We start from the raw sequence: 115,343 nt of genomic DNA on the forward strand, positions 1-115,343 counted from the left end.
GGTTTCTCAGGTGTCGTTGGCGTAGTCGTTCCAGGTTTCTCAGGTGTCGTTGGCGTAGTCGTTCCAGGTTTCTCAGGTGTCGTTGGCGTAGTCGTTCCAGGTTTCTCAGGCGTCGTTGGCGTCGTAGTGCCTGGGTTCTCAGGATTAGTTGGCCCCGTTGGTGGCGTGGTCGTCCCTGGATTTCCAGGGTTAACTGGCCCCGTTGGTGGTGTCGTCGTTCCTGGATTTTCGGGCTCCGTTACGGGTGGCGTCGTGGTGCCTGGGTTACCAGGATTCTCCGGTTCCGTCACTGGTGGCGTAGTACTACCTTCGGATTCCTTCGGCACGTCCTTGGCCGTAACCGTTACGGCCGCCGTTTGGTTAGCCGTAATGGTAAATGGAATCGGCGTCTTATCCAATTCATACCCCTCGGGTGCTGCCGTTTCGACGAACTGATAATCGCCAGGCTCGAGTCCTGTCACTTCCAGTTTGCCCTCTGCGTTCGTGGTCAAGTCCGATTCCATCGGCGTGCCATCGGAAAATTGCAGCGCATACGTTGCTCCGGGGAGAATACCGTTGGTCTTGGCATCGACCTTTTCCAGCACCACATCGCCCGTGCCTTCAGCCGCGCTACCATTACCGCCATTTCCACTACCGCTACCGCCCCAGGCAACCGACCCGTTGACGCTCTGACCATTATTCATGTACACACTATTCGTCCAAGTACCATTCGACGTGGTTGGTGTCGTTTGATAAGTCATGTTGACGGCGGTTGAAACATCGGCAAATGTGAAGACAATCTTGTTGCCGTTCACATTAACTGCCGGTGACAATGACCCGTTACTGATGAAGTTCCCCTCGCTGGAGTAGCTTCCCGTGCTAGCAACCACTGACCCCGGCACATAAGTCTGGTTAGGGCCTAACGTATCCGTAATCACGGTCTGACCGATTGCCTGTCCCGTTGGGTTAAAAGCCACGTTCCAAGTAATCTTGCTAGGCGTGCCGTCCGCATTACGTTCCGAGATCCAACCAACCTTATTTAATTTCCAGCTCAAATCAACGTCGGTGTTACCCGAGGTTCCCTTGGCATAGAATTGCAACGTGCCTTCACGATTCTTTTGATACGAGCCTAATTTATCATTGAATGTGATCGTTCCTGCGGTCTCGCCCGCCTTGATGAAGAACGTCCCCACTTCGTTACCGGCGTCATCTAACAACGGCACTGATAAATCATGGTTCGTGGCAACCCCATTCGGTAATTCTACCGGTACCGTATCGCCACTATTAATCGGTACACCATCCGCAACGGACCAGTGATACTTGATTTGGTAACTGGTCCATTTGGTCAGCACCGTTCCCGCAGGAATTGGGTTACCATTGATGTCGGTCAACGTGGCCTCACTTCCCGTCAACCCGGAAGCTGGAACATCTGCGGCTTTTGCTGTAATACCACCGGATATCGCGCCCCCAGCTAGGAAGATGGCCAGGGTAAGAACCAATCCAAACACGAGCGCACAAATTTTCTTGCGCATCCTAATCTCCTCCCTCTATCAAAGCCAACGGCACGTGTCACACCCACCGCTAACGTCAACAAACTCTTTCACGATCAACAACTTTTCACCAGCGCCGTCCAAGTGGCAATTTCGACAATAAACGCGTCCTCAAAGAAGACGTGTCGTTGAGTTGCTATGTGACTCTAATCCATCGGCTAATGGACACCGATCACAGACATTGCTTTATCTTTAATATACCGAAATCTCTAATAAACTGATAAGCTACTGCCTAAACTAGCCAGGTTAAAAAACGGGTCCCCCGCAACTATTTCCTACCATTGCAATTTCATTGACGATAGCGGCAAAACCCTATCCACTGGCGTTTAGGGGCCATTATTTGGCCATTAATTGCCTAAATGGGTAGTTGGAATTTGCCAAAATGGACGAAAAAAAGCGCCATCCCCAACTGGACAGCGCCGCTCTAACTTATTCTGATCTGGTTGGAATCGGATCGGACTTATTTCCTACAATTCTTATCCATCAAAAATTTAATCAAATTCTTCATACTCGTTCGGGTCTTGACCTTCGATGCGGCCATCTGGCTTATCTAAGGCATTGATGGCCTGAATCTCGTCTGACGTCAGTTCAAAATCAAACAGCTCCAGGTTCGTCCGCTGATGGACCAGGTTGCTGGCCTTTGGAATTGGCACCACGTGACGTTGGATGTGCCAGCGCAGAATGATTTGCCCGACATTCTTGCCATACTTTTTCGCCAAATCAACGATAATGGGCTCCTTCAATGCCGCACTCCCACGTCCCAGCGGACTCCAAGCTTCCGTGACGATACCGCGTTTGGCATCTTCCTTCAGCATCCGGTCCTGGACCCAGTATGGATGGACCTCCAGTTGATTGACTGCCGGCATCACACCGGTCTCCTTGAACAACCGGTCGAGATGTTCCGGTTCAAAGTTAGAGACACCAATTGACCGAATCAAGCCGCGCCGTTTGGCATCGACCATCGCCTGCCAGGCCTGCACGTACAGGTCGCGTTTCGGCAACGGCCAGTGAATCAAGAACAGGTCAAAATAATCCAGTCCCATGCGGTACAAGGATTCCTGAATCGCCATGGTGGCGTCCGCATACCGGTGATACTTGCCGGGAAGCTTCGACGTCACAAAGAAGGCCGCGCGTGGAATGCCCGAACGGCGAATCGCTTCACCCACGGCACCCTCATTATCATAGTTGGTCGCCGTATCTAAGCTCCGATAACCGTCTTTGATTGCCGCCAAAATCTGATTGACGCCTTGGCCCCCGCGGACCTGAAACGTCCCTAGACCCAGCGCCGGCATCTGAAACCCGTCGTTCAACGTTATTTCTGGAATCATCGAAAAACCTCCTGCATTTTGCTAGTTTTAGCTTAACGCAGGAGGTTTTAGTTGTGAATTAATCCGTCGCCGATTGTGTTCGGTGGTTTTTAATGACACGATTCAAGATAACAGCCAGTACCAGTGAAATGGCGGCGTAGACCGCGGCACCCCAACTGATGTGATTCAAACCGACCGTTCCCAGCATCCCTGAAGCCGTTGCCGACCCCAACGAAATACCAAAATTGAAGAAGATCGAATTTAATGACGACGCTAACACGGCCGACTGTGGGTAATCTTCCTCAGCAATGTTCAGGAAGTGAATCTGAATTGGCGAGTTTAAAATCGTCACGATCAACGTCAAAATCAAGATGATGGCCAAGCCACTGATTTTGCTGCCTAAGGCCCATGGCATCAGTGCTAACAGAATCACGTCAACGATATAGAACCGCGGCATGACCCGCAAGCCATCCCGTTCTGCCAGCACCCCGGATAGCCGGTTACTAATAATACTCATGATTCCAATGATAAATAGCAACCAATTTAGACTAGTCGTGCTGAAGCCTAACGCCGTTGTTAACAGTGGCCGAATGTAGGTGTAGTAAGCGTACATGGTCGCGGCGGTAAACAGGACCAAGGCGATACCCACGTAAATCCGCTGGTCCTTTAGCAAGACCAACTGGTTCTTAATGCTCCCCTGAACCTGTTCCACGTGACGCGGCAGTAGCCACCCCAATAGAACACAGGTAATCGCGCTGACCCCTGAAATCAGGAAGAATGCGTCATGCCAACTGTAAGCGGTACTGATGGCCGTCCCAATCGGCACCCCAAAGACCGAGGCAATGCTAAAACCGGCGAAGATCCACGAGACCAGTCCCGCCCGCTTTTCCCGCGGTGCGATGGTACTGGCGAAGGTCATGATCAACGAAATAATGGCCCCGGCCACAACGGCCGTGATGATCCGTGATAGGAGCAGGACGCCATAGTTCATGGAAAAGCCGCTCAATGTGTTCCCAATCAGAAAGACCACCATCAACGTCATCAGCGTTTTATAGCGGCTAAACCGGTTGGTCAAGATGGTGATGAACGGCGTGCTGACCGCATACACCGTGGCAAATATCGTGACTAAGTAGCCAACGGTTGCCTGGGCAATCTGATATTCCTTTGCAATGTCGGAGAGGACCCCAACGACGATAAATTCATTGCAGCCCAACATAAAGGCCACTAGCACAAACACAATGGCTTGCCAACGATACTTGTTCACGTTTTCTGTTCCTCCAGATTCTCTATAGTCTTCTATTTACCAGAGTACACTATCTCAGGCTAAATTATCAGGGGGAAGACTCATGTAATCGTCTCCAAAGTGAAATTAATTTTCGAGAGCGTTTTCTTCACGATGCGCCGCAATTGCCCGATTTAACATGATCGTCAAAACCAGCGCAATCCCGGCAAAGACTAGGCTACCCCAGCTGAGATGGCCGAGGCCAAAATGAGTCAGTGACCCCGCCGCTGTCGCTGATCCTAACGAGATGCCGACGTTGTAAAAGATGGCGTTGAGCGACGACGCAAAGGCCGTTGCCTGCGGATAATCTGCCTCGGCCACATCCAGAAAATGAACCTGAATGGGCGAGTTAATAATAGGAATGATCAACATCAAGACCAGCAGGACCGTATAGCCAGGCCACGTTGCCGACAACGCAACCGGCATGATTAGGAACAAGGCAATCTGTGCCAAATAGAACCAAGGCAACGTGCGGACACCACTCCGTCCAGCAATCGTGCCGGACAGCCGGTTACCGATAATATCCATGACGCCTAATAGCGACAGCATGAGCGTCATCGTCTTTAAATCAAACCCTAACTGCGTCGTCAATAATGGCCGAATGTACGTGTAATAGGCATACAATGTGGCTGCCGAGAACAAGACCAGCACTGCGCCCAAGTAGATTCGACGGTCCGTCAGTAAGACCAGCTGATCCTTGATGCCCCCGGAAACGTGCTGGATATTTTTCGGTAACAGCCACCCTAAAATTAGACACGTCAGCAAGCTCAGTACAGAAATCAAATGGAAGGTCACGTGCCAACTAGTTGCCGCACTGATGGCCGCCCCCACGGGGACCCCGACCACGGAGGCCACGCTAAAGCCAGCCGCGATCCACGAGATCAGCATCGCTCGTTTATTCCGCGGCGCAATGTCGTTGGCAAAGACGATGATCATGGCTTCAATCGATCCGGCGACGGCCGCCGTAATCAACCGTGATGCCAGAAACATCCAATAATTGCTGGCAAATCCACTCCACGTGTTGCCGATGAGAAAGATCACCATCAGTGTCATCAACAGTGAATACCGGCCAAAACGGTTCGTCAACACCGTGATCACTGGGGTACTGATGGCATAGACAATGGCAAACATGGTCACGAGGTAGCCGGCCGCGGCCACCGTGACATCCAGTGAGTGGGCAATGTCCGAGATGACGCCCACCACCATAAATTCATTACACCCCAACATAAACGCGACCAGCACCAGTGAAATGGCCTGCCAACGATATTTTCTCACGGTCAGCTACCTCCTTGAAAGCGTTTTTAAGATTCTAATTAACAGTGTACACCATCGGCGTTTGTCCTGGCAAAGGTAAATCAGAAAACTTGTCCGCATAACTTAGTAATTGGTAAATTCATTCCAGTAAATCCATTAGCACTGGTCACTCGCTTCTTTTTACAGTCAATGAACGACTTTGGAGACACGTGCTCTTCGTGGCTTCAAAGCGAGCGAGAAGACTGGTGTTTTCCCAGTCTGAAGCGTCCCCACAGCAGGCGGAATCCCGGTCAGCCGTAGCGCGGCAAATTTACACTAATTTAATGGCGCGAATTCTTACCGATATTGGAACGAGACAAGTATTCCAGTTTTTTTTGATCTCACAAAAAAATAGCCGTACCCGTCAGACCAGCTAACACACTCACTGATTTTTCCAGACACGACTATCCTTAACTCTATTCTACTTGCTAATTGTCCGCACAATTTGGTTCGTAATAAGTTTCAAATCTTCCTGCTCACCCTTGATGAGGCTGGGCGCAAAGCTCGATTCAATCACATACGTCAGCAGTTGCCCCACAAAGATTCGCAAGAGGGCTGCGACATCAATGTCATCTCGCAATTGACCCGTTCGTTGAAAATCGTTCATGAGTTCCACTGGGAAGTTAAAGCCATTGGCCATCGCTAACTTGCCAACCAACTGGCGCATCTCTTCATTGGTCATCATTTCCATAGCCAAGATCTTAACGGCTTCTTCGTTGCCCTTGATAAAGTGGTAACGGTCGGTCACGATGAACTTCACCATTTCTGGCAAGGTTTCCTGCTCACTGATACCATGGAAGAATTCGTCCCGGTAAGCTGGGAAGAAGTGTTCCATCACGGGCTTCACAATGGCCAGCATGAGATCCTGCTTCGTATGAAAATACTTAAAGATCGTTGCCTGACTGATGCCCGCCTTTTCCGCCACTTGAACGGTCGAGGTGCCATCAAAGCCTGTCTCAGAGAAGAGCTCCATGGCGGCCACCAGCGCCGCCTTCTTACCCTTTGGCATCTTTTCATGCTCTAACCAGTCACGGTAATTATTGAAGATATTTGGCTCCACACCATTCACCCTTTCTATCCGTTCATTTCAAACGTATAACCATTATACACGGTCTGGCGAGCAATCTCGGTTAATTTCGACCTAAACTTTCCGGTACCGCTTCAATCCCACGACGTTGAGGAAGGTCAGGACGATCAAGAAAGTCAGGAGGACCAGAATGTTGCCGCCCTCGTTAAAGATCGACGTCCCCCGCATGATGATATCGCTGACGGCATCCCCGGAATATTTCAGTGGAATGATATAGGAGATATCCTTGACCCAATCGGCCATCGAATCCAGCGGAATGATACCAGAGAAGAAGATCTGAGGAATCACGACTAATGGAATGAACTGCATCATTTGGAACTCAGAGTTGGCAAACGTTGAGAGTAAGATCCCGAAGGCTAGGGCCACTAAGGCCAGTAGCAGGTTGATGACCACCACGCTCGCCATGTTGCCGACCACTTCGATGCCCAGCAGCCAAACGGTGACCAGAACGATCACAATCGTTTGAATGACGGCGAGGATGCCATAGCTCAGCATATAACCGAAGACGATGGAGGACCGCTTAACCGGCGTTGCCAACAGCCGATCCAAAGTCCCCGTCGTCCGTTCCTTTAACAGCGCCATACCGGAAATCAGGAAGACGAAGAAGAAGACGAAGAAACCCATCAGAATTGGGAGCATTTTGGCAAAGTAACCGGTGTCCTTGTCGCCATAGACGTAGTGGTTCGTAATCTTTGGCGTAGTCTGACTGGTACTCTTGGTGCTATTGTTCGTCGACGTCGACTTGGTTGCCGCCGCCTGCTTAGCGGCAACTGCTGCGGCCGATGAATTGGTCGTGGCATTAGCAGCGGCTTGTTGCTTCTGCATCGCTTGTAACTGTGCCTGGAGCTTGACCATACCGGTCGTGCTCTTCTTTAGCGCCGCCTTCAATTGACTGATACTCGTTGCGGTCAGCCCGCTCTTGAAGGCTAATTTAACGGCGGCGGTCTTAGTGGAGTCGGTGTTGGCGTAAGTTAGGCTGTAGTTATTGCCATTTTTCTTAATGATGGCATCAATTTTTTCGTCGCTTAACGCCTTTTTCGCAGCACTCTTGGTGTCATAAGTCTTGACGTTAACGTGCTTGATGCTGCCCATTTCCTTATTCAGTTTCTGGGTCACGGCGACCGTCCCCACGTTCACGTCGGTCGTTGAGTTGGTGTTGAAGATGACACTCATCAGTAACATCACTAGGATTGGCGCCAAAAACATCAGTGCCAACGTCCGCTTATCTCTGAAGAGTTCCTTTAGAACTCGATTCATAATCGCAATCGTTCTCATTATTCAACACCCTCCGCCTTTAAGAACACGTCTTCAACCGTGTCAACTTGATATTGTGCTTCCAGGGAAGCTGGCTTGTCGAACGCCATGACCTTGCCGCCTAGTAACAGCGCCACGCGATCACATAGTTCGGCTTCATCCATCACGTGGGTCGTGATTAAAATACTGCGGCCTTCATCGCGAATGCTTCCCAATTCTTTCCAAATCTGCCGCCGCAATGCGGGATCGATTCCAACGGTTGGTTCATCCAAAATGAGTAGTTCCGGATTTCCCAGTAAGGCAATGGCTAACGACAATCGCCGCATCATCCCACCAGAGTAACCGGAGACCCGCTTGTCCAAGTCGTCCGTCAAATCAACGACCTTGGCCGCATGATCGACTTCCTTGGCCATGTCTTGCTTGGCGATGCCCTTCATCAAGCCGTAGAACTTTAAATTTTCGCGGCCGGACAAGGAATCGTACAGTGCGTCGGTCTGAGCCATGTAGCCAATGCGGCCTAGTAATTGGCGATTAGGCATCACGGTATCGAAGACCTTGGCGGAACCGCCACTGGCAACTTCCATGCCCAAGGTCACCTTGATCACGGTCGACTTACCGGCCCCAGATGGTCCGATCAAGCCGATGATTTCACCCTTTTTCAACGTCATGTTGATATCCTTCAAAACGGTCTCATCACCGAATTTCTTCGCGAGATGATTAAGTTCGATAATTGCGTTTGTCATCATAATGCCTCCCAAAAACATTTTTATTTTTAGTGAGTGAGTAATTACTTACCTGATAAAGTGAGTATAGACTCACTTTTGATTTTTGTCAACCGGGACCGCCTATTTTTTTTAAATAGGCCAGACACAAAGAAGGCTACGACCATTGGCCGCAACCTTCTTTCCTGATCGCTATTTAGTTTGTCTGATCAATCGCGTTGTAAACCGTGTTCGTGTCTGCTTTGACGTACCAACCGATCCCAATTTGAGTCGTCTCTGGACTGATCAAGTTCAACCGGTGACCCCAATCGGAGTCCGCGTCGTGATACAAGTAGCCATCGGCCGCGTCCTTCCCAAAATCGAAGCTTAATGAATTATACCCGGACATGTACAGACACTCCGACCAGGTCAACCAATCGCCGACGCCAAACTGATCTGCTTCCTTTTCAAACATGGCGTTGCCCTGCGCATCATCGTGTGAGAGCGTGTTGATATCAGCATTGTCCTTTGCTCGCTGATTAGCGAGATTGGTCAATTTGCCATTCAAAGTCAATGGGGCCACGCCGACCTTCGCCCGTTCCTGATTGACGATTGCTAAGAAGTTCTGGGACATCTTAGTCGCGTCAAAGGTTGACTTGGAAGTGGGTTGCGTGACTTGCTGCGTGACCGATGTTGTTGCCGTTTTAGTTGCTTGCTTAGTCGCCTTGCCGGCCTGCAAATAGCCACGCCAGATCCAACCCTTAGCTTTTCCCTTACCTATGTAGTAGTACACTGCCCGCTTGTGGTTCGCCTTGCGAATCGTCGCGTGCTTGGTGACGTATAGCGTCGTATGCGAATAGTTTTTGGCATTGTGCGCCACCTTGGTCAGGGTCGTGTTGCGGTAGATTTTCCCCTTGGTCGCATGGTAGGCCTTGGTGGATACCTTGGTCGTCTTAAGTGCGATGGCTTTAGTCGTCTGTCGTGCCGCTGCAGGGGTCACACCGAGCGTAATGCCCCCGATTGCCAGCACAAAGACCAGCAGTAGTTTCAGTTGCCGTGATAGTTTCATTGATTGCTTACCTCCTATTGATAGCCTAAGTATAAGAGTACGGCCCCAATAGCACAACCTATTAACCACCATTCCCTATTAATCAATTTGTAAAATGTGTCACTTCAGACAAAAAAGGCCATGACCACCGTCATCGCCTCTGTTCATAATTATCGCTTACAACGTCACCGAGGCCCCATCGCAATAACGGGTCAACTCCGGTGTCGTCGGGTACTGGCCTTGCTTGACGATTTCATTATCGACCATGGTAATCGGCAACGCCGCGCCACCCTTGGCCGCAATCAAATCCGCCACGCGTTGATCACAAATGAATTGGCTACCATCCTGCATTAAGTTATAGCGCATCAATTGCACATCATCTCGTTGATTCAGCGTGCGCATTGCCAGGGAAATCCGGGCGAAATCGGCCACTAACCCACTTTCCGTTTTGGCCACTGCATAGCCAGATGTGCCCTCGTAAATCTTAATCTGCGTCATCTTGCTCCTCCTCAACTCTGGACCGATTCACAACCGATCACGTGCTTTCAAACTGTCCACCGGCTCATTGATCACGGGCCATGTCTATTTGAATGATAGCGCTTTCAGTGAGAATTCGCAACCAAAGCTTTTTGTAACCTTTTTCACACCATTTTTCATAACGGCCTACACGCTGGCTCGCAGGTCAAAGCCACTGTATTCCTCCATTTCGGCAGTCGTTGGGTAAGCCCCCTGCTTGACCACCACATTATCCACAATGGTCACTGGCAAGACCGAAATTCCTTGGGCCGCAATTAAATCTGCCACCCGTTGTTCCCGGACAAAAGCGTTGGGGTTCTGGGCCAAGTTACGCCGCAAAACCCGCACATCGGCGCTTTGATTGATGACCTTGGTCTGTGCCGTTAGTCGAATCAAGTCTGGATTCACACTCGGCCCGCAAACCCCGGTCGGACAACACAAAGCCTCTTCGTAAATATTGATTTTTTTCATGACCGTTCCTCCTCGCATTCAGGACGCAATCGCTGTGCCTCAAAATTCGTTTGCCAGCCATTGACCACAAAGTGATTGGCCGATGCCTCTGCTATCTGTGAGAGCCAAGGAGACTCATTCTGCGCCCGGACGGCTAAGAATGGACTCAACTGTTCCGTTGTCCCCAACAGACTTTGGTTGACGACCCACCAGGTATGCGCAATGTGGGCGCGGTCTAGGTCCTGTTGGAGGCGTAGCGTCTCGTACACCGGCGTTGCCTCGGGGAGCGTGACCATAATTGTCTCCGTCTGACTGGCATCTTGAAGTCGCGGCAATAATCGCGTCACGGCCGGTGGAACGGTACCCGTTGTGCGTTTGACCTCGGCGGCATAACTTTCCGTTGACGACAACAGGAGCAGCGTGTGTCCCGTTGGCGCCGTGTCGATGACCAACACATCGCTGTCGTCTTCATCCACGATTTTCGCAAACGCCTCAAAGGTCGCAATCTCCTGCGTGCACGGCGACCGCAAGTCTTCCATCACGTAGTCCACGTCGGCACTCGCCATCTCTTGTCTGGCCTGCGCCAACACCGTGTTTTGGTACTCACGCAACACCTGCTGCTCGTCGATGTGACTGATGCGAATCGCCGGGTCTAATTTAAACCAGTCCAAATGGTCCGCGGGGTCGGTCGTGGTCAGCCGCACACTTTTTCCCAACTTAGCCAGTCCCTGCGCAATCTGAACGGCGATGGTCGTCTTGCCCACACCACCCTTACCCATGGTGAAAATGATGCGATGATTCTGGAGCGCCGCTACCACCGTTTTCAAGCCCGGATAAGTCGTCGCCTTAGCCGGTCGTGCGGCCGCTGTCGGTTGCTGGTCAGCCAAAAGCTGCCGCAATTGCGTGACATTAGTAACGTTATATGCGCGCAGGGGTACCCGCCAAGCAATCGCCGGCAGGTTGACCGGTAAGACTGCCAGGTCCGCCTGCTGTTGCTGGTAGAGTTCGGGCGCCGCCGCTTGCTGGTCAGCCGGTAGCACACCGTTGACCACTAACTGGTAATTTTCAATGCCTAACTTTTTCAGTTCACCAGCCGTGCGACTCGCTTCTTGCAACGTCGCTTGTTGCGGCCGGGCAACTAGGATCAGCGACGTCTGGGTGGCATCCGCCAAGACCCGAGCGGCCTGCTGGTAACGCTTGCGCTCTTCGCCTAACCCGGCCAATTGCCCCAGACAACTCGTACCTAATTTGTTCGTATCCAAATAGTGACTCCATGCTGCCGGCAACTGCAATAGCCGCAACGTATGCCCGGTCGGTGCCGTATCAAAGAAAATATAATCGTAGCGTTGGTTAACCTCTGCATCGGTCAGTAAATTAGCAAACTCAGTAAATGCCGCCACTTCGACCGTACACGACCCGGAAAGCTGTTCGGCCATGTTGGTCAACGCGGCTGCCGGCAAGAGTTGCCGATACGGACCGATCACACGCTCCCGGTAATCTGCGGCCGCCGTGTTCGGGTCAAAATTAGCGACATCCAACTCAGGCACGGCCGCGATTGGCCGCAACTGATTGGTTAAGTCATCAGAGAAAAGATCCTGTAAGTTGCTGGCGGGGTCCGTGCTAATCAGGGCCACACGATAGCCCTGGTCGGCCAATTGAACCGCCGAACTCGCCGCAATTGTCGTCTTCCCGACGCCACCTTTCCCGGTAAAGAAGAGGTATTTGGTCAACTTCAACTGTTCTCGTACATTTACCATGCCACTCACCCTTTCGCCGTGCCGTGAATCTACAGTTACATGGTAACGTTTTCACAAATGAACGGCAAGCTAAGTCCCTCTTGAAAACAGCGAACAAAAATAGAGTGTAACAAAAGGTGTTTAGTCAATGAGCGCACGTTTCAACGATATAATTTCAGAGACAACAAAAAGGGGCTGAAACTTTTGTCTCAGACCCCGACTACATTTTTACATCAGTTCTAAAATCAATCGAATCTCACGACGGACACCTTCACGATCCATCGCCGCCGGATTACGGCTATCACGAATCAATAGTTCATCATAAAGCGTCCGTTGAAAAATGGACATGAGCAACTGTGCAATATCTGCCAACCGTTCCTGACGTTCGGGACGTGAATCAACTTCTCGGAGTGCCATGGCAATTTGTTTTTTAACGCTGTCAATGGTGTTGATCAGCCATTGCGACTGTTCATCAGATAGCAGCGTCCGTTCCCGAATCGTAATCAGAAAGGACTGATAACCAGCATCATTGTCAAAAGATTTCCAGAAGGTGTGAAATAAGCTCATGATGCGGTCTTCCAGGTTGTCTGCCCGCCAATTTTTTAGCTGAATCTCCGCCATGTTCTTTCGTGCAACGATTCCTTCATGAACAATCGTATCCAGTAACTGCCGCTTGCCCTGAGGAAAATAGTAGTACAAGAGTCCCTCCGCGATGCCCGCCCGTTCATTGATCATCCGCGTAGACGTTCCCGCATAACCCTTTTCCGCAAATAACGTCCGGCCCACGTCGATAATATTCTGCCGCTGCTGGTCACTCTTTTTCATAAGTCGTCGCTCCACTCACATTTTCATCTATTCTATCTGACTTCAAATCAGTCATTCAGTCATTCAATTGATTGACTAGTTTAATTATATCGCTAACGAGTGAATGCTCACAAGAACCCGTCACATTGTTCCCAAAAAGCAGACAATCTAAGGACCACCAAGCATGGCTGATTTCTACACCAATCGTTGCCCTTTCTCTTCCGTTCTAACTGGCAAACGTTCACCCCGCCACCCCGCAACATCATCGGCTTCGAACCGATATGTTAGTGGCTTCCCGTAAGCCTTTTCGTAAGCCGCCTTTTTCTGCTGGTAGTCAATGGCCATCATAGCGCGACTATTGTCCCGCACCGACTTGTTTGGATCGGGATAGATTGGCTTGAGCACGTGCATGACGTAACGGGTCTGGTCGAACTCAGCATTGTCGACCCGCGGTAAGTCCACGATTTCCACGAAACAAGAGATGATGGGCACCCCGAATTTGGCGGCGTAGTAGTAAGCACCGCGCTTGACTGGCCGTGGCTTACGGTAATTGAACCACATTTCCTGTTCCGGGTAGATCAAGAGGTACTGCTTCGCGGCCAATACCTTTTCAACCAACTGAGGAAAGACCCGACCAGCATATTCCTTGTCATCGCTGATAGGAATCGTGTCGTAATAGCGCATGAGGTAGCCGATGACCCCGCCCATTTCCAAATTGGTATCGCGACTTACGATATACAGTCGCTTCTTGCTCGTGCGCTGGACCAATCGGCGAACGACCGTATTATCCAGCGGGTTAAAGTGATTACTGGTAATGATGGCGCCGCCGGTAATGTCCTTGAGATTGGCCACCCCTTCAAATGATGTCTGTCGGTTGAAATAGCGGGTCGCCAGACTGGCCACATGCCGCGACACGTGATTGTTCATGCGGTAACGCCACGTGCCATCCTGATGGAGGTACTGCTGGATAACGGCTCTCTGTTCAGACTTCGTAAAGACGGGATCATTCACTTCAACCTTTGCATTGAGATTGCCAGCCGCGGCATCTCGTTCGATGTTGGCGACAACTTTTTCCTTCATACCACCAATAATCATTTCGCTCACTCCAATTCTGTTCGAATCTGCTGAACACCATCACTGCTTGCCTGTGAAAACTTTTTAAGTTGCCCTAAGAGTCCTTGTTCTGTTGTACGGTCCTGTGCGTGTTGTTGGTCGGTGTAGGCTTGTTGAATCGCCTTGATTTCATCATAGTATGGGGACTTCGGCGCCAACTCCCAGAAATAAGTCCCATTCTGCGCGTCGCTGTAATGCCACGGCTTGCCAAACAAACTGTAGTGGAGAATTTTCGGGTTCTGAACTCGTGTCTGCGTTGTTGGCATCACATTCCAAGCCCGGTCCAATTTCAGCACGCGACCACGGCACAACAGGTTCAGATAGTCTTGGTCCGGCGCGATAAATTCGACATGATAGGTCGTTAGTAGGTGTATAAACGTCTCGTTGAATCGTTCCACTCGCATCTGCTTCAGGTTCATCAGCATCACGCCAGAATTAAAGTAGTCGGCGATTGGCAGCTGTAAATGGTGTTCCACGTATTGAATGCTCTGCGAATTGTCCGCGGCGAAGGTGTCTGCCACGGCCCCCACAAGGTTCGTACCCAAATCGTGATTGAACAAATCGGCAATGTCCGTTGTGGTCACGACATCCGCATCCAGATAGATGGCCTGGTCGTATTGGGGGAACATGGCGGCGATGAACAGCCGGAAGTAGATGGTTAGCGTGAAGGTATCACCCCGTAACTTCATGTGTTCACCCTGTAATGCGCTCAGACGGTCGGTCATCGGTACAAAGTTAATTGTCACGTTGGCGGTCGCTAAGCTACCCAACCGCTCCCGATTTTCTGGACTTAGGTCGTCGTATAAAACGTTTAGCTCATATTGGTTTCCCAGTGTGGCGTGGGTAACAATTGAGGTGATTGCCACGGACAAAAACGGGGCGTAGGCATCGTTGATAGAAAAGAAAATTGGAATTGGTTGGATCATAATAAAGTCCTCCTTATAGGGTCACAATTAGTTTTTGATAGTCGTTTAGAATGTCATCGTATTCGTGTAATTTTAATTTACTGTGCATTTCATCGACCTGCCATGGCTTGACTGTTAGCGTGTGCAGCCACGGAAAGAAGCGAAAACTCGTCGTAAAATGTTGAAAGACCGTGTTGCCTCGTAACCGCCGCTGTTCGTTGTAACGGCGTGGCAATACCCGTTTGTGTGTGACTAGCTTGTTGATTGCTGATTGATCCGGCATAAACATCTGTTGTGTCTGACACATGACGCGACAGCGGGCAAAGAGTCTGGTCCGTCTGATTTCAGCCAGGTTGAGCAGTAGAATGCCAGAGTTCAAGTAGTCGAACCGGTTCCAATGCTGATGAAAGAACCAGCGGCCGTAATGATCGAGGACCCCAGCTAGTTCGAGTCCCGTCAGATTTTGGTGATAAAACGGCTGACAATTCAAGCGACAGATGACATCGGTATCCAAATATAAAAGTTTAGCTGGCAGTTCAGGAACCTGATCAGCGTACAGCCGCAACATGCAGCACGGCGTAAAAATCGTGTCTCGGTTGGCCGTTGGTGGTGTCGCTGCGACCAGACCCGTGATGTCGATCAACGTCACATGATTTTCGGGATTGGTCGTCCGCACTAACGCATCGAGTTCCGTGGCCGTCCGCCGACTTAAGGGATCGTACTTGCGCGATTCATTTTGCATAAATGCTGTCAGAATATAAATGCTCAGCGGCTCCTTAGTCTGCTTCACTAGCGACAGAATTGAGATCAATAGCCCGCGCTTCATATTGGCATCCCCACAATAAAGAATATTCACCGCTTATCCCTCCTCATACTCAATATAAGTTGCATTGCTTGTGGCCGCGCGTTTCGTCATACACGCCTGAATCTGATCGGCCAGTTGATGTTGCTGTTGCTTAGGTGACAAGCTCCTATCCGGCTCAAATGGCCCGTCGACGTACGCAATCCGCTTGGGTCGTCGACGCCACCACCGTTTGCGATAGGTCACTGTTAAACAGTAGGCTGGAACCTGTGCCGCAATCGGAAAGTGAAAAGCACTCAGGTTGAACGGCCGAATTCCAGTGTAGTACGGCCACACGTGTTCTTCCGGATAAATGACCACCCAATCCCCGGCCAACAACTTTTCCGTGACCGTTGCGTTGAATACCTTCATCTGTCGGAAACGTTGTGGCGTTGGGAGCGCGCCGCCGAGACAAATCAGCGGTCCAATTACAGGGATTCCCAAGTTAGCCGGACTGGCTAGGACGTTAAATCGCCGCCGGTCACCTAAGTAATACGGCATCAAGACATCCCCAGTGGGTTGCGTGTGATTCCCGTACAAGACGTAGCCTTGCTGGCCAGCCGCCTTTAGCCGCCAAGCATTCTTGAAGGCCACGGTCCAATGGCAATACACGACGCTGATACCCTTCGCTAGAAGCCGAACTAGCCGCCGTTGCCACCATTTGCCTGGCTCCTGCCAATCAAAGTCTGGCGGTAAGCGATAGTCCTGATGACGGCTAGTCACCACATCATCATGAAAGGTGCGATAGCTAATGATCCGCATGATAGCTCCTCCCGACAAGTTAGTTTTAAGTGAGTGCTCAATTACTTTTATAAGTATAGTGATTACTCACTTACCACCATAAATATAGCACCTTTCTTTTAGAATGCAATAGATTTTCGTAAAAAAAGTGAGTGAGCACACACAAAAAGGACGCTCTGACAACACCCTTCCTGGTGTCAGAACGTCCTAGTCGACTTACTGCATTAAATTCAGTGTGACCAACTGATACGTGTAGCTTTCATGTTCAGTATGCGTCGTGGTGTGCTTCTTAGTCTTCATGTACAGGTGCTCCGTCGTATGCGATTTGACCGTCTGAACCTTGGTCACCACCAATTTTGCCCCGGGGTTCAATAGATATTCCTTTTCCCCCTTGTTCACAGAAATCGGGTCGATGTAGGCGCCATGATACCCGACTGGCAAATTGATTTTCAAAATGACCTTGCTGGCAAAACTCTTGGCGATGGTCGTATTCAGACTGGTTGAGGAGAACGCGGCGTCCTGGTACACAGCGCTCGGCTTCACAGTCTTTTTACCTACCGACAGCTTCAATCCGGTCTTCGAGGTTCCACGGTAAACCGTCAGCGGCTTCGTCAGCTTGAAGGATTTCAAACTGGTCCGCAACGACTGAACGCGGCGTTGGGTCTTCTTGCTGGCCTGCTTATTCGGATTCCGCAAGGCAGCATTCATCTGCTCATAGGCATCACCGGTATAATCACCGACGACCTTAACCTGCTTAGCACTCAATTTACCGGCCCACGCCTTGGACTGCTTGACCAGCCGCTGGTAATCGGTCTTGGTCAGTTTGACGGCCTTGTTGCTGTAGGTGACCTGTGCTGGCCCGTTGACAAATAACTGCTGATCACTGCCGGCCACCTTAACGACATCGCCACTTGCCTGCTTCTGTAGAACGGTCAGCGCCGTGTTCTTGGGAACGACGACCGTTTCCGCACTCTGGGTGTTAGCGTCGGTCATGACCAAGGCCTTCACGTCCTGATTGGTCACCAACTGCTGGGTCCCCCGCGACGTGGACGAATTGGTCTCACTGGTAATCATGACAAACGTTGGCTTGCTACTCTTCTTGGCACTCGCCGTGGTGGTCGTTGCGGCCACCCCACTGAATAACGCTAACCCCAAGCTTGCCACCACAAAAAAGCCCTTGTATTTCATCATTAAAAACTCCTCCTCTGAAGTAACGTGCCCGCCGAAATTCCCCGTCAGCGGTCAACCATTTAACTTCGAAAATGATTATACCATAATAGTGTGCTGCTTGAACCGTTAATCCTAAAAACTGATTAATGATTCTCGGTCAAGCTCACGTTAAGTATGGTCATTAGCATCAGAGTGGGCCTAACTTTTTGCTCGGTTTTGGCTGTTGCCGCTACAATCTCAGGCGTTTAGTTAGACTTAATCCCTGATCATTTAGACCAAATTAACTAAAAGTTGGAAATCCTAAAATACCGTTCATGCCTGTTCTAGCAACAACAGTGGGACTAAAACTAGGCAACCTGGTGGTCCCTTCGCCTTGCCAGCCGGCAGATATGGGCTGGAACGGTGCGAACACAACTTGAAGCCTCAAAAGAACCGAGTCTACAAGCTTGGTTTTCTACTAAGCAGGCAAGAACCGCCAGCTAAGTAGAACGACGCGCCTGAGCCCATATCTGCCGACCTCTCGGCTTACATAGTGTTCTCAGACAACGACAATCATGACTGTAGCAGCCGTTATCGATTGGAACAAAAACTCTAAGTCTCCACATTTTCCGACTGTTATCGTGGTAAAACACAATCAGAGCCGGAGGAGGACAAGGATGCAGCCAGCCGTGGAGGTGCTGTTAGCTGGCGATTTTTCAGCCGGCTTACAGCACGGGTGACTTTGGAGACACGTGATCTTCGTGGCTTCAAATCGAGCGAGAAGACTGGTGTTCTTCCAGCCTGAAGCGTCCCCACAGCAGGCGGAATCCTTGGCAGCCGGAGTGCGACCAATTCATACTAATTTAACGGTACGACTTCTTGCTAATATTAAAACGACACAGGTATTCCATCTTTCACCCTTTAGTCAAAATAAAAAAGCACGAGTCCACGACCCATGCTTAATTCAGTTCAGTTATAAAATTCAACAGCTGATAGAGAACCAGCTGATTCTCCGTTGGCACTGGCTGGGCAAGAATATCCGCGGGCGTTTGACCCAACACGGATCCGGCAATGTAGTCCCCATCGTTCACGACCATTTCGCGAACGTTGTCGGCCAGGGGTTCTAGGTGGAACTGAAGGCCAAGGACATTGCCGTTGTACAGGTACCCCTGATTACGCACGTGGGCGCTGGAAAAGAGGCGTTGGGCACCGGCCGGGATTTCAAACATGTCCTCATGCCAATGCAGGACGTTCAGTTGACTTGGCAGCCCTGGAATCACGTTACTCTGACGGGTCACGGGGGCCCAGCCAACCTCCTTGGCGGGCGCTTTCCCCACCGAATAGCCCAACTGCTTGCTGATCTGTTGAGCACCGAAACACGCCCCGAAAATTGGCGTGTGTGTCGCCAATAACTGTTTGATTAAATCCCGTTCCGCAGCAATCCACGGCAGGTTATCGTTTGGACTGATTGGCCCACCTAAGATGACCAACAGATCCGTTTCGGCCGCGGTCGGTAATTTTCCAAACTGTGCTGGATGATAGACGAACATCGTGTGGTGATTGGCGTGAACCCAGTCACGAATGGCGCCGGGACCTTCATCGGGCGTGTGTTGTAAGACATTGACGCGCATGGCATCGACCTCCTCACTAAGTTGGGACTATTATACGCCTCACATCGGCAAGTTGACCCAACTAAACAATCGGCGGAGAACATTCAGCGACCGCTCGTATGACAGCGTCGCCAGCAAAAGGAAGGCCGGTAAGTACTGAATCAGATACCGACTCCGCCCACCTTCAAATAACAGCAGAAAGAGGAAGCCCCCAATCATGGTCAAGCGGAGGAATTGCGTCACCTGCCGCCGGTCACTCCAGGCAAAGAGAATCATCAGGAGCCAGACGATCCACCATACCTGCGCAACGTAGCGAAAGTCACCGAGGTTCGTCCCGTACAGGTAAATGAAGTTCCGCAACGTGCGGCCAAAGCCACTCCCTTTCGGCTTCGTCCCATCCAGGATAAAGTGTCCTTCCTTGATCCAGGCAAACGACCCGTCCGCCGTGTTGTTCCGTTGCTTCTCAATCAGAAAGACAAGGTAGCCCCAGAATCCGCGTTGCTTCAGGCGCTTCAGGTACATCTTGATCGACCAATCCGACCGCGCCTTTTTGGTCGGTAACTGCGCCATCTTGAGGGCATCCTTGGCGTTGTAGCCCCCCTGACCAGAGATCCCCATGCTCATGAAATGGACCGCAGGGATCGACCGGGCCGTGTTGATTTTAATATAGGTTTGCGTATCAAGCACGTGATTGCCCGCAACGTAGGCACCCAGACCACTGCCACCACTCAACAGTAAGACGGCAATAACTAACACCAACCGCTTGCCACGCAACTGCTGCCAAGTCGACCGCTTTAACAGGGGCAGGCCTTCAACTAAGACAATGGCGATGACCCCCACAATGGCTGAGGGTTTCATGAAATAGGCCCCGGCAACGGCCAGCCCAAAGCCGACCGCCGCCACCAATTTCCACGCCCCGGGCACGTGCCCATAGCGCATGACACAATAACAGAGCACGTAGGCGGACACGAACGGCAACACCCAGGCATCGGTATAGGGCACGATGATCATGGGAAATAGCGCCAACCAGCCAGCGTGAATGTACATGGCCGCTGGCACTTTTCGCCGACTGAGGACCGCCACGCAGAGAATGTTCAGTAATGCCGACAGGTCCGTTAAAAACAGTGTGACCCAGTCGAAGAATAGCCATGAGGTCGTATGGAAGGCCTCCGCTAACCAGTGCTGCATCAGGAGGATCGGCAGGTTGTTCGCGTTTTGGCTGAAGTAAGACATCGTGTTCACATTTTTCGGGTCGATCAGCGCCTCATGAATCGCGTTCACATCGAATCCAATGACCGGGTGGACGTACAGGACAAACACGATTTGCCAAAGAACCGTGGCGGCTAAGAGCACACTAGCTGTCACGGCCTGATGTTGAACGAAGAGCCATTTAAAGGCCCGGGAAATCTTAGGGTAGCTGAATCCACAGATGATGATGGCGACCGCCGCGATAATGAAGAACGCTGTCACTAAAGTCGTGCCACTCCCAGTCTTCGCGTTGTCCCCCAGAATAATATTGGGCGACGTGATGGCGAAATAGGTCGTCAGCAAGAAGAAAAAATAAAAGAGGTTGTGGATCACGCGCTGGCCAAAGTTGAATAGTTTTTCCGTCATAGGAACTCCTTACGGCTTAGTCGTCCGTATGCTGAATGCAGTAAAACCGGGTCGGTGATTCCCCCACTTCCAGCCGCATTAATTTTGCCTGGCTCTTCGCGAGGACCGCCGTCAATTCTTTATAGAAGTAACGCGTGATGTTTTCCAACGAGGGATTGATCTTATCGAACGGTGGAATTTCATTTAAGAATTGACCAGAGTACCGCGCGGAGACGCCCTTCAAGTCGTCTTCGATATCATTGAACCGGACCAGATGTTCCGTGTCCAGTTGAATCTCCGTGATGACTTCCCAGGTATGATTATGTTTCTGACCAGTCCCTGATTCCCAACGCATGGCATGACTGGCATTGATATATGATTTGATTTTATACGTATGGATTTCACCCATCAGACTCACTCCTTCTTCTTTTCACGCAAGCTACGAATATCCCCCCGCACAATCTTGACGGCCGATTGCACTTCAGCGGTGAAGGTCGCCGTGTTCCAAACTCCCGGCAACGACATCGAATTGATGACACCAATCAAGCGAATCCAGGAGACGACAAAGTTATACAAGGGCAGTGACCAGATGACCCAGCTCACACTCTTATAAAATTTCAGTTCCAGTGGAAACGGGCGTAATAACCGGCCCACACTGATAAAGTTGATCGCCGACACAAAGACGTACAGCAAATAGATCACCACGTACGAAAATCCCAGCACCACCGGTGAATAGCGGAAGAACAGCAAAACGATGCTGGCAAACATCCAGATCATCTTGGGGAAGACGAAGGTGTGGTCAATCATCATCCGTCGCACCAGGAAATTTTGGAAGAACTTGCCAAGCTGCGCGTCATGATGCATGTATTCCTGTGACACCTCAAGTTCTCCGCGCATCCAGCGCTGGCGTTGCTTGTACAACTGTTCGACGCTAGCGAGCGGCTCGATGTAGAAGATGGCATCGGCACACAACATGACCTTACGCTTCAACCGTTGCCGCACCTGAAAGGTCATGTCGGTGTCCTCACCGACCGTACTGGTATTGTACATGAAGGTGTCAAGCAGCGTGTCCTTGCGAAAGGCCGAGAACGCCCCGGACATGGTAAACAGCTGATTGTTGTCGGATTCGATGGTCCGACCAGACAAGAAGGCCTGTGCGTATTCGAAATATTCGGTCTTCTGTAGGAACCGTAACCAGTGACTCTTAGTCGTCTTGATCAGGTTTTTCTGCGTCAGAATCGTCCCGGTCAGTGCCGCCAAATCCAGATCATTTTCAAAGTGTAAGACCATATTCATCAGCGCATGTTTCTCGAGGACACCGTCACTGTCGATGTTGATGATATAGGTTCCGATGCACTGATAAATGGCGCCGTTCAGCGCTTTGGCCTTTCCTTGGTCGGTCCGAATCAGCTGCATATTCAGGTTGAAATGGTTCTGCGCCCGAGCGTAGGCACTGAAACTGTCATCGGTACTCTGATTGTCGGCCAGGACGATCTGCATGTTGCTATTGGGAAACGTGGAGTCGTTGATCGACTGTAGGCAGGCAAACAACGTGTCCTCCGAATTGTAGACCGGCACGATGATCGAGATGAATGGCAACTTGGCTGGCGCTGGTAGCTGTTTGATGTGACCACTACGGATGATCAAGCGCACCGCCGAAATCAACGACGGTACAATTTCGACTACGATGGGAATCATGGCCCAGGTAATCCAGAAGCCCATTTGCGTTAACGTTAAATTCAGTAAGTAATCTAGCAAGACTTAACCTCGTGAAAGACGCTTTTTGATAGTAAGCACGTGTCGTTTGAAATTGGTATAGAGACTCTGTGAGAGCTGCGAATACGTGAAAACATTGTAGTACAGCATGATGATCAGTAGGTAGAAAATAATTCGCCCTAATAGGGTATGGGCCATGAAGAACCACTCGGCCCCGCCAAAATAGACGATGACAACGACGATCATCAGCCGGATCACATTTGATAAATAGATCCACAGCGCCCCCATCACCAGATAGAACACCTTTTCCGGACGGCCGTACGTTGGGTAAAACGCCAGTAGACTGGCGAAAGCAGTCGTTTCAATGATGCCGGAACATTCATAGTCGATCGACATGGTAATCGGGTTCATGCCGTTGCCGATGTAGACGATGCCATACTTGGCAAAGACCCGGCACCAGTGGGTCAGATGTCCCAACCCGGAAACCCCGTTGATGACGGTATGCGTTAAAAACCAGACCCAGTAAGGGTTTCCGAGGGCAATTAAAATAAAGAACAGGCCAACGCTCCCCACGATAAAGTAGTACGCGGAAAGCCGGGCCCGTTTTAAAATTGAAATCGCATAAAGCCAACCGATCATGCCAAACAGTAGGTAGCTATTCATTCGAATCAGCCCCTGGCCCCTTAACTTGTCGACCAAGACCAACCGGTATTCCACTGCCATGGGCAACTATTTTAGATTTACACATCGCGCCGCCACCTGCCTTCGTTTTTGACTTCTATCGGCACATAACCATTAATGGATTAACTAGTTGTGGCAACACTTCCAGTTAGTGTTTGAAAGTAAGTCCCCAACATTGTTTCACCAACATTTCCAATTAAGTGTGTGAGCGCTGATGCCGTTAAGCAAGCTTTCGTCGGCGCCGGGTGATTTGAACGACCGCCACGATGGCAATACTGAAGCCAATGGCGACTAAAATGACGCCACCAGTGCTCCCACCGGTCGTGGTCAACGTTTGCCCGCCCAGGTCAGAATTGCTGATAGAGATATTCTGGCTGGAAGTGGCAACCACGCCCAGGCCAGCAAACGGTAGACTCATTTCGATCACGTCGTGGTTCCCGTGACTATCTTTGGGCCGGGTCATCATGGCTTGGGCGCCGCTGATGGCACTTCCGTTGGCGCTGACACTAACGGACGCACTCTTGCCGGCTCCTAGTCCCCTGGCCTTACTGATGGAAATGTCGTAGGACTTCTTGCCGACATTCAGCGTAAAGGATCGGCTGGGCAGGCTCAGATAGCCATGTCCGCTGTCGTCGGGATCCATGTTTAGGTAGAAATAAATGTTGCTGTCATCGGCGACCAACGACCCCTTTGCACCGTTGCTAAAGGTCGTCGTTGGCTTATCATTCCAATCGCCAAAGCTCCCATCAATGCTGATGTTGAGCTTACTATTCGCACCAGTATCACCGGCCGCATATGCGGCAATTGGGCTACTGCCAAAGAATGCTAAGGCCAGACAAGCTAAAATAATGAATAACGATTTACGCATCTGTATCTCCTCCAATTGCCAGTACCGTCATTAGCTAATTCATACATTAGATTAACCTTTTAGTCCACGATATGGTTAAGCCAATTGTACGCTGATTGTTTGGGAAGAGTAGCGTCGTTTTGGCCGATGTGTGTAGGCGTTTTAAGGTTCGGTTAAGGTCTGCTTAAGTTGAGGATATGCTTTTCTGAAAGTGGTCGATTTCGTGCTGGATTTCTTAGAAAGTGAGCACGAAATCTTGCGTTGTCGTGTAAATGTCATTCAGAAGCCACTCTCTTTTCAGTAAAATAAGTAGACAATAGAGAGGACAAAAGGGGCCAGAGGCTTTTTGTCCCAGGCCCGGAATCTCGGTTAAAATGGCAGTGCTTAACATGCTATACTAGAACCTAAACTGGAGGTGCGTTCCGTGAATTATCTCTTACTCCTGCGGGGCATCAACGTCGGTGGCAACCACCGTGTCCCCATGGTTGTGCTCCGCAACTTACTGCTGGAAGCCGGCTTTACTAACGTGCGGTCCTACATCAATAGCGGCAACCTTTTTCTGACTAGCGACCTGTCAGCCCCTACCTGTGAGGAAAAGGTGGCGCACGTGTTGACCACTAATTTTGACTTTTCCATCGACTTTCGACTGCTCAGCGAACCGGATTTTCTGGACGACCTCGCGCAAGCACCGACTTGGTGGGGTGCCGATCCCACATTACGGCACAACGCTCTGTTCAAACTGAACACCTATACGCCGGAAAATGATAGCTGGCTCACGAGTCAGGTCACCGCGGACTACGACCAGGTGTTGGTGACACCCAACGTGATTTTCTGGACATCCACCCTCAAGGTCAACTTCAGTCGCTCATTTTACGCGAAAATCGCGGGCACCCCATTCTATAAGCAGACCAGTGCCCGCAACTACAACACCACAACGAAACTTAAACAACTTTTGGAGGCTTCCCATGATTAAAACCGTCGTTCACGACCAAGCTCGTTTAGCACAAAAATCCCGACCCGCAACTAAGGCCGACGCCGCTACTGTCACCGATTTACTCGATACGCTTAAGGCCAACAGCGAAAATTGCGTTGGTATGGCCGCCAACATGATTGGCGTCAACCTGCGGATCATCGTCGTCGACATGGGCGTGATTCCCGTGGCCATGGTCAATCCCGTCATCACTAAGAAATCTGGTGCCTACGCTACCCAGGAAGGTTGTCTGTCGCTTCCCGGCGAACGGCCCACGACCCGCTACCAAAGCATCGACGTGGACTTTTTAAACCAAAATTTCCAAAAACAACACCAAACGTTCACTGGCTTCGTGGCCCAAATCATTCAACACGAAGTCGACCACTGTAATGGCATTATTATTTAAGGAGTGTCCGAAAAATATGCTAGAAGAAGAAAAAAAGATGTTAGCCGGTAAACTGTATGACCCCACCATTCCTGAGTTGGAAGCACGCCGGGTAACCGCCCACGCACTCTGTCAGGAATTAGGACAGACGCCCGAAACCAGTCCGCGGCGCCAGGAGATCCAAGACGAGCTGTTTCCCGACAAGCCGCAAGGGCTCTTCGTTCAAGGCCCAGCCTTTGTGGACTACGGGACCCACACCCATTTTGGCAAGGACGTTTACCTCAATGCCAACCTGACCATCCTGGATACCTGCGACGTTATCATTGGCGATAACTGTATGATTGGCCCCAATGCTAGCTTCGTGACCCCCATGCACCCGTTGCTGTCGCGGGAACGCAACCTAAAGACGCGGCCAGATGGCTCCCAATACGACCAGGAGTATGGCAAGCCGCTGACCGTTGAAGCCAACTGCTGGTTAGCCAGTAACGTGACCGTTACCGGTGGCGTCACGATTGGCCACGACAGTGTGATTGGTGCCGGGAGCGTGGTCACGCGTGACATTCCCGCTAACAGTCTAGCCGTTGGCAACCCCTGCCGCGTGGTGCGTGAGATTACGGCGGCGGACGCGATTAAATTAAAACCAGAATTGTACTAAAAAAGAGGCGATGTGGTCGCCCCTTTTTGATTTCTCTCTAATTTTAGCTTGCTGAAACGGGCCTGGGACAAAAGTCTCTGGCCCGTTTTGCGCTCTCGAACGTATATGATCGAAACGTGCGACAAAAGGCCGTCAACTCTGCTCTTTGTCCAACCCTCTCTTTCACTCATGATGTGACAACTGAATCCAGCCCCAACCAATCAAGCCGAGGTTAAAAATCATCAGCAGGGACCACAACCAAACGTACTCGTTAATGGTTGGCGCAATCGTACTCCGCCAGAGGAAAACGGACATGAACGTAATAATGCCAGCGTTTACGACCAAACCGGCCTTTTTCAATCGCCGACTCTTCGCAAAGAACGTCAAGCACACGATGACGCCCAGAACCGCAACCAGCTGTAAGGTGCCCACTTGCCAATGGAGTTCGGCGCCCAGACTCGTTAGCGCATCCGGGACAAACGTTAAAATTAGTAAGAAGAAAAACTCACCCACGATATTTAACAGTGGCACAAACACATAGAGTTTCTGCATGGCAGTCCCCCCTTTTGTTGGTTTACCCCACTGTAAAAAATTAGCGCCTGAAAGTAAACTAAAACGCAACCTTTAAGTTAGATTAGGGGGCAAACTAAGAGATCAATTGAAAAAAGCAACTTGCCAAAAAACAACCAACGAAACTCCCTCTGCAAACTAGAGACTTCGTTGGTTGTTTTTTGATTACACTACGCTAGAAATTCCTTGAGTTTGGTTGCTAGCGTTGGAAAAATCATAATCTGGCGTTCCTGAAAGTCCTTGGCCGTTAGCCCCAGACCAATCACGCTGACCAAATGGTTCATATCGTCCGTTGCCGTCTGACTGACTTCGCTCGCACCGACCAGCCGGCCATCACGGTCGAAAATGCCAATCAGTTCTGCATTCTGGTCGTTGGTTCCGGCGTAGGCAAAGTCCGGCTGCAAGGCCAGCTTCTTCACCCGGTACTGGTCGTCCTGGACTGCCGCATCAACGCTCACGCCGACTTGGGCAATCTGGGGAAAGGTGAATGATCCTGTGCCAGTCACGGGATAGGCAATTGGTGCGGCCATTTCGCCAGCTAGATAGGCCCCTTCGAATTGGGCAACTGGCGTTAATCTCGGCGCGATAGTGGGGTCTTTCTTGACCACATCACCGGCCGCATAGATGCCAGCAACGTTGGTCTGGAGATGGTCGTCCACGAGAATTCCCTGCCGATCATTGGCGACACCCGCGGCTGCTAAATTCAACCGGTCGACGTTGGGCGTTCGACCAGTCGCGTCAACCACGTAATCTGTCTCGACCTGTAGGCCTTCTGCGGTCGTCACCTGGAACGCAGACTCCTGGCGCTTGACACCGTTGACCGATTGGCCGAAATGAAATTTGATACCACGCGCCTTCATTTGACTCACGACCACATCCACGTGGCCCTTGTAGAAGGCCCCCAGTGCGCTCGGCGCGTGCTCAATAATGGTAACTTCGGCGCCAGCTGCGTTGAGTACCGTGGCCAATTCCATGCTGACGTACCCGCCGCCAATAAACGTGACGCGCTGTGGCAGGTCGGCCAAATCTAAGACGTCATTGCTGCTGTGCGTGAGCTCTTGGCCGGGAATAGCCAGCTGATGAGCTTTCACGCCGGTCGCAATCACAATTTTATCGGCCCGGTAGCTCTGACCGTTCACCTGGACCGTCTGGGAATCAACAAAGCTAGCAGTCCCTTGCAACGTCTGAACGTAGTCGGTATTAAATGCTGCCTGCGCATTCGCTGGATACGGAGCAAAGGTCGCCTTCTTAGTCGCCATCAACGTCGACCAATCGATTGTCGCTGACTGTTGCAGACCGCGTCCTTGGAGTTGCCGCGCAATCAAGACGTTGCGGACGGCACCCTCCAGAAAAATCTTGGGCTCACAACCGTAATTGGGGCAGGTCCCACCAAATAGGTCGTTATCGACGATCAGTGCTGTTTTCGTGCTGCCAGTTTCCTTTAGTGCGGTGGTCAATCCATAGGCAGCGGGGCCGCTACCCAAGACGATATAATCAAATTTTTTAGTCATTAGTTCTCCAATACCTTTTGTAATTCTGCAGCAAACAGTGGCTTAGGTCGTGCCCCTACCAGGCGCTTCACGACCTGACCATCCTTCTTGATGAGGAAGGTCGGAATTCCTTGAACGTCAAATTTCGCTGCCGTCTGTTGATCATGGTCGACATTTAGCGACACAAATTTGACCCGTTGACCAAACTCATCGCTCTCGGACAGGTGCTTCAAGATCGGGTCCATCATCTTACATGGCGGACACCAGTCGGCCCGGAAGTCGACAACGGTCACGCCGGTAGCCGTTTCGTTTTCAAAATCTTGGTCGTGAATTTCTTTAATCATATCTATCCTCCAGTTGGGGTATACCCCTATAGGCATTAGGCTAACCACAGCTCGGCTTAAGAGCACGATTGTCGATTTAACTAGATTTTTAGGGACAATCGTTTTGTTGATTTCATCAGTAAATATTAGGCATCTCACTGACAACGTTCATTAATATACCCCCATAGGTATATTAATGCAACCTTTTTCTCTCAACTAATAAAAAAAGCGACTCCTAAATTTTTAGGTAGTCGCTAGTTTAAGCTTGATTTAACGCGGTTGACAGAGGTTATCGATCCAGGAAAAAAGTTCTGGTAAATCGTAATCGCCGCTATGGGGTGTGGCCCACGGAAAGGCAAAATCAACATCCTTACCCTGATTCCTTAATTTGGTCGCGAGGATCATGGGGCGAAGGAAGTGTCCCGGTCGGCCGCTCCGTGGCGAATTCGCCAGTGCTGAGCCACGTGACTCTGGGGTTTCAAGAGATAGGTTAACGGATTGATGGCCGCAACTAAGTCGGCATCGGCCAGTTGACTGGCAACCGTCGTATGAGCCTGGGAAAATGACGTAAAGTGCTTGGCGGCCAGCAAGCGACTGCCGAACAGGTCCGCCTCCGGACTGCTCAGGTCAAGCGCATCAAAAGCCGGTACGCCTTTCATTCGCGTAATGGACCGCAGATACTGATTCCAATCTAACCGGGGCACTCGACCATCAACGACCGTGACGCCAGCATATTTGGTGACATCGACGCCGGCGTTCAAGGCTTCCTGCGCGGATTGCCGAATTTTGGCGATAATGGCTTCTTTGAAGCTCCCATTGCCCTCAGCGGTCAACCTTAATGGCCGACCAGCATCATCTGTGAGTTGCAAGCCATTGAGATAGCCGCTGAAATCAGCTCTTAGGATTGGTGACAGTCGGCGTTCGGCTGGGGTCAATTTGCCATGAACCGGCGTGCAGATAAACTGATTGTCGGCCTCCCGAATCTTCTGGCGGTGCCACTGATAAATACCGCCAAATTGCCACTCATAGGCAGCATCGGCATGCTCCAGGTTGTGGATCGGACAGTAGGCCGAAACGGCAAAAACGTCGTCGGTCGCCGGAGCCGCACCGAGTGCCAACAATGCCGTGTCAAAGAAATCGGCATTGCCACTGGCCCCCATCAACGCCGAGGTCGCCCCACCAGCGCTAGTCCCGTTGGTGATGATCTTCTCCGGATCACCAGGAAGCCGGCCAGCATTGAACTTGACGTAACGGACCGCTGCCTTCATGTCCACGATAAACGCCGGCGCCTTGCCGATGTATTCGCCCTGAAAATTCGTCTGTGTCCGGCCACGAACACCGGCAGAAACCACGACATAGCCCTGTTTAAGGGCCTTAAGAATCGTCTCGCCACGACTAAATGGTTGCGGATTTCCCGGGAAATCGCGCGGACCGGGCATGTAGCCGCCCACCGTATTCGGCATAAAAATCGGCGCACTCACCCGATTATAACCGTTGACGCGTTGACCATTAAAATATGCCTCCGGAACAAAAACATTGAGCTTCTGAATATCATCGACGGGGCGTGACACATAGGTCAGGTCCATGAAACACCGGTAGGACACTGTCACACCATCGACGGTCGCTGTGACCGACTGATAAGTTGTTTCGTCAAATCTTAAGGGTGAGGTCATCGTCACTCCTCCATTTCATTTTTCACTATTGAGTCTACTGTAGTGGAAAATGCGGTGGGAGGCAATTCATTTGGCTAATAACGGGTGGAGCGAAAAAGTGCACAACCGCTTTTGACTCGTAATTAGTTGCACGCAAAAACTCACTAAGTTTGCTGAAACTGAAAAGATAGGTTGGCTGCGGAACCAACCAATGCACCCGGCAACTCTAAGTCACACTAAACGGCTACGATTAACTTGTGGATGTAGACTCGCCCCGTTGCCGACCATCGAGGACGGGATTCAACCGCTGAATCAGCGTGATCACTTGCCAGGGCTCCGTCGGTAAAGCCAGCCGCGGAAAACTATCGACGGGCGTGTGCATCTTGACTTGGGTTGGCCGACTGAGCTGATAATCGATCACTGTGTCACGTGAGATGCGCCCCTTAACCCCCTGATACCCCTTCACGTAGCGGTCGACGCGGCCATTGAACTGAACGATGTCGCCGCGCTGAAGTTGACCCAACTCACGGAAACCTTTGGTCAGGTTGAACCAGAGATGTCCGGCCATGAGCTTGCCACCAACTACGAGGCGTACGTCCCGCAACAAAAGCGTTGGCTCCTCCCCGCGATAGCCAGCCTTATAGCCGTATCGTTCGAAACGACCATAAAATTGGTGCCGCTCCTCCATCCCCAGTTGTTCTAATCGTTGTCGCCGTGCTGCCCGAATTTTCATGGTAAACGCCCCTCTCTACTGACTAACTCCGTAAAAAGTGGTCGAAAATTCGTGGAAATTAAAATTAATTTGTCATTCCGATATACTGCGTGATGCCGATTGTGAATCAACCGAGATATATTCGTTGTTGATACCGCCTACATCACGTAGAATGAGGGAAGCAATTTCACAAGTACATAGAATTTTGACGGCTGAACATCATTGACGAAAGCGAGCGATAATTATGCAAAATTTGTCCCGACACATCTCGTTTCCCCGCCTGCTGATCTTAGGTGCATCCAGCGTGATCGGTAGTAGCTGGATCTACACCAACGGTATCTTCTTCGATAAATATGGCGCGGGTGGCGAAATTTTCGGCTTTGTCCTAGCTACCTTCATTACGATTCTGGCCTCTCTCTCCTTTGCGGAACTGTCTTCGATTTTTCCTCGTAGCGGCGGGCCGGTCGTCTATAGTTACTTAGCATTTGGGCAGAAATGGGCATTCGCCACGGGCTGGGCGATTCTTGGGGCTTACCTGAGTGCCCTGTCGTTTTACGTGACGGCCTCCAGCATGTTGCTGGCTACGATTTTTCCACAGATGTCGGCGGGCCCGGGGTACACGATTGCCGGTGCCCACGTCTCGCTGATCGAACTGGCGGTCGGCGTGGCGTTCACGCTTTTCATTTTCTCACTCAACATTCGTGGGACAAAATTGACCGCGGGTGTGCAGGCGGTGCTCTTCATTGGACTGCTCATCTTGGGTGGCGCGCTGGTCGTCACTGGGTTTACGCAAGGGAGTCCCGCCAATTTCTGGCCGGCATTCAGCGCGGGCAGCCAGCCATTTGCTAACGTGGTCCGCTTCGTGTTGCCCGCGATGACGTTCCTGACGGGCTGGGAAGTCGTGACGATTCTGGCGGAAGAAGCGGCAATGCCACCGAAAAAGATTGGGAAAGCGGTCGTCGGCGCCATTATCCTCGCGGCCAGCTACTACATCATCGTGCTGTTGGCCAGCGCGTGGGTCTACCCATGGCACAAGACGGCGACGTTCCCGATGGGGTCGATCACGGCGTTCACTAAAGCCGGTTTCCCACTGTTGGGAACGGCGGCCTACCTGATTGCTTTTCTAGGGTTATTCACCAGTTTCATCGGCTTGTTTACGGCGGCGCCCCGACTGATTCTGTCGCTAGCTAGAGCAGGCCTGCTACCGCCGAAGTTCGCGGAGATCAGTGTCAAACGGAACACGCCAATCAACGCGACGGTTCTGGTGTTGGTGTTTGCGATTGGCTTTGGCTGGCTGGGTAAGGGCGCGATGACGTACTTTTTGGACCTGGGCGGTTTCTTCGTTGCGATGGCCTGGGCAATCACGGCGATGGCGCTGCGCCGGACTCGCCGCGACTACCCGACACTGGATGGCGGCTTTCGACTGCGCCACCTGTGGCCGAGTACGCTGGGTGGTCTACTAGCGGTCATCATTGCGGTCAGCACGCTGTATCCTAAGTCGCCAGTGGCGTTGGCATGGCCGACGGAGTATATCATGCTAGCGGTGTGGATTGGTCTAGGATTGCTGTTCTACTGGCTAGGCCGGTCGAATCACCAGGAAAAGGATCAGGCGTTGCACCATTTATTGGGGGAGACTGAGTATCAGCGTTTGAAAAAGAACGTATAAGAAAACGGCCAACCGTTGTGGAAGCGGTGGCCGTTTTACGTTAGTCCGTTTGATCTTGTTTTAAAAGTTTGAGAAGCTGGGCATCCCGTTGTTTGACCAGCTTGGCAATGGCCCCAACTAGGTTCCGCCGTCCGAGACCGTATTTGATAATATTATTGGCAGCTTCGGGTAACGCGATAGTTTTGACATGTGATAGTTCATTGAAATATCTGATTCTGAACGGGTTGAGTATGGCTACGTAATTTCTCTTTATCTCTTGGGTTTAGTTTGACAGAAAGCGAGATACTGTTCACCATCGATGAAGATGCCGTTCACATAAAATTATCGTTAGCGAAAATAGTAGTTGAGCTGAATATGATATTTACTCACCTTTATCTTCAATGGTATAGTTTAAGTAACCACTAGACTGTTTTCTTGGAGGAATGAATTTGAATCTTGTTAGCCTGTTCAAAAGAATCTCAGCTGAATACGCAGTGCAAAAAGAGGTCCCTCGGTCATTCGCCCAAAACGCGTTAATTAGGGACTGCAAAGCTAGTCTGACCGAAGCGCTCTCTTTAGACAAATTACCGACAAGTTATCGTGCCAAATTTTCAGCCGGTGTGGGTAAATGGGCCGAAATTCCTTGGATTACAATCCGGGACAACGACATTTTCCATGCAACAACCAAACATGGTATCTATATTGCTCTGCTGTTTACGAATGATTATAAAGGTGTCTATTTAACGTTAACTCAAGGCTGGACCTTCTTCGAGAAAAAATATAAAGGTAACGACCCCCATGATAAAATTCGATTTATTTCAAATTTCTTCTACAACCACCTTCAACTTTCAGCCAAACTGATGCAATTTTCTGGTCAACGTATTTCTCTTAAACGGATAGATAATAAGTTTTCAAAATTGGCTACTGGCTATGAAGACGGTACTATTCTCAGCAAGTATTACGACATTTCCCAATTAAGTGAGGACAGTAATTCAGCGTTAACGGATGACCTTCTCAATATGTCCGAATGCTATCAGCAAGCCCAACAACTATTGCTTGATCCCAAAGATTATATAAAGACTGTCACCACTATACTAGCCAATAACTCCCATCAGTCAGTCGTATATCCAACCGCCGATGAACCCGACGACCAGGTAAATGAGGACCAGCAGTCCTATGACGTTTTACAAAAACATGGTGTTAAACCTGACTACGATGCCCTCGCACAGCATGCGGCCGAATCTGGTAGGCAAGGTGAAGAATTTGCAATGGCTTACGAACAAAATCGACTTGCACAAAGCCCGCTGTTATCAACGGTTCAAGACAAGCTCAAACACGTTTCAAAAGAAGATGGTGACGGTTTGGGTTATGATATTCTATCTCAGTGTGTCAATCCAAAAAATCCCTCACAGACTAAGGATCTCTACATTGAAGTTAAAACGACTTATAATCCAACAGAGACAACTCCCTTCTTCATGTCCTCTAATGAGCTGACATTCTTCGAAATATGTAAAAAGGAAGATATGGCTTACGCAATCTACAGAGTCTATGGCGATCCTGACAACCGTAAGCTCAAAGTTTTCACACCCAAGGTCATTGACCAAGCTGATTTTAAACCTACTAGCTACCAAGTTAGGTTAAACGGCTAAATATCGAAAAAGCATCTCCAACCAGTCAGTGTTCTGGTTAGAGATGCTTTATTTTTTATACCAATTAAATGACGGCACTTTTTGCCAGAGATATTTATCACTTCTTAATTCCATTGATTGAGTTCGACCAACCTCACCACACATTCACAGCGTCATTAGCAAACACTGCCTGTCGTTCATTAATTTCAGCTACGCCCCAACCGTGCTCACGAATAACATCAGCCAGTTGTTGATTGGCTTTTAATTCAGAGGTCTTCAATTTTCTTTCAGCCTCAGAAATGTCAGAGAACCCGGACTTGACCAGACTCTTCTCAATAATCGTCCAGTTGCCAATATTCTTTGAATACTCGTTTAGCTTATTATCATTGCTAATCTGAACAACACGATAACGATCATCGTCAAATACTCTGCCATAGAGTTCGTCTTCTGAAAAGCCTTCATAGCGGTTGTTATAAATTTCCGAAAGGATGTAGGCTAATACCCATTTATTTCTCCCCTTGTCGCCGCCATCTTTTCGCAAGACGCTGAAGGAAGCTTTAGTCTCTTCATTGGTCTTCAACATTTTACTATTGATGCCATCGATAATTCTATCGACACCCTGGTAGTTCAAATTCCAAATGTTCTTAGCAATTTCAGAAAAGCCTACTTCTAAAGTATTGGTTCCATCATTGATAATCGTTCTGTGCCGAATAAAAATCGACAACAGCTTGTTAACGACCATCAAGATATCATTATCCTTATAGTTTCTGTAACTCATTGCAATGACGATCGGATAATACAACTTCACGTTAATTCTAGAGAAGATGTCTAACCTCTGCGTAATTCTTTGATCCGCGAAATATTTTCGATGATCCCCTGTTGTTGGTGATTCAAGTACGACGTATAGCTGGACTAAATTCTCTAAATCCATTAACAGATCCTTAGCGCTATTGACGTCCGTAATGCAGTCACTAACTTCTCGATAGAGCTTTGCTGTGGAGACAATCCGTTCCTTTGATGCCCAGTAAGTTCGAATAAACCGTGTAATTCGCTTACTATCATTATTTAAATGCTCAGCCAGCTCTCCCCACATCTCATTTGACTCTTCTATGTTATTTTCCATCGTTGACATCAAATGGTTCTTAATAATATCTGACGGGGCTAAATCCTTTCCCCTGCTATTCAGCGTTTCAAAGATAGTAAACGCATCCCGTCTGCTTGGTGCAGAGATCATGACCAGGTAGAATCGTCGTGAAAATGACAAAAAGATCTGTCGTAGCAAGTCGATCTGCTCACCAATCGAGGTCTCATCTTTCAGCATTTTTCTAATCCAATCCGTCATATCCTTATAGGCCGTTTGCATATCCTTAATTGGTTTAGAAGTGGTTTTTACCGTTAGTGCTTTCTTGTTACTACTGATGAGATCATCAAAGAAATCTTGTAATATTGTGTTTCCATCTCGATCAGCTACTGGTTCCACGACTAAAGTTGGCGATTGGTCATCATCCCTGTACAATGCCTGTTCAACTTGCAACCGAATATCACGTAGTAAGTCGCTAACCTCTAGGCTGACACTTCCGTTAGAATTTTGCGTGTTTTTTTCATACATTTCATTAGCAATATCGCGAACGGCCGCCATAAAAATCACACTAGTTGTTAACCGTTGCTGACCGTCAATGATTTCTTGAACGCCACTACTATCTCTATAAGTGACAATCTGACCGAAAAAGTGACTGTCTCTTCTTCCTTTAACTAAATCCTTTAAATCTTCCCAAAAGTCCCCAACTTCACTCTTTCCCCAAGCATAATTACGCTGGTAGACCGGTACGACAAAACAGTTATCACGAAAAAGATCCTCAATCTTAAATCTTGATGGCATCGGAATATCAACCCGCATACTATGTTCCCTTCTCCATCCCCTCAATTTTAAACTAGCCACTCCTTCAACGAGCAACCAGTCCATATAGGATGTTAATTAATGATAACCCATATTTTAGCCGCAATATACTATTTTTCTTCATCTTCTAAAATCTGCTATAATCATCATAATAAATCCGCTTACAAAGGAACCTCCACCCATGTCCCCCATCCAAACCTATCTCACTACCCCAGTCGCCACCGACCACCACGCAGAACTCGTCGCCATCTACAATCTGCTTAAAACGCTACTTCCCGACGCAACCGAGAAAATCAGCTACGGCATGCCCGCCTTCTACGTTGCCGGAAAGCCCGTCATTTACTTTGCGGCGACCAAGCATCATCTCGGTCTCTACCCGACGGCCTCGCCCATTGCCCATTTCACCACGGAACTGGCGGCCTACCACACGTCCAAAGGCGCCATCCAACTGCCCTACGACCAGCCGCTCCCCGAAAAATTGATTGCCGCCATCGTCGCTTTTCGCGTTCACGAAATCACCGCGTAACCACAAAAATACTGGTTAGACTCCTTTTCCGAGCCTAACCAGTATTTTTTATTTTCTAATTTAGTCTTCGCTACCCATCATTCGACCGACGAACGCTGCTAAAATCGCACCGACTTCTGGGGCCAAGATATACAGCCACAGGTGGGACAAGGCGCTACCACCGGCGAAAATTGCGGGGCCGAATGACCGAGCTGGATTCAATGAACCGCCCGTCAGATTCAGTGCCACAATGATCAAGAAGGCCAACGTTACCCCAATCGTCAGGCCGGCGAAGTCGCCGTTGCCATGACGGTCGCTCGTCACATTTAGGATCACCAGCAAGAACAGGAACGTCACTAGCGCTTCCACCACGAAGGCCAAGCCCGTCGAAATTTTAGGGAAGTCCGTTTGCCCCAATTGGTTGGTTGCTAAGCCCAAGCCGCTGACAAATAATTTAATAAAGGCTGATGCCACCGTTGCGCCTAAGACCTGCGCCACGATGTATCCCACCGCGTCCTTACCGCCGATTCGGCGATTGATCAGCATGGCCGTCGTCACTGCCGGATTGAAATGTCCACCAGAGATGCCGCCAAACGCGTACGCCGACACCGTAATCGCCAACCCAAATGCCAGCCCAATCGTCAGTGTATTCCCTGCGGCGACCGTTACAGCGCCCGTTCCCAAGAAGACCAGCATAAAGGTCCCCATAAATTCTGCAGTATATTTCTGCATGATAATTCCTCCAATCTCACTTATATAAATAATTATAGAACACTTCGGCAAACGACGGTACCAATACGCAAAATGTCCTGGCAACTCGTCTGCTTTTGATTGCCGGCACCAAAAAACGCTTCCTCCACAACGAAGAAGCGTCCTCGTTTTACTCTGCTTGCTGGACGATTGCCGTAATCGCCGCCGTAATTCCCCGCACATCGTCCGCTAACGACAACGACGGCGTGTTGGGGCGTTTAGTCACCTGACTCGGTAGAAACGGAATGTGCATGAAGCCCGCCCGCAACTCGGTAAACTCGGTCGCCCGTAGGTACTGGACCTGGTACATGATGTGATTGCAAACGTAGGTCCCGGCCGTTGTCGACACGGTACTCGGTAGGCCAGCGGCACGAATCGCCGCCACCATCGCCTTAACTGGCAACTGCGTAAAGTATGCCGTCTCCCCAGCCGTCTGAATCGGTTGGTCGACCGGTTGCTGCCCCGCGTTGTCCGGAATCCGGCCATCGCTCAAATTAATGGCAACCAACTCTGGCGTCAAGGCTGCGCGACCGCCCGCTTGGCCAATGCTCAAGACCACATCCGGTCGTTCACGCACGATGGCTTCCCGTACGACCGTGGCACACCGGTCAAAAACCGTTGGAATCTCTAATTTCACAATCGTTGCTCCCGCAATTACTGACGGCAGCTGGTTCACCGCTTCAATCGCTGGATTCGTCGTTTCACCACCGAACGGGTCAAAGCCCGTCACTAAGATTTTCATCGCCGCCACCTCCGCTAAATATTAGTCTCATTATACGCTAAAGAGGCGACCACGCCGCAACGCAATCGCCTCTCACTCTTCAACTTTTACTTTTCAACCGCATCAATCACCAGCAGGCGCGCACTGAAGTCAAATGACTCCTCGATGCCCTCAGTACTGTCTTGCAGGTGTGGAATGAACACGCCAGCATTCATCAGCTCATCGCCGTAATAAACGTGGTCGTTGCCAGCAATTTGGTAACGCTGATCCGGTTGTAAACCACGCAGATACAGCCGATTGTACGCTGGATTAGGATGATTCAGCACCTGATACCGCGCCGCAATTGCATGCTTGCCATCCGCGCTGACGACCTGCCAACTACCGACATTGCCATCACCCGTGAATGGACTGTCCAGCCGGTAGAACTTGCCCTGCTGGAACAGCTCGCGGTGGGCCTTGTAGAAGGCAACCTGCTCCTTGATGGCCGCCTTTTCCGCCGCTGAACATTGCGTCACGTCTAACTCGTAACCGAGATCACCAAAGTAAGCCACGGCCGCTCGCGTTTCGATTGGCGTGATCCGCCCGGTTTGGTCATTCGGCACCGCCGACACGTGTGCGCCCATCATCGTTTGCGGGTAGCCGTACGAGGTGCCAAATTGAATTTTCAACCGTTCCACGGCATCCGTATCGTCGCTGGTCCAGGCTTGCGGCGCGTACGCCATCATCCCCAGATCAAAGCGCCCACCACCGGAGGCACAGGATTCAAACAACACGTCTGGATAGGCCGTCGTCAACCGACCGTACAGCTGATAAACGCCGAGCATGTAGCGATGGGCGAATTCCAACTGCTGGTCAGCTGGCAGGGTCGGACTGTAGGCCTCCGTGATGTTACGGTTCATATCCCACTTGATGTAGTCCAGATGGGCATCAGCAATCAGCCGACTGATTTTATCGTACAGGTAGTCAATCACTTCCGGATTAGCCATATCAATGACAAATTGGTTCCGTCCCGGCGTCATTTCCCGGTGCGGCGTCTTGACCGTCCATTCCGGATGCGCCCGGTACAGGTCGCTGTCGATCGAAATCATTTCTGGTTCGAACCACAGCCCAAATTTCAACGCCATGCCGTGAATCTTGTCGGCCAAATGTGCGATACCGTTGGGGAGCTTCTGCGCGTAAACGTCCCAGTCTCCCAGTGATGTCGTGTCATCGTCACGGTGACCGAACCAGCCGTCATCCAGCACGAACATTTCAATGCCGAGATCCTTGGCGTCACTAGCAATCGCCGTGAGTTTCGCCTCATCGAAGTTAAAATAAGTCCCTTCCCAATTGTTGATCAACACCGGCCGCGGCGTCTGCGCAAAGTGGGGGTTCACCAAATGATGCTGATAAAAGTCACCCATCTGCTGGCTCAACTGATTCAGCCCGGTGGTCGTGTAGCTGAGCACGGCTTCCGGTGTCTGGAACGTCTCGCCCGGTGTCAACTGCCAACCGAATTCTTCCGGATTGATGCCGATTAAAATCCGCGCCGTATCGAAGGCATCGACCTCGACTTGATCCAGAAAGTTTCCGGAATAGATGAGATTGAAGCCAAACGCCGCCCCGTGGTTCTCATCCGTTGTCGGTCGGGCCAAAATCATGGCCGGGTTCTGCTGATGACTGGAAGCGCCGCGCAGACTACCAATGCTCTGCGACCCGCTATGGAGTGGCGAGCGTACCAGATGACGTTCACGCGCCCAGCTCCCGGAGAACTGCAGCAACTCGTAATTGGCATCCGGCAGGTCCAACTGACTACTCATGGCGCGGTCCAGCAGCAACGTCTGCTCACCGGCATTCGTGAAACGCGCACTCCGCACAATCACGTCTTGATGGGGAAAGACCGTGTACTGCAGGGCCAGCGTTAACTCGGCCACCACATCACGCAAGGTCACCGTCAGCGTCTGGACGTCATCACCGGTCGCAAAGGCCGATGGCAGGCCATTCAACCGCTGCTTGCCGTCCGTGATCTGATAATCCTGATAGCGAAATTCTGAGATGCGACTACCATCTGGCGAGGTCACCTGAAACGCCGGGTCGCGGTAATCGCCCTTGCCTAAACCGGCGAATTCTTGCTTCAATGTTTCTGGTTGAAAATCTGGCCGATCCAGCCGCCATGCCGGAATCGCGCCGTGTTCCTCGCGAGCGGTCAGGTCGGGATAATTGGCCTGGTCATGAATCCGCTGGCCATAGTACAACTGGCCGAGTTCGCCGTTTTCCATGACGTGAAACAGATAACTGGTATGGTCGGTCTGCAGATGAAATTGGTGCTGCTGAACTGAAATTGGCATGTTCGTTGCTCCCTTCAAAGTCGTTTTCCGTTCTCATCGTAGCATATTTTGGCACCGCTTACAGGTATTACCTACGAAAAAAGTATCCGTCCACTAAATGGTCATCGTCAATCACTATTTGTCCCATTTAAATGTTGATCACAGCTCACGCAATCGGCTATCTACCAGTCGCCTCGATGGACAACTTTCACTGTAAATGCTAAGCTAGCTTGCACGGATTACTACTCGAAATCGGTCATCGCCCTGGTTGATGACCTTCAGCAATACCCAATGAGAAAGGACCTGGCAATATGGCATTAACACAACTGAACCTCGGCAGCGAGCTTGGCGTCGAGGTGCTCCACCAACGCTGGTACGCCCTCATCCTGTATCAGCTTGACCCTGAGCCCACGGACTTCATGGAACTCCGCCGCACCGTTCGCGGCATTTCAACTTTCAACCTCCTACTGCAGCTAAAACAACTCGCGGACCTCGGGCTGATTGAAACTTTAGCAAACGATGATTACAGTTATCAGCTGACGGATAGTGGCTACATGTTTCACAACATCTTGCTTTCCCTAGAACACTGGGGCAACGCAACCTTAACGCATGAGCTTAGTCATTAGTCAAAAACGGACGCCGCCAACCTCCATTGAGGGTCGCCGACGTCCGTTATTTATTTAACCTATTTTTCTTCGGCGTCATCCTTGCCCCAAGTCTTTTCCAACTCGGCAACGATTTCCGCATGCTTTTCTTCGGTAATCTTAACTTTACTCAGGAAGATGATGGTCCCGATAATCACAGTTACTGCTGGCGTTCCGAGCATGATGGCTTTCAACGTCCAAACGTTGCTGGCCGTCATTGCACTCACCTTGGCATTACCAGACATGCCGGCCATCACCGCCGTCATCCCGGTAATCCCAGTCACAATCGCCCCGGACAGTTTATCAATCAGTGGCCGAATGGACAGCACCAAGGATTCATCCCGGTGTCCCAACTTCAATTGCCCATATTCCACGATATCCGTAAAGGTCATCAAGACAACCAAGAAGATCAGAGGTTGTGGCAAGTTGAAGAGGGCCCCAGCCAACAGAACTAACCAGAGATTCTTATCGGCAAAGGCGAAAATACCGATGGCGACAAAGATAATCACGACACAGATGACGAAGACGTTCCGCCGTTTGAACTTTTTAGCTAACGCTGGGAACAGGGAAACGGCTAGTAAACCAATCCCCATGTTCAACATCCCCAGAATGGAGAACTTCGCAGCGTCACCCAAAACGTACGTGAAGTAGTACAGCATGAGTGAGTTAGTCAGGTAGACCCCAGAGCCGTACAGAACGTACGCTAACGCCAACCACAGCAGCTGATCGTTGTGGACCAGGATCCACAGTACCTTCTTAAATCCAGTTTCTTCCTTGTTTTCCCGCAACCGCGAGTTCACTTCTTTGGTCCCAAATCCAATTGAAACCGCTCCCAAAAGTGCGATGATTGCAGCAACGACGGCGTACAGGAACCACCCTCGGCTATCCCCGGTACCACCCTCGTTGGTGGCAGAAAACATTAAAATCATAGGAATGATCGTTACGGTAACGATCGTCCCACCTAACGTTGACCCAACCCGCGCAATCGTCGCGGTTTTTTCCCGTTCCAGTGAGTCAAAGGACAACGCTGGCAGCATGGACCATAGACCAATGTCTTTGAAGGCAAAGAAGATGTCCATGACGATGTAGACGAAGGTGAAAATGAACAGGTAGTACATCGGCTTGCTGGTCAGACCCCACATATCACTGAATAAGAGCATCATGGCTAAACCAGAAACAATGGTCCCAACAACGACCCAGGGCTTGAATTTTCCCCAACGGGTCTGCGTCTTGTCAATCGTGTTCCCAATGAAGGGATCAATGAATAGTTCGGCGACCCGGAGAACGAAGATAATGGTCGTCATGACCCCAATCATTTTATTATTGTAGGCCGTATCTGACGAATTAAATAGGTGGTTCGTAACAAACATAATAAAGTAGCTGTTCATGACTTGGTTGAATAAATCATGCCCGAAGGCTCCAAACGCATAAGACGTCCGGCTGACCCAACCGTGATTTGTATTGTTTTCCATAATATCGCGCCCCATTTTCCCTTAATTTGACGATAACTTACGGTAAGCTGGTAAGGATTGCAACGTTACCGGTACTTGCCGTTCAGCTGGTCCCGTAATAATCGTGGCCTCGCCAGTGACGGATTGCCATTGGCCGGCAGGGAAGTAAATAGCCTTTTGCGTTGCATGTTGCTCTAAGACTGGGGCAACCAGGAAGTCACTTCCCAGCATGAATTGCGTGTTCAAATACTGCCGCTTCGTTTCGGCGAAATCGTAAGCCATAGACCGAACGATTGGCGCACCAGTCTCAGCTGCGCTCTCTGCCAAGGTGGTAATGTCATCGGCAAATTGCTGATGAAGTTTGGCGGCTTGACGACATAGGGCTAGGTGTTCCTTGTCCAGTACCCGCCAAGGTGCCACGGAGAATTGCATCATTGGCATCAATGCTGAACACTGGGCAGAGCGAACGATGAGTTCTTGATCAAAATGGTCGAGAGTGATCAGACTGCGGATCTCACCGCCACCAATCATGTCTGGGCAACTGAAGTAGTAGCCCAACAGGCCCTGGGCAATCGTGTCCGGAATCAGTTCGGACAGACCGTCTTTGCCCCACTCAAAACGCTTATCTTGTAGGCGGTTAACCAATGGTGCCCCTTCATTACGGTAGTTCGCCCGAAATTCGTTGTAAGGGAATTCCGCACCGAACTCACCCCATAATTGGGTCTGTTGCTGTGGACTCAGCTCACCAGCCGAAATGTCGGTTTCCTTGTAGAAGTGGGGATCACCAGCGTCAAATTTAAAACCATCGACGCCAGTATCCGCCTGCAATTTTTGCAACGTCCCTTTTAACCAGTCATACGTTGCTGGATTACTCAAATCTAGGACGGCACTGTACCCATTCCACCATTCACGGACCACGGGTTCACCCGATGGCTCACGCAGCAACATCTGCTTATCGCGTAGTTCCCGGTACTCCATCGAATCCGCACTGACAAATGGGCAGACCCACACCATGACCTTGAAGCCCATATCGTGTAGCTCGTCAATCATGGCCCGGGGAGCAGGGAACTTCCGCGCAGAGAATTCCCAACGTCCATAGTAGTCAGCCCACAGATCATCGATCATGATAATTCCAGCTGGAAAACCATTGTCAGCAATACCATGCGCGTACTTTAAAACGTCGGCTTGATTTTGTTGATAGAGCAGTTCGATCCAGGTATTCCATTGTGGCAAGTCGAAAAATGCCCGTGGTGGCATCTTGCCCAGCTGAAAGGCTTGCTCAGCAACTACCTGTTGCGCGCCACGCAGCCCATTGGCCCCGGATACCATTGAAACGGAGTCGCGCGTAACGATGTGAAAGACCCCATCAGCCAACGTTAACTTGAATGGCGTCGCACTCCAGATAGCCCGACCCTTAGTAGACAGGAAAATCGGGGCGACCTGGTTACCATTCACCAAATGAATCAAATCAAGCTCATATGTACTCTCACGAGTTAACGGGTACTGCGAGCCATCAGCCACACAACCACCGTACCACTCTTCATCTTCCAAAACGGGAATCTCTAGTGGTGCGGTCAAACTTGCGGTCAATTCATCAAAAGTTATCATCAGAACTTCCTCCCAATATTTGGTGATTTCTGTCTTATCATAGCCAAATCTATTTCGAAACGATAGCAACTCGAATCGCTATCGTTTTACCCCTTGGAGTAATTAAGTAACTTAATTTTTAAACCAACCCTCATGAGACCTGGTACCGAACGCTATGTAATAGTTTTGTGTGGTTAGTGTATTATTTTAATTAACCCTACTGACAATCTTCCATCCCTACGTTATGATGTGAATGTAACCGGAAATGAAAACGTCACCGCACTTTTGAAAGGCAGGTATTTTCATGAAAACTAGACAACGTACTTGGACCAAGCGCGCCGCAACGATTCTTTCTTTAGTGGCCGTGACGCTTCCCATGGCAACAACCGTGGCCAGCGCCGCAACGACTACTGATGATCTCTCCGCCCACGAAGCCCCTTACGGCTACTTTGTGGACACGTATCAACAGAACACCAAGAAAAATACGACTCAGACTAACAACCCCGTCGTTGGTGAAATGGCTGAGTTCTCTACATACTGGAATAACGACAAAGCGTTAAACACCGTCCTACTCGGCGAAAACGTGGGTAAAGCCGCCGCTATCACCCAGAAACGGACCGACGCAGAAGCCACTCGTTCCTACCTAACTGACCGTCGCGACCTGCGCTACAACTTAATCTCTGGCTTAGGGCCTTACGCTTCCGCCTTCATTAAGAACGCCGACGCTAAGACCGACTTTAACGACATGCCAAGTACGCCACTTCCTGCAAATGCACCCTACAGCAAGGTCACTTGGGCCTCAACGACCTCACCACTTGGTCCCCTGGTTAAGCTGGTCGACACCACGGCCCGCTCGCCATTCTCCGGAACTGGAATCGTTAAGCACGTTGTCCGTTACGTTCGCCCTTACCGTCAAAGCACTGATGTTAAGGTCGTCCCTGCTCTTTCTAAGGTCATGGCCGCTGCCAAAGCTGACGACTACGACTTCCCAAGTGGACACACAACTGCTGCCTTTGAATCTGGAGAAACACTGGCCTACGCAGTTCCTGAACGGTTCCAAGAATTAATCACGCGTTCTTCCGAAGTGGGTTATGACCGAATCTTAGCTGGTCGGCATTCACCATTAGCCGTCATGGGTGGTCGAATGGTCGGAACAGCCATGACGGCTGCCACTTTAAACGATCCTAAGAACCAAGAACTGATGAAGCAAGCCTACGCCGTTGCCCACACTGATTCCCTGTTGAAAACCAAGGATCTGTCTGCAAACGACGACTTCAAAGATTACCAAACGAACCGCGATGCCTACCGTTTCCGGATGACTTACGGGTTCAGCCAAACCGGCAATACCACCCAAGCCATGCGCGTTCCTAAGGGCGCCGAAGTGCTCTTAGCAACTCGTTTACCTTACCTGAACGCAACACAACGCCGGGACGTCTTGTTCACAACGGGAATGCCATCCGGCTACCCCGTTATGGACGATGCCGAAGGCTGGGGCCGTTTAGACCTCTTCTCCGCTGCGAACGGTTACGGTGCCCTTAACGACCCAGTGACGGTCAACATGGACGCTAGCCAAGGCGGATTCAATGCCAAGGACAACTGGCGCAACAACATCACCGGTAAGGGTCAACTGACGAAGACTGGTTCTGGTAGCTTAACCTTGAGTGGTAACAACAGCTACGCAGGTGGTACTTTATTGAAGGCTGGTGCCTTACAATTAGCAACCACTTCCGCACTAGGTAAAGGAAACGTGACGATCAAGGGTGGTCAATTACAATTAGCAACCACTAAGGTCACTATCAAGGGTAACTTCCAACAAGCCAAGGCTGGCCAATTGAAGCTAAGCCGCGATGCGCACGTCAACATCAAGAAGACGGCCAAGCTGAACGGGACGCTGAAGTTAACGGCTGGTTCTTTAAAGAATGGCACGAAGTTGATGACCTTCCACGCACACAAAGGAAAATTCAACCACGTCTCCGGCTTGCCTAAGGGCTGGCACGTGGTTTACACGAAACACGCCGTTACGTTAGAAAAGTAGCCGTACAAAAGTATACAGAAAAGGGGCTGTGGCGATTGTCACAGTCCCTTTTCTGTATGCCTATTCTTCCTCCTGATATGCCAACAGATCTCCTGGTTGGCACTGCAGCACCCGGCAGAGTGCCGTCAGCGTTGAAAATCGAATGGCACGTGCCTTGCCATTTTTTAAAATGGATAGGTTGGCCATGGTAATCCCAACCTCTTTAGAAAGTTCCGTCAATGTCATCTTGCGCTTCGCTAACATCACGTCTAAATTAATTACGATCATATCGTCAGCTCATTTTCTGTCTTGAACGTAAACGCATTGGCCACCAATTTTTGTAAGATGCTGGCAAAGACACCGATGACGGTTGCAGCGGCCAAAATAATACACGATAATAGCAAAATTCCCGGGGCATCGGCCGCATCCGTCCACCAGTAAGCTAACGGCAACATTGCTAAGAAGACAAGTGCCACCAGATACGCACTCCACTTGATTCGTTTGAGGGCGGTAACAGATTTCAGTGAGAACGCCGTATTTTGATCAATTCGCTGTAGAAGTGTGTACGCCTGAACGACTGCGTTTAACACACAGCCGCACGTTACCAGCAATCCCCCACCCATGACGAACGAAAAGCCATGCATGATGTGCATCGTGCCGTCCACTAAAAATGGCACCACAATTATTCCCAGTGCAATGACGATCAAGCCAATAACGGCTAAAGCTAACTTTAGAAGTAACGTTTCTCGTTTCACGACGGGTCCCTCCTCTATTTAACTTTAGAATACGCCATTTATTATTGATAAACAATAAATAGTTATTAAGATACGATAAAGTTCAACTTGATGCCAGCAAAAAAGCGCGGCTCCGATTTCTATCGGGGACCCCGCCTTTTAGCCTATTCTTTGAATTGAATTCTCACGTAATCCTTGTAGATCGGCAGGCTAGCCATCAATTCCTGATGGGTGCCGTGGCCGCTAATGTGGCCATTTTCCACGAAGTAAATATTGTCCGCGTCTACGATGGTGCTCAAACGGTGGGCAATAATTAACGTCGTGCGCCCCTTCATCAGCTGGCTAAGGGCTTGCTGTACCATTGCTTCTGATTCTGAATCCAAACTAGCAGTGGCCTCGTCCAACAACAGAATCTTGGGATCACGCAGGAACGCCCGCGCAATCGCTAATCGTTGACGTTGACCCCCACTGACCTTGACACCGCGTTCGCCGACCTGCGTGTCCAAGCCGTCAGTCATATGGCGAACAAACTCATCCGCCGATGCCAATTGCAAGACGTGCCATAACTCATCATCGGAGTACGTTTGATCAGAACCATACGTCAAATTGTGTCGCACCGTTCCGGCCATGATGGCTGAGTCTTGGCTGACATACCCAATCTGTGACCGCCAATCGCTCAGGTTTAGATTAGAAACATCCTGACCGCCAATCGTAATTTGCCCATTCTGTGGCTGGTAGTAACGTTCCAGTAGCCCGAAGATCGTCGATTTTCCGCCACCCGATGGCCCAGCAAAAGCGACTACCGAGTTGGGTTGGGCCTCGAAATTCACATCATGCAGAATCATTTCACCGTCATCATCGTAAGCAAAGTCAACGTGTTCCATTGCCAACGGTTGGTCGCTAACGGATTGGGTCGTTCCAGCAGTCAATTGTTCTTCTGGCTCCGCAAGTAAATCGCGAACCCGTTCCGTAGATCCACTGGCCTTGGATAACGTCGTGAAGAACCGCGCCAAGGTCCCCGCTGGGCCGATGATTTGGAACAGATACATCAGGAATGAGAACATCGTCCCCATGCTCATGGTGCCCGCAGAAACTCGCGCCGCCGCGTAGGCCAGAACGCCCACAAAGACCGCTAGCATAGTCGTCGTCATAACGGGACCGGCGATTGCGTCGTAAATGGCTTCCTTTAACCCAATTTGGTAGAGACTGCTAATCTGCTTCCCACCGGTCTGCGTTTCATAACCTTCCGCATTGGAGGACTTCACTAGTCGAATCTCCCCTAAGGTTTCATTGGTTGCCCCACTGAATTCTGCCATGGTGTCTTGCCGTTGATGACCGATCTTATTACTCAACCGCATAATCGGAAACATGACTAACATCATCAATGGAACGGCAATAAACATAATGGCCGTCATCTTCCAGTCCATAAACAACATGATGACCAACGCCCCACCAAGTTGCAGGAGGGCGGTCACCATCTGTGGAAATGAATTGGCTAACAGGTCTTTGATCTGCATCGTGTCATTGACGAGTCGTGAGGTCATTTCGCCGGTCTTAACACTATCAAAATAACTCACCCGTAGTCGAACTAACTTTTGCCACAGGATCTCCCGTAACCGGGCAACGACATTTTCTCCAAAGAATCCTAGTAGTGCGCCCGAGAAGGCACTCACCAGTGCACTCACAATGAATAAGACGATGACGCCAATCAGCAACGGCCGGTTTAACGTGTGGCCTAGCCCGTTGATTAAAGACTGGGCCAGCTTCGGGACGGCCAACTGGGCGCCGGTGGCCAATGCCCCGAACCCTAGGCCCACCCACAGCTGCCAGTACTTCGGTTTAGTCTGACGAATCAAATGCATAAAGCCCCGAAAGTCAAACTTGCTACCGACTCGAGACCGCTTAACGCTTGGTGCTGCTACTCTTCGTTCCATCTCTCTTACGCCTCATTTCAAATATTAAAACCAGCGCGGACCAAATCCATGGTGCGGCCAGTCATTGCCATGCCGATTCAAATCGCTCCAATCAAGGTCACCGACCTGATGATTGAGCTTCGTCAGCAGCCGTTCCAAGTCGGCCTGTTCATCTGCGTCCAGTCCACCAAATAGTTTTTCGGACAGACCATCAACACGCTGATCATACTGATTAAACATCTCTTGCCCCCGGTCACTCAGCTTAACAATGACGGCCCGCTTATCGGATTCGCTGGGGACCCGCTCAACCAATCCCATATCCTCCAAGCGACTAATTGTCGCACTGACCGAACTCGGACGAATATCTAGAATTTCCGCAATATCCGCATTAGTCATCCCATCCTTAGCGTGATGCAGGAGTTGCAATAGGCGCAACTGCCCCCGACCGCCATTAGGGCCACCGTGACCACCCATTCCCGGTTGATGACCAACGACCATCAAAAACTCTCTGTTCTGAAACAATTTGCCAAAGCTCTGTAATAAATCACGACTTTCATCCGACATGCTTCGGACCTCCTCTTTAAATTCGTGTCATTATCTTAGCACTTTGGTTAGCTTTTAACAACAAAAACTAACTAAAAACTAACTAAAAACTAGAGAGTCCCGTCAAATCAGCGTTTGTCGGTCAAAAAAAGTTGTGACTCGCGCCGCAACTTTTTAAAAATCACTATTTTGCTTGGCCGACTGCGAAGTAAGTCCCGTCCGGATCAGGGAAACCAAATGCGAGCTGACCATTGTCATCCACGATTTCCGTTGCACCGGGCAACTCATCATGCAGCTCTTCAAAACGCTCACTAAACAACATCAGTGAAGGTACGTTATTGAGCACTTCTGGTGAATAGGCTGCAATGAAGCTGCGAGAGAACAGAGAAAGCTCGGTTCCGGCGTTCAATGTAAGCACCACATTTTGGGAACCATCGGCTAAGGGCATCTTTGCTACAACTGGCAATTCGAAGTAATCCTGCCAGAACTTAACGGACCGATCAACGTCTGTCACGTAGAGCATAATTCGTGTTTTTTGCATCAGATTCACCTCGTCTTTTGATATCTCACATTCTACCATCAAAAACTAATTTGGAGAACTTACAAGTTTCCCTAGCTTTTCTGCGATAGAACAGGTATGCTTATCTATGCAGGTTTGCACCTGTCTAGTTGCTCTGTACATTCCAAAATGTAACCTATGGATCAACTAGTTGCCTCCATCTCGGATTGATGGGGGCTTTTTTGTACCCTTTTTTAATTAAATACACTGTTAATCGCTTACAAAGTGGCATTTCACTAAAAGTTATTGAACAGGTGTTGATTTTTTTTAATTGTGTGCCTATACTATATATCGTTGTGTTGATTAAACATAGTTAGAACCATTTTAACAATGATTAGATTAGATAGTAACTAGTCATCAAAATAGCGGATGGAGGTTGCCGGCCAATGGACCGTAGAACGCTTAAAACGCAACGGTTAATCAAAGATACTTTGCTGCAGCTTTTACAGCAAAAGCCCTTGCATAAGATTACCGTTTCAGAGATTACACAAATCGCCAACATTGGACGGGGAACCTTCTATATCCACTATCCAGACGTCGATAGCTTGTATGATCAAATCATCAATGACGCTATCGCTAATCTCACTGAACTGTTCGACCAAACGTACCCTAGCGGCACGGGCAACGCAGACTTTGTTGCCCTTTTTCGCGCCGTTACGCAATATTTAACGGCCAATGCCACCCTCTTCTGTGTTCTCTTACGGAACCAGAAAAGCGGTCGGGTCATGCAACAAATCAAAAATCTCTTTACACAACGGGTCATGACCGAAAGGCAGTTTGACCCCAACGATACTGAAATTAAAGTGACCGTTGCATTCACTACAGCTGGCGCCATCGGTGTTCTGTCCGATTGGCTCACTGGCGACTTAGATGTCAGTGCCGACCAGCTAGCCCAAATTATTGATAAGATTCTCGCCAAGTTTTAACCCTAGGAGGTCACGATTACGCTTACTTTAACCCCATTCAACCACACGTCAATCAAGGATCAGCTCGCTGTCCGGCGCTTATACCTGAAGAGTTGGCCCACAACTGAACAGGTTCCATTCTCCATTCTTCGATTCAAAGCGCAATCGTCGATCGTTCACTTCTACTCGTTATACGACGGCGATCAATTCGTCGGTTTTACGTATCTCATTTTTCACGAGGAAACTATCTACATTTTCTACCTGGCAATTGAACCCGCCAGCCGGACTGAGGGATATGGTGGCCAGCTTCTGGAGCAATTGAAGGCGACCTACCCACAAAAGCGCCTTAGTGTGACTATCGAATATCTCAGTGCCCGCGCCGACAATTACACCCAACGTGTCCAACGTCGTCGCTTCTTTGAAAATCATGGCTTTAAGATGGCCAGCTTTTGGATCGAAGAACAAGGCCTGCCCTACCAAGTCATGACTTGGAACGGTGACATGGATAGCAAGGAACTGGAAAAAGTCGTCCGCCACTACTCCGGTATTCTCTTTCGCTTCTTCGTCAACCTAGAGGTCCATACGTTAGGGATGCCTGACGATTATTAAACCAGTCAAAAGCGACCGACTCGCAAAGGTGAGTCGGTCGCTTTTATATTGTCTGCCTAATTAGTGAGCAGCTTTAGTTAATAAGTTAGCCTTGATTGCCTTGATTTGTGCTGGCGTGATCTTTAAGCCCTTCTTCACGTAGTTATCCATGGACCCATATTGCTTGTCCACTTGCTTGTAGAAGGAATTCAATAACGCTGGCTTAGCCCACGTCACGTTTAATTGCGTGTTGGACAGTAAATAGTCACGTTCGATGTCGCGCTTGCTTACCCCTAAGATGCTGTAAATGATGGCCGCTGACGTCCCGGTCCGGTCCATTCCATGGGAACAATGGAACAGGAGCGCGCCCTTCTTGTTTTCGGAAATTTGAACTAACAGATTGCGGTAGCTTCGGCGGGCGGCACCCTTGGTTGCCATGTCGAAGTACATCCCTTCGTCATCGTTGTCGTAGTTGGACTTCGTTCCCAGAACGGAAGCTTGCATGTACTTCACGCCATCCATTACGGGATCTGGCTTCTTCAAGATTTGTTCCGTCGTCCGCAAATCAACGATCTCACTCAAATGATAGTTCGCCGTCAATTGGAGTTGATCGGAAATCGTCATCTTTTCTAAGGAGTCACTCCGAAGCAACTTGCCCATCTTGACCCGTTGGCCAGTCTTGGTCTTGTAGCCCCCCATGTCACGCATGTTTTCAGGACCACTTAAATGAATCGGCCGGCTCACCTTTTGTGAGATAGCGGGTTGCAGTTGTGCATCTGTTGGTGTTGCGGTAGCGGCGTAGGCTGGTGTCACCGCAGTCGCTAGGACTAGGGAGCAACCGAGTGTTGCCAGTACTGTCTGGAATCGCATAGTTATTAATTTCCCCTTTCTGAATAGTCTTAGAATACCAAGCTCATGTAAAGGACCGACAAACTTCATGTAAGCATTTTGTATAACCTCTTATCAAATGCATAATGAAAAGGTCGCCAATCCCGGTCCGTTGACTTTCGCGACCAAGACATTCAAACTTGAATTTAAAGACTCTAAAGGAGGTCTCCAGATGTCCTGGTTACTCATTATTATTCCGTGTATGCTTGCCGGTCTCGTGCAAGGACTCACGGGATTCGGCGCGGCGATTATCATGATGATTTTTCTGCCGTCACTACTCCCCATCGACCAAAGTGCCGGGGTCGCCGCACTGATCATGTCAGCCAGCGTGCTCACACTGGTCATCCGTTATCGCCATTCAATTCGCCTCAAGCGCATCATCATTCCCTTTCTCATTTACGCTGGGGTGGCGTCGTGGTCTGTTCACCTGGGACAGATTCTAGACGTCCAATTACTACGTGACCTACTTGGTGGATTACTCGTCGTTTTAGCTCTCTATTTTGCCTTCGTTAAGCGGGCCAGCAATCAACAATATCCCTTACTCGTAGCCGGTATCTTTATGATCATCTCTGGTTTTTTCAATGGTCTATTTGGTATCGGTGGGCCACTAATGGCTCTGTATTTCCTGTCCCTAGCGAAAACAACGCCTGAATACATCGCCAGCGTTCAGACCTTTTTCCTGATCGATGTTATCTATATCACCACGCTACGGGTCGCCACTGGCATTCTCGTCGTGCAAGACATCCCCATCATCCTGGTCGGCATGGTGGGCGCCGTCTGCGGCACGATCATCGCCAATCACCTGATGACTCGCATGAACATGGCCATGGTCCAGCATCTGGTCTACCTCTTCATTGGCATCAGCGGCGTCTACTATCTCTTTTTCTAAACAGCAAAAAACGGGTCAGATGGCAGCACTTGTCATCGACCCGTTTTTAATTAATTAGTTTTCTTCAATTGTCGTGCCAATAGCCAGCAGACAAAGACCATCCCCGTCGACAACAGGTAGCTAAACTTGATTCCAACCAACTGACTGTTCATTGACCAGTGAATGTGGCTGGTACTCGTCAGACTGATGATGGCCACCAGCAGCGCGGTCCCAAATGAAGCCGCCACCTGCCGCAACGTGTTGTAGACCGCCACGCCATCCGGAATCATTGGCAATGGCAGCATGGACCAAGCGTGCGTCTGAATTGGGATCAGCACCAAAACCAGTCCTAGCTGGCGAATCGTCTGCCCGACAATCACGTAGGTCATCGACGAGTGGCTCCCCGTGGCGCTCAACAATAGCGACCCACTCATGTCAATGGTCAAGCCAACCATCACCATTCGCCGGAAATTATACCTGTCGTAAAACCGACCACTCAACGGTGAAATGATGGCCGTACACACCGACCCTGGTAGCAACGTCAAACCGGAAACCAGCGCACTTTGATGGAACACATTTTGTACTAAAACTGGAATGATAATGGCATTTCCGTACATCGTGACCATCAGCAACATATTAATAATCAGTGGCAGATTGAATTGCCGGTACTGAAACACGTGCAAATTCAACAGTGGCGCTGTCTTTGTCCACTGACTCTTGACGAATAGCCCCAACAGAATTGCGCCCAACACTAAGGGGACGATGCCCTTTAGCGACAGGAACGCCGTTTCCCCAACATTGGAAAAACTATACAGTGCCAGCGTCAAGCCCAATCCCGACAGAAACAGCCCTGTGCGGTCCAATGGCTGCCGTTGCAAGTCGCCCACATTTTCTAAGAACTTAGGCGCTAGCACCACGTCGAGCGCCATCAACGGCAACGTCAAGCCGAACAGATATTGCCAACTTAGGTGCGTCAAAATAACCCCCGCGACCGTGGGCCCTAAGACTGGTGCCAGATTCAACGCCAAGCCGACGATACCCATGGCTGCCCCCCGTTCGCTAGGCTTGGTCGACGTCATCACGACCACGTTGACCAGGGGAATAATGATCCCCGCCCCCAACGCCTGAATCATCCGGCCAATAATTAGGACCGGGTAAACCGGTGCCATTGCGCCAATCAACGACCCCAAAATGAAAATCAACGACGCCGTAAAGTACAATTGGCGCGTCGTGTACCGTTTGATCAAATACGCAGTAGTCGGAATCATTAGCGCATTGATCAGTAAGTAGCCATTGTTGAGCCACTGGCCCTGTGCTGTGGTGATGTGAAACGCCCGCATGATTGCGGGTAAGGCGGTGGACATCAACGTCTGGTTAAGGACGCTGAGAAACGCACCGACCATGATCAGTGCGAAAGAAAAATGAGTCTTATGCATAAGTTGCCCAACGACCTTCATATGTAGTTTCGTGCTGAAAAAGCACTCTTTTTAGCATATGGATACCCTCACCATTTGTCAACTTGAGATGGCTCACCCAATCAGTCATTTATCGACCCAAAAAAACGTGCCCACAGATTAGTTGTGGACGCGTTCTTTGCTGTTCTATTTAGTTTGGAATCGTTTCAACCCACTTCTTCAGCAGGAAGACGTTGATGACTGACTCAACCAAGGCCACCACGAGCACCCCAGCAATGTTGATCAAGAACTGGGTTTGTTGTCCGCCGCTCAGGATGCCGCCGAGGTTATTGAACTCGTGCAGCATGAACATGGCCACCCGCGTTACCAGGTAGATGACGATGATGTACAAGACCACGTCCACTGCCCGCCGGCTCACGTTTGGCAAGAAGTTATTCGTTGCGCTAACTGCCAAATGGACCAGAGAGATGGTCGCCCAACCCATGATGAAGATGGCCAGCGCCATTAAGAGAACTCCGCCGGCAATCTTTGCGGCTTCAAGCGTGCTGTAATCCGGACCACTCATTTGTGCCAGGAGCTGCGTCAGATAACTATTTTCTGCGGCAGCCGTAATCATGTAAAGCACAAATTGAACGAAGCCGAAGTAGATGAACATGACAAACGTCGTGACCAAATTGCTCAAGTATAATTGCGTTTCGCCAATTGGAATCAACCGGTACGTGTCGCGCGTATAGACGTGTTCATTTTCAATGCTGAGCATGATAAAGGTAATCCAGATTGCGGGTGCGGACCAAGCCGCCGTGACGCCGATCAACTCGCCGTCACCAATCCCACGCGTAGCTAAGCTCCACAGCAAGGTAACGGCAATCACCGCTAATTCGGCCAAAATAATCTTATTGACCAATCGGAATCGACTCCGACCGAGCACTTTAAATAATGATCCAAAGTTAGTCATGGTTGACGCTCCCCTCGTACAAACTCTCGTAGTAGGCTTCGATGCCAATACCAAACTCCTCACGAACCGCATCACTCTGTTTGTGGGCGTAAATCGTTTGGTCCTTAACAATGACGATCTCATCTAAAATCGGGGCGATCTCCGAAACGTAGTGGTCGCTGATAACCATCGTTGCGTCGTCTGGCTTCCATTTGATAATACTACTAATAATCTTCTTGCGACTCATGCTGTCGATCCCGCTAAACGGTTCGTCCAGTAAATAGAGATGCGTCTGCCGCGCCAAGGTCAACGCGATGATGACCTTTTCCTTCATCCCCTTCGACAGTGCGCCCAATTTCAGGCTCGTGTCGATCTGCAGGAAGGTCACCAGCTCTTCATAGCGTTGCCCACTAAAGTCTGGATAAACCATCCGGTAAAAGTCAGCGACGCGGTCAATCCGCGTGCTAGGACGAAATCCCCGTAGTTGTTCGGTGAAGCTCACGTTGCTCTTGTGATGAGCCGCAACGCTATCGCCGCACACCGTAATCGTCCCAGACCCCTTTGCGCTCCCCGTAATCAAGCGCATCAAGGTCGTCTTCCCGGCACCGTTTTCCCCTAACAGGCCTACGATTTTCCCCGTTTCCAGGGTCAGGTCGATGCCGTTTAAAATCGTCTTTAAATTGTGCTTGTACGTCAAGTTTTCAATTGCCAAAACGTTAGTCATGTTGCTGCCCCCTTCCTGCGATATAAGTCTTTAGGCTCGAAATGATTTGTTCATCCGTCAAATTCAATGCGTGTAATTCGTTGTAGACCCGCTCCAATTGTTCCACAATCAACTGCTCCTTTAACTGGGTAATTCGATTTTTGTCCATCGTGACGAAATTCCCCTTTCCCCGTTGAGACTCGATGGTGCCCTCCGTGATCATTTCCCCGAGTGCTCGCTGAACGGTATTGACGTTGACCGTCAGATCCACCGCCAATTGGCGAACGGCCGGTAGCTTATCCCCTGGTTCTAGCGTGCCGGTCATCATTTCATGATAAAGGTAATTCTTGATTTGATAGTAAATCGGGACCTTATCATCAAACTTCATATTGTCCTGCCTCCCTAGTGTTATATTTTACTATTACACTATAACATGTGGCTATTGGATTGACAAGAGGTAGGGCATGATTTGTTTGAAATGGCCGCACTCCGGCTGCCAGGGATTACGCCTGCTGTGGGGACGCTTCAGCCCAGGGGGCGGGCTTCTCGCTCGATTTGAAGCCGCGAAATTCACGCGTCTTCAAATTCGCCCATGTTGTAGGCTAGCAAAGAACGCCAGCCAACAACATTACCACGGCTGGCTCCATCCCTGGCCTCCTCCGGCTCATACTGATTTTTCCCATGACATACGTTGAAAGCAAAAAATCACTTAGAATTTCTAAATTGCTGGTGTCCATATAATTCAGTGTGACTATAGACTGTACAATTCCAACAAGAATCTACTTTAATTACCCTCTATCCCCCCTTAGCTAGTGACCATTCCATCAGGCAAACCGGTTATAAACTACTAATAGTCCATTTCAACCTATGATGGCCTCACAGAATGAACTATGCATGCAGATTAAATTATTCAATTCCCAAATCCTATCTGATATTAATTTCTGTACAATCGACCACTGCCGTCACCAACTAGCATAACTTGAAGCCGCATCCGGTATTGGCGCAACGAATCCAGGCTACCTGCCAGACTGATAGGACTAATTGACCCAATAGCACACAGCCAAGCTATAACTCTGCAGTTGCCTGTATCAGCTCACGGCCAACAGCAAACCGTCCACCAACAAAATTGCCACGCTCCCCATTCAAAACCCAGCGTATCTTCTATGGTCCCAACGTCCAAAATTGCCCAGCACAATCAGAGCCAGAGGCGGCCAGAGATGTAGCCGGCCGTGATAATGGTGTTGGTCGGAGTTTCATCCCGACCTACACCATGGGCGACTTTGAAGACACACGGGTTTAGTGTGGCTTCAAAGCGAGCGAGAAGACTGGTGTCCTTCCAGGCTGAAGCGTCCCCACAGCAGGCGGAATCTCTGGCAGCCGCAGTGCGGCCATTCTTAGCCAATCCATTATCTTTAAGAAGGACCAAAAAAGACGCCACGTTAGCAATTAACGTGACGCCTCAACACATTCTATTGATCGATGATTACTCCAGGTACTGCTTAGTAGAAGCCACAATGTCTTGCAGCCCCTTCTTAGCATCGGAGAAGAACATCTGCGTGTTGTCCATGGAGAACAGTGGGTTTTGCACGCCGGCATACCCTGTACTCATGGAACGCTTGATGACAACGACGGACTTCGACTTGTCGACGTCCAGAATTGGCATCCCAGAAATTTCGTTACCACTTTCCCGAGCTAACGGGTTGGTAACATCGTTGGCCCCAATGACCAGCGAAACGTCGGTGCTTTCGAACATTGGGTTGGCATCGTCCAACTGCTTCATTTGTTCATAAGGCACGTTGACATCGGCCAACAGCACGTTCATATGACCAGGCATCCGTCCAGCAACTGGGTGAATGGCGTAGTTCACATTGATTCCCTTATCGGTCAAAACCTTGGCCAATTCGGCAACTTCATGTTGGGCTTGGGCAGCGGCTAACCCGTACCCAGGAACGATCATGACGTTCTGTGCGTAGGCTAATTGCAACCCAATATCGTCGGCGGAAGTTTCCTTGACGTCAACTGGAACGGCATCGGCAGCACTACTTGTGTCGCTATCGCCAGTCCCAAAGCCCCCAGCCAAAATGTTGGCCACGGACCGGTTCATCGCATCGGCCATCTGTAAGGTCAAGATGGTCCCGGCAGCCCCAACTAAGGCCCCGGCAATAATCAAGACTTGGTTATTGATAACGAACCCGGCAAAGGCAACCGCTAAACCGGTGAAGGCATTTAACAGCGAAACCACGACCGGCATATCGGCCCCACCAATTGGCAACGTCATTAACAGCCCGAAGACCAAACTCATGGCCAAGGCTAAGATAACGTACCAGATGTTGGTTGGGTAACCAATCATGAACCAAGCGGAAGCTAAAATGGCAATGACCACAATAATATTTAAGATTCGTGCGCCGGGTACCGTAATTGGTTTCCCGGAGACGTGACCTGAAAGTTTCCCGGTCGCAATCAATGACCCGGAGAAGGTGATGCCCCCAATAATAACGTCCAGCAGAACTGGCAGGGAGAACGCGATACTTAAGCTAGCACCGTCACCTTTAAGTAAGTAATCGAAGATCCCGATAACGGCGGCAGCACCACCACCAACGGCGTTGAACAGACTAACCAGTTGCGGCACGTCAGTCATTGGCACCTTACGCGCCTTGACGACCCCATAAAGGATCCCCAAAGCCAGGCCCAAGATCAATACGATCCAGCCAATGGCATCGATTTTACCTTCAACAATGATCGTCACAATAATCGTGATCACGGCAAGGAACATGCCAACGGCTGACAGGCCATTCCCGTGACGAGCGGTCTTTGGTGAACGCATCATGTGCACACCTAAAACGTAGCAGACCGCGGATATCAAATAAATTAAGGAAGAAATCGTCTGTAGAGCACTCATTTCTGATCATCCTCCTTTTTGGCTGCTGGTTTGCGGTCAAACATCCCTAACATCCGGTCGGTAACGGTATAACCACCCGCAACGTTGACGGCCGCAAAGAAGGCACCAAAGAATGCTAAACAATAGAAGACCCAGCTGTTGGCCTCGGCCGCGATGACAAATGCCCCCACGACAACGACCCCGTGAATCGCGTTGGCCCCGGACATCATTGGGGTCTGTAAGGTTGCTGGAATTTTACTCATAACTTCAAATCCGACTAATAGACTCAAAACAAAGATTGCTAAGTTCGTAAATAGTTCTTCACTCATGCTTGATCAACTCCTTTTTTATCGTCTGGTTGATCGGCGGGCGTCTCCTCCGCGCTAGCAGGGTGACGTTCTGGTAGATCCATCGCCGAACGTTCGCGACTACTAATAATTTCCCCTTGGTAGGTCGCGAGCAATTCACCAACGACTTCATCGTCGACATCCATGACCAGCTCGCCATCCTTGGTAATATCCGTGATGACCGACTGAACGTTCTTGGCGTACATGTCAGAAGCAGAAGCTGGTAGTTGACTGGCCATGTCGCCGGCACCCACGATTTGGGCGTCATTTGCCGTCGTCACCGTTTCGCCTGGCTTAGACCCGGCAACGTTACCGCCTAATTCACTAGCGGCTAAATCAATAAAGAGTTTCCCGGCCTTAGCTTCGTCCACCGACTTCTGGGTAACCAGTAATGGTGGTCGGCGCCCAGGAACTTGTGCGGTCGTGATGACCACGTCGTTTTGGGCGATAAATTCAGCTAATTCAGCCTGTTGTTGAGCGGTTTCTTCGGGAGTCAATGCCCGCGCGTAACCGCCTTCACCAGTGGCCGAAACAGAGGTCGTCAGGAACGTTGCCCCCAGGGATTCAACTTCGCCCCGTGATGCTGGCCGAATATCGTACCCGGAAACCATGGCCCCTAACCGTTTAGCAGTCCCAATCGCTTGCAGACCAGCAACCCCGGTCCCTAAGACTAAGACCTTAGTTGGCTTGGCGGTCCCGGCAGCGGTGATCATCATTGGCAGGTACCGGGAAAACCGGTCCGCTGCCAACAAAGCTGCCTTGTAACCGGCGACACTGGCTTGTGAACTTAAAACGTCCATCGTTTGTGCCCGTGACACCGTCCGTGGCAAGAGTTCAAATGCCAACGCATTAACTTTTTTAGCCGCTAATTTCTTGACGAAGTCTAAATCCGTTAATGGTGATAATAAACCTAAAAGCGTCTGGCCAGCTTGCAACTGGTCAACCACGTCGTCGCCAGGCTGGCCAACCGTTGCGATAATGGTCGCCTGCTTGACAGCAGCAGAACGGTCGACAACTTGCGCCCCCGCATCCGTGTAGACAGCATCTTGATAGAAGGCTCGTTCACCGGCCCCCTGTTCGATCAGCACTTGATAATCACTTTTGACCAGCTTGCGAACAACGTCCGGTGACAAAGCAACCCGATTCTCGCCAGGTGCTTCTTTCAAAGCCGAAATGGTAATTGACATGCCATACATCCCCTTTTGATAAAGTCTTCACAACTCAACTATAGGGCATTTCCGGGTGCAAAACAATGCTCGGACGGCCAAATTGATAAATATCTTGATAATTTGTTTAATTTGACCAATTTTAGGGTCATTTAGTCGGCTATTTTTGCAAAAGATGGGGTTAATCGTCAATACCGTCACTATCACTCGGAACGACTCGTTGAACTGCAAGTTATAAAATTCGACTAGGCCACTTCCCTCAAAATTTAGTCGTTGTCCCAAGAGTCCTGGTCCCACACCAGCTTTGAAAAGTATCTTTACAATTCAGATTGACCACCAATTAGGGCATCGGCACTGGATAAGTCGATTTATAAAATTTACAACCGGCATCAGCTGACAAAAAGGCCCCGTGCCAGTCCGTCTTCACGAACCGGCACGGGGCCTAGTTTCATCACTTTTTAACTTAACCAGCCGTCCATCCAGAACTTCTTGGTCACAATGATCTCGCTCGCAGCGGTCGTGAGTTGCTTGACCATCTGGGCATAGGCATCGTTAGCCGTAACCTGTTGTAACCGCCCAGCCAGCGCAGCCATATCGGTCTCGCCAAACAACCATTTCAACGCGTCCTCTTGCTCTAAGATGATCAAGAGATTTAGCGTCGTGTGGGTCACTTGACCAGACTGCAGCTGCTGCTTAAGGGTATCAATCACCTGCTGGCGACTGGCGTCCTTAGGCTCGTAAATAACGTGCGGCGTCAGGTTATTTTGAAATAACACGCGCTCCGTTGTCCCGGCGGTCAAGGTTTCGGCCCCGATGCCATCGTAAATGGTATTGGCAATGTCCCAGCTCGTCACCAATTTTAGAATCGACTTCAATTGAGGCGTCTGCATCAGGTCATTTCGTAGCCGCATCTTGAAGGCCGCTAGATAGGACGGTAGATTCTCCCACTGCGCGACGTCCGCAATCGCTAAGTTGTCCCCGGTCACGACCAGGACTCGCTGATCAATCAAATCGAGTAAGGCACCCAAAACGAAATAGGCCTGGGTGGTGAACCGAGTACGGAGAGTCGGTTTCTGCCCGATTCTTTCGGTCAAGAGTAAGTAGTTTGTTGCGGTCGTGAGTGTCACGCGGGGTTCCTCCTTGATGGTTTAAGTTACGGCCCATTGCCGGTAACTAAAAATTTACAATTTTATACATTTCGAATTTCTTACGAACCGTTAGTATAACACACCCACCCCTGGGAAGCTAGGTGGGTCATGTCCGGCACGACGCTTATTTTCAAAATTCACACTAATCAGGCGATAAAAAAGCGCGTCTGGCACGACACGCTTTTTAATACACTTGCTGTATATTTAGCCAATTTGCCGCGAGAACTTCTTGAAGCCAAACAACTTGTCAATTCGGGCAAAATATTCGGCGGGAATGTCCAAGTCAATGGCCTTCAGGTTATTCTGTAATTGCTTAGGCTTGCTGGCACCGGTGATCAGACTGGAGATGCGAGGATCGCGTAAGCCCCAGGCTAAGGCAAACGTCGACAAGTCCGTGCCCAATTCATCAGCCATTTTGACCAACTCTTCGACCTTATCCAAGTTGTCATCGGTCAATAGCGCCTTGATCTGCCCTTGGTAGGTTGCCCGTGAACCGGCTGGAATCGCTTGGCCTTTACGGTATTTCCCCGTCAGCAACCCTTGTGACAGCGGCGAGAATGGCACGACGCCCAGCCCAAGCTTGCCGCAGACATCGAGCAGTTCGTGTTCAATGTAGCGGTCGAACATGTTGTACTGGGGTTGGACCACGGACATTGGGTGCAGACCGCGTTCTTGGATAATCAGTTGGGCCTCTAAGATTTGAACCGGCCGCCATTCGCTCACACCGTAGTATAGAATCTTCCCTTGGTCGACTAAGCCACTCAGGGTGGTCAGCGTTTCGGCCAGTGGCGTTTCGGGGTCAAACCGGTGACAGAAGTACAGGTCGAGGTAGTCGGTCTGCATGTTGGTCAACGATTGATCCAATGATTCAGTAATGTGCTTACGGGAGAGCCCGCCGTCGTTCACGCCCTCACCCGTTGGGAAGAAGACCTTACTGGACATCACCAATTCCTTGCGGGGGAACTGCTTCAACGTCTTGCCCAAGAAGCGCTCAGCCGCGCCACCACTGTAGGCGTCAGCACAGTCAAAAAAGTTGATGCCATTTTCATAAGCTAACTTGATACTCTGTGCGGCCAGGTCCTGCTTGTCGCCCGCACTCACGTCAGTCATCCAGCTCCCAAGTGCCAATTCACTCACGCGTAATCCCTGTTTTCCTAAATGCCGATACTTCATGTGAAATCCTCCTAGTTTTGTTGTGAGGTCTAAAATGGAAGCGGTCCCACAACGTCATAGATTTAGTCTACCAGATTTTACGCGACTAGGTCAGTAACCTGACTAATATTGGGCGAAAAATTTAGCGGTGGCAACCTTTTTAGTGACTAATCCTGGCGACATCTCCACTTATACACGCGAAAGAATCTGTTCAGGTTATCATGGTAGGATACGTGGATGACTGTCCGAAAAACTGCGCCGAAAAATTTCTTTTGGCGGATCAGGTCATACGCCGTAAGACCACTTCCCTACTAACGAGATCACCAGCCATTTTGGAACGCAGAATTCTCAAGTGTTTGCGTTTTACTTAAGAATTCCACGTATACGCCGCCAAAATTTGAGCGTATAATTAAAACCATTAATTAGTTCACCCGACATACAATCTGAAGAAATGAGAGTCAGCCGATGAGACATAAAGAACCGCAATCATTCTTACAAAAACTCTATAAATACCGCACTTATTTGCTGGGACTCGTCATTTTAGTGGTCGGCATCGCCAGCATCGTCGGCGTTCAGGCCCATCAAAAGAACGCTACGGAAGCCGACTCCACCTCCGTCGCCCAGGCTAAGGGCCCGACTGCTCACGAAATCAAGGCCCAACAAAAACAGCTCAAGCACAAGTTGAACCGCTACTTGAAATCGGTTACAGCAGACAAAACCACGAGTGTCAGCTTCTACAACTTAGGCCCGACCGCGGGCAGTTCGGCGGCGAAGTCCCAGACAGCTCGCCAATTCTATAAGCAAGGCAAGCTCGCCACCTCGGCCAACGCGCACACGCCCGAGGTTTCCGCCAGCACCTACAAGCTGTTCATTGCCGCCTATCTGTTCCATCAGAATCATTTAGGCTACTACGACTGGACGCTCTCCGAAAAGGACGGGTTCCAACGCATGGTCGTCAACAGCGAGAATGACTTCGCGGAGGGCGTGCTAGATGCTTACGGTTTGACGACCCTCGATGATTTCATCGCCAGTGAGGGCTGGTATTCACCGACCTTCGTCGCCAACCAAGCCTCCGTCACCACGGCCTACAGTCTGACGTTGCTCTTGAAGAAATTAGCGCTCCAACAAGCACCGTTTAACCACTCTCACGATCAACAATGGCTGCTCTCACTCATGAACAAGCAGATTTACCGAACCGGGATTCCAGCCGGAGCGGCCACCGCCCAAAAGGGTACGGTCGTTGCGGACAAGGTGGGCTTCCTCGGTGACACCAACAATGATGCCGCCATCGTCACCCTCCCCAATGGCCAACGCTACGTCCTAGTCATCATGACCCACGGCCACGGGCAAAGCGGCTTCAGCGGCTTCCCCCGGATGGCTGAGATCACCACTCATATTCAAAAGATGATGTATGACCCTAGTATCGTGAAGGGCCTTAATAAGTAAACTTGGGAGTCATGGCACGCGCTGTCATGGCTCTTTTTTTGCGCATAATTTGCTCATTATAAAAAGTCAGGGACTCTTTACAACTCAAGCGCCTATCTACAGTCACATTAATTACTGAAGGTTGAAAGCGTCCAAGTAGTGTTTGAGCCCGGTATAACAACGATATCACCGTAAAACTAGGCAACTCAGTCCATACTTTGCCTTACCCAGTGACTTTCTGTCAACTGGGAAGATGAGCGTAAAATCGCCACAAGCTGAACCAAAGATATTGAGTCCACAAGACTTTCAGCAGTTGTTGTGATAGGACACAACCAAAGTCGGAGGAGGCCAGGGATGCAGCCAGCCGTGATAATGGCCTTGGCTGGCGTCCTTGATAGCCTAGACCATGGGCGACTTTTAAGACGCGTGTTTTTCGCGGCTTAAAAGCGAGCGAGAAGACTGGTGCTCTTCCAGTCTGAAGCGTCCCCACAGCAGGCGGAATCTCTGGCAGCCGCAGTGCGACCAATTAACACCTACTTTCTCCCCACAACTAAATCCAATAATCATTTTGTGTTGACAAATGTAATCGTTGGCGGTAAGCTACCGTTATAGATTACAGATGTAAACAAAGAAAGCAGGGATTTCCCATGATCAAATTAATCGTCCTCATCGTTGCCGCTGCACTGATTGGCTTCATTGCTTGGTGGTTCTTCGGCAAGCACACCACGCGAGCTGTTGATGCTGCCGTTACCGGCGACATCCAAGACGCCGCCGTTGAAGTCAGCGGGGGATATTCCCCCAGCACGGTCGTCCTGAAACGTGGCGTACCGGCGCACATCACCTTTAACCGCAAGGACCCATCGAGCTGTCTGGAACAAGTCGTCTTCCCTGACTTTGGAATCAACCAATTTCTCCCGAAGGACCAAGATGCGGTCATCGACATTGACACTAGCAAAGCCGGCGAGTTCGACTACGCGTGCGGCATGAACATGTTTCACGGCAAAGTCATCATTAAATAACGGAGGTCTTCATCATGACAAACAAACAAGTTGCAACCATCACCGTTGACGGCGGCTACTCACCCGCCACAGTCGTTTTAACCCAGGGTGTGCCCGCCGAATTGACATTTAATCGCATCAATAACGCTGGCTGTCTGGAACAAGTGCACTCACAAGCGCTCAACTTCAGTGAAGACCTGCCGCTCAACACGCCCCGGACCGTGACCATCGACACCAGTCGTGCTGGCGAATTCGACTTCAGTTGTGGGATGGACATGTTCCACGGAAAGGTGGTCATTAAGTCATGAGCATCAAGAATCGCTTCGTTTTCTCGCTGATTGTCTCGCTCCCCATGCTCGTCGAAATGTTGGCAGCTCCCTTTGGTTTCATGCTCCCTGGTGGCGCTTGGACCATGTTTTTCCTGACCACCGCCGTCATGGGCGTTTCCGCTGGGCCCTTCATTCAGAGTGCCTGGGCCGCCTTTCGTCATCATCACGCCAACATGGACACGCTGGTTGCCATTGGGACGGCCACGGCCTACCTCTACAGTTTCTACGCAATGCTGACCGGCAAGGCCGTCTTCTATGAAAGTGCCGCCTTCGTGGTCACCTTCATTCTGCTCGGCCAGTACTTCGAAGAAAAAATGAAGCATTCTGCCTCAGGCGCCGTTAGTAAGCTGGTCGACCTGCAGGCCAAAGACGCCGAAGTCATGCGCAACGGTCAATTGGTCAAGGTACCCTTGGCCGAAGTCGTCGTTGATGACATCGTTCGCGTAAAGCCCGGTCAAAAGGTGGCCGTCGATGGCGTCATCACCGAAGGCACCTCGACCATTGACGAATCCATGGTCACCGGTGAAAGCATGCCGGTCACGAAAAAGGCTGGTGATCACGTCATCGGCGCGACCATGAACAACACAGGTACCTTTATGTTTCGGGCTAGCAAGGTCGGTAGTGACACCCTGTTGTCGCAAATCGTTGAAATGGTCAAGAAGGCGCAGACTAGCCATGCGCCCATTCAAAAAACGGTCGACAAGGTGGCGGACATTTTCGTCCCTGCCGTGCTGATCATTGCCATTTTAACCTTTACGATCTGGTACGTGTTCCTCGGCGCCAGCGTGGTCAACGCCATGCTCTTCGCCGTTTCCGTTGTCATCATCGCTTGTCCCTGTGCCCTCGGTATTGCGACTCCCACGGCCTTGATGGTCGGAACTGGTCGCAGCGCGAAGATGGGGATTCTGATTAAAAATGGTGAGGTCCTCGAGGCCGCAAACCGCATCAAGACAGTCGTTTTCGACAAGACGGGGACCATCACGGCTGGTCATCCCCAGGTCACGGACATTGTGGGTGACACTGCGACCGTTCTTGACGTGGCTGCTAGTTTGGAAGCCTCATCGGAACATCCCCTCGCCGCAGCCATCCTGGATAAGGCCAAGGCTGATGGCCGCGCCGTTACCGCCGCAACTGATTTCAAGGCCATCGAAGGTAAAGGCGTTCAGGCCACGGTCAACGGCCAAGCCGCCCTCATTGGGAACGACAAATTGGTCGCCGATTACACATTGACGCCAGAACTCAGCACACGCATGGCCCAGCTCCAAAGTGAGGCGAAGACGGTCGTTGTGGTTGGCCTGGCTGGTAAGATCATTGGCCTGATCGCCATTCAAGATGCTCCGAAAGTCAGCTCTGCTAGTGCCATTGCTGCGTTGAAGAAGCGCGGGTTGCGGACCGTCATGCTGACGGGGGATAACCAACGGGTCGCTCAGGCCATCGCCACCGAAGTTGGCATCGACGATGTGATTGCGGACGTGTTACCTGGCGACAAGGCCGATAACGTCAAGCGCCTCCAAGCCGATGGTCCGGTCGCCTTCGTGGGTGACGGCATCAATGACGCCCCCGCCTTAACAACTGCCGACGTCGGCATCGCTATGGGGTCCGGCACCGATATTGCCATTGAATCCGGCGGTATCGTCCTGGTCAAAAACGACCTACAAGATGTCGTGCGCGCCCTGGAACTCAGCAAGAAGACCTTTAATCGAATCAAGTTGAATCTATTCTGGGCGTTTATTTACAACACGTTGGGGATTCCGGTGGCTGCCGGCGTCTTCTTCGCCCTCGGCCTCTCGTTGAGTCCGGAAATCGCCGGACTCGGAATGGCCCTCAGCTCCCTGTCAGTCGTTGCCAGTTCCCTGCTGCTCAACACGTCGAAACTGACGTCCACACCAGCACCGACTGCCGCTTAGGAGGGATTTTCGATGGAAGAAAAATTTTGGAGTAAAAGTACCTGGCAAACCACGCTGATTGCGATTGTCTATACGATTGTGGCGATTGGCGTTGGCGCATTGATTGGCCATTAAGCGAGACGCAAAAGGATCATCGTAGCGACTAGGGCTGCGATGATCCTTTTTGGCATAGCTATTTACTTTCCGCCAAGGCCTTAACGATATCCGGTTCAACCTTCTCCGGTTTCGTCACCGGGGCGTAGCGGTCGATCAACTGGCCATCCCGACCAATCAGAAACTTCGTGAAGTTCCATTTGATCCGCCCATGCCCCGCGGTCTCCTTGAGGTAGGTGAACAGTGGGTCCTCGTCATCCCCATTGACCGCAATCCTTTTTGTCATGGGAAAGGTTACCCCATAATGCATTTGGCAAAAGTCACTGGTCGCTTCGTCCGAATCTAGCTCCTGGTGAAATTGATTGGAAGGCAACCCGAGCACCTCAAAGCCCTGGTCGTGATACTGCTTGTACAGGGCTTCAATTCCCTCTAGTTGCGGCGCCAATCCACACTTACTGGCGGTATTGACGACCAGTAATACTTTGCCCTGATAGTCTTTAAAATCAATGGTCTTGCCGCTCATTTCGGTTTCCTTAAAGTCATAAATCGTAGCCATAACGCCTCATCCTTTCAAATGAACCAGCCCAATTTAAAAACGATTGTGCACAAATTAATGATACATCAATCGTTTACGATTAGCTTCTATTTTGCTAGGGGTTGCGTGTACACTGTGGCGAAGCTCTCCGCCCAGAGCCGTTCATGGTGCCGCCGAATCTGCTCGGCCGTTAACTCTAATGAGTCAAATGTCGTCTCCAGTCCAGACTGAATCGCCATCTGAAAGCCCTGACTGTGGCCCACCCGAATGGCCGTGTCCACGGCCAATTCAGTCTGCAGGCCGCACACCTCAATACTTTTCACATTCAAATGGCGCAAACGCTCGGCTAATCCGGTCTCAAAGAAAATATCGTCATGATAGTTGGGAACGATCACGTCGTTTTGCCAGTGTAGCCGCGCATCCAACTCCCACACCGGACTGCTGTACACCAGCTCGTCATCCGTCTTTTGTAGAAAAATCACGGGATGGTGCGCGTGGTGATACACGTCCAACCGCCGATTAATTTTCGCAACTAGGTCATCATACCCCGTCGCTTCACTGTACCCATTCTGCACGTCAATCACTAATAACTCATTTTGGACTGGCACAAAAACTCCCCCTTAAAAATTAAATGTCCCCATTACTCGGCTCGACCGCGACCGGCTTGAAATGCCTCCCAGCCCTCGCTCGCGATGAAATAAACCAGAACCAGCGCGGCAACGGAATCACTCCACCACCAGCCGACCCACGCCGTCAACGCCGCGCCGACCAGGACCGTGGCGGCCATGTAGGCGCAGGTGATATTGCACATGCCGTCCTCGATCAACGCCGCCGAATGAAGTTGCTTGCCTAAAGAGCGTTTCCGCAACGCCAACAATGGCATCAAGATCACCGAGGCAACGGCAATGCCGATACCGGAAAAACTGGTGTCCGCTGCCTGATGAAGCACCAAGTTGGCAATGGCGACCCCGGTCACATAGACCGCCAACAACAGCAAGACCGTCCCCACAATCAGTGACGACCTGCGTTCCGCATGTTCAATCTCGGCCGTCGGTGCGCCATTAATCTCCTTACGTAGCCGCCAGATCAACGTGCTCCCGGATACGATTTCTAAACAACTATCCAGGCCAAAAGCAATCAGCAGGATCGACCCCGCCTTTAATCCGGAGTAGAAACCCACTAGAAATTCGAAGACCATCCACCCGGTCGAAAAGTATTCTGTTCGTAAACTGTGCCGCACTAGGTTGCTCGTCTCATTTACCATCGTCCGTCCCCGCTTCCCAAATATCCTTATCCCCTAGTCTACCGCAAGCCGCCGTCATTGTGGATGGGGAAAATTAGGAAAAGCAACAAGGGTGATATTGTTTATCCGCTTTAATTATGCTACTATCATATTTGTAAGCGCTATCACTATATTTCAGGAGGCCAATAACATGGCTAGTTTGTCAGGTAAAACGTTATACATATTAGGAGCATTAGGATGCTTGGGAGCAGTAGCTGGTGGCTTGATGAGTCCATCATCGTCACTAAGCCCGCAAACAACGGCATACGCCAAGAAAGTTGCGAAAAAGGCTAAACCAACCAAGAAGGCTAAGACTATTCAGATTCCGGTGCAGTTCTTAGGAATCAACGACCTCCACGGTGGGTTACAGGCCACCGGGAAGCTCTTCATGGACAGCAAGACCATCGAAGGTGCGGGGACCGTGGCGCGCTTAGGCGGCTACCTCGATCAGGCGCAGACGTCATTTAAAAAGACCCATGCTAACGGGGTCACTGTGCGGGTGCAATCCGGGGATATGGTCGGCGCCAGTCCTGCCAACTCGGCCCTACTCGATGACGGCCCCACGCTGAGCACGTTAAAGGCCATGAGGGTCAAGGTTGGGGTCATCGGCAATCACGAATTTGACCACGGCTTGAGTCAGTACGGCAACCTCGTCAACGGGAAGAAGCCCAGCACCACGGGCATCAAGAACCCTCAACAGGTCCAAGCCATTAAGAAATATCCGTTCGTGAAGACTGGCATGCAAATCGTCATCGCCAACGTTCGCGACAAGCAGACCAACAAGATTCCTGCGAACTGGAAACCCTACACGATCAAAAAGATCACGGACCCGAAGACCAAGGCCACGGTTAAGGTCGGCTACATTGGTATTTTGAACACCAATTTGCCGGGCATCGCGAAGAACTACAAGTTGCTTAACGAAGCCAAGACGATTGCCAAATACGACAAGCAACTGCGGGCCAAAGGCGTTAAGGCCATCGTCGTCCTCGGTCATACCGGAGCAGTCACGCAAAATGGCAAGACCACTGGGGACGCCGTCAACGACCTCAAGGAATTAAACAAGATCGACCCCAAGAACAGCGTTGATATTTTCTTCGCCGGTCACAGCCACCAGTACGCCAATGGCCGCGTGAAGGGTGTGCCCGTCGTTCAGGCTGGGATGCAGGGCCGCGGCTACGCCAACATTACGGCTAAGCTCAGCACCAAGACCCACGATTTCGTCAAGAGTAGCGTCAAGGCGAAGGTCGCCCCAGTCTTCTCGCTGAAGGATGACCCAACCGCCACGTTTGCTAAGGACAAGACCGTTAAGAAGATCAACGGCATCATCGCTGACGCTAACCGTCGCGTGGCCCCGATCATCAACACCGAAGTCGGGTCCATCGCCGGTGGCAAGACCATCAGCAACGACCTATCCAACAACAAGGAATCCGCTGCAGCCTATGTCGTGGTCGATGCCCAACGGACGACCGCAAACGAACAGAGCCATCAGGTCGACTTCGCTGTGACCAGCAACGACTCTATTCGTAGCGATATGAACGTTAATTCAGCTGGTAAGGTCACGCTGGGAACGCTGTACGACATGCAACCCTATGGCAATAGCCAACCCATCGTTGAAATGACTGGGAAGGATATCGTCGACCTGTTGAACGAACAGTACACCAAGTCACAACTCTACTTCCTACAAATTTCTGGACTGACCTACAAGTACAGCCCAGCAACCACCGGCGACCAGCTCTTCACAGTATCCGATGTCAAAACGGCTAAGGGTGACGCCATCAACCCGACCCAGAAGTATCACGTCTTAACCAACGACTACCTTTCCACGGGTGGGGACGGCTACGCAGCCTTCACGCATGGCACGATCGTTGATAACGCCGGTCAGGATATCGACCTCCTGACGACTTACCTGCAAACACACAGCCCAATCACCACACCAAAATTGGACCGAAAAGTGCCATTAGCTTAATCCTTAATTGAACTTAAAACGCCCAGACAGCGGCCCCTTTGCACTGCTGTCTGGGCGTTTTCTATGGCATGATTATTTGTCGTAAATGCTCTTCAGGCTCTGCACATCGGCCGCAGACAACTGTGTGTTACCATGATCAATCGCGGTCATCACGGAGTCCTTGTCAGAACTGTGGTCGAGTCCCAGCGCGTGGCCCAACTCGTGGACGGCTACGGAGAGCTTAACCGCCTGCTTATAGGTCACATTGAGTTTGGCCTTACCGGCATTGGTGGTTTGAATGCCCCGCCAACTGATACGCTGTGTAATTTGGGGACCCCCGTGGCCAAACTCCACGGTACCTTGACTGAGCTCTTCTTCCTTGTGGTAGGCACTCAACGTGATTTGATTTCCATTCGCATTGGCCTTACCCGCCGTCAAGTTGACGATTCCAGTTTTATTGTAAATTTGAATGGCGGCGTTGAACTTTTGCTGCACCCGCGCCGGCGTGTCTGCCGCGTAATGGTAGTGATATGTTTTCTGCAACAACACACCCTGCATGGCCTCCTCGACTGGCGTATTATCCGCACCGGTCTGCGTCGTCGCATCGGCGGTATTTCGTAAAATGTAGCCACTCGACCGGTAGTCGGCGGACTTGGTCGTGGTCGTCTTTCCGGTCACCAACCCCGTTGCCAATGTGGTCAGTGCCGTGCGGTAATAACTGAGTGAGCGCCAATTGCTGACGACAAATAGGGCCACTGCTAACGCCATCACCAACATGAATCGCCTGAAGAATTTCACCCTCGCCTCGTCCCTTCCGTTCTTTTTGCCGAAATACTTAATTCTGTTTAGATTCTAGGACATCTAGTTGTGCACATCAACTAGTTAGGCTCGCCAATTTTCATGCCTCTTTCATGACCGATACAAAAAGCGTCGCCACCAATCCGAAAGACCGGTAACGACGCTTTTGAGATGTTGTTTAGACTAAAGCTAACACCGTAAAGTTAATGATAAACAGAATGGAAACGATCCAAATCAGCGGGTGAACTTCCTTAGCCTTACCCAAGACAACTTTTACCAGGCAGTAGAAGATGAACCCAGCGGCAATCCCATAAGTGATGTTGTAGGCAAATGCCATGATAAACGTGGTCATAAAGGCTGGAATGGCCTCGTTTAAATCGTGCCATGGAATCTTGCTGAGGGAACTCATCATCATGATCCCCACCAGGATCAGCGATGGTGCAATGGCAGCGGTTGGAATGATGGACAGCAATGGCGATGCCAGCGAACTCAGCAGGAAGAGAATGGCGACAACGACACTGGTCAGTCCTGTTCGACCACCAGCACCGATTCCGGCAGAGCTTTCCACGTAGGTCGTCAGGTTAGAGGTCCCAAAGATGGACCCCACACCAGTCGCGATGGAGTCGGCGAACAGTGCCTTATCCAGCTTGGATTTGAACCCGGGTTGGCCTTCCAGTGCGAGTTCCTTCGATCCAGAGAAAATTCCGGTTTGCCGGCCAGTTCCGATAAACGTTCCTAACGAATCGAAGGTGTCGGATAGACTGAACGAGAGAATCGTCATGAGCACCAGGATGACCCGATTATGCTCGGCAAACAGTGACCCCATTCCCTCGTGAGAAAAGGCCGCCAGGAAGGTCGTGCCTAATTGATGGACGGAGGATCCAATCGAATAACTGCTAGCCAAATGGAGATTCGTGACGCCCATAGGAATTCCAATCACGGTCGTGGCTAAGATTCCAATCAAGAGTGCCCCAGGAACCTTGCGTACCTTGAAGATGACCGTAATGACTAACCCAATCAGGGCCAAAACTAGCGCTGGTGAGTTAAAGTTTTCCAGTGCGGGAACAATTCCCCCACCGGTCACAACGGTGCCCACGCCCTGACTAAACGTCTTTTGCGTTGCATCGAACGCCTTGCCGTTAATGGACAGGATGTTGCTGGCATCACTGGTAAACTGTAAGAAGTTCGCGTTTTTCAAACCAACATACGCAATGAAGGCCCCAATCCCACCACTAATGGCAAGTTGAAGATTCATTGGAATCGCTGAAATCAGCATTTTTCGAATTTTAGTGGCGGTGATAATAATATTGATAATGCCACAGAAGAAGACTAAGGCCAAGGCCTGTTGCCACTTGAAGCCTAATCCCATGACCACGGTATAGGTGAAGAAGGCGTTCAATCCCATTCCGGGAGCTAACGCATAAGGGACATTGGCGAAGAGCCCCATGACCAATGTGCCCGCAACGGACGCAATGATGGTTGCTAAGAAGACGGCCTGTTGCGGCATCCCCGTCTGACCTAAGATCTGCGGGTTAACAAATAAGATATACGACATGGCGAAGAACGTCGTGATGCCGGCAACAACTTCGGTGCCGACAGTGGTTCCTGATTCTTTAAGCTTAAAAAACTTATCCACGGTGGATTCCTCCTAAAATACGAACATTAATAAAATTATAATTGATAATCATTAGTTATTACATCCAAAACTATACCAGACGGTTGCGGTAAAAGCTATATAAAATAAAAATAAGCGAACTTTAACGTATCTAGCGTTATATTTAATTCGGGAGCTAGCCGTTCAGCCACTACGCTTAATCGACCTTGCGCCCGTTAATCAAGTTGACTAATTATGGCCATTTATTTTCCGCAAAAAAAGCAGTTATCAGCGTTTAGGCCAATAACTGCTCTGATCACTTCTACCGACAACTTTGATGCGCATCCTGCCGCAACCGCTGTAGATCCCGGTCACTCACCACCAGCTGAACCTCTCCGGTGTCCAAGTCCACCTGGGCCTGAACGGTCACCTGCTTTTCACTCACGGTATCCCGCTTCAACTTCAAGGGTCCACTGTACGCCAACGTTTCTAACTTTTTCTGCACGGTTCCGGCTCCTCTCTGAATTTCACGGCCAGTTTAGCATAATTTCTGGTTGGATTCTGAGCGGACGTCTTACAAATAATTTTATAAAAACGGCCTCACAGATTTCGCCGTGAGGCCGCCATTTTAGCTTGTTTTAATCGTCAGAACTGATGACACCAATTTCATCTCGTTGACGTTCCAATCGCACGTACACGGCGAGCATCACCACGCTGATGACCAGCATGTATACCGGCAACGTGACGATCGACCCGTTGTGCACGCAGCTCATGCCATACGTGACGGCACTGACTAATAAATAATAGCCAAGGCTGAACCAGCCACTGGCACTCCCCATGACGGCCTCATAGCCAACCAGCGCACGATTCAAAGCGTTGGGTAACGTGATGTTTAGGCCTAAAAAGGTCAGGAAGATCCCGCCGATCATGGCAAGTGCTGACTGAAAAATAGCTGCCGTCAGCAGGCCACTTCCAGCAACGACACTCAGGAGAAGTCCTGCCACCGCAACGCGTTCTGGTGACCAAAAGTTCAAGGCAGCGTTGACAATGACCGCACCTAATAGACTGGCGCTCGCTAACACCAACCCCAACCAGCCATAACGGACCGCGGAATAGCCAAAGTGGGTCATGAAGATAAACGGCGCCTCTGCATAGTAGCTGAATAGAATCCCATTGATACCACCGATTAAGATGCCGTAGCCCCAAACCACCGGATCGGTCAGCAAACGACCAACCAATTTTCGCTGATTAACGCTCGGCGTGGCAATCTGAACCGGCCGGGTTTCGGGAAGTCGACTCAGCGCGTACAGCCCCACAGCAACGGCCATCGCGACCAACGTGGCAAAGACGCTGCGATACCCAAGGTAGGTCTGGACAAGCCCACCGATCAATGGTCCAAAGGCTGGTGCCAGTGCCATGGCTGCACTGGTGCGGGCAAAGATTTTAGCCCCTGTGATGCCACTAAAACTCTCGCGCATAATCGTCTGGGTGACCACGGAACCGGCGCTAGCGCCGAAGGCTTGAACCAGCCGCCAGTCTAAAAATGGCAGGAAACTCCCACTTAAATACAGGCCACAATTACCCAGCAGATAAACGGCAATACCGGCCAACATGGCGGGACGCCGGCCCCATTTATCGGCGAGCTGACCCCAAATCAGGACCCCGATGGCAAAGGCAACAAAGTAGGTGCTCATGGTCAATTGAACCCGGTTGGCGCTCACAGCAAAGGCACGCTGGAGCTGCGGCAGGACCGGGGTGAAGATGGATTCGCTGATTTGTGGAAAACCAACGAGGGCAATGATCAATCCCAATGATGGGACTGTGTGACGGACGTTTTTCATCGTATTTCTCCTTATAATTTACTCTACGGAAAAACGTCCTTGCCCGTTTGCGGGGACACACGCCATTAATTTTTCTAAATCCATGGGTTTATCCCCCCTCTCTGCGTAATATTGTCTTACCATACGGGAGATTGCGGGTCCTGTCAACCTACGAAAAAGGCCGAGAGTTTCGGCTCTCGACCTCACTGAATTATAAAATAAATTTCTCAATGGCATCCGCCACGCCACGTTCGTAATCGTTGGGCGTGACAAATTTAGCGACCTGCTTGACCTCATCGATCCCGTTCGCCACGGAAATTGGCAGGCCAACCTTGGTCAGCATCCCCAAATCGTTGGCGTTATCCCCAATAGCAATGATCTCATCGGCACTCGCGCCCAGCTGCTTGCCCAGGTCCAGAATTGCCGTTCCCTTGTCGACACCAAAATGGTTGACCTCCATGTAGATGCCGGAAGAATAAGTACAGTTGATGTGTTGGTCAAACGCTGCCGTCACGGCTTGCAGCATCTCCTGACGCACACCAAAGTCCGGGTTCATGGCAATGACCTTCATAATCTGATCATCCTTAAATTGGTCAAACGTACCAACCATTTCGTCATAGTTGACGCCCCGTGTTTGCAGGTAGTGCTTGTCGTCAGCGCGTAGCTGGTAAATGTACAAGTGGTCTAGGGTGTAGACGTGAATGTCGACCTCGTACTGGCGCATGATGTCAAAGACCCGCTGTGCCTCGTCAAATGGCATGGCGTTGCTGACAATGACGCGGTTGTTTTGATTCTCAATGACAGCGCCCCCGTTGTACGACACGACATATTCATTCGGTTGCTGGTAGAGATGTAACTGTTGTAGTAGGCCCTGAATGCTGGTGAAACTGCGGCCCGTGTTGGGGACAAATTTAACCCCTTTGGCCGAAGCCGCGGCAATCGCGTCGATGTTGGCCTGTGAGACCGTCCCGTCTTTTCGCAGCAACGTTTCATCTAAGTCACTCGTAATAATCTTGTACAAATCGCTTCGCTCCCCTGGTTTTCGTTTAGGTCAACTATACCATGAGAAGACGACTTGGTATAGGCCAATTTATACTTGCTTGGCCCGACCATAAATGGCGAAGATACCACTGACCGTTAACGTCCCGATCCACAGGGCGCGACCAGCAACGTAGCCAAAGGCATAACCGGCGCCCACGGCCCCATCCGCCGCATTAGACGCCAACATACTGGCTTCCGGTTGACCGGTAACGGTGACCACGATGACCGTATTCAGGACAATCGCCATGATGGTGATCAGCGCCAGGTGCCAGCCATGCACCCGCCATGCGTCAAAGTTTTGATAAGCTGGCGCTAAAATAATCAGGTTAAGCAGTAATAAGCCACCGGCAACTGTAGCCAGTTTGTGACCTGGTAAAAACAATAAGACGTAAACGAGAAATAAGAGCGCAATATTCGCGTAGGTTGTCACTTCCACGACGCGGTCATTCCGCCGACTAACCTTTTCTTGATGCTGATAATGCTGTGCCATCCCTAAGTCTTCTTTCATTAAACGATCCAACGAAATCTGGTAGATGTCCCCCAGTTTCACTAACGTCAGGATATCCGGATAAGTCCGCCCATTTTCCCAACTTGAAATGGTCTTCCGTGATACGTGTAATTCGGTCGCGACATCAGCTTGAGTCATCCCCTGCTGATGCCGGACGTTTTTTAAATTATCCGCAAAGTTCATTAGCCCCGCCTCCACAAATTAGCTTACCGAAAATTGCGTTTGCCGACAAGCTCGGGTTTGTAGCATCCGCGGTGGAACGGTGTTTAGCGGGCTTTATTTGTCTTCTGATTTCAAGCACTGTTCATCACGAAGCGACGATGAAAAAGAAAAATTTCGATTCATTTTACTTGAACAAGCTAAAAGTTTGCTGTTCGCCCGCCTTCAATATATATTGAATATACAATTTAAGAGGGAAAACAAATGACCACCGTCAAGCTAAAAGAAATTGGCAATACAACTGTATTAACGATTCCCAAGACTATTAAAACGCGATTTGATTCTTATGAAGTGTTCTCCGGACGAGATGGTGCGATTGTCTTCTTGCCTGAGAAAACGAATCCGTTCACTAACGAAAAATTCATCACTTCTCACTCGGATTCACCTATCGAGAAAACTACAACGAAAACTGAGCTAATAGATGGTGACTTCTAAATCGATTGTTACCTTATCCTGCTTCCAATCAATTGTGGCTTTATCAAAAGTTTTAAATAAAATCATCAAAAAAACGATCGTCCTTTTAGGAGATGATCGTTTTTTTGATGACAACACCTATTCAATTATTAGTTCGTTGCTTGCCACAAATATTTCGCATCTAACTCATGGTCAAACGACGTTAAAATCTTTGGCCCGTTGTCAGTCACGACTAGGGTGTGTTCGTACTGACAGCTCAAACTACCATCAATGGTCCGAATCGTCCAACCATCATCAGCGGGATCACTACAGCCCCAGTCGCCCACGTTGATCATGGGTTCGATGGTGATGGTCATACCGGCTTTTAACCGCGTGCCGTGACCTGCTCGACCGTAGTGCGGAACGTCTGGATCTTCATGCATGGTCGGCCCGATGCCGTGGCCCACGTAGTCGCGCACGACACCATAGCCCAGCTCATCTTCGGCGTAGGCTTGAATCGCATGCCCAATATCACCGATACGATTGCCGACAACGGCTTGGTCGATGCCGAGGTATAAGGATTTCAGCGTCACGTCCATTAGTTTTTGGACTTCGGCGGAAGCTTCACCGGCCACAAAGGCGTGGCAAGCATCACTAAGATAGCCGTGATAATCGATAACCGTATCGACCTTGATCAAGTCACCCTGTTTAATCAGGATGTCCTTGCTGGGGCAACCGTGACAGATCATATCGTTGACGCTAACACAGGTCGAGTACTTGTAACCTTCAAAGTTCAGCTCTCCTGGCGTGGCGTCGTGGTCGATAATGTATTGGTAAGAAAAATGGTCGATATCCCAAGTCGTGATTCCGGGCTTGATGTAATCGGCTAATGCGTGAAAGAGGCCAGCTAAAATGTCGCCAGCCGCCTGCATCCCGTTGATTTCACGGGCTGATTTTAGAGTAATCATAGTGTTCCTCCTGAATGGTCATTGTATTTGATTTTAGTATACCTTACCTGATTGAAAATAAAAGTTCCGCTAGTCTATGCTTTTGCGTTCCGGAAAGCCTGACGCATCTCCCAGGCTAAAATAAACTTGGCGCCATCATCGGGCATATTGTTGCGGTCGAACCATTTGGCCTGTGACAGCTCGTCATGTTCCAGTTGGATGGTTTCTTTATGATCAAGTTCCGCGAAGAAACCCATGAGCAATGATTCAGAAAAGGCCCAGGGTTGGCTGCCGTAGTAGCGAATATTATGAATGTCTAAGCCCACCTCTTCATGAACCTCACGCCGCACGGCATCTTCGAGGGTCTCCCCAATTTCAACGAAGCCGGAGATCAGGGTGTAGGGTTGATAACCCGTTAAGTATTTCGTCAGCAGAATCTTATCGCCACTGGTGACCCCAACCACAACGACTGGCGAAATTCGGGGATAGATTTTCTGTCCACACTGCGGACAATCCATGGCGCGTTCCTGCTGGTCGGGAACCGTGGTATGCCCACACCGACCGCAAAATTGGTTGGTTTCATACCACCAACCTAAGTGTGCGGCGGTCGCACCAGCGTAGCCCAGCCAAGTCGGCGTAAAATTTCGAAAGGCGCGGGCGTTGGCATATTGGTAATCGGCATTGGGTGTGACCTTAGCCGCCACCAAGTAAAACGCCGTCTGGTCGATTTGGAAGAGATACGTCATCTGATCTGGCGTTAATTGCCATTTGGCCGTGGCTTCCTGAAATGTCGGTAGCGTACGTTCTTGGTACATCACGACTTGACGGTCGTTGTAAATAACAACATAGTCATCAGCGCGTGGTGCCCGCCGTTGTTCATAGTGATTATCGAATACTTTGGGAGCAATGTCTTGAAACATGTTCTGACCAGCTTTCTTGATTTTAACGAGTAGTGAAACCGTAGCTTGATTTTACACCTTTATAGCGTGAAAGACAGACTGTCTTAAGGCCGACAACGCAAAAAGAGTCACTACATCAAGTAATGACCCCCTTTACTCTCTATTCTAACTGATTTACTTTACTAAAGCATGACTAGCAGTGACGTAGCCGCCAGCAACTCGGTAGTGGAGAACACCCTTGCTAGAGTAATCCCAACCGGTTACCTTGAGTACTGTCTTCGCTGAAACTGAGTGGAGCTTGTGCTTGAAGTTAACATCACGGTAAAGATTAATGCTCTGCTTTACAGTGACTGTCGTTGGCTTCGTGTGCTTCCCCGTTTGAACGTCCTGCTTGTTCGCTGAAACATACTGTTTATTGGTTAATTGGAAACTGTATTTCCCATTTTGACGGACAATTCGTTTCACCTTTAACACTTGGCCCTGACGGTAATGGTGCTTCGTCTTACCAGCTAGTTTACCGTTACTGTAAGCATTGAGTCCCTTGACATTGATCACCGTGATGGTCTTAGTTGCCTTGGTATAATCGGCCGACTGAACGTACTTGGAACTAGCCGTGATATACCCCGTCTTGCCATAACTCTTCGACTTCTTGTTCATGTCGCGAACATGATAGCGTAAATGGCCGGCTTTAGACTTAGTCGTTCCCAAGACCTTAAACTGTGGTTGGTGCATCTGTGCTTGTTGACGATAAGCGACAATCCGACCTGCTTTGGAGAAGTCTGGTTTACGGTAAAGTGCCATCCCCTTAACTGCGGTAACGACTGCTGGCGTTGACTTCTTGTGCGCTGACGTTGTCGTCGTTGGCTTGGAAGTATCTACTGTTGTCGTTGGCTTCGTCGTCGATGTTGAATTTGTTGGTGCAGTTGGTTTTGGTGATGGCGTTGGTTTGCTTGGTTCTGTTGGCTTCGTTGGTGGTGTTGGCTTGCCTACGCCAGTTCCACCACCTGTTTGTCCGCCGCCTTGGCCACCGTTACCACCAGGAATCGTTTGTGGATGCTTGTTAGCCACTAAATTTACCGCATCCACTTCCTTGCCGTCTGGATCACGCGTCACAATCTTCATTGCTTGGTCGTTAACTTCGGCCGTTAAATAAACTTTTTGATTCTTGTCCTTTTCATCTTGCTTGAAGGCCCAAGCTTCCGGTTCGTTTGGCAAGATATCATACGTCTTGTCCCCAGTATGACCGGCTGCTAGGTATGTGGTCCCTTTGGTTGCATTCTCTTTGTTATCAAAGAGCTTCTTCGTCCGACCATAAGAATGATCATGACCACTGAAGACAATATCGATACCTAATTCGTCACAGACTGGTGGTAACATTTTCCGGAACATCGTTGACTCAGAGTCTGATGGGTTCTTGTTGTATGGTGGTTGATGGGTCGCAACGATTTTCCACGTCTTGTTGGAAGAACGCATGTCTTGTCGAAGCCAATCCATTTCCTGCTTCATCTCATCAACGTTGTTGGTCCACCCCACGGAAGCAATGTGCATGTTACCATAGTCAACAGAGAATGTACCCTTTCTATTAACCGGTGCCCCGTTATGACCTGGTGTTCCAAGCATTGCTGTAGCTTTACTTCCGTCATCCCCCATGTACTCATGGTTTCCTAAGACATGGATCATATCTAAGGAATCATAAACGGGATGCTTATCAAACATTTGCGACGTAATATCAGCTTCATTGAAGACGGCTTGGTCATCGTTGAAATCACCGACATGTAGCGCAAAGTCTGGTTTATGTTCATCCGTTTCCAGTCGTTCAATAATCTTATCAAAGTCATCTAGTTGTGCTGCATTACTGACCTGTGTGTCACCAAAGATATTAAATTTCAACTGCTTACTATCCGTTAACGTCTTAAAATGACGCGGCGCAGACCATTTTTCACCATTGCCGACACGGAAAGTGTATTCGGTTCCCGGCTTCAAATCCTTAGCAGTCACACTATTTACACTAATCGCCTTACTATCGCTGACGTAGGTAAATGTCTTCTGCTCACCTTTATAATCCTTAAAGGCTTTTTCTTTCTTATCTGCGTAATCCTTAGTAGGCGCAATTTGCATAATTGCTGCTTGCTTTCCTACGATTGGATTAGAGAACCACGTAATCGTCTTTTGCGTCGTCGGATCTTGAGTTGATCCCGTCAGCAGGTTAGAAGGGGTGTCTGATTTTTCCGGCGTAAATGCTTGAGCCGGCGTTGGGAAGCTGCTATGACTCCCAATGGCCGCAGTCAACGTGAACTTTCCAGGCTTTTCGGTTAACTTATCGCTCTTAAGTCGACCTTGACTATCAGTCTTGCCCGCTTCAACCGTCTTGCCATCTGCCGTCTTCATCATCACTACTGCGCCACCAACAGCTTTGTTATGCGCATCAGTTACCGTTAAACTGCCCGCTGCGCCAACAATCATTTGACCAAGCTTCATTTGATAACTGGCCGCAATATTGATGTTAGTTGGCTTCGAGGCAAAGCTGCTCAGCATATCTGCATTGTTACTCGAGTCGGTAAACTCAACAGTTCCCTTGGTTAATTGCACGATGAGCTTAGCATCGGCCTCAGTCTCTGTTGGCACATCTAAGGTCACATGCGCTAGTGACTTATTGGTCCCCTTACCCTTGCTGTTATCTTTAATGTGCAGCTTTAAAATTCCAGTGTTTTTATCATACTCAAAAGTATTGTCCTTAGAGTCGCCAGCAAACTTAACGTCCTTGACCGGGAAGTCTTTTCCGACGTTAATGGTGAACTCACCCGATTTAACTTTGGCCAAATTCTCTGCCATGATGTCAAAACCAATCGTACTACCCAGGTTAGCCGATGCGTTCTTAGCAACTTCTAAACTGATTCCAGTTTGGTTATTCGTATGAACTTCAAAGTAAGCATCCTTGTCCGTCCGGTTGCCAAACTTATCGTACACGGATACCTTAACGTGGTGCGTTCCGTTAGCGTACTGGTACCCCTTTAACGTAAACGTGCCGTCCGGATCAAAGGTGTACTTGGTGCTGTCGCTGGTCATGTCTTGACCATCAATGTAGATTTTGTTCTTTTCCCAATCAATACCAGTCATGTTGGGGTCATCTTGGTCATCATGCACCTTGGTCGTAATTGTAATATTTCCGTCCTTAAACGTTTTCCCATCAACGGAAATATTATCGACAATCGGACTCTTTAAGTCATCAACGTTAGCGCCATAGACTGCACGGATATTGTCGACGTAGATACTCCCCTTAGTCTGTGGTGACCCACCTGGATTACCAGACTTCAATGCCATCATGCGGACAACTTGTTTAGGGAACGTGGCGTATGGCCCCTGATAACTAGCTGGCACTTCGGCTTCTACATACTTCCAGCCCGTCCAGTCAATCCCCGTCTTTTGATCAGTAAAGTTAAGCGGCTTAGGTGTTCCCTTACCATCATAGATTTGACTTCTTAACCAATATCCTTTGGCCTCTGGCGTTGCGTAAACCCACATGCCGATTGCAGTTGGGCTACCTGGAATTTCTTTCTTAACTTCTGGACCAGCATAGGCACCCAAAGTCGTTCCTTTTTGTCCAGTCGTGAAGTCAAATTTAACTTCCATGGCGTGGTCGCCAAAGCGAACCTGGCCATCTTCTGGACTCGCCAGTGAAAGACTATTGTCTTCTCCCCGACCTGAACCACTGACTTTCCAATCATCCAGTCCCTTTTCAAAATCATACAGAACAACTGGCAACTGCCCAATCTGAACTTCTAACGATTCAGAAATCTTAGTTCCAGTGACCGTTGCTGTAATGGTCCCCTTAGCATGCTTGCCAGCCGTATGTAACTGGTTTTTGTCATCAATCGTCCCTAATTCCGCAGGTAGCTGCCAATCAAGGTCACCGGCTTTTAATGTCACATCGCGTCCTTTATATCGAGCAGTCATTCCTAATGAAGCTGTAGAATCAGTCTTCAAACTCAGCTTCTTGTTTAAGAATTCAATCGTATCTGGCGTCGCAACCGTTACCGTTGCCTGACCAACCGTCTTTCCGTCATGGACTAAATTAGCGGTCGCATCACCGGTTTTACCATTCGATTTAAACGCACCAGTCTTGGCATCGATCTCACCTAAGTTCTTATCTTGCAGCGACCAAGTGGCATCAGCCGGTAATTCTGCATCATAGCCGGCCTTGTCGACCCCTTTGGCTACGAAGTTGATCGTTGACTCCGGTGTATATACTTGGTCCTTAGGCGACACCTGAGCCCGGTCAAATGTGTGGTCCGATTTTTCAGTCGTCGTAATCAACCAACTGTTAGCGACTTTCCGTTCTTCACCATCAGAAGGCTTGTTCTTTAAGCTTAAATCCTTATCTCCAGGGGTCCGTGACAGATAAGTTGCGGAGCCACCACCATCGAGGTTAAGGGCATCAACGGCACCTTGGTCCTTCATGGTTTCTGCTAATTCAGACGTTTTCATCCCATTTGAGTATGGCGCCTGCTTACCGTCGACTGTGACAAAGAAAACTGACCCATCCTGGCGAATACCCACGGCACTCCGCGCAGCAAAGTTATCGCCATATTGCGTCAGGCCCGTTTGAACAACGCCTTGCTTCACCAAGATGCCCAAACCACCAAGGGCTTGTTGTAAGTCGCCCTTCACGGCATCATATTGACCTTGATCGCCAATCATGGCCTCACCATTCTTCTTGACCCCAAAGAAGGCTTCACCACTATTCGCTTTAGCCGCATGAATTTCAACACCATCCTTAACGACGCTCCCAGATGGTTCACCGGTTCCCATGTTAAAGAAGTCCGCGTTAAGTCCGGCCACTACTTGATGCCCATTTTTGATGGCAGCCTCGGCTTCACCACGAACAGTCTGTAGACCAATTCCTTTGCCGTCATCCATTGTCCCGGCGTATAAGCCAGCCGTCTTATCCTTTAAATCGACCGATACAGAATGCATGACCGTGCGATCACCGGCCGTGTTCTTGTAGGTCACCTTGGTTTCTTTGATTCCTGAAGCCAGTTGATCACCAGTCTGTTCAATGGTATTTCCCTTAACGTCTACTGCTTTGGCAGCTTCATCTTGGGCCTTAGCTGCCACCTGACTTGCCAAAACTTGATGGGTCATACTCGTTTGCGCGTGAGCCACCGGTGTCAGCAATGGCATCAATACTAGGGCAGTTGCGAGTGTTGCTCGTAATTGTCTTCCTCGGGTAGTCATCTATATCTCAAAATCCCTTCTGAATTTGTCTGCAGTTAAACGATTGGTCATATCGACCGCTCTATCCTCGTGCGACCGAAATAACATACTGCACAGTTTACCTGAGTTTTCATTCGAAATGGGCAACTACACTAACCCTGTACAATTCATCTACATAACCTTTACCTATTTATTAAAACGCCTATATAACAGCGGTTTCAGCAGACGCCTTCATAATTTCCTATGTATTCTACGCGGTCAATTTTGACGTTTCTCCTATTTCACCCAACCACTCCGACCTGAATTTTCTGAAAACATATGTTAGAATCATAATCACTTGTGCTAAATCCAATTAGCCTTTCAGAAAAGAATAGCCGAAGGAGGCTTATCACTAACATGTCACTCACAAAACGAGAGGTTGGCAATTATCTCATTGGCTTTGCCTTTGTTCTCCTCATGGTCACTGCCGCCAGTTGGCTTCATGACGCCGAAATCATCCTTCCCGAAATTGCCGCACTCACCACCGGGATGTGGATCTATCAAAACAAAACTTGGATTCGTCAACCCATCAAGATATTCCTTGCCCCATCGGGAACTGCGGTCATTGGCTTTCTGGTCAATCAAATTGCTATTAACTACCCTGAGAAGGTCCTGTTAACGCTTGTCTTGATTCTAACCTTGCTTCGCATTTTGAACTCAACTTTAGCCCCTGCCTTCGCAACTGGACTGTTACCCATCATTATCAACGCCACCCATTGGTCATTTATTCTTGCCATCTTTCTATTTACGGCGTTATTAATGGTCGGCGTTTTAATTCAGGGCCACTACAAGAACCTTCCTGCGGGGCAACCCCTACGCTTCTCACACATGCTGGGTTTTAGCCTCGCCGCTCTCATCTGGGTAGTCGCTGTTTGGGCCTGCGGATACCCCCAAATGGCCGGCATTCCGCCCGTCTTGGTCGTCTTTTTCGAAGTTTCTCAGATGCCCAACTACTCCTTCAAAATGGCCGCCAAACAGGTTATAGCTTTAGGTGGCGCGGCAACTATTGGCGTGCTGGTTCACCTTCTGCTAGCCTCTTGGTTACTGACCACACTGATCAGCTTGCCCTTAGTCTTTGTTTTATTACAATTCTTGCATATCAAATTACCCGCTGCTTACGCTTTCCCACTATTAGCATTGGTTTTACCAACTAACATGTTCAATCGCCTACCGCTATCCGCGTTTTTAGCGGCCACCTTCTTTCTCGGCGCCGTAGTGGGCTACCGCCAGCTACAGAGCCGCTTACAAATCACTACCGAGAACGACTAGCACAAGCGACCACCGTACAACGTTTACGGTAGTCGTTTTAATTTACAGAGATTTTACACAAACGTGACGTCTTCTACACAGTCATTACCTATGATTGGAGTTACTTACTTCATCTTGCATTTGCAAAGGAGACTCGCCGTGTTAGAAATCATTAAAGCCGTCATTCTCGGCATCGTCGAAGGAATTACTGAGTTTCTGCCAATCAGCTCCACCGGTCACCTTTACTTGGCCGATGAATTCGTTAAATTAAATGAATCGACTGCCTTCATCAATATGTTCATGGTGGTCATTCAGCTAGGGGCAATTCTGGCCGTTCTGGTGCTCTACTTCAACAAACTCAATCCGTGGGCACCTGGTAAAGACCACCTTGAACGCAGTCAGACTTGGACGCTATGGTTCAAGGTTATTGTCGCCGTTCTGCCTTCAGTCATTGTCGGCCTGCCCTTGAATGACTGGATGGATGCCCACCTGACCAGTTGGCAAGTGATCTCTGCCACGCTGATTATCTATGGAATTCTCTTCATTGTGATTGAAAACTTCAATCGCAAGAGACAGCCGCGTTTCACGGCTCTCAATCAGATTTCTTATAAATTGGCCTTAGTGATTGGTCTCTTCCAGGTACTCTCACTGGTTCCCGGGACGTCTCGCTCTGGGGCAACCATCTTGGGTGCTATCCTCATTGGTGCCTCACGTTACGTGGCTACTGAATTCTCATTTTTCTTGGCCATTCCAACCATGTTTGGTGCATCACTACTTAAGGTTTTAAAATACTTTGTTAGTGGTAATACCTTCAACGGAAGCGAACTCGTGGTCCTGCTCACCGGTGTCGTGGTCTCGTTCGTGGTGGCCTACCTATCGATCAAGTTCCTGCTGAATTACATTCGAAATAATGACTTTAAACCCTTCGGTTGGTACCGAATCGGCTTGGGAATTATCGTGATCAGTTACTTCGGATTAATACGTTGACCTATCAATCGGCCTGCCGTCTTTAGAGATTGCGGGCCAATTTTTATTTTCCGGCGATTAATTTGCGGTTATAGTAATCAAGCCTCTAACGTACGTCATTCCGTGGTTTATAGCTTGTTTGGTACATCCACCTCACGTATAAATCTAACAGATGTGACGCCCTTTTAACTCCCCAGTAACATGACTGCAATACTAATCGGGTATGCTAGTTAGTATTAAGAAACAAGTCAGGGAGTTATATAAAAATGTCAAAACTAAAACTAAAATTTGCAACACTCTTATTACTATTCGGCTTTTCGTTCGGTATGGTCACTGACGTCACAGCTAACGTTTTACCAGAACAAACGACAACCGCCCAAGCAGCAACGCTTTCCGCTAGTCAAAAGAAGCAAATCGCAGCAGTTAACGCTGGCCTGTCCAAGAAGCAAAAGGCCGCTAAGAACTGGATTGCTAAACGTGAATCCGGCTACCGGTACACCGCGCGTAACGGAAACTGTTACGGTCGTTACCAATTACTGAAGGCTTACTTACACGGCGACTTATCCCCAGTCAACCAAGAACGGACCGCTAACTCTTACGTTGCCGGTCGTTACGGGACTTGGACTCATGCTAAGCGTTTCTGGCAGAGTCACCACTGGTACTAAAGTTTAATTGACACTTTCTTGGCTAACCTATTACTTAAGGGTTAGTCATTTTTTTCGGCTTTCATTGTTCTCCCTGCCATATTCCCGTAGACTGGAAACATAGTCTAATTCGAGAAAGAATGGGTTACCATGAAAAAAAGCATCATCTTGTTGGGCAGCATTGTCCTAATTATCGGCCTGGCGTTTGGCCTGTTGTCCCACCACAAGCCCGCCACGTCACCGACACCACAGCAATCGGCCAAAACGACAACGCCTCAACGTAAGGCTTCCCACCCCCTCACCGTTGCAGAACTCAACCAAAATTCTCAGCTGCGGGAGACCTGTATCATTTACTTTGCCGTCAAACACACCAAGCTACAACGTTGGCAGGAATTGTCCGACTTTCAGGTTGGTTGGCAAGTCGAACGTTATCTCAAGCACAATCCCGACAAATATCTGGTCTGGCCGGATATGAATATCACGTCTGCCGAAAAGAACCTGGAGCCCAACTGGTTTAAGCTCACAACGGATGGTAACGTCACCTACGACAGCATGATCGTCCATTCCTTCCGCCAAGACCAGACAGCAACGACTACGCTAGCCAAAATTACGCGGCAACTCAACCAAGATCACAAGATGGCTACCGTTCGCCATCTCAGTCACAATCTCAGCCAACTTACCCACAAAACCAAATAACGCTAAACAAAACGGCCACCCCCAAACGAGGTGACCGCTTTTTCGATTACTAATCTTCTAAGGTTTCTGATTCCAATTCAATCAAGCCCTCAGTCCCGGAATTGATCAACGCCTCGATTCGGTCGAGTAACATCAACAACCACCCAAAGGCAATTACGAAGCCCACCATTTCAAAAGCCGTCAACGAGAAGTAGCCGAATACTTGAAATAACAGTTCTGCGATAACCAGGGCAATGCCAACGCCGTAGGACAAATACAAAAAGTCCTTCGTAATGTTTGGCAAAAGCCAACGAACACCAACAATCAACGCAATGATGAAGTAGATTAAGAAAACAGCAACTTCATCATGGAGGTCATGTGAGTTCACGTTATTGGGAAAGACACCCACTAGACCCAAGTCGACCGCGGTCAGCGTCAGCAGGATTCGTAACACCAGTAACCGCCGCGATCGCGGGAAAAATTCATGCAGGCTCACAAACAGATAGTCGATCAACGCAATCATCAGCAGCGCCGAAAAAATCAGCGTCGCGTTGAATTGCCAGCCACTGGAAGCATTGCTAGTTCCCAAGAAGCTCAGGTTATGTTGCCACCAGTATTTCTGATTGTTCACGGCCATGGCGATTACGACGCCACTAATGATGACCAGCACGAGCACCGTTGACAACACACCGGCGTCGACAATCAAGGCGAAGTAGACCATCACCGAATTCGTGACCAGACCAAAGGCAAACATGATAATGCTGGCAGTTACGGACCCAAAAATGGCTCCCTTAAATAGGACGCCCAGCAGCCACATACTCCCAACCAGGACTAGGCCCAGGATTAAGGCAAACGACAACACGATTACTGGAAAGTTTCGCCAATAGATATTTTTCGTAAAATGATTCTGCGGATTATTACGGTCCCGGATAAAAAATCCCGCAAACAATAACGTTCCCATAATAACTTCCAGTACAATAATAGCAGTTGCTAATGATCGATCTCCCACCAACGGAACGCTGTGTAGTCCCCGCAGCAGGCAAAAAATATAGAACCCAATGCTTGTCAATAACGCGGTCACGACCGGCCAAATCAAGACGCGATTCTGGAAAAGCTGTAGCCGTGGTTCCTCAAGTTGCACGACTAATCGGTCTCGTTTCACCACCAGTTTAACCGGTGTTTTGTCGGTTAGCTTAAGTTGCTCGCTAATTTCCGGCGGTATTTTTAATTGAAAATCCTTACTCTTCATGTTTCCCTCCACGACCTCATTCCACTATGATTTCCATTATAACAAGTTTTATCACTAGATTGGTTAGGTTGCGGGTAATTTTGTGGTGGAGTGGTTTGTGGAGTTAGAAAGCAGTCAAAATATATTGAAAATAGCGATACTAATATGCTCCTTAACATTTAGTTCTTAAATTGATTCCAGTAGCAGTCACCACTGACTACTGGATTATCCGGCAATATCTGCTGCTGAATTAAGTAATCTATTGCCACCGCATAGTCTAGGGAATCCTCATTGGCCTGAACAGCTCTTTCTAACCACAGAAATTTTTCTTGCGCAATAGCTATAACCATTTGACCATCCGGACGTACAATCAGAATTGTCTCATCGTTAATGGTGATTAAATCCAAGTAAGTTTTGAAATGTCGTTCAAAATCAAGTTGTGTCACAGTTAAAGTCATTCAAGCCATCCCTTTCATGGTTGACTCCTATCGTACGTGATAATTACGAAACATACTATTAAAAGGACTTTCACTCTTAATTTTTCATCTCAAAAAGGACGACACCACCTCGGTCCCGTCCTCAAACAAATCATCTTATTTTCGTCTTAGTCGTCCGCGTGAACATCGTAGGCACTCAACATTTCCAGCACGCCCGGTGCATCTGGATCATGTTGGCCCTTACCTTTATCCAAGGCTTCCAGTTGGGCCATTTCATCATCACTCAACGTGAAGTCGAAGATGTCCAAGTTGCTCTTGATCCGGTCAGCGTGAACGGACTTGGGGAAGACAATGACGCCCAGTTGATTTTCAAACCGCAAGATAATCTGACCGACGTTCTTGTTGTGCGCCGCAGCCATTTTAACAATGACTGGATCAGTAATCAGCGCTTGGTTTCCTTGGCCTAATGGCGCCCACGCCTCCAGCTTAACGTCATCGGCCGCCATGATTTTCCGGATTTCTTTTTGCTGGAAGTACGGATTGAATTCGACCTGGTTCACAGCTGGCATCACGTTAAATTGTGGGACAAAGCTCCGCCAAATCTTGGGGGTCATATTGGAGACCCCAATCGACTTCAGCTTGCCGGCTTGTTGGGCCTCCTCCATCGCCCGCCAAGCACCCGGCACATCCCCATATGGTTGGTGAATCAGGTAAAGGTCGAGGTAGTCCAACCCCGTCTTCTTCAGTGAGAGGTCGATGGCCTTCTTGGCCGGTTCGTAACCAAAGTCTTGTAGCCATAGCTTGCTGGTGACCCAGATCTGGTCGCGAGGAATGCCGCTATCCTTGATAGCACGGCCAACCTCGGCTTCATTGAAGTAGGCAACGGCCGTGTCGATATGCCGGTAACCAACTTTTAGCGCCTCGGCCACAGCCTTATAGGTTGAGCCATCGCTAGGAATTTGAAATGTCCCGAAGCCAATTGCGGGGATATTGTTACCATCGTTTAATTTAATTGTTGGTGTCATTTTCATATTACTCCTTTAATTGTTTTAGGCTTGAGCCGAAAATTTGTTCAATCGTCACTGGATCGCGGTGGTCAAAGAATTGACTCTCCTGCCGGTCCAAAGAGGCCATGGTCGCCAGCTCATCGTCAGTCAGCTCGAAGTCGAAAACGTCCATGTTCTCCACCATCCGCTCGCGGTGAACGGACTTCGGAATCACCGTGATTCCGCGTTGTAACAACCATCTGAGGATGACTTGGCCGACCGTCTTACCGTGAGCCTGCGCAATAGTCCGAATCGTAGCGTTCGTAAAGAGATCGTGCTTACCCTCAGCGAATGGCGCCCAAGCCTCGACCCGCACGTCTTCGCCCTGGTTAAATTGAACTTCGCTCTCCTGTTGATACCAAGGGTTCACTTCAATCTGGTTCACGACCGGTTTCACGTTCATTGTGAGTTCCAAGTTTTTCAGTTGGTCGGCATAAAAATTTGAGACCCCAATCGACCGAATTTTTCCCGCCTGTTGGGCCTCTTCCAATGCGCGCCAAGCCCCCATCGTATCGCCATAAGGCTGATGCAACAGGTATAAGTCGAGATAATCCAGCCCCAGTCGTTGCAAGGATGCGTCGATGCCCTGCTTGGCCCGGTCATAGGTGAACTCAGACACCCACAGCTTAGAGGTCACAAAGATATCGTCACGCGCCACACTACTCTTCTTGATGGCGCGGCCAACCGCTTCTTCATTCCGATAGGCCGTGGCGGTATCCAATAGCCGATAACCAGAATCCAACGCATCACTAACAGCGGCTTCACATTGCGCTAAATCGGGGACCTGGAAAACACCGAAACCTAATTGTGGCATCTCTACACCATCGTTTAATTTAATTGTTGGAACCTTAGTCATATTTAGGGGACTTCCTTTCACCATTTGAATAAATTAACTATAGGCCCAAACTAACTGATTGAAAATTACTACTTAATCATGCTAGTATACGGTTAATGTATACTGATGTGATTAGCCAGCGCCAGGTCAGCATTAACCTGATATATTCTGATTATACGGCTTAGCATCTTTTCAACAAGAAGCCACTTTAAAGTGCGCTAGTCACCAAAAAGTAATTATTAGGAGGTCCCTTATGATTGAGAACTATCTATTAGAAGAACTGGTCGCCTTCGCTGAAACCGGAACGCTAGCTAAAACAGCGGCGGCCCTCAACGTGACCCAGCCAACGGTGACCCGCGGTATGCAAAAATTAGAGACAGATTGGGAGGTTCAGCTCTTCGACCGTCAACCTAACCGTTTGAGCTTGACTCCTGCTGGAGAATTAGCGGCTAAAGAAGCGGCCACCCTGTTAGCGGCGAACCACCAAGCCGTGGAACGGGTCCGCAACTTTGCGCACAGTCGCCGCGTCCTTACCATTGCAACCACCGTCCCCGGCCCTTTGGTCGCACTAAAGTACATTCAAGCTCAGCTGCCGGAACACACACAATTACCAGGGGCTTCTCAGCCCGAAGACCAAGTCATCGCCGGTCTCAAAAACAACGACTACTTGCTTGGCTTTTCCAATCATTCCCTATCGACAGAAGCCATTGACTCACAACTGATCGGTACCGAACACCTCGCCATCAACCTCAATCAATTCATGTTTCAGGCCAATCAATCCACCATTACCTTTGCCGAGCTGAAGGATCTCAGCTTCGTCGTCCCCAGCGACATCGGTCCTTAGCGCGAAATCATTCAAGCTAACATCCCCAACGCCAAGTTTTTCTATCAGGAAGAACGGGTGGCCCTGGCTGAGATTACGAAATACGCCGACTTTCCTTACTTCAGCACCAATATTTCCGCGTTCGATGCAATCGTCCCCCAGCAAGCCAAAGCTAACGACAGCCGCATTTGCCTGCCAATCAGCGATGCTGCGGCACAGATGCCGATTTACGCCATTTACCTGCGTTCGGAAACCGCTCGGGTCCAACCGGTCATTTCGCAGCTAAAGGCAGTTTGGCCTGACTAACGCCAGCCATACGCCACCTGCATACACAACAATGCGAGATAAGCATTAGACATCGTTCCCCCGCACGGCTAAACTAGCTTATGGTTACCATTTACATTGGAAAGTAAGGATTCTTTACAAGCCAACTGGAAACGCTTAGAATTTCTGTAGAGTCAATTTAGGAGGATAAATGATATGAAATCCACTATTTTTATGAAACCTGGCAAAGTTGAAATCGAGGACATCGATAAGCCTAAGATTCAGGCGCCCGACGACGTCATCATTCACGTCGTGCGGACCTGTGTCTGTGGATCCGACCTATGGGCTTACCGTGGCTTAGAAGACAAGGCTGCCCATTCCGAAAACTCCGGTCACGAAGCCATCGGAATCGTCGAAGAAGTCGGCACTGACATCACGACCGTTAAGCCCGGCGACTTCGTTATCTCCCCATTTACGCACGGTTGCGGTCACTGTGCCGCTTGTCTTGCCGGCTTTGATGGCGTTTGCCAAAACCACACCGACAACTTCAGTAACGGTGTGCAATCTGAATACATTCGTTTCCAACACGGCGAATGGGCTTTGGTTAAGATTCCTGGCAAGCCAGCCGACTACAGCGACGCTATGCTCAAGTCCCTGTTGAGCCTCGCCGACGTCATGGCTACCGGTTACCACGCCGCCCGCGTTGCCAACGTGAAGACCGGTGACACGGTCGTCGTTGTTGGTGACGGTGCCGTTGGTCTCTGTGGGGTTATCGCCGCTCAAATGCGCGGTGCCAAGCGGATCATTGCTATGAGTCGTCACGAAGACCGGCAACAACTCGCTACCGAATTTGGCGCGACTGACATCGTGGCTGAACGTGGTGATGATGCCGTTGCCAAGGTCCTTGAATTGACCAATGGTGCTGGTGCCGATGCCGTTCTGGAATGTGTCGGGACTGAGTTGTCCAACGACACGGCCATGAAGGTTGCTCGTCCAGGTGCTATCGTTGGCCGGGTTGGTCTGCCTCATGAACCTAAGATGGACATGACCACGTCCTTCTACACCAACACGATCATCGCCGGTGGCCCCGCTTCCGTCACGACCTACGACAAGCAAGTCTTGTTAAAAGCCGTCTTGGATGGCGACATTCACCCTGGCAAGGTCTTCACCAAGGAATTTGCGCTCGATGATATCGACGACGCTTACCAAGCCATGACCAACCGTGAAGCTATCAAGTCACTGATTGTGGTCGACTAATTTACCGAAATTAAAAAGGCGCTCAGAACTCCGTTGGGATGTTCTGAGCGCCTTTTTTGTCGATTTTTCGCTTCTCTAACTACCTCTAACCACAAAAAAGTTCCAGAATCACCTACCGATTCCGAAACTCTCAAATTACGATTTAATAGTTCAGGTGCGTCTGTTACTTCAGAACGGCAAAGCCACCCGTCCAGCCAATCTTTTCGCCGGCCGCTAAGGTCATTTGTAAGAAACCAAAGCTTTCCAGCTCGTGTGCTCGCTTCAAGGAACCAGCGTCAACGAAGGCTACGCCACTGTCGGTCAAGGCGTCTGCAAGCAATTGCTTTGCAGCGGCATCGTCACCGGCAGCCATCACGGTCGTCTGTGCTTGGTCGCTGACCTTACGACTCTGTAAGGTTGCAGCAAAGGTCGTGTTGAAGGCCTTCAGCACCTTAGATTCTGGCAACAGTTCAGCAATCTGTGCGGTTGCGGAGCTGTCGGCTGGAACAACTAATTCGTCCCAAGTTTCGAAGTTCAAGGGGTTCGTGATGTCGACAACGACCTTGCCTGCCAAAGCGGCTTGGTTGGCCTTGGCAATGCTGATTGCGGCTGGGTATGGCACGGCCAGAACGACAATCTCGCCTAAGTTTTCAACTGGATCATTAGAGTCGATGAAGCTAACCTGATTGCCACCCTGTGTAAAGACGTCGCCGATTGCTTGACCCATGTTTCCCTTACCAAAAATTGTAATTGCTGCCATAATGCAGACCCCCTGATTTGTTTTGTATTATTTTTAAGTACACTTTTAAGATACGACATTTCATTTTAATTGTCAATTTATTAGCTTAATCAATCCTTTTACCTGATTTTTATCTAAAACTGTTATAGAATATAATACAAGAACACAAAGAGAGGGGATCACATGGCTAACACACAATTCAGCGACACCATCCACGTGCTGGTCTACATTGCTTATTTTAAAGGTAAAAAATTGACCAGTCAGGAAATCGCCAGCAGCCTCGAAACGTCACCCAGCCTCATTCGAAAAATCATGGCTAACTTAAAACATCACGACCTGCTCGCACCCACGCATGGACCGACACAGCTTGCCCTGTCCAGGGAGCCCGACGCCATTACGTTGCGGGACATCTACGCCACCTTGCCCAACCAGGCCCCCCTGCTCAACGTTGATACGCACACGTCGCAGAACTGTCCGGTAGGCAAGACCGTGCCCAAGGTGCTGACCAACTACTACGCCGAGATTCAAGCGGCCGCCGAGGCTAAAATGGCTAAAATCACGCTCCAGGATGTCTTGAACGACGTTACCCTGCTTCAGCGATTAGAAGCCTAACAAAAAGACCGACTCCACTACGGAATCGGTCTTTTTTGATCATCATATTTAGAATTCAGCGTTACCTGGTGTCCGTGGGTAAGGGATGACGTCGCGGATGTTTTCCATCCCGGTCACGTACATCAATAACCGTTCGAACCCGATCCCATAGCCGGAGTGAGGCGTTTCGCCGTACTTCCGCAGGTCGAGGTACCATTGGTATTCTTCTTGTGGCAAATTGTGGCTCTTGATCTTTTCGGCCATTTCAACGTAACGTTCTTCACGTTGACTCCCACCGATCAATTCACCGATCCGTGGTACCAATAAGTCAGCTGCAGCAACGGTCTTGCCGTCGTCGTTGTCCCGCATGTAGAAGGCCTTGATTTCCTTAGGATAATCCGTCAAGAAGGTTGGCCGCTTGTAAACCTGTTCGCACAGGTAGCGTTCGTGTTCCGCCTGTAAGTCGAGACCCCAGTAAACGGGAACGTCGAACTTAACGGGTGCCTTTTCCAACTGCTCGATGGCTTGCGTGTAGGTCACTTGGGCGAACTTTTCGTTGGTCGTTTGGTGTAAGCGGTCCAACAAGCTCTCATCGACAGCGCCGTTCAAGAAGTCCAATTCGTCCTTTGCGTTTTCCAGCAAGTAGTTGACCACGTACTTCAATAACCCTTCGGACTCGTTGATGACATCTTGCAGGTCAGCGAAGGCCATTTCTGGTTCGATCATCCAGAATTCTGAGGCGTGCCGGGCCGTATGGGAGTTTTCTGCCCGGAAAGTTGGGCCAAACGTGTAAACGTCTCGTAAAGCTAAGGCAAAGGCTTCGACTGGTAATTGGCCACTAACGGTCAGGTTCGTTTCCTTCTTAAAGAAGTCCGCGTGATCGTCGACCTTGCCATCGTCCGTCTTAGGCAGGTTGTTCATGTCCAGCGTGGTGACCCGGAACATTTCGCCGGCCCCTTCACTGTCACTACTGGTGATGATTGGCGTGTTCACATAGGTAAAGCCGTGACCTTGGAGGTACTGGTGAATGGCAAACGCAGCCAATGAGCGAATCCGGAACACCGCGTAGAACGTGTTGGTCCGAGGCCGCAAGTGGGCCATCGTCCGCAGGTATTCGTAGGAGTGCTTCTTCTTTTGTAAGGGATAATCGTTGTCGGAAGAGCCTTCCAATACGATTTCCTTGGCGTGAACTTCCAGGGGTTGCTTGGCGTCCGGCGTGTACAGGACCGTCCCCACAACTTTAATCGTCGAACTCAAAGGTAACTTGGTTAATTCGGCGTAGTTGTCGATGTCACTCTTCATGACGATTTGAGCATTTCTGATGGTTGACCCATCGCTTAATTCGATAAAACCGACGCGCTTAGAGCCCCGCACCGTCTTCACCCAACCGTGTAAGACAACTTCTTCGCTTTCGGCAAAATGGGTTTCGCCAAATAGATCTTTAACTAAAACTTCTGTCATCATTTATTCTCCTTCTGTGGCCACAAAAAAAGGCCCTGTCATCCCTAGAAACTAGGGACGAAAGAGTCTTCCGCGGTACCACCCAAATTGTTTTTGATTCAAAACCAACTTTAATAAACGTACATCACATACGCGCCGCTCAATAACGTTGCGGTAACGGCTCAGCCTACTCTCACACCAGATTTCAGCTGGCAACAAAAATGGGGTTATCCAAATCGGGCGGTTGACTAAGCTCTCACTCTCCTTAGCTCGCTAAACACCCGTGACCGACTCGGCGTTGACCATCTCTATCGTTTTTAACTTTATTCAACTGTTGTCAGATTAGCACAAATCCCGACGAGATACAATCGCGATCCGTAAAAATCGATTGGGAATCCGAATTTCGTTGTCCGGCCAATGACTAGTGACTCGCTATCTGCGACCCAAGCCCTGCTCTCTCACTCAGACTGAAAAAAAAGAGACCGCCTCCAACTTGGAATCGATCCCTTAAAAATTCATTTTCAGTTCATTAAGCCACGGTTACTTGCATCCGGCCGTTACGCTTGGAATGATACAGGTTCTTGTCGACCCGGTTGTAGAAGTCCATCGGCGACTGGTCATTACCGGTGATGGCAGACACGCCGACCGAAATGGAAACTTGAATGACCTCGCCACCCGCATGAATCTCTAAGTGGTTAACTGCCATAAAGATTTGGTCCACGATGGCATTGGTACTGGTCACATCGTAGCCCGGGAATAATAAGTTAAATTCCTCGCCCCCGGTTCGGTAGAAGCGCACCTTGGAGTCATTGGCCGCAATCACCGTTTGCACGGTCTCAGCGACTTTCCGCAGAACCTCATCGCCTACCGAATGGCCATACGTGTCGTTGATGTGTTTGAAGTGGTCAATATCAAACATCATCATGGAAAGCGGCGCGCCCGTCTTCGTACTATCCTCGAAGAAGTGGTCCATGGTATCAGTATACGCCGCAAAATTTTCCGTCTTGGTCAACGCATCGTGGCTCGCGAACCGGGCCAAGCGCATCTTAATCTCACTGTCATGCGTAATCATCGACACATATGCGTAGAGTAAGATTTCAAAGATGATCAGGTACGCCCACTCCTGGCCTAACGTGACCCAGGAGAAGTCGAATTTCAACTTCATCCAGAGCCACAGCACGCCACCAAACGGCACGCCAACTAGCAGATAGACGAGCGGGGCAATTCGACTACTACGATACTTCACGCGAATCACGTTTAGCACCCAGAAGAAAACCATCATCGTACAGGCATGGCCCCACGACTGCCAATAGCCCAGCGAGCCGTTAAAAATCATGTAGATAAATAGAATTGGGAAGAAAAAGTAATAGCGGACGTGAATATTTAAAAAGTACGCGCAGAAAATCATCGCAATCAGTTGGAAATTCATAAACTGCCAGGAGTCGGTGGTCCCAACAATAAACGTTTGAATACCAAAGACGAAGACTAGCATGTAAATAATGCCGTACCATGTACTGACATCATCATCCTTAACGTTAATCCGCCTGGCATGAAACCAAGACGCAATCCAGTTATAGGAGACCCAGTACAGTGTCAGCACACCCAGGACAAAAAACACACTGGTAATAAATGGTGGCACCTGCCAACGAGACCATGTCATTAATAAACCCTCTTCATTAAACTTTGCATGTCAACTTCAGGAAACGTGAAAAGTAGTGTCCTCATTTCCGTTTGAAGACACCGCTTCCAATCGTATATAGCGAATATAATCCTTTTTATAGCCAAAAACTACTACCAGAAAACGGAAAGTGCTGAATTGTGTAAACATTGTGTGTACTGGATTTAGTCTTAGTATTAACTATTATCATTTTTCCTGCATTTATACATTAAAAAGGAAGTCCTGACCATCACCAAGGCTTCCCCACATTTAATGTTCATCTGGTACATATCTCAGAATTTCCCCAGGCTGGCAGGCCAATACCGCACACAACCTCTCTAACGTTGAAAATCGAATGGCGCGAGCCTTCCCCGTCTTTAAGATCGATAAATTCGTCGGCGTGATTCCCACTTGCTCGGCCAAGTCGTTACTAGAAATGTTACGCTGCGCCATCACAACGTTGAGGGTCAATTTAATCATGACCATCACCACCTTTACACAGTCAAATCATTTTCATTCTTCAACCCAACCGCTCGGCTATACAACGCGTAAATAATCGTCAAAATCAACGGCGCCATTAGGCTGTTCCCAAAATCCGCCCAGTTCGCAGAAAACATTCCATTGCTGACCCGCCCCAACAAGCTCGTCGTGAGTTGGTTGGCAACCGCTAAGAAGAAGGTTCCCCCAATCTGCCAAAATAGCGCAGTAACCATTTGCCGCAATGCCACGGCATTTGCTCGTGTGAAGTAATTTTCAGCCTGTAGACTGTCCAGAATTTTCATAAATGCTTTTAGGAAGAGTAAAACGCCGACCGTCATGAGAACACTGCCGATAGTCATCAAGCCCGCATACCCCCAGTCGGGAAAACTAGTCACCGCTGCCGTCGATACAGTTTGACGAGGCGTCACGGATAGAAAGTTTTGACCATGCAGAATCGTCGTTGCCGTTTGGCCGCGCCAGGCACGATACCAACTATTTAGCGGGGCTAGGAAAAGGAAGAAAGTTCCTAAAAAAGTGACGTAGCAAAGTGAGTTCAAAGCGCTGATAGACTGCATTAATCGCTTACTCATATTAATCCCTCCCCAAATTTCGATATCATTGTAGTATATCGAAAAACGATAAACAATCTTTGCTAAACGGAAACCATTAGAATCATCGGTGAACAAACAATGATGCCTTGTTTGTTCTTCTTGATCACTTTTAAAATAGGAAATCAGCCGCGCCATTGCACGACAAAAAGAGCTTGAATCTAAATAGATTCAGCTCTCAAGTATTACCCTGTCTTTTTGATGCGCTACGCTGTTAAGTCCAGATAACCTGTCGCCAATCGAGATAGCCCCCACCATCCGACTAGCCACGTCACACCGTAACTATTTTGAATGAGCGAATTTCCCCTGCCATCGAGTTCCCCAACTCGATTTCCCCGGCATGGTTGGCTGGATGTCGCGGGCCACAATCCCAATTAGGCCCAACCATCTAGTCAATTTCACTCTCTTTCGCTTCTGCTAATAACCCTTGCGATGCAAATCATCCCCATGATTACACCGCCTACTCTCACTCTATATGCTCCGATAACCACTATTTTCTTCTATTCTGCTTACTCCTTGACCCGGTCACACTTTCGACAATAGTTATTCCCCTTAACAACTACTGTTGAAAGTACCTTGCCCTTATGCGTTAATGAAAAAGAATCCCTTTCCGATTAACTGAGACTAATTCTACACAGTAATCGGCAGGGATTCCATCTATATTAAAAGAGTTCAAACTGAGAATTTCTCAGAAACCATCACCGAGGTAGGGTCACCATAAAAACGCTGCCCTGCGGTTGATTGTCCCGCACTACAATTTGGCCATGACTCAACGTGACCAACTGCTGAACAATGGCGAGGCCCAAACCGTTACCGGCAACGCTATTGCGCACGCTACTGGCACGGTAGAATCGGCCAAAAATTAGTTTCTTTTGGTCATCTGGCACACCAATGCCTTGGTCGGCAATAGCCAGTGTAACGGTCTGATCATCGGCTGTCAGACTCACGGTAATCGGCGTTTCCGCTGGCGAATACTTCTGTGCATTATTCAACAGGCTGATTAAAATCTGTTCAATACTGTCTTGATGGGCTTGTGCCGTCACCTGCGGCTGAATCTTTGTCCTGATTGGTCGCGTCATGACGTCGCTATAGTGTGTTGCGGTCGCCTGGACCACCGCACTCAAATCAACCGCCGTTGTTTTCAGTTCCAATCGGTTAGCCCGCGACAGTTTCAGCAGACTCTCCACCAGCCGTTGCATGCGTTCCGATTCCTGGTCAATGTACTTTAACGCGGTCGGAATGACCTCTGGATGAGCGTCTCCCCGACGATCGACGAGGGACACATACCCGCGAATCGTCGCAATCGGCGTCTTTAATTCATGAGACGCGTTAGACACGAAGCGGCGATCCGCCTGTTCCTGGTCACTCAACGATTTCAGTAACTGGTTGAACGCCACCGTCAGATCATGTACTTCCTGGGGTGAATCCGGCACTGGCAACTGCCGCTTGTAGTTGTTCGAAATATCTTGGTTAATCACCTTCGTCGTGCCGGTCAACTCAACTAGTGGTCGATTTAGCTTACGCGCCAACAGGTAAATGAACCAGGTCCCGATAATCAGAAAGACTAATGCTATCAATAGAATCAAGCGAATCAACAGCCACAATAATGCCGTAAGTCCATTCAACTTGACCCAAATATCGTAGCGCACACTCGGGTCTGCCTTGTTCGTCGACAAGTCCGAAGCGCGGACGTGGTAAAACAACCCAGTCTTCGTGGCATAGTGTGTATTAGCAGTGAGGTGGGTCACCGACCCCTGGTCCTTAGTCGCCAAAAAGGCCTTGGCATTTGGCGAGTACAAGTAACGCTGCTTCTTCCCTTGCTGGGCCACACTGATGCGAACAAAGGTCGTGTCGGTATCCATCGAACTGCCCATCCGCCACCAATACCAGTCGTTGCGGTTCGCAATGAAGCTGCGTTTGAGGCCGCGGACAATGCCTAACGCTTCGTGGCGTTGCACCTGAAACTGTTTTAACCCGACAACGGAAATAATCACGCTACTCAAAATCACGGTAATACCGAGTAACAATAGCGCATAAACTTTGGTAATCTTGGCGGCACTGGTATTAAATATGTTTTTCTTCATCGCCATCGCCCGTCAATCTGTACCCGACACCCCGCACGGTCTGAATCAGTTGCCCGGGGATGCCGGCTTTTAGCTTGTTTCGCAGGTAACGGACGTAGACATCCACAATGTTGATTTGCCCCTCAAAACTGGTTCCCCACACGGCATCCAGCAGATCATCACGCGTCATGACCTCATCCTCATGCTGCATAAAGACCAGTAAGAGGTCGAACTCCCGCTGGGTCAGCTGAATCTCTACGTCATTGCCGAAGACTTGCCGCGTCTTGGTATCCAGCGAGATAGGCCCCACTCGAAACTTCTTATCATTGATATTCTTAACCACATTACGCCGCAAAATGACCCGGATACGGGCTAAAAGTTCTTCCGTCTCAAATGGTTTAGTGATGTAATCATCGGCGCCAGCGTCTAACCCCGACACCTTATCACCTATGTAATTTCTAGCCGTCATCATGATGATGGGGACGTCGTAATGCCGCCGAATCTTACGCAAAACACCCAACCCATCGATTCCTGGTAACATCCAATCTAAGATGATCAATGAAATTTCAGACTGATGCTGTGCAAATTGAGCTAAGGCGTCCTCGCCACTCGCACAGGCAATCACATCGTACTCTTCAAAACCGAGCTCGGCACTCAACAGCGTCCGCAGCCCCTCTTCATCTTCTACTAAAAGTATGGTCACTTTCAAACTATGGCTTCCCCTCGATAACCGTCATGCGGTTACACGTGTTAATGGGTTAATTCTACCATCTTTTAGCCGGCTAACGAGGCGATGACCCGCTTTCTAACCCAATCTTAAACGAGTTTCCGCATTATGCCCTAACCGGTTGTTTGCCGCCCCAACCGAAAAACATATCCGCTATGGACAATAACTAGAAGTACCAAAATGACTGGCTGATACCACGCAAATCCAAACATCGCATTCAGCGCAAATTGTACCACGACGGCAAGGATGACATCCGTTACTCCTAGCCATAGCCAACTCCATGCTGTATAGCGATGCTGGTAGTGGTAACGTCTGTCGCCAACCCAGAGAATGACTAACAAGACCAGTCCAATCCAGCTCAATAGCCCGTGATAAGTTCCCGTGCTAAATACCAAGTACCACCACAATAAATAGCTCAGCAACAAAATTGTCCGAATCGCCGACCACCACTTTGCCATCGTCAACTTCCCTTCACCAAACTATTTAAACAGCGACCGCCCAACATCTTGACTAAAGACGATCAGCGCAAAGCCGACTAATGCCGACGTTGCCGCAACCGTCACCTGAAACATCATCCCGTAAAGGACGATAACGACCCCTACAATCGCCAACAGATCTCCTAAAAAACTATGCCGCCGCATTCCCTTTTGCATGTGCCATTCCCCTTATCCCCAAAAATTAATTCTCTGTCATTTGTTAATCCCAACTTTAGCAGATGTCGCCGTCAGGTCAAACCAAAACGTCTTACAAATATTGTTATATCAACGATTGCCGCCACTTGGGCATTTCTAAATGGCCGTGTCTCCCCACAACTATTTGTGTGAATTCATGAAGGCCAGTAAATCATCTGCAATCAAAAATATTGATACCACCCTCTTCTGCATTAGGCTATAATAAGGCAGACTGCTCAGCGACCGAAAATACCTATCTGGAAAGGAGGGGCTCCCTATGCGCGCAACACTTCAAGACATTACCTTGGCCTATGATCAGCACACGACTGTTCTCAAAAATTTCACCTGTACTATTCCGACTGGCGAACTGGTCGCCCTCCTCGGCCCCAGCGGCAGTGGCAAGTCGACCATTCTCAACCTGCTGGCCGGCCTGCTGACCCCCGATGCTGGGCAGATTCTATTTGACCAGACCAACGTGACACACCAAGACAGCCGCCAACGCAACATTGGTATGGTCTTTCAGGACTACGCGCTCTATCCACATCTCAGTGTACGTGACAATATCGCTTTCCCCCTGAAAATGGCCCACGTCAAAAAGGCCGCTCGCCAACAGCGCGTGACAGAATTAGCGAAGCTGGTCCAAATCACCGACCAACTGGCTAAATTTCCCCGAGAACTTTCCGGGGGACAACAACAGCGGGTGGCCCTGGCCCGCGCCTTAGCCAAGCATCCCCAACTTCTGTTACTCGACGAACCACTCTCCAGTCTCGACACCACACTCCGGGAAGAATTACGGACCGTCATTCATGACGTTCAGCGGGCCACCGGCGTCACGACCCTTTTTGTCACCCACAATCAGGAGGACGCCCTGCAGATTGCGGACCACATCATGCTCTTGGCAAACGGTCGCCTGCAACAAGTCGGCACCGGCCATGACCTCTATGTGCATCCGCAAAACCTGACCGTGGCCCAATTCATCGGCCGTCCCCAACTCAATCTATGGCCAGTGGCCACCCTGCCTGCTGGGCTACGCGCTAGTCTGCCAGCAACCCTATTGGCTCAGGCAACGACGCTGGGCATTCGCAGTGAGGCCATCCATTTAGCCACTACGCCTGCCGCGGCCCATTTTACAGCCACCATCACCCAGCAACGCCAACTCGGTCGCGACACGCTGACCAGTCTCCAAGCAGCCACTAGTCTGATCAGTACCACCATCCCGCGGACTGACCAAACGACGTTGCCCCTCACCGTTGACCGACATGGCTGTCAGCTCTTCTCGGCTACCGGAGATTGCCTCTGGACGGGGGCCGACCAATGATCAATTCCCGTCCCAATCTGAAGTCAACATTAAAGGCCGCGCTCTATTTAACGCCGTTACTGCTGATCACCCTGTTGTTCACCGTTTGGCCGCTGATAAATGCCTTTCTGATGAGCAGCTATACCAAATACAACTACTATACCAACCAGATCAGCGCGCTGGGTTGGGCAAACTTCATCTATCTCTGGCACGACCCGACCTTTCACCTCGCCGTCCGCAACACCTTGATTCTGGTGCTACTGGTCATGCCGATCACGGTCGCCTTATCCTTGCTGATTGCGCTCGGTTTGAATCACAATCAACACCTGGCCGGCCTGTTACGGACGATTTATTTCTTACCATTCGTCACATCAACCGTCGCTATTGGTCTGGTCTGGAACTGGATTTTCCGACTAGATGGTGGCCTGCTAAATGCTATCTTGGGCAAATTTGGCCTGCACGCCATCGACTGGCTCAACGACCCCCACTACGCCCTGTTCGCGCTCAGTATCGTCTGTATGTGGCAGGGATTAGGCGTTAATATCATTTTATTTTTAGCCGGACTCAACCATATCGACCAACGTTACGCGAGAGTGGCCGAGCTGGACGGCGCTAACGCTTGGCAACGCTTTACGACCATCACGGGACCCCTCTTACTCCCAATGACCGTACTGATCATCGTCAACACCAGCGTTACCAATTTCAAAGTGTTCGACCAGGTCTACGCGCTCTTTCACGGCTCGGCCGGTCCCGGCAACGCCGACCTGACCATGATGTACTACCTCTACCAGAAATTTTACGTCGAAAATCAGGTCACCATCGCCGCGGCCAGCGGAATCGTACTGTTCGCCTTCGTTGGCGGATTGACGCTCCTGACCTACGCCGTTTACCGCCACCGGCAACACCAGTTAGGCGGGTGGTCATGATGAACCGCCTGCTAAATGGCCTCCGCACGTTCTGTCTGTTACTGGGGGCGGCCCTCATGCTCCTGCCCTTCATCTGGATGCTGCTGACCAGCCTCCAACCAGCCAGCACCACGCTCAGTGTGCCGACCAACTGGCTACCGCAAGCCCTGCAGTGGGGTAACTACCTCAACGTTTGGCAGGCAGCTCCCTTTGCCCGCTACTGTCTCAACTCGCTACTGGTCACCAGTGTCACCACGATTGGCCAACTGCTCACCAGCATTCTGGCGGCTTTTGCCTTCACCCATCTTCAATTCTACGGCCGCCGCGTTCTCTTTGGCCTGCTACTAGCTCTGATGCTGGTGCCGGGTGAGCTCTTACTGATTCCAAACTTTGTCACGCTGGCCCATCTGCACTGGATCAACACCTACGCCGCCCTAGTCGTGCCGTGGCTGGCCAGCATCTTCATGTTCATCACGCTCCATCAGGCCTTCCGTGCACAACCTAAAACACTGTACTACGCGGCGCACATCGACGGCGCCAGCGATTGGCAATACCTGTGGCACGTCCTCGTTCCCACCAATCGCCCCATCATCACGGCCGTGGCGTTGCTCCAGGTCATCGGCTCGTGGAACGCATTCATGTGGCCTTTGATCGTCACCAATGACGACCGGTTGCGCACGTTGCCTGTCGGTCTCATGGCGTTTACCAGCGACCAAGGCACCAACTATCCTCTGTTGATGGCCGCAACCGTCTGCGTCATTTTACCCCTGATTCTGCTCTACTTCGGGCTTCAAAAATATCTGATTCTGGGAATGACCACGTCCCCAGCGAAAGGCAAGTCACTATGAAATTATTCCGTTACTTCTTAACCAGCCTCAGCGCTATCCTTCTATTGGGAACACTGAGCGCCTGTTCTCAGGCTAAAACGACCACTAACAAACGGGTCACCATCACCTTCTGGCACGGGATGACCGGTGACCACCAACAAGCACTTAACAAAATGATTCAGGACTTCAACCACTCTCAATCGACCTATAAGGTGGTCGGGAGCTCACAGGGAAACTTCGGCAACGTCCAGCAAAAAATCACAGCGGCCGCAAAGTCCCACACGCTGCCAACGATGGCCCAGACGACCTATACCGACGTCCCCGACTACGTTCACGGCAACTTCATCGTGCCGTTGAACGCCTACGTTGACTCGGCCAAGCTCAAGCAGGTGGTCCCGAGCCTGCGCCAATCCAGCCAGTATCAAGGGAAAACGTACGCCTGGCCATTTTCCAAGTCCGCACGGATTCTCTTCTATAATCGTGACCTGCTCAAAAAGACTGGCCTACGGGTTCCGCGGACTTGGGGCGAGCTGCAACGCGACAGTGTGCGGGCCAAGGCTCAAGGACTGAATGGTCTCGCCCTCGATCAGAGTTTCACGGCGGAACTAAACAATTTAGCCACGCAAGCGGGCACACCATTAATGACACCGCATCCCCAACTAACCAGCCCGAAAATGATTGCGGCGACCCACGTGATCACGGACATGCTCAAGCAGAAAACGGCCACGACGGCGGGCACGGACGGCTTCGGCAACGTCAAATTTTTCAAGGGCAAGACCCTCTTCTATAGTGGCTCGTCCGCGGCACTCGGCATCATGGCCGCCAGCACACCTAAGGGATTCCACTGGAGAACGGCCGTCCTGCCGAGCTATCGCGGGAAGTCTGCGACCAGCATTTCCGGCAACGACCTCGTGCTCTTCAAGTCAGCATCTAAAGCCCAACGTAAGGGCGCGGCGGCCTTCATGCAGTTCTTGTTGACCAAACGAGAGACCGTGAAGTGGGCCAAGGCCACGGGCTATCTGCCACTGACGAAGACGGCATTGAAGAGCCAAGACTATCGCCAGTACTTGGCCAAGAATCCAACGGCTAAAGCGGCGGTCAAGTCCCTCCCCATCGGCTTTCAAGACAAGGCGTTCTATGGCTACAGCACGCAACTGAATGCGGTCAATCAGACTGTGAGCCAGTTGAGCACGCTGGAGGTCACACCAGAAAAGGGATTGGCCCAACTCAAAGCCCAATTGAATCGCGAACAGAAATAATAAAAATCAGGACAAGCCTCCCGCATGAAGGTTTGTCCTGATTTTTTTAGGATCACCGTTTAAGTCGATTGCTTAGAGCGACGTTATGGTGGTGTTATTTATCCGCATGTTTTTAAAATACGATTTCAGCAGTTTCCGCCTTGGTGCCTGGGCAGAACCGCGGGAAACATTACTACTAATACAGTATCAGAAATCATCTCCGCCAGCATGATAATGGTTTCTTTAAGTAACTGTATTTGTTCTTTCTTTGCCTCCAGTTAAGCTAGACTTTGAATCAGGCTCCCCAAGGTATTCCCAAAATTAATTACTGAAGTTACTGCCAAATCTTCATTATCCCCGGTAATCTGTAATGCTTCCAATTTGTCAGCCATCGCAGCTAAGTCTGCATTTTGAGATTTGCTAAAACGACCCTTAAACAGATTGTAAACCTTTAACAGCGCTGTTCTGTCCATCTTATTTTCATCCGCTCCAGAGCCGTAGGAGTAAGGACTCATTAGCTGACCACCCAGATCTTCGTAGCTATCATAAGTTCCAATTGAATGGTCTTGTAACCCTGAACTAGCCGACATCATAGCCCGACTGAACGAAACAGAATCATTAGCTATCATCTTAGCTTTATTCACCGGTGCCTTGCCCGCCGTCAAATACTTCTTATAGATCCAGCCAGACTTGTTACCAGCCTTGATATAGGCCAAAGTGCCCTTCTTACCATTGTTCTTAATGACAGCTTGCTTCGTCACGTACCAGGTCGTGTACTTGTAATGCTTCATCACATAGTGGCGTTTGCTCAGCTTGGCACTCGTGTAAATGTTCCCTTTCTTCCCATGATAGGCTTGACTAGCCACACTGGTCGTTGAAATGACCTTCACACGGCTCTTGGCGCTAGCCGACGTCGTTGCGGCTGGGACAACTAAAGCTAAACTTAATGTAGCTAAGACACTTGCTTTAACAAATTTTTTCATCATATTTTTCTCTCCCATATTTTAGTTATTTTCAGCCCACAGCACAGTCCCTTTAGGATTGAAATGCTTGGCCATCTTCTTCGATGAATAGGAATATCTCCAGTTAACAGGTCTCGAGTTCGCGTTAAGCTCCTTAAGCACCTTAACCTTCTTGCCTTTATAGGTCTTGGTCGTCACCTTTTGATTGAGCACAGCACCCATATCATTTACCGTCTTCCAGCTGTCTAACATCCACCAAGGACTAGAACCAACAACCCCATTACCCATCTTAAAGGCAAAAGCCCAATCTTGATTTGTCTCGGTAATCGTAGGCCATTTTTTATTCGGGTTAAAGTAATGTAGGACGTCACCAGTGTTCTTCTTAGCGGTAATCTTCGTCCGTGCATAATGACCCTTTTCGTAGCGATACCAAGTCCGCCGCATATTCTTGGGATATGACTTCAACAGCGTCTTCTTTGCCGATTGAACCTTGGTTGCTGCTTGGGCGGTAGTCGTTGGTGTCGTGACGATTGCCACGGCCCCCATCGTTCCGGCCACTAACAGTGAGCCAATCAATTTTGACAATTTCATCCTTAAATCCCCTCCTAATGTTTCTATTAATAATTAGTACCAACTCATAAACCTCATTATACAAAACGGGGGTGACATAATATGTCATTTCAAACGTCGCCACGAAAAAAAACGCCTAATAGTTTAATAACTACTAAGCGTTTTACTCTATTCGTATTGTTCTAAGGTGGCCTGCAGCATCGCCCGCATCCGATCCACCAGCGAGACCGGCGACAAGACACGTAATCCGGCGCCCTGACTGAGGAGCCACAGCACGGCCCCATCAATTTTCACGTAAGCCTCAATCACGTAACTGCCATCCGGATATTCTCTAATCACGCGTGACCCCGGAAAATGGTCGAGCGCCGTCTGGACGTAATTGTAATACCGAAAACGAATCCGCGTGAGCGACCCGGAGTCCAGGAGGTAAGCGTAGTTGCGGTGTTCCTGCAGGGAGTAACGTTCATCATAATCGAGCTTCTCACCCGGGAGTTTCTCCTGGATGGCCTGAATCCGGTCCAAGCGGTAAAGCCAATACCCCGCGTGTTCTTCACTCAACATCGCCACATAAAAGTAGTAGGTTTCGAAAAACAACGCGACTGGTTGGGCGTGGTGCACCTGGGCATGGGTCTCGCCCGGGCGACTGCTGCGATAAGTGAAGACCATCCGTTGATTCTGTGTGATACAACTAGCCACTTCCCGCAACACGTGCAAAAGCGGCTTGCTGCGCGACAACGGCACGTAACTGCCCCGCGAAGGCGTCAATTGCTGGCGCATGGCGTCCTGCATCACTGGCGACAGACCCGAACTGAGGTAGTCGAGCGTTCCCGATAGCTCCGTTTGATTCAGCGCCCGCGACCCCAACAGAATGTTGCTCATTGCCAACACCATTTCAGCATCAGTCTCTTCACTTCGTCGCGACAGACGATAGGTGCCGTGCTCTTCAATGAGGTTCCTGACTGTATATTCGGATAACGCGCGGCGAATGTAGGCAAAATCCCGTTGGCTGGTCCGTTCGCTGACGGCATATTTGGCGGCGATTTTCTCCGCTTGCAACGTTTTCCCAGCCATCAACTGGACCATTAATTCCGCAATTCGCTGATTACTCTGCACGCTATTCACCCCGCTCATCAATTTACATAATATATCAGTAATTATGGGGCGAAACTGGTTAAAAGTAAACCGCTAAAAGTGAATCAAGACTTTCCCTTTAGGATGACCGGTGGCAACTAGCTTAAGCGCCTCGTTGATATCGGCTAATTTAAAGGGCGTTGGGTCGACTGCTGGCATGATCTGCGCTTCTTCTACCAATCGAGTGATGGTCCGCAACTGCTTGCCATCACTTCGGACGAAGATAAAGCGGTACTGGCCGCCAACCTGTCTGGCCTGCCGATCAAGCTTCAGCCCAGCGAGGGTGAACAGCGTCGTCTTCCAGAATGGTAAATTGCGGTCCTTGGCGAATTGGCGGTTAGGCCCCATGCGCAGGGATAGCAGCCGGCCACCGCGCTTCAGCACCTGCAGTTCATGGTCATATTCCTTAGGCCCGATGGTATCGATCACATAATCCACGGGGTCGAGTTCTTCCCAATAGTTCTCTTTGTGATAGTCAAAGTAATTCGTGACCCCTTGCGCCAAAAGTTGTTCTTTGGCCCGGGCGTTACCACTAACACTGACCTTCATGCCCATCGCCTTGGCAATCGGAATCGCCATTTGACCGAATGAGCCAGACCCACCGGGAATCATCACCGATTGGCCAGGCCGAGCGCCCAGCTCTTCATGTAGGCCTTGGTAAGCCGTCAAACCAGTCAAGGGAACTGCGGCACTGTGGTCGAAGTCCATTCCCGCCGGCATCGGCGCCAGCGCATCCTGGTCGACCGCCACGTATTCGGCGAAGGCTCCGATCTTGGTGAGTGGCAACCGCGCGTAGACCTTGTCACCGACTTTAAAATCGGTAACCTGTTGCCCCACGGCCGACACGACGCCGGACAGCTCGTTGCCCATGGTAACTGGCCGGGCGTAGTCTTGAATCAGCTTGACGCTACCAGTCCCAATCAACATTTCCAGGGGATTGACGGCAGCCGCTTTGACCTGGACGAGAACCTCGGAATCGGTAATTTTTGGTGTTGGCACTTCCCGGACGACGAGTTTGAAATCTTGTTGGTACTTGTCTAATTGCGCTGCTTGCATAGTTAAATGATCCCCCTTGGATGTGTTGGTAAATTAATTTAATTTCCGTAACTTTTGTCAAAGTGTAAGTCATTTAGTAACAAAAGTCAAATAAAGTTACTTTTCCCCATTTTGTGCTACACTAGATAGAAAGCTATTCAAGGAGGTCGCCAACACCTATGGCACAACTGACTCGCACTAAAATTATCGATGTCGCCGAAACCCTCATCTCGCAAACCGGCGACGCTGCCGTCACCTTAGACCAAATCGCGCAGGAATTGGGCATCACCCACGCCGCCCTCTACAAACATTTCCAGAACAAACGGGATCTGTGGGAAGCCGTCTCCGCTGCCTGGTTCCAACGAACGATTATCGCGGAGATCACCGTCGACGCCACGTTGCCGCCCGAGGACCAGCTGCACGCGTGGCTCTGGGCTTTCGTGAACGCCAAAAAAAGGGCGTATAACACGAATCCCCAGATGTTTACGCTCAATACCCGTTACATCGACAACAACCCCACAGCCCTCCGCACAGTGCTGACTAGCGCCTATCAGGTTATCGATGACATCTTAGGCTACCACGATGCCAACTTTGAACGTGCAGAAACGATTCTGGCAACGTTTTCCGCCTTCACCCTGCCGAATTTCAAGGACAGCTGGAACGCACCGGACTATGAGCAACGGTTTGAGCTGACTTGGAAGTTGATTGCACCTGGGTTGAAAACATTTTAACCTGATTGTCGTAAAAACGCGTTCGGAAGATTATTCCGGACGCGCTTTTTGCTGTAGAACACAATCAGAGCCGGAGGAGGACAGGGATGTAGTCGGCCGTGGAGGTGCTGTTAGCTGGCGATCCTTTAGCCGGCTTACAGCACGGGCGACTTTGAAGACGCGTGGTCTTCGTGGCTTCAAAGCGAGCGAGAAGACTGGTGTCCTTCCAGGCTGAAGCGTCCCCACAGCAGGCGGAATCCCTGGCAGCCGCAGTGCGTAGTTAACCGCCTTAGGTCGCACTCTGCATAAAAAAAGAGACCAGCTCATTTCTGAGCTGGCCTCCCGAGTTTTAATTAACGTTGAATTAAAGAATTACTTCTTTAATGGCGTCCATTGCCACTTCGTAAATTCTTCGATATCGCGACCTTCGTCACGAGTGATCTTCATGTGCTTAGCTAAGATAGTGTCCATCTTGGCATCGAAGGCCTTACCGGCAGCTTCGTCGATAACACCCTTAGCAATCAAGGTGTTAACTGCGTCCTTGGCTTGGTGGAACCGGTCAAGTTCGGAGTAGACACGCATGTCGTAAGCAGTAGTGATGTCACCATCTTCACGGTAACCATGGACATGTAAGCCCAAGTGTTGACGTTCGTAGAAGAAGGATTCAATCAAGTCTTCGTAACCGTGGAAACCAAAGACAACAGGAGTCCCGGATTCGCCGAAGAATGAGCTGAATTCAGCATCGCTCAAGGCACGTTCGTCGTTCAGAGGCCCGTTCTTCTTTTGAAGACGTTCCAATTCAACAACGTTGACGTAACGCATCTTAACAGCTGGGAATGCAGCATTGAGCAAGTCAATGGCAGCCAACGTTTCGATGGTAGGTTCAACACCGGCAGAAGCAAAGACGATATCAGCATCTTCACCTTCAGCAACAGTGGAAGCCCAGTCGATAGTCTTCAAACCAGTGTTAGCCAGTTCTTCAGCTTCGGCAACGGAGAACCATTGTTGACGTGGTTGCTTAGAAGCAACGATATGGTTCAACTTTTGACGGTCCTTGAAGGCGCGGTCAAATACAGCCAAGAGTGAGTTAGCATCTGCTGGCAGGTATTGGCGAATGAAGTCAGACTTCTTTTCGGACAAGTGGGTCAGCATACCTGGGTCTTGGTGGGTGTAACCGTTATGGTCTTGTTGGAATACGGTTGAAGTTGAAACCAGGTTCAATGATGGGTAATCATTACGCCATGGTTCAGCAGCAGCCTGACGGATCCACTTGAAGTGTTGAGTCGTCATTGAGTCGACAACGCGCAAGAATGATTCGTAAGACGTGAACACACCGGTACGACCAGTTAAGGTGTAACCTTCAAGCCAACCTTCAGCTTGGTGTTCTGATAATTGAGCATCCAAGATACGGCCTTCTGGGGCTTCGTATTGGTCGTTTGGTTCCTTGACCTTACTCATCCATTGACGGTTAGTGATCTTGAACATTTCCCAAAGACGGTTAGACATCGTTTCGTCAGGTCCGAATACACGGAATGACGTTGGGTTCTTCGTGGCAACGCCAGCAAAGAAGGTTGACAGAACGTTCATATCCATGTTCTTGTTGCCATCTGGCAATTGAGTCCCACGGTTATTTTCGTTGATGTCGTTAGCGAAGTCTTTCCAGTTTGGTAAGTCGAGCGTTTCAGGCTTTTCGCCACGAGCACGGCCACCATTAGCAACTGGGTTAGCAGCCATCCGCTTGTCGCCCTTAGGAGCGAAGTCAGCGACTTCTGCCTTCAATGAACCATCCGTGTTGAATAATTCAGCAGGCTTGTATGAGTTCATCCAAGCTTCGAATTCTGGAAGTTCGTCAAGCTTACCTTGTGCTAAGCCAAGTGGAACTTGGTGAGCACGGAAGGAGCCTTCGATTGGTTCGCCAGCTGGGTTCGTCTTAGGACCGCCCCAACCTTTAGGCAAACGAGCGATAACGACTGGCCAAGCAGCAACTTCGCCGTCTTGGTACTTGCCGTTTTCACGGGCGTCTTTTTGGATTTGCTTGATGTCAGCGATAGCTTGGTCAAATAACTTAGCAGCTTTTTCGTGGTAAGTCATGTAATCATGGATATCGTCGTTTTCAAGGAAACGAGGTGACCAGCCTAAACCTTCGAAGAACTTAGCGATGTTTTCATCGCTCATCCGTGAGAAGAGAGTTGGGTTGGAGATCTTGAATCCGTTTAAGTCAAGAATAGGTAATACGGCACCATCGTTCTTAGGGTTCAAGAACTTGATGGAATGCCATGCAGTCATGGCTGGGCCAGTTTCAACTTCCCCATCACCAACAACCGTAAAGGCGATTTGGTCTGGGTTGTCTAAGACAGCACCAGTAGCATGTGAAAGTGAGTAACCAAGTTCCCCACCTTCGTGGAGTGAACCAGGCGTTTGGGCAGTCATGTGGGAACCAATTCCACCAGGGAATGAGAACCGCTTGTACAGACGTGACATCCCTTCAAGGTCCTGAGTGATTTCAGGGTAAGCATCCGTGTACGTGCCGTCCAAGTAAGAGTTAGTTACCATTACTTGACCACCATGACCAGGGCCACCGATATAGAACATGTTCAAGCCGTACTTGTTGATCAGACGGTTAGCGTGCGCATACAGGAAAGTTTGTCCTGAAATAGTACCCCAGTGTCCGATAGGCTTAACCTTAACGTCGTCCTTTTGGATTGGTGTGTTCGTAACTGAGAACAATGGGTTGCTCTTCAGGAAGATCATACCACCGGAAAGGTACGTTGTAGCACGCCACCAAGCGTCAACTTTTTCCAAGTAAGACTTGGAATCAAAATCTACTGCCATGAATTCTACACTCCTTCGTGTCGTTGAGTTGCATCTTCTAAATTAACATCAATGAGTCAGAGTCAATTTGTATTCTTTAACTATACTAAACTTTTCGAAAAAGTCAACCTTTTTCTAAAGTGGTACGACCCAATATCTGGACAAATCACTTTTCATAGCTAGCACAGCTTGCAAATTCCGTACCGAAATCGACCGTTTGCGTTCGCCACGACCCTTCTATCGGTTGCCACGACTTGTTTTCCCAGAAACTGAATTCAAAATCCGAATTTCGTTCTCAGTATACCAGATTTTTACCGTGAAGCATCGTGGTTTACTCGTGTCTGGAAGATTTTCTTTGCGGAAACTGACCATTTTCACTTTCAAACGGGGTCGATTTACACGAAAAAAGACTAAGCCGATGAGTGACTTAGTCCGTTTTCAATCCAATTTTTCTAGTTTTCATCCACCGTCACTCGCGCCAACTTCGCTGTTAACCGCTGTAACTGCTGCTGATAGTTCAGAAATAGCCCGGTAAACTTGCTGTCGCTGTTGGCGTCCCACGGTTTGGGCGTGCCGCAGTAGTGCAAAATGACCGTGTTGGCCATGACCCAGTGGATGTCGTGTTGACTCAAACTGCGTGTCTGATAGCCTAAATATTTTCGCGT

General features: G+C 49.8%; 110 protein-coding genes (1 of these 110 running past the window's edge). 30 read left to right on the plus strand and 80 right to left on the minus strand.

Annotated features, from left to right (window positions below):
- The 23 genes from JUF10_RS00180 to JUF10_RS00290 form a co-directional block, all read right to left on the minus strand.
- On the minus strand, positions 1-1,511 hold a 1,511-nt coding region (locus tag JUF10_RS00180; protein WP_203640236.1), incomplete at its 3' end, for a SpaA isopeptide-forming pilin-related protein.
- Positions 1,512-2,020: 509 nt separating this feature from the next.
- The gene (locus JUF10_RS00185; protein ID WP_203640237.1) at positions 2,021-2,857 is read right to left on the minus strand and encodes an aldo/keto reductase; all 837 of its coding nucleotides are present in this window, start codon (positions 2,855-2,857) and stop codon (positions 2,021-2,023) included.
- A 58-nt stretch (positions 2,858-2,915) separates the two neighbouring features.
- Positions 2,916-4,100 carry an MFS transporter gene (locus JUF10_RS00190; protein ID WP_203640238.1) on the minus strand — a complete coding sequence of 395 codons (1,185 nt, stop codon included), beginning with the start codon at positions 4,098-4,100 and terminating at the stop codon, positions 2,916-2,918.
- 105 nt (positions 4,101-4,205) lie between these two features.
- Entirely contained in the window at positions 4,206-5,393 is a 1,188-nt protein-coding gene (locus JUF10_RS00195) for an MFS transporter (protein WP_203640239.1), read from the minus strand.
- A gap of 439 nt (positions 5,394-5,832) precedes the next feature.
- Entirely contained in the window at positions 5,833-6,471 is a 639-nt protein-coding gene (locus tag JUF10_RS00200) for a TetR/AcrR family transcriptional regulator (protein WP_236008111.1), read from the minus strand.
- Between the two features lie 81 nt (positions 6,472-6,552).
- Positions 6,553-7,773 (minus strand): ABC transporter permease, encoded by a 1,221-nt coding sequence (locus JUF10_RS00205; RefSeq protein ID WP_203640240.1) that lies wholly within the window; start codon positions 7,771-7,773, stop codon positions 6,553-6,555.
- Positions 7,773-8,495 carry an ABC transporter ATP-binding protein gene (locus tag JUF10_RS00210; RefSeq protein ID WP_203640241.1) on the minus strand — a complete coding sequence of 241 codons (723 nt, stop codon included), beginning with the start codon at positions 8,493-8,495 and terminating at the stop codon, positions 7,773-7,775. The genes JUF10_RS00205 and JUF10_RS00210 overlap by 1 nt, the downstream gene beginning before the upstream one ends.
- Positions 8,496-8,670: 175 nt before the next feature.
- Positions 8,671-9,522, minus strand: a complete 852-nt coding sequence (locus tag JUF10_RS00215; RefSeq protein ID WP_203640242.1) for a CAP domain-containing protein — start codon at positions 9,520-9,522, stop codon at positions 8,671-8,673.
- 156 nt (positions 9,523-9,678) lie between these two features.
- A complete protein-coding gene (locus tag JUF10_RS00220) occupies positions 9,679-9,999 on the minus strand; it encodes an arsenic metallochaperone ArsD family protein (protein WP_203640243.1) in 321 nt (106 codons plus the stop codon).
- Between the two features lie 165 nt (positions 10,000-10,164).
- Positions 10,165-10,488, minus strand: a complete 324-nt coding sequence (gene arsD / locus JUF10_RS00225; protein ID WP_203640244.1) for an arsenite efflux transporter metallochaperone ArsD — start codon at positions 10,486-10,488, stop codon at positions 10,165-10,167.
- On the minus strand, positions 10,485-12,224 hold the full coding sequence (gene arsA, locus JUF10_RS00230; protein ID WP_203640245.1) for an arsenical pump-driving ATPase: 1,740 nt from the start codon (positions 12,222-12,224) through the stop codon (positions 10,485-10,487). The genes arsD and arsA overlap by 4 nt, the downstream gene beginning before the upstream one ends.
- A 207-nt stretch (positions 12,225-12,431) precedes the next feature.
- Positions 12,432-13,028 carry a TetR/AcrR family transcriptional regulator gene (locus tag JUF10_RS00235; RefSeq protein ID WP_203640246.1) on the minus strand — a complete coding sequence of 199 codons (597 nt, stop codon included), beginning with the start codon at positions 13,026-13,028 and terminating at the stop codon, positions 12,432-12,434.
- A 174-nt stretch (positions 13,029-13,202) separates the two neighbouring features.
- Positions 13,203-14,102, minus strand: coding sequence for a lysophospholipid acyltransferase family protein (locus JUF10_RS00240; RefSeq protein WP_203640247.1), 900 nt, complete (start codon positions 14,100-14,102; stop codon positions 13,203-13,205).
- 5 nt (positions 14,103-14,107) lie between these two features.
- Complete coding sequence (locus JUF10_RS00245; RefSeq protein WP_203640248.1) at positions 14,108-15,046, minus strand: glycosyltransferase family 8 protein; 939 nt, start codon at positions 15,044-15,046, stop codon at positions 14,108-14,110.
- Between the two features lie 13 nt (positions 15,047-15,059).
- A complete protein-coding gene (locus tag JUF10_RS00250; protein WP_203640249.1) occupies positions 15,060-15,881 on the minus strand; it encodes a glycosyltransferase family 8 protein in 822 nt (273 codons plus the stop codon).
- 3 nt (positions 15,882-15,884) lie between these two features.
- Positions 15,885-16,628 carry a 1-acyl-sn-glycerol-3-phosphate acyltransferase gene (locus tag JUF10_RS00255; protein WP_203640250.1) on the minus strand — a complete coding sequence of 248 codons (744 nt, stop codon included), beginning with the start codon at positions 16,626-16,628 and terminating at the stop codon, positions 15,885-15,887.
- Positions 16,629-16,823: 195 nt separating this feature from the next.
- Positions 16,824-17,798, minus strand: a complete 975-nt coding sequence (locus tag JUF10_RS00260) for an ADP-ribosyltransferase (RefSeq protein ID WP_203640251.1) — start codon at positions 17,796-17,798, stop codon at positions 16,824-16,826.
- A gap of 917 nt (positions 17,799-18,715) precedes the next feature.
- Positions 18,716-19,387 (minus strand): type 1 glutamine amidotransferase, encoded by a 672-nt coding sequence (locus JUF10_RS00265; protein ID WP_203640252.1) that lies wholly within the window; start codon positions 19,385-19,387, stop codon positions 18,716-18,718.
- Positions 19,388-19,426: 39 nt separating this feature from the next.
- Positions 19,427-20,980: a TIGR03766 family XrtG-associated glycosyltransferase gene (locus JUF10_RS00270; RefSeq protein ID WP_203640253.1), complete on the minus strand. Its 1,554-nt coding sequence runs from the start codon at positions 20,978-20,980 to the stop codon at positions 19,427-19,429.
- A gap of 16 nt (positions 20,981-20,996) precedes the next feature.
- On the minus strand, positions 20,997-21,368 hold the full coding sequence (locus JUF10_RS00275) for a 6-carboxytetrahydropterin synthase (RefSeq protein WP_236008112.1): 372 nt from the start codon (positions 21,366-21,368) through the stop codon (positions 20,997-20,999).
- 5 nt (positions 21,369-21,373) lie between these two features.
- Positions 21,374-22,717, minus strand: a complete 1,344-nt coding sequence (locus JUF10_RS00280) for a TIGR03111 family XrtG-associated glycosyltransferase (protein WP_373301245.1) — start codon at positions 22,715-22,717, stop codon at positions 21,374-21,376.
- A 3-nt stretch (positions 22,718-22,720) separates the two neighbouring features.
- Complete coding sequence (gene xrtG, locus JUF10_RS00285) at positions 22,721-23,338, minus strand: exosortase XrtG (protein ID WP_203640254.1); 618 nt, start codon at positions 23,336-23,338, stop codon at positions 22,721-22,723.
- A gap of 238 nt (positions 23,339-23,576) precedes the next feature.
- Positions 23,577-24,224 (minus strand): Firmicu-CTERM sorting domain-containing protein, encoded by a 648-nt coding sequence (locus JUF10_RS00290; RefSeq protein ID WP_203640255.1) that lies wholly within the window; start codon positions 24,222-24,224, stop codon positions 23,577-23,579.
- Between the two features lie 403 nt (positions 24,225-24,627).
- Here JUF10_RS00290 and JUF10_RS00295 point away from each other — a divergent pair, with 403 nt between their 5' ends.
- Genes JUF10_RS00295 through JUF10_RS00305 form a run of 3 tightly spaced genes read left to right on the plus strand, consistent with a single transcriptional unit; the run spans position 24,628 to position 26,213 of the window.
- On the plus strand, positions 24,628-25,176 hold the full coding sequence (locus tag JUF10_RS00295; protein WP_203640256.1) for a DUF1697 domain-containing protein: 549 nt from the start codon (positions 24,628-24,630) through the stop codon (positions 25,174-25,176).
- Positions 25,169-25,579: a peptide deformylase gene (locus tag JUF10_RS00300; protein ID WP_203640257.1), complete on the plus strand. Its 411-nt coding sequence runs from the start codon at positions 25,169-25,171 to the stop codon at positions 25,577-25,579. The genes JUF10_RS00295 and JUF10_RS00300 overlap by 8 nt, the downstream gene beginning before the upstream one ends.
- Positions 25,580-25,595: 16 nt before the next feature.
- Positions 25,596-26,213 carry a sugar O-acetyltransferase gene (locus JUF10_RS00305; protein WP_203640258.1) on the plus strand — a complete coding sequence of 206 codons (618 nt, stop codon included), beginning with the start codon at positions 25,596-25,598 and terminating at the stop codon, positions 26,211-26,213.
- A 162-nt stretch (positions 26,214-26,375) separates the two neighbouring features.
- On the opposite strand, the gene JUF10_RS00310 is transcribed toward JUF10_RS00305, so the two are convergent.
- The 5 genes from JUF10_RS00310 to JUF10_RS00330 all read right to left on the minus strand — a co-directional run bounded on the left by JUF10_RS00310 (position 26,376) and on the right by JUF10_RS00330 (position 30,960).
- Positions 26,376-26,744, minus strand: a complete 369-nt coding sequence (locus JUF10_RS00310) for a hypothetical protein (protein ID WP_203640259.1) — start codon at positions 26,742-26,744, stop codon at positions 26,376-26,378.
- A gap of 188 nt (positions 26,745-26,932) precedes the next feature.
- Positions 26,933-28,273: a dihydrolipoyl dehydrogenase family protein gene (locus tag JUF10_RS00315; RefSeq protein WP_203640260.1), complete on the minus strand. Its 1,341-nt coding sequence runs from the start codon at positions 28,271-28,273 to the stop codon at positions 26,933-26,935.
- A complete protein-coding gene (locus tag JUF10_RS00320; RefSeq protein WP_203640261.1) occupies positions 28,273-28,596 on the minus strand; it encodes a thioredoxin family protein in 324 nt (107 codons plus the stop codon). Before JUF10_RS00320 ends, JUF10_RS00315 begins: the two co-directional genes overlap by 1 nt.
- 380 nt (positions 28,597-28,976) lie before the next feature.
- Positions 28,977-30,248 (minus strand): subtype B tannase, encoded by a 1,272-nt coding sequence (locus tag JUF10_RS00325; protein WP_236008113.1) that lies wholly within the window; start codon positions 30,246-30,248, stop codon positions 28,977-28,979.
- Positions 30,249-30,477: 229 nt separating this feature from the next.
- Positions 30,478-30,960 (minus strand): hypothetical protein, encoded by a 483-nt coding sequence (locus JUF10_RS00330; protein WP_203640262.1) that lies wholly within the window; start codon positions 30,958-30,960, stop codon positions 30,478-30,480.
- Positions 30,961-31,183: 223 nt separating this feature from the next.
- Here JUF10_RS00330 and JUF10_RS00335 point away from each other — a divergent pair, with 223 nt between their 5' ends.
- Both JUF10_RS00335 and JUF10_RS00340 read left to right on the plus strand, forming a co-directional pair.
- Positions 31,184-32,605, plus strand: coding sequence for an APC family permease (locus tag JUF10_RS00335; protein WP_203640263.1), 1,422 nt, complete (start codon positions 31,184-31,186; stop codon positions 32,603-32,605).
- 428 nt (positions 32,606-33,033) lie between these two features.
- The gene (locus JUF10_RS00340) at positions 33,034-34,233 is read left to right on the plus strand and encodes an MrcB family domain-containing protein (RefSeq protein WP_203640264.1); all 1,200 of its coding nucleotides are present in this window, start codon (positions 33,034-33,036) and stop codon (positions 34,231-34,233) included.
- A 133-nt stretch (positions 34,234-34,366) separates the two neighbouring features.
- Here the strand turns inward: JUF10_RS00340 and JUF10_RS00345 are convergent, their stop codons facing one another.
- Entirely contained in the window at positions 34,367-36,109 is a 1,743-nt protein-coding gene (locus JUF10_RS00345) for a DUF262 domain-containing protein (RefSeq protein ID WP_203640265.1), read from the minus strand.
- Between the two features lie 181 nt (positions 36,110-36,290).
- Between JUF10_RS00345 and JUF10_RS00350 the strand changes: the two genes are divergently transcribed.
- Entirely contained in the window at positions 36,291-36,635 is a 345-nt protein-coding gene (locus JUF10_RS00350) for an iron chaperone (RefSeq protein WP_203640266.1), read from the plus strand.
- A gap of 60 nt (positions 36,636-36,695) precedes the next feature.
- Here JUF10_RS00350 and JUF10_RS00355 read toward each other — a convergent pair whose 3' ends face one another.
- The 3 genes from JUF10_RS00355 to JUF10_RS00365 form a co-directional block, all read right to left on the minus strand.
- Positions 36,696-37,346 carry an MIP/aquaporin family protein gene (locus JUF10_RS00355; protein WP_203640267.1) on the minus strand — a complete coding sequence of 217 codons (651 nt, stop codon included), beginning with the start codon at positions 37,344-37,346 and terminating at the stop codon, positions 36,696-36,698.
- A gap of 148 nt (positions 37,347-37,494) precedes the next feature.
- Positions 37,495-38,106 (minus strand): pyroglutamyl-peptidase I, encoded by a 612-nt coding sequence (gene pcp / locus JUF10_RS00360; protein ID WP_203640268.1) that lies wholly within the window; start codon positions 38,104-38,106, stop codon positions 37,495-37,497.
- Between the two features lie 86 nt (positions 38,107-38,192).
- Positions 38,193-40,412, minus strand: coding sequence for an alpha-galactosidase (locus JUF10_RS00365; RefSeq protein WP_203640269.1), 2,220 nt, complete (start codon positions 40,410-40,412; stop codon positions 38,193-38,195).
- 290 nt (positions 40,413-40,702) lie between these two features.
- Here JUF10_RS00365 and JUF10_RS00370 point away from each other — a divergent pair, with 290 nt between their 5' ends.
- Positions 40,703-41,017 carry a winged helix-turn-helix transcriptional regulator gene (locus JUF10_RS00370; RefSeq protein WP_203640270.1) on the plus strand — a complete coding sequence of 105 codons (315 nt, stop codon included), beginning with the start codon at positions 40,703-40,705 and terminating at the stop codon, positions 41,015-41,017.
- Between the two features lie 59 nt (positions 41,018-41,076).
- Here JUF10_RS00370 and JUF10_RS00375 read toward each other — a convergent pair whose 3' ends face one another.
- Both JUF10_RS00375 and JUF10_RS00380 read right to left on the minus strand, forming a co-directional pair.
- Positions 41,077-42,507 carry a glycoside-pentoside-hexuronide (GPH):cation symporter gene (locus JUF10_RS00375; RefSeq protein ID WP_203640271.1) on the minus strand — a complete coding sequence of 477 codons (1,431 nt, stop codon included), beginning with the start codon at positions 42,505-42,507 and terminating at the stop codon, positions 41,077-41,079.
- 21 nt (positions 42,508-42,528) lie between these two features.
- Entirely contained in the window at positions 42,529-44,094 is a 1,566-nt protein-coding gene (locus tag JUF10_RS00380; protein ID WP_203640272.1) for a glycoside hydrolase family 31 protein, read from the minus strand.
- Positions 44,095-44,377: 283 nt separating this feature from the next.
- Between JUF10_RS00380 and JUF10_RS00385 the strand changes: the two genes are divergently transcribed.
- Positions 44,378-46,108 carry a phosphatase PAP2 family protein gene (locus tag JUF10_RS00385; protein WP_203640273.1) on the plus strand — a complete coding sequence of 577 codons (1,731 nt, stop codon included), beginning with the start codon at positions 44,378-44,380 and terminating at the stop codon, positions 46,106-46,108.
- Positions 46,109-46,168: 60 nt separating this feature from the next.
- Here JUF10_RS00385 and JUF10_RS00390 read toward each other — a convergent pair whose 3' ends face one another.
- From JUF10_RS00390 to JUF10_RS00410, 5 genes are all read right to left on the minus strand, one after another.
- The gene (locus JUF10_RS00390; protein ID WP_203640274.1) at positions 46,169-46,375 is read right to left on the minus strand and encodes a helix-turn-helix domain-containing protein; all 207 of its coding nucleotides are present in this window, start codon (positions 46,373-46,375) and stop codon (positions 46,169-46,171) included.
- On the minus strand, positions 46,372-46,842 hold the full coding sequence (locus JUF10_RS00395) for a DUF2975 domain-containing protein (protein WP_203640275.1): 471 nt from the start codon (positions 46,840-46,842) through the stop codon (positions 46,372-46,374). Before JUF10_RS00395 ends, JUF10_RS00390 begins: the two co-directional genes overlap by 4 nt.
- Positions 46,843-46,985: 143 nt before the next feature.
- Positions 46,986-48,755, minus strand: coding sequence for an ABC transporter ATP-binding protein (locus JUF10_RS00400; RefSeq protein WP_203640276.1), 1,770 nt, complete (start codon positions 48,753-48,755; stop codon positions 46,986-46,988).
- Positions 48,756-48,779: 24 nt separating this feature from the next.
- Complete coding sequence (locus JUF10_RS00405; protein WP_203640277.1) at positions 48,780-49,298, minus strand: MarR family winged helix-turn-helix transcriptional regulator; 519 nt, start codon at positions 49,296-49,298, stop codon at positions 48,780-48,782.
- A gap of 163 nt (positions 49,299-49,461) precedes the next feature.
- Positions 49,462-49,818 (minus strand): VOC family protein, encoded by a 357-nt coding sequence (locus JUF10_RS00410; protein WP_203640278.1) that lies wholly within the window; start codon positions 49,816-49,818, stop codon positions 49,462-49,464.
- 404 nt (positions 49,819-50,222) lie between these two features.
- Here JUF10_RS00410 and JUF10_RS00415 point away from each other — a divergent pair, with 404 nt between their 5' ends.
- Both JUF10_RS00415 and JUF10_RS00420 read left to right on the plus strand, forming a co-directional pair.
- Positions 50,223-50,762: a TetR/AcrR family transcriptional regulator gene (locus tag JUF10_RS00415; protein WP_203640279.1), complete on the plus strand. Its 540-nt coding sequence runs from the start codon at positions 50,223-50,225 to the stop codon at positions 50,760-50,762.
- Positions 50,763-50,813: 51 nt separating this feature from the next.
- Positions 50,814-51,350: a GNAT family N-acetyltransferase gene (locus tag JUF10_RS00420; protein ID WP_373301255.1), complete on the plus strand. Its 537-nt coding sequence runs from the start codon at positions 50,814-50,816 to the stop codon at positions 51,348-51,350.
- A gap of 60 nt (positions 51,351-51,410) precedes the next feature.
- On the opposite strand, the gene JUF10_RS00425 is transcribed toward JUF10_RS00420, so the two are convergent.
- Entirely contained in the window at positions 51,411-52,199 is a 789-nt protein-coding gene (locus tag JUF10_RS00425) for a tyrosine-protein phosphatase (protein WP_203640280.1), read from the minus strand.
- Between the two features lie 190 nt (positions 52,200-52,389).
- On the opposite strand from JUF10_RS00425, the gene JUF10_RS00430 reads away from it, so the two are divergent.
- Positions 52,390-53,106: a sulfite exporter TauE/SafE family protein gene (locus tag JUF10_RS00430; RefSeq protein WP_203640281.1), complete on the plus strand. Its 717-nt coding sequence runs from the start codon at positions 52,390-52,392 to the stop codon at positions 53,104-53,106.
- Positions 53,107-53,156: 50 nt separating this feature from the next.
- Here JUF10_RS00430 and JUF10_RS00435 read toward each other — a convergent pair whose 3' ends face one another.
- The 9 genes from JUF10_RS00435 to JUF10_RS00475 form a co-directional block, all read right to left on the minus strand.
- Entirely contained in the window at positions 53,157-54,521 is a 1,365-nt protein-coding gene (locus JUF10_RS00435; RefSeq protein WP_203640282.1) for an MDR family MFS transporter, read from the minus strand.
- 169 nt (positions 54,522-54,690) lie between these two features.
- Positions 54,691-55,455, minus strand: coding sequence for an ABC transporter permease (locus JUF10_RS00440; protein WP_203640283.1), 765 nt, complete (start codon positions 55,453-55,455; stop codon positions 54,691-54,693).
- Positions 55,448-56,158: an ATP-binding cassette domain-containing protein gene (locus JUF10_RS00445; protein ID WP_203640284.1), complete on the minus strand. Its 711-nt coding sequence runs from the start codon at positions 56,156-56,158 to the stop codon at positions 55,448-55,450. Before JUF10_RS00445 ends, JUF10_RS00440 begins: the two co-directional genes overlap by 8 nt.
- Positions 56,151-56,525 carry a GntR family transcriptional regulator gene (locus tag JUF10_RS00450; protein WP_203640285.1) on the minus strand — a complete coding sequence of 125 codons (375 nt, stop codon included), beginning with the start codon at positions 56,523-56,525 and terminating at the stop codon, positions 56,151-56,153. The genes JUF10_RS00445 and JUF10_RS00450 overlap by 8 nt, the downstream gene beginning before the upstream one ends.
- 1,095 nt (positions 56,526-57,620) lie before the next feature.
- The gene (locus JUF10_RS00455) at positions 57,621-59,036 is read right to left on the minus strand and encodes an NAD(P)(+) transhydrogenase (Re/Si-specific) subunit beta (protein WP_203640286.1); all 1,416 of its coding nucleotides are present in this window, start codon (positions 59,034-59,036) and stop codon (positions 57,621-57,623) included.
- Positions 59,033-59,344 (minus strand): NAD(P) transhydrogenase subunit alpha part 2, encoded by a 312-nt coding sequence (locus tag JUF10_RS00460; RefSeq protein WP_048732835.1) that lies wholly within the window; start codon positions 59,342-59,344, stop codon positions 59,033-59,035. The genes JUF10_RS00455 and JUF10_RS00460 overlap by 4 nt, the downstream gene beginning before the upstream one ends.
- Positions 59,341-60,549 carry an NAD(P) transhydrogenase subunit alpha gene (locus JUF10_RS00465; protein ID WP_203640287.1) on the minus strand — a complete coding sequence of 403 codons (1,209 nt, stop codon included), beginning with the start codon at positions 60,547-60,549 and terminating at the stop codon, positions 59,341-59,343. The genes JUF10_RS00460 and JUF10_RS00465 overlap by 4 nt, the downstream gene beginning before the upstream one ends.
- Before the next feature lie 437 nt (positions 60,550-60,986).
- Complete coding sequence (locus tag JUF10_RS00470; RefSeq protein WP_203640288.1) at positions 60,987-61,655, minus strand: hypothetical protein; 669 nt, start codon at positions 61,653-61,655, stop codon at positions 60,987-60,989.
- Positions 61,656-61,880: 225 nt separating this feature from the next.
- Positions 61,881-62,849 carry an aldo/keto reductase family protein gene (locus tag JUF10_RS00475; protein WP_203640289.1) on the minus strand — a complete coding sequence of 323 codons (969 nt, stop codon included), beginning with the start codon at positions 62,847-62,849 and terminating at the stop codon, positions 61,881-61,883.
- A 444-nt stretch (positions 62,850-63,293) separates the two neighbouring features.
- Between JUF10_RS00475 and JUF10_RS00480 the strand changes: the two genes are divergently transcribed.
- The 4 genes from JUF10_RS00480 to JUF10_RS00495 all read left to right on the plus strand — a co-directional run bounded on the left by JUF10_RS00480 (position 63,294) and on the right by JUF10_RS00495 (position 67,487).
- The gene (locus JUF10_RS00480) at positions 63,294-64,274 is read left to right on the plus strand and encodes a serine hydrolase (protein ID WP_203640290.1); all 981 of its coding nucleotides are present in this window, start codon (positions 63,294-63,296) and stop codon (positions 64,272-64,274) included.
- Between the two features lie 626 nt (positions 64,275-64,900).
- A complete protein-coding gene (locus JUF10_RS00485; protein WP_203640291.1) occupies positions 64,901-65,272 on the plus strand; it encodes a cupredoxin domain-containing protein in 372 nt (123 codons plus the stop codon).
- Between the two features lie 14 nt (positions 65,273-65,286).
- Positions 65,287-65,559, plus strand: coding sequence for a cupredoxin domain-containing protein (locus tag JUF10_RS00490; RefSeq protein ID WP_203640292.1), 273 nt, complete (start codon positions 65,287-65,289; stop codon positions 65,557-65,559).
- Positions 65,556-67,487, plus strand: coding sequence for a copper-translocating P-type ATPase (locus JUF10_RS00495; protein ID WP_203640293.1), 1,932 nt, complete (start codon positions 65,556-65,558; stop codon positions 67,485-67,487). The genes JUF10_RS00490 and JUF10_RS00495 overlap by 4 nt, the downstream gene beginning before the upstream one ends.
- 172 nt (positions 67,488-67,659) lie before the next feature.
- On the opposite strand, the gene JUF10_RS00500 is transcribed toward JUF10_RS00495, so the two are convergent.
- The 3 genes from JUF10_RS00500 to JUF10_RS00510 all read right to left on the minus strand — a co-directional run bounded on the left by JUF10_RS00500 (position 67,660) and on the right by JUF10_RS00510 (position 69,379).
- Positions 67,660-68,136 (minus strand): glutathione peroxidase, encoded by a 477-nt coding sequence (locus JUF10_RS00500; RefSeq protein WP_203640294.1) that lies wholly within the window; start codon positions 68,134-68,136, stop codon positions 67,660-67,662.
- Between the two features lie 86 nt (positions 68,137-68,222).
- The gene (locus JUF10_RS00505; protein ID WP_203640295.1) at positions 68,223-68,723 is read right to left on the minus strand and encodes an isochorismatase family protein; all 501 of its coding nucleotides are present in this window, start codon (positions 68,721-68,723) and stop codon (positions 68,223-68,225) included.
- A 32-nt stretch (positions 68,724-68,755) separates the two neighbouring features.
- Positions 68,756-69,379, minus strand: a complete 624-nt coding sequence (locus JUF10_RS00510; RefSeq protein WP_203640296.1) for a cation efflux transmembrane domain-containing protein — start codon at positions 69,377-69,379, stop codon at positions 68,756-68,758.
- 169 nt (positions 69,380-69,548) lie between these two features.
- Here JUF10_RS00510 and JUF10_RS00515 point away from each other — a divergent pair, with 169 nt between their 5' ends.
- The gene (locus tag JUF10_RS00515) at positions 69,549-71,363 is read left to right on the plus strand and encodes a bifunctional metallophosphatase/5'-nucleotidase (RefSeq protein ID WP_203640297.1); all 1,815 of its coding nucleotides are present in this window, start codon (positions 69,549-69,551) and stop codon (positions 71,361-71,363) included.
- A 72-nt stretch (positions 71,364-71,435) separates the two neighbouring features.
- Here JUF10_RS00515 and JUF10_RS00520 read toward each other — a convergent pair whose 3' ends face one another.
- The 6 genes from JUF10_RS00520 to JUF10_RS00545 form a co-directional block, all read right to left on the minus strand.
- The gene (locus JUF10_RS00520; protein WP_203640298.1) at positions 71,436-72,140 is read right to left on the minus strand and encodes a matrixin family metalloprotease; all 705 of its coding nucleotides are present in this window, start codon (positions 72,138-72,140) and stop codon (positions 71,436-71,438) included.
- Positions 72,141-72,318: 178 nt separating this feature from the next.
- Positions 72,319-73,776, minus strand: a complete 1,458-nt coding sequence (locus tag JUF10_RS00525) for an NCS2 family permease (RefSeq protein WP_203640299.1) — start codon at positions 73,774-73,776, stop codon at positions 72,319-72,321.
- Positions 73,777-74,056: 280 nt separating this feature from the next.
- Complete coding sequence (locus JUF10_RS00530; RefSeq protein WP_203640300.1) at positions 74,057-74,239, minus strand: hypothetical protein; 183 nt, start codon at positions 74,237-74,239, stop codon at positions 74,057-74,059.
- A 133-nt stretch (positions 74,240-74,372) separates the two neighbouring features.
- Complete coding sequence (locus JUF10_RS00535; RefSeq protein ID WP_203640301.1) at positions 74,373-75,575, minus strand: multidrug effflux MFS transporter; 1,203 nt, start codon at positions 75,573-75,575, stop codon at positions 74,373-74,375.
- A gap of 190 nt (positions 75,576-75,765) precedes the next feature.
- On the minus strand, positions 75,766-76,575 hold the full coding sequence (locus JUF10_RS00540; protein WP_203640302.1) for a Cof-type HAD-IIB family hydrolase: 810 nt from the start codon (positions 76,573-76,575) through the stop codon (positions 75,766-75,768).
- A gap of 69 nt (positions 76,576-76,644) precedes the next feature.
- A complete protein-coding gene (locus tag JUF10_RS00545) occupies positions 76,645-77,286 on the minus strand; it encodes a helix-turn-helix domain-containing protein (protein WP_203640303.1) in 642 nt (213 codons plus the stop codon).
- 240 nt (positions 77,287-77,526) lie between these two features.
- Here JUF10_RS00545 and JUF10_RS00550 point away from each other — a divergent pair, with 240 nt between their 5' ends.
- Positions 77,527-77,757: an antitoxin of toxin-antitoxin stability system gene (locus JUF10_RS00550; protein ID WP_203640304.1), complete on the plus strand. Its 231-nt coding sequence runs from the start codon at positions 77,527-77,529 to the stop codon at positions 77,755-77,757.
- Between the two features lie 128 nt (positions 77,758-77,885).
- On the opposite strand, the gene map is transcribed toward JUF10_RS00550, so the two are convergent.
- The 3 genes from map to JUF10_RS00565 all read right to left on the minus strand — a co-directional run bounded on the left by map (position 77,886) and on the right by JUF10_RS00565 (position 84,796).
- On the minus strand, positions 77,886-78,683 hold the full coding sequence (map, locus tag JUF10_RS00555; RefSeq protein ID WP_203640305.1) for a type I methionyl aminopeptidase: 798 nt from the start codon (positions 78,681-78,683) through the stop codon (positions 77,886-77,888).
- 74 nt (positions 78,684-78,757) lie between these two features.
- Entirely contained in the window at positions 78,758-79,582 is an 825-nt protein-coding gene (gene nudC, locus JUF10_RS00560; protein ID WP_203640306.1) for an NAD(+) diphosphatase, read from the minus strand.
- A gap of 153 nt (positions 79,583-79,735) precedes the next feature.
- Positions 79,736-84,796, minus strand: a complete 5,061-nt coding sequence (locus JUF10_RS00565) for a phosphodiester glycosidase family protein (protein ID WP_203640307.1) — start codon at positions 84,794-84,796, stop codon at positions 79,736-79,738.
- Between the two features lie 375 nt (positions 84,797-85,171).
- On the opposite strand from JUF10_RS00565, the gene JUF10_RS00570 reads away from it, so the two are divergent.
- The 4 genes from JUF10_RS00570 (at position 85,172) to JUF10_RS00585 (ending at position 88,368) form a co-directional block, all read left to right on the plus strand.
- A complete protein-coding gene (locus JUF10_RS00570; RefSeq protein ID WP_203640308.1) occupies positions 85,172-86,083 on the plus strand; it encodes a hypothetical protein in 912 nt (303 codons plus the stop codon).
- A gap of 138 nt (positions 86,084-86,221) precedes the next feature.
- Positions 86,222-87,049, plus strand: a complete 828-nt coding sequence (locus JUF10_RS00575; RefSeq protein WP_203640309.1) for an undecaprenyl-diphosphate phosphatase — start codon at positions 86,222-86,224, stop codon at positions 87,047-87,049.
- A 245-nt stretch (positions 87,050-87,294) separates the two neighbouring features.
- Positions 87,295-87,693: an aggregation-promoting factor C-terminal-like domain-containing protein gene (locus JUF10_RS00580; protein ID WP_203640310.1), complete on the plus strand. Its 399-nt coding sequence runs from the start codon at positions 87,295-87,297 to the stop codon at positions 87,691-87,693.
- A 129-nt stretch (positions 87,694-87,822) separates the two neighbouring features.
- Positions 87,823-88,368: a hypothetical protein gene (locus JUF10_RS00585; RefSeq protein WP_203640311.1), complete on the plus strand. Its 546-nt coding sequence runs from the start codon at positions 87,823-87,825 to the stop codon at positions 88,366-88,368.
- A 49-nt stretch (positions 88,369-88,417) separates the two neighbouring features.
- Here the strand turns inward: JUF10_RS00585 and JUF10_RS00590 are convergent, their stop codons facing one another.
- The 4 genes from JUF10_RS00590 to JUF10_RS00605 form a co-directional block, all read right to left on the minus strand.
- Positions 88,418-89,596, minus strand: coding sequence for a DUF998 domain-containing protein (locus tag JUF10_RS00590; RefSeq protein ID WP_203640312.1), 1,179 nt, complete (start codon positions 89,594-89,596; stop codon positions 88,418-88,420).
- A 158-nt stretch (positions 89,597-89,754) separates the two neighbouring features.
- Complete coding sequence (locus JUF10_RS00595; protein ID WP_203640313.1) at positions 89,755-90,033, minus strand: type II toxin-antitoxin system Phd/YefM family antitoxin; 279 nt, start codon at positions 90,031-90,033, stop codon at positions 89,755-89,757.
- Positions 90,034-90,179: 146 nt separating this feature from the next.
- Positions 90,180-91,043 carry an aldo/keto reductase gene (locus JUF10_RS00600; protein ID WP_203640314.1) on the minus strand — a complete coding sequence of 288 codons (864 nt, stop codon included), beginning with the start codon at positions 91,041-91,043 and terminating at the stop codon, positions 90,180-90,182.
- Position 91,044: 1 nt separating this feature from the next.
- The gene (locus JUF10_RS00605) at positions 91,045-91,914 is read right to left on the minus strand and encodes an aldo/keto reductase (protein ID WP_203640315.1); all 870 of its coding nucleotides are present in this window, start codon (positions 91,912-91,914) and stop codon (positions 91,045-91,047) included.
- 232 nt (positions 91,915-92,146) lie between these two features.
- Here JUF10_RS00605 and JUF10_RS00610 point away from each other — a divergent pair, with 232 nt between their 5' ends.
- From JUF10_RS00610 to JUF10_RS00615, 3 genes are all read left to right on the plus strand, one after another.
- Positions 92,147-92,737, plus strand: a complete 591-nt coding sequence (locus tag JUF10_RS00610; RefSeq protein WP_236008114.1) for a LysR family transcriptional regulator — start codon at positions 92,147-92,149, stop codon at positions 92,735-92,737.
- A gap of 57 nt (positions 92,738-92,794) precedes the next feature.
- Complete coding sequence (locus tag JUF10_RS14045; RefSeq protein WP_236008115.1) at positions 92,795-93,022, plus strand: hypothetical protein; 228 nt, start codon at positions 92,795-92,797, stop codon at positions 93,020-93,022.
- Between the two features lie 174 nt (positions 93,023-93,196).
- Positions 93,197-94,237, plus strand: a complete 1,041-nt coding sequence (locus JUF10_RS00615) for a zinc-binding dehydrogenase (RefSeq protein ID WP_203640316.1) — start codon at positions 93,197-93,199, stop codon at positions 94,235-94,237.
- A 163-nt stretch (positions 94,238-94,400) separates the two neighbouring features.
- Here the strand turns inward: JUF10_RS00615 and JUF10_RS00620 are convergent, their stop codons facing one another.
- Complete coding sequence (locus JUF10_RS00620; RefSeq protein ID WP_203640317.1) at positions 94,401-94,976, minus strand: NADPH-dependent F420 reductase; 576 nt, start codon at positions 94,974-94,976, stop codon at positions 94,401-94,403.
- Positions 94,977-95,138: 162 nt separating this feature from the next.
- Between JUF10_RS00620 and JUF10_RS00625 the strand changes: the two genes are divergently transcribed.
- Positions 95,139-95,567: an Rrf2 family transcriptional regulator gene (locus JUF10_RS00625; RefSeq protein WP_203640318.1), complete on the plus strand. Its 429-nt coding sequence runs from the start codon at positions 95,139-95,141 to the stop codon at positions 95,565-95,567.
- A gap of 48 nt (positions 95,568-95,615) precedes the next feature.
- Here JUF10_RS00625 and asnS read toward each other — a convergent pair whose 3' ends face one another.
- The 8 genes from asnS to JUF10_RS00665 form a co-directional block, all read right to left on the minus strand.
- Positions 95,616-97,007 carry an asparagine--tRNA ligase gene (gene asnS, locus JUF10_RS00630; protein WP_203640319.1) on the minus strand — a complete coding sequence of 464 codons (1,392 nt, stop codon included), beginning with the start codon at positions 97,005-97,007 and terminating at the stop codon, positions 95,616-95,618.
- Positions 97,008-97,515: 508 nt separating this feature from the next.
- Positions 97,516-98,646: a GGDEF domain-containing protein gene (locus JUF10_RS00635; protein ID WP_203640320.1), complete on the minus strand. Its 1,131-nt coding sequence runs from the start codon at positions 98,644-98,646 to the stop codon at positions 97,516-97,518.
- A gap of 267 nt (positions 98,647-98,913) precedes the next feature.
- Positions 98,914-99,123: a helix-turn-helix domain-containing protein gene (locus JUF10_RS00640; RefSeq protein ID WP_203640321.1), complete on the minus strand. Its 210-nt coding sequence runs from the start codon at positions 99,121-99,123 to the stop codon at positions 98,914-98,916.
- Positions 99,124-99,137: 14 nt separating this feature from the next.
- The gene (locus tag JUF10_RS00645) at positions 99,138-99,713 is read right to left on the minus strand and encodes a DUF2975 domain-containing protein (protein WP_203640322.1); all 576 of its coding nucleotides are present in this window, start codon (positions 99,711-99,713) and stop codon (positions 99,138-99,140) included.
- 716 nt (positions 99,714-100,429) lie between these two features.
- On the minus strand, positions 100,430-101,815 hold the full coding sequence (locus JUF10_RS00650) for a HAMP domain-containing sensor histidine kinase (RefSeq protein WP_203640323.1): 1,386 nt from the start codon (positions 101,813-101,815) through the stop codon (positions 100,430-100,432).
- A complete protein-coding gene (locus tag JUF10_RS00655) occupies positions 101,796-102,503 on the minus strand; it encodes a response regulator transcription factor (protein WP_203640324.1) in 708 nt (235 codons plus the stop codon). The genes JUF10_RS00650 and JUF10_RS00655 overlap by 20 nt, the downstream gene beginning before the upstream one ends.
- Before the next feature lie 131 nt (positions 102,504-102,634).
- Positions 102,635-102,979, minus strand: a complete 345-nt coding sequence (locus JUF10_RS00660) for a hypothetical protein (protein WP_203640325.1) — start codon at positions 102,977-102,979, stop codon at positions 102,635-102,637.
- Between the two features lie 21 nt (positions 102,980-103,000).
- The gene (locus tag JUF10_RS00665) at positions 103,001-103,174 is read right to left on the minus strand and encodes a hypothetical protein (RefSeq protein WP_203640326.1); all 174 of its coding nucleotides are present in this window, start codon (positions 103,172-103,174) and stop codon (positions 103,001-103,003) included.
- 295 nt (positions 103,175-103,469) lie between these two features.
- On the opposite strand from JUF10_RS00665, the gene JUF10_RS00670 reads away from it, so the two are divergent.
- The 4 genes from JUF10_RS00670 to JUF10_RS00685 are packed head-to-tail and all read left to right on the plus strand — an operon-like array spanning position 103,470 to position 107,480.
- Positions 103,470-104,510: an ABC transporter ATP-binding protein gene (locus tag JUF10_RS00670; RefSeq protein WP_203640327.1), complete on the plus strand. Its 1,041-nt coding sequence runs from the start codon at positions 103,470-103,472 to the stop codon at positions 104,508-104,510.
- The gene (locus JUF10_RS00675) at positions 104,507-105,415 is read left to right on the plus strand and encodes a carbohydrate ABC transporter permease (RefSeq protein WP_203640328.1); all 909 of its coding nucleotides are present in this window, start codon (positions 104,507-104,509) and stop codon (positions 105,413-105,415) included. The genes JUF10_RS00670 and JUF10_RS00675 overlap by 4 nt, the downstream gene beginning before the upstream one ends.
- Complete coding sequence (locus tag JUF10_RS00680; protein WP_373301250.1) at positions 105,412-106,242, plus strand: carbohydrate ABC transporter permease; 831 nt, start codon at positions 105,412-105,414, stop codon at positions 106,240-106,242. Before JUF10_RS00675 ends, JUF10_RS00680 begins: the two co-directional genes overlap by 4 nt.
- Positions 106,239-107,480, plus strand: coding sequence for an ABC transporter substrate-binding protein (locus tag JUF10_RS00685; protein WP_203640329.1), 1,242 nt, complete (start codon positions 106,239-106,241; stop codon positions 107,478-107,480). The genes JUF10_RS00680 and JUF10_RS00685 overlap by 4 nt, the downstream gene beginning before the upstream one ends.
- Positions 107,481-107,737: 257 nt before the next feature.
- Here JUF10_RS00685 and JUF10_RS00690 read toward each other — a convergent pair whose 3' ends face one another.
- The 4 genes from JUF10_RS00690 to JUF10_RS00705 form a co-directional block, all read right to left on the minus strand.
- Positions 107,738-108,445 carry a hypothetical protein gene (locus tag JUF10_RS00690; protein ID WP_203640330.1) on the minus strand — a complete coding sequence of 236 codons (708 nt, stop codon included), beginning with the start codon at positions 108,443-108,445 and terminating at the stop codon, positions 107,738-107,740.
- 18 nt (positions 108,446-108,463) lie between these two features.
- Positions 108,464-109,012, minus strand: coding sequence for a hypothetical protein (locus JUF10_RS00695; protein ID WP_203640331.1), 549 nt, complete (start codon positions 109,010-109,012; stop codon positions 108,464-108,466).
- Positions 109,013-109,159: 147 nt separating this feature from the next.
- Positions 109,160-110,104, minus strand: a complete 945-nt coding sequence (locus JUF10_RS00700) for a helix-turn-helix transcriptional regulator (RefSeq protein WP_236008116.1) — start codon at positions 110,102-110,104, stop codon at positions 109,160-109,162.
- Positions 110,105-110,176: 72 nt separating this feature from the next.
- Positions 110,177-111,178, minus strand: a complete 1,002-nt coding sequence (locus tag JUF10_RS00705) for an NADP-dependent oxidoreductase (RefSeq protein WP_203640332.1) — start codon at positions 111,176-111,178, stop codon at positions 110,177-110,179.
- Positions 111,179-111,336: 158 nt separating this feature from the next.
- Between JUF10_RS00705 and JUF10_RS00710 the strand changes: the two genes are divergently transcribed.
- Positions 111,337-111,888 carry a TetR/AcrR family transcriptional regulator gene (locus tag JUF10_RS00710; protein ID WP_203640333.1) on the plus strand — a complete coding sequence of 184 codons (552 nt, stop codon included), beginning with the start codon at positions 111,337-111,339 and terminating at the stop codon, positions 111,886-111,888.
- Between the two features lie 351 nt (positions 111,889-112,239).
- Here the strand turns inward: JUF10_RS00710 and JUF10_RS00715 are convergent, their stop codons facing one another.
- Both JUF10_RS00715 and JUF10_RS00720 read right to left on the minus strand, forming a co-directional pair.
- Positions 112,240-114,699 (minus strand): phosphoketolase family protein, encoded by a 2,460-nt coding sequence (locus JUF10_RS00715; protein ID WP_203640334.1) that lies wholly within the window; start codon positions 114,697-114,699, stop codon positions 112,240-112,242.
- A 431-nt stretch (positions 114,700-115,130) separates the two neighbouring features.
- Positions 115,131-115,343, minus strand: partial view of a glycosyltransferase family 8 protein gene (locus JUF10_RS00720; protein WP_203640335.1) — the final stretch only. It continues 645 nt past the right edge of the window; 213 of the gene's 858 nt are visible here — the last part of the coding sequence; the start codon falls outside the window, past its right edge; its stop codon occupies positions 115,131-115,133.

It is taken from the genome of Levilactobacillus andaensis (genome assembly GCF_016861695.1).
Lineage (GTDB): Bacteria > Bacillota > Bacilli > Lactobacillales > Lactobacillaceae > Levilactobacillus > Levilactobacillus andaensis.

Coding starts and splice junctions, on each gene's coding strand:
- JUF10_RS00185 (WP_203640237.1), bottom strand. CDS start 2,857: ATGATTCCAGAAATAACGTTGAACGACGGGTTTCAGATGCCGGCGCTG.
- JUF10_RS00205 (WP_203640240.1), bottom strand. CDS start 7,773: ATGAGAACGATTGCGATTATGAATCGAGTTCTAAAGGAACTCTTCAGA.
- JUF10_RS00210 (WP_203640241.1), bottom strand. CDS start 8,495: ATGACAAACGCAATTATCGAACTTAATCATCTCGCGAAGAAATTCGGT.
- JUF10_RS00215 (WP_203640242.1), bottom strand. CDS start 9,522: ATGAAACTATCACGGCAACTGAAACTACTGCTGGTCTTTGTGCTGGCA.
- JUF10_RS00220 (WP_203640243.1), bottom strand. CDS start 9,999: ATGACGCAGATTAAGATTTACGAGGGCACATCTGGCTATGCAGTGGCC.
- arsD (WP_203640244.1), bottom strand. CDS start 10,488: ATGAAAAAAATCAATATTTACGAAGAGGCTTTGTGTTGTCCGACCGGG.
- arsA (WP_203640245.1), bottom strand. CDS start 12,224: ATGGTAAATGTACGAGAACAGTTGAAGTTGACCAAATACCTCTTCTTT.
- JUF10_RS00235 (WP_203640246.1), bottom strand. CDS start 13,028: ATGAAAAAGAGTGACCAGCAGCGGCAGAATATTATCGACGTGGGCCGG.
- JUF10_RS00240 (WP_203640247.1), bottom strand. CDS start 14,102: ATGATTATTGGTGGTATGAAGGAAAAAGTTGTCGCCAACATCGAACGA.
- JUF10_RS00245 (WP_203640248.1), bottom strand. CDS start 15,046: ATGATCCAACCAATTCCAATTTTCTTTTCTATCAACGATGCCTACGCC.
- JUF10_RS00255 (WP_203640250.1), bottom strand. CDS start 16,628: ATGCGGATCATTAGCTATCGCACCTTTCATGATGATGTGGTGACTAGC.
- JUF10_RS00260 (WP_203640251.1), bottom strand. CDS start 17,798: ATGATGAAATACAAGGGCTTTTTTGTGGTGGCAAGCTTGGGGTTAGCG.
- JUF10_RS00265 (WP_203640252.1), bottom strand. CDS start 19,387: ATGCGCGTCAATGTCTTACAACACACGCCCGATGAAGGTCCCGGCGCC.
- JUF10_RS00270 (WP_203640253.1), bottom strand. CDS start 20,980: ATGACGGAAAAACTATTCAACTTTGGCCAGCGCGTGATCCACAACCTC.
- JUF10_RS00275 (WP_236008112.1), bottom strand. CDS start 21,368: ATGGGTGAAATCCATACGTATAAAATCAAATCATATATCAATGCCAGT.
- xrtG (WP_203640254.1), bottom strand. CDS start 23,338: ATGAATAGCTACCTACTGTTTGGCATGATCGGTTGGCTTTATGCGATT.
- JUF10_RS00290 (WP_203640255.1), bottom strand. CDS start 24,224: ATGCGTAAATCGTTATTCATTATTTTAGCTTGTCTGGCCTTAGCATTC.
- JUF10_RS00300 (WP_203640257.1), top strand. CDS start 25,169: ATGATTAAAACCGTCGTTCACGACCAAGCTCGTTTAGCACAAAAATCC.
- JUF10_RS00305 (WP_203640258.1), top strand. CDS start 25,596: ATGCTAGAAGAAGAAAAAAAGATGTTAGCCGGTAAACTGTATGACCCC.
- JUF10_RS00310 (WP_203640259.1), bottom strand. CDS start 26,744: ATGCAGAAACTCTATGTGTTTGTGCCACTGTTAAATATCGTGGGTGAG.
- JUF10_RS00315 (WP_203640260.1), bottom strand. CDS start 28,273: ATGACTAAAAAATTTGATTATATCGTCTTGGGTAGCGGCCCCGCTGCC.
- JUF10_RS00320 (WP_203640261.1), bottom strand. CDS start 28,596: ATGATTAAAGAAATTCACGACCAAGATTTTGAAAACGAAACGGCTACC.
- JUF10_RS00325 (WP_236008113.1), bottom strand. CDS start 30,248: ATGACCTCACCCTTAAGATTTGACGAAACAACTTATCAGTCGGTCACA.
- JUF10_RS00330 (WP_203640262.1), bottom strand. CDS start 30,960: ATGAAAATTCGGGCAGCACGGCGACAACGATTAGAACAACTGGGGATG.
- JUF10_RS00335 (WP_203640263.1), top strand. CDS start 31,184: ATGCAAAATTTGTCCCGACACATCTCGTTTCCCCGCCTGCTGATCTTA.
- JUF10_RS00345 (WP_203640265.1), bottom strand. CDS start 36,109: ATGCGGGTTGATATTCCGATGCCATCAAGATTTAAGATTGAGGATCTT.
- JUF10_RS00350 (WP_203640266.1), top strand. CDS start 36,291: ATGTCCCCCATCCAAACCTATCTCACTACCCCAGTCGCCACCGACCAC.
- JUF10_RS00355 (WP_203640267.1), bottom strand. CDS start 37,346: ATGCAGAAATATACTGCAGAATTTATGGGGACCTTTATGCTGGTCTTC.
- pcp (WP_203640268.1), bottom strand. CDS start 38,106: ATGAAAATCTTAGTGACGGGCTTTGACCCGTTCGGTGGTGAAACGACG.
- JUF10_RS00365 (WP_203640269.1), bottom strand. CDS start 40,412: ATGCCAATTTCAGTTCAGCAGCACCAATTTCATCTGCAGACCGACCAT.
- JUF10_RS00370 (WP_203640270.1), top strand. CDS start 40,703: ATGGCATTAACACAACTGAACCTCGGCAGCGAGCTTGGCGTCGAGGTG.
- JUF10_RS00375 (WP_203640271.1), bottom strand. CDS start 42,507: ATGGAAAACAATACAAATCACGGTTGGGTCAGCCGGACGTCTTATGCG.
- JUF10_RS00380 (WP_203640272.1), bottom strand. CDS start 44,094: ATGATAACTTTTGATGAATTGACCGCAAGTTTGACCGCACCACTAGAG.
- JUF10_RS00385 (WP_203640273.1), top strand. CDS start 44,378: ATGAAAACTAGACAACGTACTTGGACCAAGCGCGCCGCAACGATTCTT.
- JUF10_RS00390 (WP_203640274.1), bottom strand. CDS start 46,375: ATGATCGTAATTAATTTAGACGTGATGTTAGCGAAGCGCAAGATGACA.
- JUF10_RS00400 (WP_203640276.1), bottom strand. CDS start 48,755: ATGGAACGAAGAGTAGCAGCACCAAGCGTTAAGCGGTCTCGAGTCGGT.
- JUF10_RS00405 (WP_203640277.1), bottom strand. CDS start 49,298: ATGTCGGATGAAAGTCGTGATTTATTACAGAGCTTTGGCAAATTGTTT.
- JUF10_RS00410 (WP_203640278.1), bottom strand. CDS start 49,818: ATGCAAAAAACACGAATTATGCTCTACGTGACAGACGTTGATCGGTCC.
- JUF10_RS00415 (WP_203640279.1), top strand. CDS start 50,223: ATGGACCGTAGAACGCTTAAAACGCAACGGTTAATCAAAGATACTTTG.
- JUF10_RS00425 (WP_203640280.1), bottom strand. CDS start 52,199: ATGCGATTCCAGACAGTACTGGCAACACTCGGTTGCTCCCTAGTCCTA.
- JUF10_RS00430 (WP_203640281.1), top strand. CDS start 52,390: ATGTCCTGGTTACTCATTATTATTCCGTGTATGCTTGCCGGTCTCGTG.
- JUF10_RS00435 (WP_203640282.1), bottom strand. CDS start 54,521: ATGCATAAGACTCATTTTTCTTTCGCACTGATCATGGTCGGTGCGTTT.
- JUF10_RS00440 (WP_203640283.1), bottom strand. CDS start 55,455: ATGACTAACTTTGGATCATTATTTAAAGTGCTCGGTCGGAGTCGATTC.
- JUF10_RS00445 (WP_203640284.1), bottom strand. CDS start 56,158: ATGACTAACGTTTTGGCAATTGAAAACTTGACGTACAAGCACAATTTA.
- JUF10_RS00450 (WP_203640285.1), bottom strand. CDS start 56,525: ATGAAGTTTGATGATAAGGTCCCGATTTACTATCAAATCAAGAATTAC.
- JUF10_RS00455 (WP_203640286.1), bottom strand. CDS start 59,036: ATGAGTGCTCTACAGACGATTTCTTCCTTAATTTATTTGATATCCGCG.
- JUF10_RS00460 (WP_048732835.1), bottom strand. CDS start 59,344: ATGAGTGAAGAACTATTTACGAACTTAGCAATCTTTGTTTTGAGTCTA.
- JUF10_RS00465 (WP_203640287.1), bottom strand. CDS start 60,549: ATGTCAATTACCATTTCGGCTTTGAAAGAAGCACCTGGCGAGAATCGG.
- JUF10_RS00475 (WP_203640289.1), bottom strand. CDS start 62,849: ATGAAGTATCGGCATTTAGGAAAACAGGGATTACGCGTGAGTGAATTG.
- JUF10_RS00480 (WP_203640290.1), top strand. CDS start 63,294: ATGAGACATAAAGAACCGCAATCATTCTTACAAAAACTCTATAAATAC.
- JUF10_RS00485 (WP_203640291.1), top strand. CDS start 64,901: ATGATCAAATTAATCGTCCTCATCGTTGCCGCTGCACTGATTGGCTTC.
- JUF10_RS00490 (WP_203640292.1), top strand. CDS start 65,287: ATGACAAACAAACAAGTTGCAACCATCACCGTTGACGGCGGCTACTCA.
- JUF10_RS00495 (WP_203640293.1), top strand. CDS start 65,556: ATGAGCATCAAGAATCGCTTCGTTTTCTCGCTGATTGTCTCGCTCCCC.
- JUF10_RS00500 (WP_203640294.1), bottom strand. CDS start 68,136: ATGGCTACGATTTATGACTTTAAGGAAACCGAAATGAGCGGCAAGACC.
- JUF10_RS00510 (WP_203640296.1), bottom strand. CDS start 69,379: ATGGTAAATGAGACGAGCAACCTAGTGCGGCACAGTTTACGAACAGAA.
- JUF10_RS00515 (WP_203640297.1), top strand. CDS start 69,549: ATGGCTAGTTTGTCAGGTAAAACGTTATACATATTAGGAGCATTAGGA.
- JUF10_RS00535 (WP_203640301.1), bottom strand. CDS start 75,575: ATGAAAAACGTCCGTCACACAGTCCCATCATTGGGATTGATCATTGCC.
- JUF10_RS00545 (WP_203640303.1), bottom strand. CDS start 77,286: ATGAACTTTGCGGATAATTTAAAAAACGTCCGGCATCAGCAGGGGATG.
- JUF10_RS00550 (WP_203640304.1), top strand. CDS start 77,527: ATGACCACCGTCAAGCTAAAAGAAATTGGCAATACAACTGTATTAACG.
- map (WP_203640305.1), bottom strand. CDS start 78,683: ATGATTACTCTAAAATCAGCCCGTGAAATCAACGGGATGCAGGCGGCT.
- nudC (WP_203640306.1), bottom strand. CDS start 79,582: ATGTTTCAAGACATTGCTCCCAAAGTATTCGATAATCACTATGAACAA.
- JUF10_RS00565 (WP_203640307.1), bottom strand. CDS start 84,796: ATGACTACCCGAGGAAGACAATTACGAGCAACACTCGCAACTGCCCTA.
- JUF10_RS00570 (WP_203640308.1), top strand. CDS start 85,172: ATGTCACTCACAAAACGAGAGGTTGGCAATTATCTCATTGGCTTTGCC.
- JUF10_RS00580 (WP_203640310.1), top strand. CDS start 87,295: ATGTCAAAACTAAAACTAAAATTTGCAACACTCTTATTACTATTCGGC.
- JUF10_RS00585 (WP_203640311.1), top strand. CDS start 87,823: ATGAAAAAAAGCATCATCTTGTTGGGCAGCATTGTCCTAATTATCGGC.
- JUF10_RS00590 (WP_203640312.1), bottom strand. CDS start 89,596: ATGAAGAGTAAGGATTTTCAATTAAAAATACCGCCGGAAATTAGCGAG.
- JUF10_RS00595 (WP_203640313.1), bottom strand. CDS start 90,033: ATGACTTTAACTGTGACACAACTTGATTTTGAACGACATTTCAAAACT.
- JUF10_RS00600 (WP_203640314.1), bottom strand. CDS start 91,043: ATGAAAATGACACCAACAATTAAATTAAACGATGGTAACAATATCCCC.
- JUF10_RS00605 (WP_203640315.1), bottom strand. CDS start 91,914: ATGACTAAGGTTCCAACAATTAAATTAAACGATGGTGTAGAGATGCCA.
- JUF10_RS00610 (WP_236008114.1), top strand. CDS start 92,147: ATGATTGAGAACTATCTATTAGAAGAACTGGTCGCCTTCGCTGAAACC.
- JUF10_RS00615 (WP_203640316.1), top strand. CDS start 93,197: ATGAAATCCACTATTTTTATGAAACCTGGCAAAGTTGAAATCGAGGAC.
- JUF10_RS00620 (WP_203640317.1), bottom strand. CDS start 94,976: ATGGCAGCAATTACAATTTTTGGTAAGGGAAACATGGGTCAAGCAATC.
- JUF10_RS00625 (WP_203640318.1), top strand. CDS start 95,139: ATGGCTAACACACAATTCAGCGACACCATCCACGTGCTGGTCTACATT.
- asnS (WP_203640319.1), bottom strand. CDS start 97,007: ATGACAGAAGTTTTAGTTAAAGATCTATTTGGCGAAACCCATTTTGCC.
- JUF10_RS00635 (WP_203640320.1), bottom strand. CDS start 98,646: ATGACATGGTCTCGTTGGCAGGTGCCACCATTTATTACCAGTGTGTTT.
- JUF10_RS00640 (WP_203640321.1), bottom strand. CDS start 99,123: ATGATTAAATTGACCCTCAACGTTGTGATGGCGCAGCGTAACATTTCT.
- JUF10_RS00645 (WP_203640322.1), bottom strand. CDS start 99,713: ATGAGTAAGCGATTAATGCAGTCTATCAGCGCTTTGAACTCACTTTGC.
- JUF10_RS00650 (WP_203640323.1), bottom strand. CDS start 101,815: ATGAAGAAAAACATATTTAATACCAGTGCCGCCAAGATTACCAAAGTT.
- JUF10_RS00660 (WP_203640325.1), bottom strand. CDS start 102,979: ATGGCAAAGTGGTGGTCGGCGATTCGGACAATTTTGTTGCTGAGCTAT.
- JUF10_RS00665 (WP_203640326.1), bottom strand. CDS start 103,174: ATGCAAAAGGGAATGCGGCGGCATAGTTTTTTAGGAGATCTGTTGGCG.
- JUF10_RS00670 (WP_203640327.1), top strand. CDS start 103,470: ATGCGCGCAACACTTCAAGACATTACCTTGGCCTATGATCAGCACACG.
- JUF10_RS00675 (WP_203640328.1), top strand. CDS start 104,507: ATGATCAATTCCCGTCCCAATCTGAAGTCAACATTAAAGGCCGCGCTC.
- JUF10_RS00680 (WP_373301250.1), top strand. CDS start 105,412: ATGATGAACCGCCTGCTAAATGGCCTCCGCACGTTCTGTCTGTTACTG.
- JUF10_RS00685 (WP_203640329.1), top strand. CDS start 106,239: ATGAAATTATTCCGTTACTTCTTAACCAGCCTCAGCGCTATCCTTCTA.
- JUF10_RS00690 (WP_203640330.1), bottom strand. CDS start 108,445: ATGATGAAAAAATTTGTTAAAGCAAGTGTCTTAGCTACATTAAGTTTA.
- JUF10_RS00695 (WP_203640331.1), bottom strand. CDS start 109,012: ATGAAATTGTCAAAATTGATTGGCTCACTGTTAGTGGCCGGAACGATG.
- JUF10_RS00705 (WP_203640332.1), bottom strand. CDS start 111,178: ATGCAAGCAGCGCAATTAGACAAGTACCAACAAGATTTCAAACTCGTC.
- JUF10_RS00710 (WP_203640333.1), top strand. CDS start 111,337: ATGGCACAACTGACTCGCACTAAAATTATCGATGTCGCCGAAACCCTC.
- JUF10_RS00715 (WP_203640334.1), bottom strand. CDS start 114,699: ATGGCAGTAGATTTTGATTCCAAGTCTTACTTGGAAAAAGTTGACGCT.